Origin of the sequence: Paenibacillus silagei (assembly GCF_017874735.1) — a bacterium.
GTDB classification, from domain to species: Bacteria; Bacillota; Bacilli; order Paenibacillales; family Paenibacillaceae; genus Paenibacillus_AQ; species Paenibacillus_AQ silagei.
The window spans coordinates 1-104,151 of sequence record NZ_JAGGLV010000026.1 but is presented as its reverse complement, the minus strand read 5'-3'; the positions used below and the strand labels follow the sequence as shown (position 1 = coordinate 104,151).

Annotated in this window: 82 protein-coding genes and 1 other annotated feature; of the genes, 63 read left to right on the top strand and 19 right to left on the bottom strand. The window is 54.1% G+C overall.

The annotated features are described in order from the left end of the window. Positions 1-497 precede the first annotated feature (497 nt). Genes J2Z70_RS27570 through J2Z70_RS27560 form a run of 3 tightly spaced genes read left to right on the top strand, consistent with a single transcriptional unit; the run spans position 498 to position 4,819 of the window. The gene (locus J2Z70_RS27570) at positions 498-2,396 is read left to right on the top strand and encodes a cache domain-containing sensor histidine kinase (protein WP_209878451.1); all 1,899 of its coding nucleotides are present in this window, start codon (positions 498-500) and stop codon (positions 2,394-2,396) included. A gap of 2 nt (positions 2,397-2,398) precedes the next feature. Next, positions 2,399-3,709 (top strand): ABC transporter substrate-binding protein, encoded by a 1,311-nt coding sequence (locus tag J2Z70_RS27565; RefSeq protein ID WP_209878449.1) that lies wholly within the window; start codon positions 2,399-2,401, stop codon positions 3,707-3,709. A gap of 48 nt (positions 3,710-3,757) precedes the next feature. After that, positions 3,758-4,819, top strand: a complete 1,062-nt coding sequence (locus J2Z70_RS27560; protein ID WP_209878447.1) for a LacI family DNA-binding transcriptional regulator — start codon at positions 3,758-3,760, stop codon at positions 4,817-4,819. 139 nt (positions 4,820-4,958) lie between these two features. Here the strand turns inward: J2Z70_RS27560 and J2Z70_RS27555 are convergent, their stop codons facing one another. Together J2Z70_RS27555 and J2Z70_RS27550 are read right to left on the bottom strand one after the other, a co-directional pair. Continuing rightward, positions 4,959-6,134 carry a glycoside hydrolase family 130 protein gene (locus J2Z70_RS27555; RefSeq protein ID WP_209878445.1) on the bottom strand — a complete coding sequence of 392 codons (1,176 nt, stop codon included), beginning with the start codon at positions 6,132-6,134 and terminating at the stop codon, positions 4,959-4,961. After that, positions 6,134-7,363, bottom strand: a complete 1,230-nt coding sequence (locus J2Z70_RS27550) for an AGE family epimerase/isomerase (protein WP_209878444.1) — start codon at positions 7,361-7,363, stop codon at positions 6,134-6,136. Before J2Z70_RS27550 ends, J2Z70_RS27555 begins: the two co-directional genes overlap by 1 nt. Before the next feature lie 256 nt (positions 7,364-7,619). On the opposite strand from J2Z70_RS27550, the gene J2Z70_RS27545 reads away from it, so the two are divergent. The 8 genes from J2Z70_RS27545 (at position 7,620) to J2Z70_RS27510 (ending at position 17,531) form a co-directional block, all read left to right on the top strand. Next, on the top strand, positions 7,620-8,384 hold the full coding sequence (locus J2Z70_RS27545; protein ID WP_235191750.1) for a response regulator: 765 nt from the start codon (positions 7,620-7,622) through the stop codon (positions 8,382-8,384). 309 nt (positions 8,385-8,693) lie between these two features. Next, positions 8,694-10,070, top strand: coding sequence for an ABC transporter substrate-binding protein (locus tag J2Z70_RS27540; protein WP_425355132.1), 1,377 nt, complete (start codon positions 8,694-8,696; stop codon positions 10,068-10,070). Positions 10,071-10,176: 106 nt separating this feature from the next. After that, positions 10,177-11,058, top strand: a complete 882-nt coding sequence (locus J2Z70_RS27535; protein WP_036722590.1) for a carbohydrate ABC transporter permease — start codon at positions 10,177-10,179, stop codon at positions 11,056-11,058. 4 nt (positions 11,059-11,062) lie between these two features. Then, positions 11,063-11,896: a carbohydrate ABC transporter permease gene (locus tag J2Z70_RS27530; protein ID WP_036722587.1), complete on the top strand. Its 834-nt coding sequence runs from the start codon at positions 11,063-11,065 to the stop codon at positions 11,894-11,896. Between the two features lie 67 nt (positions 11,897-11,963). Continuing rightward, a complete protein-coding gene (locus tag J2Z70_RS27525) occupies positions 11,964-12,989 on the top strand; it encodes a glycoside hydrolase family 130 protein (protein WP_036722586.1) in 1,026 nt (341 codons plus the stop codon). Positions 12,990-12,995: 6 nt separating this feature from the next. Continuing rightward, a complete protein-coding gene (locus J2Z70_RS27520) occupies positions 12,996-13,076 on the top strand; it encodes an acetylxylan esterase (RefSeq protein WP_155991228.1) in 81 nt (26 codons plus the stop codon). A 141-nt stretch (positions 13,077-13,217) separates the two neighbouring features. Further along, entirely contained in the window at positions 13,218-15,188 is a 1,971-nt protein-coding gene (locus tag J2Z70_RS27515) for a methyl-accepting chemotaxis protein (RefSeq protein ID WP_209878440.1), read from the top strand. Between the two features lie 525 nt (positions 15,189-15,713). After that, positions 15,714-17,531 carry a peptidoglycan D,D-transpeptidase FtsI family protein gene (locus J2Z70_RS27510; protein ID WP_209878438.1) on the top strand — a complete coding sequence of 606 codons (1,818 nt, stop codon included), beginning with the start codon at positions 15,714-15,716 and terminating at the stop codon, positions 17,529-17,531. Here the strand turns inward: J2Z70_RS27510 and J2Z70_RS27505 are convergent. After that, a complete protein-coding gene (locus J2Z70_RS27505; RefSeq protein WP_209878435.1) occupies positions 17,480-18,721 on the bottom strand; it encodes an AI-2E family transporter in 1,242 nt (413 codons plus the stop codon). The two genes, J2Z70_RS27510 and J2Z70_RS27505, sit on opposite strands and share 52 nt — an antisense overlap. A gap of 223 nt (positions 18,722-18,944) precedes the next feature. Here J2Z70_RS27505 and J2Z70_RS27500 point away from each other — a divergent pair, with 223 nt between their 5' ends. Next, positions 18,945-20,315 (top strand): polysaccharide deacetylase family protein, encoded by a 1,371-nt coding sequence (locus J2Z70_RS27500; protein ID WP_036722582.1) that lies wholly within the window; start codon positions 18,945-18,947, stop codon positions 20,313-20,315. Positions 20,316-20,524: 209 nt separating this feature from the next. On the opposite strand, the gene ilvD is transcribed toward J2Z70_RS27500, so the two are convergent. Next, a complete protein-coding gene (gene ilvD, locus J2Z70_RS27495; RefSeq protein WP_036722581.1) occupies positions 20,525-22,210 on the bottom strand; it encodes a dihydroxy-acid dehydratase in 1,686 nt (561 codons plus the stop codon). A 259-nt stretch (positions 22,211-22,469) separates the two neighbouring features. After that, positions 22,470-23,510: an acyltransferase family protein gene (locus J2Z70_RS27490; RefSeq protein WP_209878433.1), complete on the bottom strand. Its 1,041-nt coding sequence runs from the start codon at positions 23,508-23,510 to the stop codon at positions 22,470-22,472. Between the two features lie 213 nt (positions 23,511-23,723). On the opposite strand from J2Z70_RS27490, the gene J2Z70_RS27485 reads away from it, so the two are divergent. The 4 genes from J2Z70_RS27485 to mgrA all read left to right on the top strand — a co-directional run bounded on the left by J2Z70_RS27485 (position 23,724) and on the right by mgrA (position 27,168). Further along, positions 23,724-24,473 carry an alpha/beta hydrolase gene (locus J2Z70_RS27485; protein WP_036722576.1) on the top strand — a complete coding sequence of 250 codons (750 nt, stop codon included), beginning with the start codon at positions 23,724-23,726 and terminating at the stop codon, positions 24,471-24,473. Between the two features lie 46 nt (positions 24,474-24,519). Continuing rightward, positions 24,520-25,290, top strand: coding sequence for an HAD family hydrolase (locus J2Z70_RS27480; RefSeq protein WP_209878432.1), 771 nt, complete (start codon positions 24,520-24,522; stop codon positions 25,288-25,290). A 40-nt stretch (positions 25,291-25,330) separates the two neighbouring features. Further along, positions 25,331-26,071: an NAD-dependent protein deacylase gene (locus tag J2Z70_RS27475; RefSeq protein WP_209878430.1), complete on the top strand. Its 741-nt coding sequence runs from the start codon at positions 25,331-25,333 to the stop codon at positions 26,069-26,071. A gap of 98 nt (positions 26,072-26,169) precedes the next feature. Continuing rightward, on the top strand, positions 26,170-27,168 hold the full coding sequence (gene mgrA, locus J2Z70_RS27470; protein ID WP_209878428.1) for an L-glyceraldehyde 3-phosphate reductase: 999 nt from the start codon (positions 26,170-26,172) through the stop codon (positions 27,166-27,168). Between the two features lie 110 nt (positions 27,169-27,278). Here mgrA and J2Z70_RS27465 read toward each other — a convergent pair whose 3' ends face one another. After that, a complete protein-coding gene (locus J2Z70_RS27465; protein ID WP_209878426.1) occupies positions 27,279-28,136 on the bottom strand; it encodes an AraC family transcriptional regulator in 858 nt (285 codons plus the stop codon). Positions 28,137-28,371: 235 nt separating this feature from the next. Here J2Z70_RS27465 and J2Z70_RS27460 point away from each other — a divergent pair, with 235 nt between their 5' ends. The 14 genes from J2Z70_RS27460 to pulA all read left to right on the top strand — a co-directional run bounded on the left by J2Z70_RS27460 (position 28,372) and on the right by pulA (position 47,948). Beyond that, positions 28,372-29,550 carry a galactokinase gene (locus J2Z70_RS27460; protein WP_209878424.1) on the top strand — a complete coding sequence of 393 codons (1,179 nt, stop codon included), beginning with the start codon at positions 28,372-28,374 and terminating at the stop codon, positions 29,548-29,550. Position 29,551: 1 nt separating this feature from the next. Next, the gene (gene galE / locus J2Z70_RS27455) at positions 29,552-30,538 is read left to right on the top strand and encodes a UDP-glucose 4-epimerase GalE (protein WP_209878422.1); all 987 of its coding nucleotides are present in this window, start codon (positions 29,552-29,554) and stop codon (positions 30,536-30,538) included. An 81-nt stretch (positions 30,539-30,619) separates the two neighbouring features. Continuing rightward, positions 30,620-32,203, top strand: a complete 1,584-nt coding sequence (locus tag J2Z70_RS27450; RefSeq protein ID WP_209878420.1) for a UDP-glucose--hexose-1-phosphate uridylyltransferase — start codon at positions 30,620-30,622, stop codon at positions 32,201-32,203. A gap of 166 nt (positions 32,204-32,369) precedes the next feature. Continuing rightward, the gene (locus J2Z70_RS27445; RefSeq protein ID WP_209878418.1) at positions 32,370-33,533 is read left to right on the top strand and encodes an iron-containing alcohol dehydrogenase; all 1,164 of its coding nucleotides are present in this window, start codon (positions 32,370-32,372) and stop codon (positions 33,531-33,533) included. A 178-nt stretch (positions 33,534-33,711) separates the two neighbouring features. After that, positions 33,712-34,248: an NfeD family membrane protein gene (locus J2Z70_RS27440; RefSeq protein ID WP_209878416.1), complete on the top strand. Its 537-nt coding sequence runs from the start codon at positions 33,712-33,714 to the stop codon at positions 34,246-34,248. Continuing rightward, a complete protein-coding gene (locus tag J2Z70_RS27435) occupies positions 34,248-35,831 on the top strand; it encodes a flotillin lipid rafts scaffold protein FloT (protein ID WP_209878459.1) in 1,584 nt (527 codons plus the stop codon). Before J2Z70_RS27440 ends, J2Z70_RS27435 begins: the two co-directional genes overlap by 1 nt. Positions 35,832-36,158: 327 nt before the next feature. After that, complete coding sequence (locus J2Z70_RS27430) at positions 36,159-36,866, top strand: ABC transporter ATP-binding protein (RefSeq protein ID WP_076082681.1); 708 nt, start codon at positions 36,159-36,161, stop codon at positions 36,864-36,866. Further along, positions 36,859-38,478, top strand: a complete 1,620-nt coding sequence (locus J2Z70_RS27425) for a hypothetical protein (protein ID WP_209878414.1) — start codon at positions 36,859-36,861, stop codon at positions 38,476-38,478. The genes J2Z70_RS27430 and J2Z70_RS27425 overlap by 8 nt, the downstream gene beginning before the upstream one ends. 145 nt (positions 38,479-38,623) lie before the next feature. Then, the gene (glcT, locus tag J2Z70_RS27420; RefSeq protein ID WP_036722556.1) at positions 38,624-39,487 is read left to right on the top strand and encodes a glucose PTS transporter transcription antiterminator GlcT; all 864 of its coding nucleotides are present in this window, start codon (positions 38,624-38,626) and stop codon (positions 39,485-39,487) included. Between the two features lie 252 nt (positions 39,488-39,739). Further along, complete coding sequence (ptsG, locus tag J2Z70_RS27415; RefSeq protein WP_209878412.1) at positions 39,740-41,797, top strand: glucose-specific PTS transporter subunit IIBC; 2,058 nt, start codon at positions 39,740-39,742, stop codon at positions 41,795-41,797. Positions 41,798-41,897: 100 nt separating this feature from the next. After that, a complete protein-coding gene (locus J2Z70_RS27410; protein WP_036696683.1) occupies positions 41,898-42,173 on the top strand; it encodes an HPr family phosphocarrier protein in 276 nt (91 codons plus the stop codon). After that, positions 42,166-43,878 (top strand): phosphoenolpyruvate--protein phosphotransferase, encoded by a 1,713-nt coding sequence (ptsP, locus tag J2Z70_RS27405; RefSeq protein ID WP_209878410.1) that lies wholly within the window; start codon positions 42,166-42,168, stop codon positions 43,876-43,878. The genes J2Z70_RS27410 and ptsP overlap by 8 nt, the downstream gene beginning before the upstream one ends. A 158-nt stretch (positions 43,879-44,036) precedes the next feature. Then, a complete protein-coding gene (locus tag J2Z70_RS27400) occupies positions 44,037-45,281 on the top strand; it encodes an MFS transporter (RefSeq protein WP_342593066.1) in 1,245 nt (414 codons plus the stop codon). A gap of 267 nt (positions 45,282-45,548) precedes the next feature. Continuing rightward, the gene (gene pulA, locus J2Z70_RS27395) at positions 45,549-47,948 is read left to right on the top strand and encodes a type I pullulanase (RefSeq protein ID WP_209878406.1); all 2,400 of its coding nucleotides are present in this window, start codon (positions 45,549-45,551) and stop codon (positions 47,946-47,948) included. A 109-nt stretch (positions 47,949-48,057) separates the two neighbouring features. Here the strand turns inward: pulA and J2Z70_RS33945 are convergent, their stop codons facing one another. The 5 genes from J2Z70_RS33945 to J2Z70_RS27370 all read right to left on the bottom strand — a co-directional run bounded on the left by J2Z70_RS33945 (position 48,058) and on the right by J2Z70_RS27370 (position 56,028). After that, entirely contained in the window at positions 48,058-49,662 is a 1,605-nt protein-coding gene (locus J2Z70_RS33945) for a diguanylate cyclase domain-containing protein (protein ID WP_209878404.1), read from the bottom strand. 528 nt (positions 49,663-50,190) lie between these two features. Then, the gene (locus J2Z70_RS27385) at positions 50,191-51,363 is read right to left on the bottom strand and encodes an ABC transporter permease (protein ID WP_209878402.1); all 1,173 of its coding nucleotides are present in this window, start codon (positions 51,361-51,363) and stop codon (positions 50,191-50,193) included. Further along, on the bottom strand, positions 51,360-52,061 hold the full coding sequence (locus tag J2Z70_RS27380) for an ABC transporter ATP-binding protein (protein WP_281068275.1): 702 nt from the start codon (positions 52,059-52,061) through the stop codon (positions 51,360-51,362). The genes J2Z70_RS27385 and J2Z70_RS27380 overlap by 4 nt, the downstream gene beginning before the upstream one ends. Next, the gene (locus J2Z70_RS27375) at positions 52,058-53,485 is read right to left on the bottom strand and encodes an efflux RND transporter periplasmic adaptor subunit (RefSeq protein ID WP_209878400.1); all 1,428 of its coding nucleotides are present in this window, start codon (positions 53,483-53,485) and stop codon (positions 52,058-52,060) included. Before J2Z70_RS27375 ends, J2Z70_RS27380 begins: the two co-directional genes overlap by 4 nt. After that, positions 53,482-56,028: a hypothetical protein gene (locus J2Z70_RS27370; RefSeq protein WP_209878398.1), complete on the bottom strand. Its 2,547-nt coding sequence runs from the start codon at positions 56,026-56,028 to the stop codon at positions 53,482-53,484. The genes J2Z70_RS27375 and J2Z70_RS27370 overlap by 4 nt, the downstream gene beginning before the upstream one ends. Positions 56,029-56,248: 220 nt before the next feature. After that, positions 56,249-56,525, top strand: a binding site (T-box leader). A 59-nt stretch (positions 56,526-56,584) separates the two neighbouring features. Here J2Z70_RS27370 and pheS point away from each other — a divergent pair. The 9 genes from pheS to J2Z70_RS27325 all read left to right on the top strand — a co-directional run bounded on the left by pheS (position 56,585) and on the right by J2Z70_RS27325 (position 71,948). Further along, positions 56,585-57,619: a phenylalanine--tRNA ligase subunit alpha gene (gene pheS, locus J2Z70_RS27365; protein WP_209878397.1), complete on the top strand. Its 1,035-nt coding sequence runs from the start codon at positions 56,585-56,587 to the stop codon at positions 57,617-57,619. A 349-nt stretch (positions 57,620-57,968) separates the two neighbouring features. Beyond that, positions 57,969-60,413, top strand: coding sequence for a phenylalanine--tRNA ligase subunit beta (pheT, locus tag J2Z70_RS27360; protein ID WP_209878395.1), 2,445 nt, complete (start codon positions 57,969-57,971; stop codon positions 60,411-60,413). 204 nt (positions 60,414-60,617) lie between these two features. After that, entirely contained in the window at positions 60,618-63,083 is a 2,466-nt protein-coding gene (locus J2Z70_RS27355) for a hypothetical protein (protein ID WP_209878393.1), read from the top strand. A gap of 740 nt (positions 63,084-63,823) precedes the next feature. Continuing rightward, a complete protein-coding gene (locus J2Z70_RS27350; protein ID WP_209878391.1) occupies positions 63,824-64,813 on the top strand; it encodes a sugar-binding protein in 990 nt (329 codons plus the stop codon). Continuing rightward, positions 64,810-66,243, top strand: a complete 1,434-nt coding sequence (locus J2Z70_RS27345; protein ID WP_209878388.1) for a sensor histidine kinase — start codon at positions 64,810-64,812, stop codon at positions 66,241-66,243. The genes J2Z70_RS27350 and J2Z70_RS27345 overlap by 4 nt, the downstream gene beginning before the upstream one ends. Before the next feature lie 35 nt (positions 66,244-66,278). Next, on the top strand, positions 66,279-67,859 hold the full coding sequence (locus J2Z70_RS27340; protein ID WP_209878386.1) for a helix-turn-helix domain-containing protein: 1,581 nt from the start codon (positions 66,279-66,281) through the stop codon (positions 67,857-67,859). A gap of 247 nt (positions 67,860-68,106) precedes the next feature. Then, entirely contained in the window at positions 68,107-69,153 is a 1,047-nt protein-coding gene (xylF, locus tag J2Z70_RS27335; protein ID WP_209878455.1) for a D-xylose ABC transporter substrate-binding protein, read from the top strand. Between the two features lie 87 nt (positions 69,154-69,240). Beyond that, complete coding sequence (locus tag J2Z70_RS27330; protein ID WP_209878383.1) at positions 69,241-70,752, top strand: xylose ABC transporter ATP-binding protein; 1,512 nt, start codon at positions 69,241-69,243, stop codon at positions 70,750-70,752. Positions 70,753-70,754: 2 nt separating this feature from the next. Continuing rightward, positions 70,755-71,948, top strand: a complete 1,194-nt coding sequence (locus J2Z70_RS27325; protein ID WP_209878381.1) for a sugar ABC transporter permease — start codon at positions 70,755-70,757, stop codon at positions 71,946-71,948. Positions 71,949-72,471: 523 nt separating this feature from the next. On the opposite strand, the gene J2Z70_RS27320 is transcribed toward J2Z70_RS27325, so the two are convergent. Then, positions 72,472-72,858: a cupredoxin domain-containing protein gene (locus J2Z70_RS27320; RefSeq protein ID WP_036722528.1), complete on the bottom strand. Its 387-nt coding sequence runs from the start codon at positions 72,856-72,858 to the stop codon at positions 72,472-72,474. A 240-nt stretch (positions 72,859-73,098) separates the two neighbouring features. Between J2Z70_RS27320 and J2Z70_RS27315 the strand changes: the two genes are divergently transcribed. After that, entirely contained in the window at positions 73,099-74,232 is a 1,134-nt protein-coding gene (locus J2Z70_RS27315) for a GGDEF domain-containing protein (RefSeq protein ID WP_209878377.1), read from the top strand. 43 nt (positions 74,233-74,275) lie between these two features. Here J2Z70_RS27315 and J2Z70_RS27310 read toward each other — a convergent pair whose 3' ends face one another. After that, positions 74,276-74,623, bottom strand: a complete 348-nt coding sequence (locus tag J2Z70_RS27310; RefSeq protein WP_036696706.1) for a phage holin family protein — start codon at positions 74,621-74,623, stop codon at positions 74,276-74,278. Positions 74,624-74,775: 152 nt separating this feature from the next. Here J2Z70_RS27310 and J2Z70_RS27305 point away from each other — a divergent pair, with 152 nt between their 5' ends. The 4 genes from J2Z70_RS27305 to J2Z70_RS27290 all read left to right on the top strand — a co-directional run bounded on the left by J2Z70_RS27305 (position 74,776) and on the right by J2Z70_RS27290 (position 79,560). Further along, positions 74,776-77,142: an endonuclease MutS2 gene (locus tag J2Z70_RS27305; protein ID WP_209878375.1), complete on the top strand. Its 2,367-nt coding sequence runs from the start codon at positions 74,776-74,778 to the stop codon at positions 77,140-77,142. Positions 77,143-77,174: 32 nt separating this feature from the next. Continuing rightward, a complete protein-coding gene (locus J2Z70_RS27300) occupies positions 77,175-77,594 on the top strand; it encodes a DUF350 domain-containing protein (RefSeq protein ID WP_036696710.1) in 420 nt (139 codons plus the stop codon). A 130-nt stretch (positions 77,595-77,724) separates the two neighbouring features. After that, complete coding sequence (locus J2Z70_RS27295; protein ID WP_209878373.1) at positions 77,725-78,270, top strand: hypothetical protein; 546 nt, start codon at positions 77,725-77,727, stop codon at positions 78,268-78,270. Between the two features lie 81 nt (positions 78,271-78,351). Continuing rightward, positions 78,352-79,560, top strand: a complete 1,209-nt coding sequence (locus J2Z70_RS27290) for an MFS transporter (protein WP_209878371.1) — start codon at positions 78,352-78,354, stop codon at positions 79,558-79,560. Positions 79,561-79,593: 33 nt separating this feature from the next. Here J2Z70_RS27290 and J2Z70_RS27285 read toward each other — a convergent pair whose 3' ends face one another. Continuing rightward, positions 79,594-80,295 (bottom strand): Crp/Fnr family transcriptional regulator, encoded by a 702-nt coding sequence (locus J2Z70_RS27285; protein WP_209878369.1) that lies wholly within the window; start codon positions 80,293-80,295, stop codon positions 79,594-79,596. 94 nt (positions 80,296-80,389) lie between these two features. Between J2Z70_RS27285 and J2Z70_RS27280 the strand changes: the two genes are divergently transcribed. Both J2Z70_RS27280 and J2Z70_RS27275 read left to right on the top strand, forming a co-directional pair. After that, positions 80,390-81,067, top strand: coding sequence for an LUD domain-containing protein (locus tag J2Z70_RS27280; RefSeq protein ID WP_209878367.1), 678 nt, complete (start codon positions 80,390-80,392; stop codon positions 81,065-81,067). A 156-nt stretch (positions 81,068-81,223) separates the two neighbouring features. After that, entirely contained in the window at positions 81,224-81,943 is a 720-nt protein-coding gene (locus J2Z70_RS27275; RefSeq protein ID WP_209878365.1) for a response regulator, read from the top strand. Between the two features lie 126 nt (positions 81,944-82,069). Here J2Z70_RS27275 and J2Z70_RS27270 read toward each other — a convergent pair whose 3' ends face one another. After that, a complete protein-coding gene (locus J2Z70_RS27270) occupies positions 82,070-82,528 on the bottom strand; it encodes a hypothetical protein (protein ID WP_209878363.1) in 459 nt (152 codons plus the stop codon). Between the two features lie 184 nt (positions 82,529-82,712). Here J2Z70_RS27270 and J2Z70_RS27265 point away from each other — a divergent pair, with 184 nt between their 5' ends. The 4 genes from J2Z70_RS27265 to J2Z70_RS27250 all read left to right on the top strand — a co-directional run bounded on the left by J2Z70_RS27265 (position 82,713) and on the right by J2Z70_RS27250 (position 88,033). Further along, the gene (locus J2Z70_RS27265; RefSeq protein ID WP_036722500.1) at positions 82,713-84,143 is read left to right on the top strand and encodes a flavocytochrome c; all 1,431 of its coding nucleotides are present in this window, start codon (positions 82,713-82,715) and stop codon (positions 84,141-84,143) included. A 25-nt stretch (positions 84,144-84,168) separates the two neighbouring features. Beyond that, entirely contained in the window at positions 84,169-84,528 is a 360-nt protein-coding gene (locus J2Z70_RS27260; RefSeq protein WP_036722498.1) for an FMN-binding protein, read from the top strand. 204 nt (positions 84,529-84,732) lie between these two features. After that, the gene (gene dcuS, locus J2Z70_RS27255) at positions 84,733-86,346 is read left to right on the top strand and encodes a DcuS/MalK family sensor histidine kinase (protein WP_209878361.1); all 1,614 of its coding nucleotides are present in this window, start codon (positions 84,733-84,735) and stop codon (positions 86,344-86,346) included. 127 nt (positions 86,347-86,473) lie between these two features. Then, positions 86,474-88,033 carry a flavocytochrome c gene (locus J2Z70_RS27250; protein ID WP_209878359.1) on the top strand — a complete coding sequence of 520 codons (1,560 nt, stop codon included), beginning with the start codon at positions 86,474-86,476 and terminating at the stop codon, positions 88,031-88,033. An 83-nt stretch (positions 88,034-88,116) separates the two neighbouring features. On the opposite strand, the gene J2Z70_RS27245 is transcribed toward J2Z70_RS27250, so the two are convergent. Then, positions 88,117-89,355, bottom strand: coding sequence for an NAD(P)/FAD-dependent oxidoreductase (locus J2Z70_RS27245; RefSeq protein ID WP_209878357.1), 1,239 nt, complete (start codon positions 89,353-89,355; stop codon positions 88,117-88,119). A gap of 188 nt (positions 89,356-89,543) precedes the next feature. Here J2Z70_RS27245 and J2Z70_RS27240 point away from each other — a divergent pair, with 188 nt between their 5' ends. The 6 genes from J2Z70_RS27240 (at position 89,544) to J2Z70_RS27215 (ending at position 93,547) form a co-directional block, all read left to right on the top strand. Then, on the top strand, positions 89,544-89,777 hold the full coding sequence (locus J2Z70_RS27240; RefSeq protein WP_209878355.1) for a hypothetical protein: 234 nt from the start codon (positions 89,544-89,546) through the stop codon (positions 89,775-89,777). Positions 89,778-89,809: 32 nt separating this feature from the next. Continuing rightward, on the top strand, positions 89,810-90,208 hold the full coding sequence (locus J2Z70_RS27235; RefSeq protein WP_209878353.1) for a spore coat protein: 399 nt from the start codon (positions 89,810-89,812) through the stop codon (positions 90,206-90,208). Positions 90,209-90,376: 168 nt separating this feature from the next. Then, entirely contained in the window at positions 90,377-90,868 is a 492-nt protein-coding gene (locus J2Z70_RS27230; protein WP_036696743.1) for an Lrp/AsnC family transcriptional regulator, read from the top strand. 13 nt (positions 90,869-90,881) lie between these two features. Further along, the gene (locus J2Z70_RS27225; RefSeq protein ID WP_036696744.1) at positions 90,882-92,099 is read left to right on the top strand and encodes an aminotransferase class I/II-fold pyridoxal phosphate-dependent enzyme; all 1,218 of its coding nucleotides are present in this window, start codon (positions 90,882-90,884) and stop codon (positions 92,097-92,099) included. A gap of 201 nt (positions 92,100-92,300) precedes the next feature. Continuing rightward, positions 92,301-92,555, top strand: coding sequence for an aspartyl-phosphate phosphatase Spo0E family protein (locus tag J2Z70_RS33490; RefSeq protein ID WP_051477788.1), 255 nt, complete (start codon positions 92,301-92,303; stop codon positions 92,553-92,555). 89 nt (positions 92,556-92,644) lie between these two features. Beyond that, on the top strand, positions 92,645-93,547 hold the full coding sequence (locus tag J2Z70_RS27215; protein ID WP_209878351.1) for an alpha/beta fold hydrolase: 903 nt from the start codon (positions 92,645-92,647) through the stop codon (positions 93,545-93,547). A gap of 52 nt (positions 93,548-93,599) precedes the next feature. On the opposite strand, the gene J2Z70_RS27210 is transcribed toward J2Z70_RS27215, so the two are convergent. Next, the gene (locus tag J2Z70_RS27210; RefSeq protein ID WP_245368547.1) at positions 93,600-95,621 is read right to left on the bottom strand and encodes a methyl-accepting chemotaxis protein; all 2,022 of its coding nucleotides are present in this window, start codon (positions 95,619-95,621) and stop codon (positions 93,600-93,602) included. Positions 95,622-95,935: 314 nt separating this feature from the next. On the opposite strand from J2Z70_RS27210, the gene J2Z70_RS27205 reads away from it, so the two are divergent. From J2Z70_RS27205 to J2Z70_RS27185, 5 genes are all read left to right on the top strand, one after another. Then, positions 95,936-96,715: a class I SAM-dependent methyltransferase gene (locus tag J2Z70_RS27205; RefSeq protein WP_209878347.1), complete on the top strand. Its 780-nt coding sequence runs from the start codon at positions 95,936-95,938 to the stop codon at positions 96,713-96,715. Positions 96,716-96,855: 140 nt separating this feature from the next. Beyond that, on the top strand, positions 96,856-97,422 hold the full coding sequence (locus J2Z70_RS27200) for a cob(I)yrinic acid a,c-diamide adenosyltransferase (RefSeq protein WP_036696754.1): 567 nt from the start codon (positions 96,856-96,858) through the stop codon (positions 97,420-97,422). Beyond that, positions 97,419-98,540 (top strand): RluA family pseudouridine synthase, encoded by a 1,122-nt coding sequence (locus tag J2Z70_RS27195; RefSeq protein ID WP_209878345.1) that lies wholly within the window; start codon positions 97,419-97,421, stop codon positions 98,538-98,540. Before J2Z70_RS27200 ends, J2Z70_RS27195 begins: the two co-directional genes overlap by 4 nt. A gap of 95 nt (positions 98,541-98,635) precedes the next feature. Continuing rightward, positions 98,636-99,001, top strand: a complete 366-nt coding sequence (locus tag J2Z70_RS27190) for an arsenate reductase family protein (RefSeq protein ID WP_209878343.1) — start codon at positions 98,636-98,638, stop codon at positions 98,999-99,001. Positions 99,002-99,028: 27 nt separating this feature from the next. Further along, positions 99,029-99,970, top strand: a complete 942-nt coding sequence (locus J2Z70_RS27185) for a 5'-3' exonuclease (RefSeq protein WP_209878342.1) — start codon at positions 99,029-99,031, stop codon at positions 99,968-99,970. A 43-nt stretch (positions 99,971-100,013) separates the two neighbouring features. Here J2Z70_RS27185 and J2Z70_RS27180 read toward each other — a convergent pair whose 3' ends face one another. Continuing rightward, positions 100,014-100,991, bottom strand: coding sequence for a hypothetical protein (locus J2Z70_RS27180; protein ID WP_209878340.1), 978 nt, complete (start codon positions 100,989-100,991; stop codon positions 100,014-100,016). Continuing rightward, on the bottom strand, positions 100,988-101,401 hold the full coding sequence (locus tag J2Z70_RS27175) for a peptide deformylase (RefSeq protein WP_209878338.1): 414 nt from the start codon (positions 101,399-101,401) through the stop codon (positions 100,988-100,990). The genes J2Z70_RS27180 and J2Z70_RS27175 overlap by 4 nt, the downstream gene beginning before the upstream one ends. A 187-nt stretch (positions 101,402-101,588) precedes the next feature. On the opposite strand from J2Z70_RS27175, the gene J2Z70_RS27170 reads away from it, so the two are divergent. Both J2Z70_RS27170 and J2Z70_RS27165 read left to right on the top strand, forming a co-directional pair. Then, entirely contained in the window at positions 101,589-103,082 is a 1,494-nt protein-coding gene (locus tag J2Z70_RS27170) for an alpha-N-arabinofuranosidase (protein WP_209878336.1), read from the top strand. Between the two features lie 12 nt (positions 103,083-103,094). After that, positions 103,095-103,370, top strand: coding sequence for a DUF6171 family protein (locus J2Z70_RS27165; protein ID WP_036722478.1), 276 nt, complete (start codon positions 103,095-103,097; stop codon positions 103,368-103,370). Positions 103,371-104,151 lie beyond the last annotated feature (781 nt).

The window sequence follows — 104,151 nt, the reverse complement described above, 5'->3', positions numbered from 1 at the left end:
GGGTGAAGAGCCGTATGCGTAAATTGCGCACGTACGGATCTGTGAGGGGTAGGGGCACAATCCACGAAGGAAAGGCCCCGCCTACTCGACCAACAATACTACTCCTTACAAGTGACCGCTGAGAGAAGGCACCAGATTCCTTCAGTCGCAGGGTGATTTTATCCATTAGATGGTCTGTCTCATCGGTTTACTATGCGTCGCAAGCATCGTACCACAGATGCTTAGTGAATACGGCTAATTATTAAATTACCTTTTTTGTTCAAGGGAGCCACCAACTTTCCTGCCCGTTGGCTTAAAGAAACATCGTCAGTCTAATACTTTATTCTCAGCCTTTATAGATTGAACTTGAAAATATAATAGAAATAGAAACTTATTTTCTTCTGACAGTACCTCCTTCCTTGTACATCCTTAAGCGAATGCGTATAATGGTTTTGTTAGGGTTTTGTTATTGTTGTTTGCTGGATTAGTTATGTAATTTGAACCTGGGAGAAGGCCGAATGAGAGCAGCACGCAATCACAACTGGTGGTCTTATATCGAGGACATGTCCATGGAGCGCAAGCTGTTCCTGGTATTTCTGGTCATTATTACGCTCCCGCTGTCCTTCATCAGTGTGATCAGCTTCAAGAGCTATTCCGAATCCATACAGGCGAACACGATCGCCTATTCCGAGAAGCTGATTGATCAAATGATGGATTCCATCGATGATTACATAGAAGATATGAAACGGATTTCTTCCATGCCCGCTTACGTCAATGAGATTAAGCAGAACCTGATCCGCTCGAACCGCTATTATGAGCAAAAGCAGATGATGGAAGGCAAGCAGGACACGGCTCAGGTGGCTCCTGGTGATTTGGATCTCCTGCTGTCCATTCAGCGCGGCATCGAAGAGAATATATCATTTATTAACAATATTAAGCGGGGTACCAATTCGGTCTATATTTTTGACGCCTACGGGAATGGTTATTATTCTGCCAAGGATGGGGGAGTCCGGCTGGATCTTCAGCAGAGCTACAGGTTCTGGAGCGAGCAGGTAAAGGGCTCCGGCGGAGAAGCGACCCTGCTGGGAACACAGGCATATACAAGCAATTTGCAGAGTACCCGATATGCTTTTACGGTGGTGCGTCCCATTCTGGACGGGCTATGGAAGCCAGCCGGCCTGATCGCAGTGGAGGCTAACTTCAGTAATCTGGAGAATCAGGTGGCGGAGCTGGACAAGGTGACCCGGGGGAAATCTATCCTTGTGGATCAAGCGGGCAAAGTCATCTATGACAGTGAGCAGAAGCTGCTGACTGCGGATATTTCCCGGTCCTCCTTATTCCGTGCTGCGGAAGGGAGCTCCGGGAGCTTTTATGACACCGTATCCGGCAAAGACCGGCTTAATATTTATTCAAGCTCAACCAAGACGAATTGGAAGGTGATTATTTCCATACCGGTGGACGAATTGACCCGTGGAGTGAAGCTGACCCGCAATGCAACTATAGGTGCTACTCTAATCATCATTGTGCTGGCCCTGATCATCTCGCTTATTCTGTCGTTTGCCCTGACCAAGCCGCTGACCCAGATGATCCAGCTTATGAAAAAGGTACAGAACGGCGACCTTGATGTGACCTTCCTCATTAAACGCCGTGACGAGATTGGTCTCCTGGGGCATCAATTCAACCGGATGCTGGCCCGTATTCGTCAATTGATTCAGGATATTTACCAGATTGAGGAGCAGAAGAAGGAGGCGGAGCTGCAGGCGCTTCAGAGCCAGATCAATCCGCATTTTATCTATAACACGCTTGAAACCATCCGGATGACCGCAGAGATTAATGATGATGTGGAAGCCGCTGACATGATCTCCATTCTGGGGAAGCTTCTGCGCTACAGCACCAGTGACTTGAGCGGCTGGGCGACGATGAAGCAAGAGCTGCTTTATGTGCGTAACTACGTGGAGCTGCTGGGCAGCCGGTATCCTGGCAGATTTGAGCTGACGATTGATGTTCCAGAGGCGCTTGACAGCTATTCCATGATTAAGCTGGTGTTTCAGCCGATTATTGAGAATGCTGCTTATCACGGGCTGGATGATACCAAATCCCGGATGCAGCTGAGCATCAAGTGTGAGTATACAGAGCAGAAGCTTCTGTTCCATATCCGTGATAACGGCTGCGGAATGGATCAGGTTACACTAGATAAGCTAAGGGAGCGGCTCCGGCACGAGCTCCCCCCGAAGAAGAGCATTAATGGAGGGATTGGCATGGCCAATGTACACCAGCGCCTTCAGCTTCATTACGGTCCGGCCTATGGGATTGAGGTGTTCAGCAAGCCGGGCGAGGGGACGGATGTAATCTTGTCATTACCGCTGCCGGGGCTTGCCGCCGGGAATGGAAGGGAAGATCCTTTTAAGGAGGAATGAGCTTGAAATGGAGGATTGTACGCTTTCCGGTGTATGCTGTACTGCTGCTAATGCTGCTCCTGCTGGCAAGCGGCTGTAGCAGCTGGAGCAGTAGAGGGCCGGCATCGGTCCCGGCGGCTTCTGCCGGAGAGGAAGCGGCTTCCGGGCTGTCCGGGACCATTGTGATGCTGACGAACCGGATTGACCTGATTGAGAATGGGACCTTCAGGGACTACGCGGATGAATTCAGGAAGCGGTATCCTGAGGCGCATGTGGAATTCGAGGGGCTGTCTAACTATGCGACGGATATCCTGGTCCGCTTGTCCACCAAGGATACAGGGGATGTGCTGTTGCTGCCGGTCAATCTGCCTGCGAAGGAGCTGGAGCTTTTCTTCGAGCCTTTGAGCGGGGAGCTGGCGGCGCAGGAGCGATTCACGACCTTTGCAACCTTTGGCGGCAAGCGATACGGTCTGTCTACAGGTACGACTACGAGCGGAATCGTCTACAACAAAAAGGCTTTTGAGCAGGCGGGAATTGAGCAGGTACCGCAGACGCTGGATGAGTTCTACGCGGCCTGTGCCAAGCTGAAGCAGGCGGGCATTATCCCGCTGTATATGAATTACGGGGCAGTCTGGCCGCTGCGGGAGTGGGGCAATAACCTGGTTAATTATATGACGGGTAACCCTGATTATTTGAATGATATGGTCCATGAGGACAGCCCTTGGCAGATTGGTAACGAATGGGGGCAGGCTCTGGGAATTGCCAGGACGATGCTGGCCAAGGGCTATGTCGAGGAACAACTATTCTCCAACAGCTGGGAGATCTCCAAAGCCAGGCTGGCCAGAGGAGAAGCGGGCATGTATCTCCAGGGGAACTGGACCATCCGGCAGATTATGGATGCAGGTGCTTCACCGGAGGATATCGGCTTCTTTCCTTTTCCCTATGATAATCACCAGGTCCACTATGCTGCGCTGAATCCCGACTGGTTCATGGGGGTTAGCAGGTACAGCCGCAATAAAGAGCTTGCGATGGCTTGGCTGGAGTATTTCATTACAGAAACGTCGTATGCGAGAGATTGGGGATTTCTTCCGGCGAAGGGTTCGCACCAACCCGCTTTACAGCAATACAGCGAGTTCCTCTCCTATCACCCAAAGCTGGTTGAGGCTACGGTGCAGACGGATGCTTTCATTGATCTGGCGAACCGGACGAAGCTGAGCTTCTGGTCGGGCGATTATATTCAGGATGTGCTCGCGGCACCGGATCTGCAGAAGTCCTTTGACCAGTTGAATGCGAAATGGAAGGAAGCGCGCATGAGTCAGCAGTCTGTCCCGTAACCGCCGGGGGCTGCGCAGTAAGCAAGATCAAATTCTGGAGGTAGTGTTGTGGCCAAAAAAGTAACGATGCAAAAAATAGCCGATCATCTTGGGGTCTCCAAGTTCGTCGTATCCAAATCGCTCTCCGGCAAGGAGGGGGTCAATGAGACCACCCGTGAGCGGGTGATTCAAGCCGCCTCTCAGCTTGGATATTTCACCCAAAAAAACGCCTATGTGCAAAGTCCCAAGCGCCGTTCTCTGTCTGGAGAGCAAGACCGCAATAAGCAGTCCGTGCTGGTGCTGATGCCCAATATCCGCTCTCAGACCCAGGATTCACTATATTGGGGCAAAATCGTAGATGGCATTGCGCTGGCGCTGGATCAGGAGGGGCTGGGCATGGTGATCATCTCAGAGCACCGGGCCGATAATTTCGTAAATGTCCTTAATCCGGACGGCCTGCTCGGTCTGATCGGAGTTGGGCAGATCTCCACCTCACTGCTGCTAGAAGTGCATCGGATCGGGCTTCCGCTGGTCATGATCGACCATGAGGATGCTTTAATTCCGTGTGATACGGTATTTGCGAATAACATCGATTCGATGACCCGGCTCGTCAATCATCTGATTGGCACCGGACATACGCTATTTCACTTTGTCGGCAGCATCCGTTACTCCCGCAGCTTCCGTGACCGCTGGATCGGGTTCCGCAGCGCGCTGGAGGAGAGTCAGCTGAAGCCCCCCGCTATCGATGATGAGCTGCTGCTGGAAGGGATGTATGACGAAGCGCTCCGTGAAGAATTCAGACGCTGGGTCGCCGCACGACAAGAGTCGGATACCTTGCCTACTGCGCTCGTATGCGCGAACGACTTCACCGCTCTTGCTGTTAGCGAAGTGTTGCGGGAAGCCGGGCTTGCTATTCCCGCTGATATTTCGGTCACAGGCTTTGACAATATCGAGGATTCCCTGCGGGGGGTTACTCCGCTTACAACCGTGCATGTTCCTAAGGAGGCTATGGGCCGGGCAGCTGTAGAGAAGCTGCTGAACCGTATCCAGAATCCCGCTGTACCGCTGGAGAAAATTCTGATCTCCGCAGATATCGTCCATCGCGACTCTGTGGGAAATCCCCGGGCTTGAAACAGCAAAATAACCCCACAAAGCGGAGCTTTAGCTTAAATATAAGAATTTATATGTTGCACACGATAACTTTTCCTTCTATTTCTCGCGAAAACGGTACCGTCCTTTTAGAGGACGGTACCGTTTCCGCTTGTTTGCGTTATTTCAATTGCAGGTTCCGTTCGATCAAAGCGATACGCTGCTGTACGCAAGCATAGGAACGAAGCGGATCTTCAGGAGTATTCATGACATAATCCAGCAGTTGATCTATGGTAGTGGTGGCTACATGGATACGGGTATCGGAGGAAGCGTAGTAGATGAATACCTCTCCGTTGTCACGGGCGATTATACCGTTGCAGAAGACAACATTGGATACATCGCCGACGCGTTCTTCGCCGTCCGGAGCAATGAAATGCCCGCCTGGGGCATGAGTTACGCGGTTAGGCTCTGCAAGATCAGACAAGAAGGCATACAGCACATAGCGCAGTCCGGCAGCGGTGCCCCGGACACCATGGGCGATGTGCAGCCAGCCGAGTGGAGTTCTGACCGGGGCCGGGCCTTGACCGTTCTTCACTTCTTTGATGGTATGGTAGTAGCGCTGGTCTATAATCGTCTCGCGGGTGATAACAGCGTTCTCAATCTGCTCCGATAAGCCCCAGCTGATGCCGCCGCCGGAACCGGCGTCGATGAACCCGTCCTGCGGGCGCGTGTAGAAGGCATACTTGCCGTCAACGAACTCTGGATGCAGGACCACGTTGCGCTGCTGGGCGGAGCCGGTCTTAAGATCGGCGAGACGCTCCCAGGTCTTGAGATCCTTGGTGCGGGCAATCCCGCACTGGGCAACTGCGCTGGACAAATCACCAGGGGGAGCGTCTGGGTCCTTACGTTCGCTGCAGAACAGGCCGTAGATCCAGCCGTCTTCATGCTGCACAAGGCGCATATCGTAGACGTTAATATCCGGGTCTGCGGTCTCGGGAAGCACTACCGGGTGATCCCAGAAGCGGAAGCCGTCCACCCCGCTGCTGCTCTCGGCAACAGCGAAGAAGGATTTGCGGTCATGGCCTTCCACACGGGCAATGATGTAGAATTTGCCGTTCAGCTCAATGGCGCCGGGATTGAATACGCCGTTCACTCCGATTCTCTCTGCGAAATAAGGGTTGCTCTCTTCATTGAAGTCGTAACGCCAGATCAGGGGGGCGTGCTCCGCAGTGAGCAGGGGATACTTGTAGCGGTCATAAATACCGTTGCCGTAAGGCAGCTTCTCATTGGTGCGGCCGATGAGAGCTTCATAGCGCTGCGTCAACGCCTGCTTCCGTTGTTCAAAGATTGTGCTCATTAAATAATCTCCTCTACATGTAATGGTTCGCCAAGCCGTCTAATCATCTCGAAGCAGGCCCGGCTGTTATGATAGGGACATTTCCAGGCGCTCACCTTGGGAGTATGAACCAGCGGCTGCAGGGATTCATCTACACCCCAGTGCCACTCGCCCAGCTTATGATCAATAATATATTTCTCTGTGAAGCTCCATGAGTTCTCAGCGGCTTCCAGGAACCGCGAATCTCCGGTTAACTGATACGCATTGTAGAATCCGACCATGGCTTCAGCCTGCGGCCACCAGTCCCTGGACTCATGGGCTTTATCGATGAAGCCGCTACGATCGGCCTCATTCCAGATTCCGCCATCCACTTCAATCCCCTCTGCCAGCGCAGCTTCGGCCATCGACAGGGATGCCTTGCGCACACGCCCAAGCAGCTCCTCGTCCCCAAGGGTCTCCGCAGCTTCATAGAGCAGCCAGCTTCCTTCTATGTCGTGGCCGAAGGAGATAAGCTCTGACTTCACCCGCCACTCTTCATCCATGAACAGATGGAAGTGCTTGCCGTCCGAATCCAGAATATGCTCCAGCATGGTTTCGATCAGCTCAGCTAGCTTGTTACGAAGAAGCTCTGACTTCCACACCCGGTACAAGCCGGTGTACCCTTCCAGTACATGCAGATGCGTATTCATGGATTTCTTCTCATTCATATCCTTCGAACTGAGGCTTAGGGAGTCGGTCATCTCCCACTCCCGTGACAAGGCTTCGATATACCCTGTGTGAAGAGGGTCATAACCGTACTTCTCAATCAAATGGAACAATTGGGTTGCTTGGCGCAGGACGTCTTTCCGGCCGGTGGCATGATGGTACTCAGCCAAGGCATAGATGACAAAAGCGAGTCCGTAGATTTGCTTCTTAGGCTGGGAAGCAGCGCCGTGCTCATCCACCATCCAGAAGAATCCGCCAAATTCGGGATCTGTGAAATACTGAATGAGATAATCATAGGCGCGTTCCGCCATAGTCAAATATTCTGCCGTTCCATAGATTCTGTAAGCACTTGCAAATGTCCAGAGAATCCGTGCATTCAGTACAAGGCTTTTGTCTGCACCGGGTATCACCTGCAGCTGGTTGTTCATCTCACCGATAAAGCCGCCATGAGTTTCGTCGATGGTCTGCTTCATCCAGAAGCCGAGAATGTTGTCTAACAGCTCAGCTTCCAGCCGGGTGCGCCACACTTCGGTTGCATTGTTCATCCTGTTCTGTTCACTCCTTAATATTGCTTGCTGGTATGGGAGTTGTCTTTTTTATAATTGTTATTATTATGTTAGTGTATAATAATAACTATATATAACCATGTTATAACCCTTTTCGGGCTGGAATTCAAGCGGGAAATGGATGAAGTAAATTGAAGACTATAAAAGTGGATATGGACACATTTTCTATTGGATCTGTAAAGTTTATAATTATTGATAACGCTATCATAGCGGATCAAATGACGGGGGCGATAAGGTGGTAATCCGGATCATGATTGCGGATGATGAGGAAGTGATCCGCCGCGGGCTTGAGAAGATTGCTTCCAGAATGGATGTGGAAGTTAGGGTAATCGGCTCATACGGCAACGGGCTTGAGGCCTGGAACCATCTGCAGGAGCTAAGCCTGGAAGAGATCGATCTTCTTATTACAGATATCAAGATGCCAAGAATGGATGGATTCAAGCTGATTGAAGAGGCGAGAGCGCATCTCAAGCAGCTGCCAATAGCTGTACTGAGCGGCTTCAGTGAATTCGACTACGCCCGTAAGGCGATGCGCTTCGGTGTGCTTGATTATTTGCTTAAGCCGATCGATAAGGCCCAATTATATGATCTGCTCAAAAGCGTAGAAGCGACTAAGCAGACGCCTGCGGCTGCTCTCCCGGATGAAGTACCGCATCAGCCTTCTGAAGGCGGGGAGCATTATGTGGTAGAGCAGATGAAGAGTATTCTTCAACTGGAATACGGGCTTAATTTCGAGCTTGAGCGGCTGGCTGAAGCCGTGGGAATGAATGCGAGTTATATCAGCAGGCTGTTCAGGCATAAGACAGGGCAGACCATTACGGACTACCTGATCGGCATCCGCATTGTGGAGGCCAAGAAGATGCTGCTCCATCATCCGGACCTGAAGAATTATGAGATTGCTGACAAAGTCGGCTACAGTGATCCGGTCTATTTCAATAAGCTGTTCAAAAAGATGTGCGGCATGACGCCCAAGGAGTATAAAGGCCGGTACAGATCATGATATGCGTCTCTTAGAATGATACGAACACATTTGCACTGCCCTTCACCTCCCCAGAGGTGATTGAGCAGTGTTTTTCTTTATTGTATTTTTTATATAACAAAAATAACAAATTGAAGACTAGAAAAAGCAATTGAAACCATCGTTTTGAGGGGTTATACGGTCTATAATTGCAATGTAAGCGATAACAATAACGAATCCAAGGTGAATACAGGATGATTTAAGTTCTGTTTATTGGAATGACGGATCGTATTGTTATTGTTTTGTTATTAATCTATTTCGTTCTAAATGAAGAGAGGGGTCAGAAATATGATAAAAAAAACCAAAGCAGTTACCGGGTTGGCAGCGCTGACACTGATGGCCGGGCTGTTCTCCGGCTGTGCATCTGACAACAATAACGCCACTAATGCGGCAGCAACCAATGCAGGCAGCAACACAGGTACCACTGCGGAGGCAACAGCCGCTCCAGAGGGAGATGCCGCCAAGGATCTCAAGGGTGATATTACGGTGATTACACAGCGGACGGATATCGTGGATACCGTGTTCAAAGACTACGCCGCCAAGTTCAATGAGAAATATCCGAATATCAAAGTGAATTTCGAAGCCTTATCCAACTATGAGGATCAGATCAAAATCCGCATGAGCACCAGTGATTACGGGGATGTTCTGCTGCTGCCAACCAGCGTAGCGATTAAGGATCTGCCGGACTTTTTCGAGCCGCTGGGTAAAAAGTCTGACCTGGAGCAGCAATATACAGGCCTGGAAGAGCGGACAGTAGACGGGATTTCCTACGGCATTCCGATTACGGTTAATTTCTCCGGCGTGATCTACAACAAGCAGGTCTTCAAGGATGCCGGAGTGACCGAGGTTCCAAGAACCTTTGACCAGTTCTCCGCCGCACTGAAGAGCATCAAGGAGAAGACGGATGCCGTCCCTCTCTACACGAACTATGCTGCGGGCTGGACGCTGACCCAGTGGGAAGCGGATCTGGCTACCGTTGCCGGAGACCGTGAATATGTCAACATCGGCCAGGTGGCCTCCGACGATAATTTCGTTCCAGGCCAGCCGCACTACGAGCTGTACAAGGTAATGTACGATGCGGCCAAAGACGGTCTGATTGAAGAGGACCCTACTACAACAGACTGGGAATCCTCCAAGGCAGATCTGGCGAACGGTAAAATCGGTACCATGATGCTTGGCTCCTGGGCGATCGGTCAGATCAAAGGGCTCGCTGCCAGCCCGGATGATATAGGCTTCATGCCATTCCCTACCAACGCCGACAAGATCCTCGTTCCTCTGTCTGACGACTATAATCTGGGGGTTAGCATTCACAGTAAAAACAAAGAGGCCGCCAGAGCCTGGGTAGACTGGTTCATCAATGAATCCGGTTACCCGACTACAGAAGGCGGGGGCATGAGTCCGGTAAAAGGAGCCGAATTGCCTGAAATTCTCAAGCAATTTGCAGGCACTGACATTACCTTTGACACGCTTGCTCCAGCCAAAGCCGGTGAAGAGGGCTGGGTGGATGCCATTGATAAAGAAGCTGAAATCGGTCTCTGGCAGCCTGACTTCAAGAAAGTAATCATCGAGGCGGCAATTGGCAACCGCAAGCAATCCTATGATGACATTATGAAAGAACTGAATGATAAATGGAAAGCAGCCAGAGCCAAAATTGTGACTGCCAAGTAAATTAAAGAACAAAAGAAAGGGGAGATGCCGTAACGGCATAGTCCCCTTCACTTTTGCAGGGATGGAAGCGGACTTAAGAGCAGTAAGTTTTCTGGAGGTGTGGAGAGTGCCCAAATTGTCTAACATGAGCTATAAAAATCAACGGATTTTGATCATCTTTTTATTTTCGCTAGTACCCGTAGTTCTGCTGCTGACGTTCTCCTATTTACCTGTGTTTAAAATGTTTCAGTACAGCTTCACCAGCTGGAACGGGCTAAGCAAAAATATGGAGTATATCGGCTTTGACAACTACAAGACGATCTTTACCAAGCCGGAGTACTTCGCCGTATTCAAGGTCAGCTTGTATTACTTTTTTGCCACCTTTGTCCAGATGGGGCTGGCGCTTTATTTTGCCACGATTCTGAGCTTCAATGTCCGGATGAAGAACTGGTTCAAGGGGATTCTGTTCTTTCCGACCTTGCTAAACGGTGTGGCGATCGGGTTCATCTTCCTGTTCTTCTTCAAGCCGGAAGGCACTCTTAATACCATTCTTGATCTGCTTGGACTCGGGGCGCTGCAACAGAAATGGCTGCTGAATCCGCAGCTCATTAACATCTCTCTCGCTTTTGCCTCGGTATGGAGGTATATGGGGATGAACTTTATTATCTTCCTTGGCGCAATTTCCTCGATCGGCAGCGATATCTATGAAGCCTCGGAGATAGACGGCGCTAACCGCTGGCATCAGTTCCGGCATATTATCATCCCAAGCATCAAGCGCATCCTGCAGCTCAATCTGATCCTTGCGGTCAGCGGGGCGATCGGTGTGTTTGAGATTCCGTACGTGATGACCGGCGGCTCCAACGGCAGCGGCACTTTTGTCATCCAGACCGTCGATGTGGCCTTCAAATACAGCAAGCTGGGGCTGGCTTCGGCAATGGCTGTAGTACTGCTGGGCATCGTTGTTCTGGTTACCATTCTGCAGCGCATTCTGATCAAGGAGGAGAAATAGAGCGATGCATACTTTGAAATACAACGTGGCGGCTTTCTTCAAATATCTCTCCCTGGTGCTGGGTGCGCTGATGGCGCTGATCCCGATTGTCGTTGTCTTCTTCGCTTCCTTAAAGACCAATGCTGAGTACGCTTCAACCGGTCCGCTGACCCTGCCCGAGAACTGGCTGAATTTCACCAATTACACCAAAGCCTTCGTAGACGGAAACATGCTGCTCGGCTTCATGAACACACTTATTATCGTCCTGATCTCCATTGCGGGCGCTACGCTTACCGGTTCAATGATGGCTTATATTCTGGCCCGCTTCAAATTCAGAGGCAGTAAGGCGCTGATGGGGGCTTTTCTGCTGGCTACGCTGATTCCCGGAGTAACGACGCAAGTAGCGACTTTTCAGATCATCAATGCTCTGGATTTGTTCAATACCCGCTGGGCGCCGATTCTGATGTATCTGGGGACCGATATTATCGCTGTCTATATCTTCATGCAGTTCCTGGACTCGATCTCTGAATCGCTGGATGAATCCGCAATGCTGGATGGTGCCTCCTACTGGACGATCTACTGGAGAATCATTCTTCCGCTGCTGAGTCCGGCCATTGTGACGGTGATTATCGTGAAGGGTGTTAATATCTACAATGACTTCTATACCCCGTTCCTGTATATGCCAAAAAGCAGCCTGCAGGTCGTATCTACCGCATTGTTCAAATTCAAAGGACCCTACGGCTCCCAGTGGGAGGTTATCTGCGCCGCGATTATGATCGCCATCATTCCGACGCTGATTGCGTTCGTAGCGCTGCAAAAATACATTTATAACGGCTTCGCCCAAGGGTCGGTCAAATAAAGCGGCAAACCGGGGAGCAACACACCACCGCAGCGGCTGCTGCAACTATCATTGGAGGGATTCTATTATGAGAGAAGTTAAACTGACGGCCAGCCAAAGTCTGCCGAATATGCCTTGGCAGGACAGACCTGCCGGGAATGACAATCCGGTCTGGAGACATAGCGATAATCCGGTGATCAAGCGCAATCCGGCGAAGGGGGTCGCCCGTATTTTCAACAGCGCGGTGATCGCTTACGAGGGCAGCTTCCTGGGAGTCTTCCGCGTGGAGGATCACACGACCCGCCCCCATCTGCGGATGGGCCGCAGCGCGGACGGCTTGGACTGGATTATTGATGAGCAGCCGATCCAATTCAAGGACGAGGCGGGCCATCCGTATATGCCGCGTTACGCATATGATCCCCGTCTGGTGAAGGTGGAGGATACGTATTACATCATCTGGTGCACGGATTTCTACGGGGCAGCGATCGGCGTTGCCAAGACACAGGACTTCAAGCACTTCGTCAGTCTGGAGAATCCGTTCCTGCCGTTCAACCGTAACGGTGTACTGTTCCCGAAGAAAATAGGCGGCAATTTCGTCATGCTCTCCCGTCCAAGCGACAGCGGACATACGCCGTTCGGCGATGTCTTCCTCAGTGAGAGCCCGGACTTCGTGTATTGGGGCAAACACCGGCATGTTATGACCAAGGGCGGACAAGGCTGGTGGCAGAGCACCAAGATCGGCGGCGGACCTGCGCCCATTGAGACCTCGGAAGGCTGGCTGATGTTCTACCATGGGGTTACCGGGACCTGCAACGGTCTCGTCTACAGCATGGGCGCTGTGATTCTGGATGCAGATGAGCCTTCGAGAGTGAAATACCGCTCCCGGAACTTCGTGCTGACCCCGGAAGAATGGTATGAGGAAAGAGGCTTCGTCAACAATGTACTCTTCCCTTGTGCTGCGCTGAGCGATGCGGATACCGGCCGGATTGCCATCTATTACGGGGCTGCGGACACCTATGTCGGCGTTGCCTACACCACTGTCCAGGAAATCGTCAATTACGTTATCGAGACTCATGAAGAGGTTGGCGATGATGCCGGTCCTGGCAGAATCTAAGCCGGAATCCTCTGCCCGCCATCGGCGGCATTTGCCGCATACAACAAAATCACAGCCACCAAGGAGCTGATGGTATATCATGAATAGGGTCATGAATACCAAGAATACATAGAATCTGGCGGTGGTTTTTTGAGCAGGTCAACAGTTCGGAGTACCTCTATTCTTTCTCGGCTGCATCCCTCCAAGTCGCTGGGGATGCGGCTCTTTCTGGTTTTTTTCATCGCGACCATGGGAATTGTGCTGTCTCTGGGTTATATTTCTTACGCTGTGGCCAGACATACGATTGAGAACAATGCATTGTCTGCTAATCAGCAGACTGTGGAGCAGACGGCTGAGAAGCTGGATGTCGTCCTGTTGCGCTATGAAGATAATCTGGGTCAGCTGTTCTACAATGAGGATATTCAGCAGGCGGTCGCACTGGCAGGCCCTGCTGCCGCAGATCCTGCGAAGCGTACAGAGCTGTCCACGACGATTAACGGGGAGCTCGATCAATGGCTCTCGGCTGTTCCCGGCGTGCAGGCAGTGTATCTGGTTCCGCTGGATGAAGCGTTGCCCGCAGCCGGAGCTGGTGAAGTGGATAATGATTTCCTGGCGGCTATCCGTGATGCAGCATGGTACAAGCAGCTGCAGGAGAAGCCGCAGAGCCGGTGGATTACCGAAGCGTTGAAGCAGGGAGAGGCTGAAGGAGTGGTGCGTTTCGCTAAGTCTGTGGCGGCGGAAGCGGGTCACACCGGTTATCTGGCGGTCTGCGATATTAAGAGTACAGAGCTTGACAGCCAGCTGAAAATGGTTGATCTGGGTCAGGGTTCCTATATCCAGTTGCTGACTGCCACAGATGAGCTGATTGCCTCTTCCCAGCAAGAGGAGACGGACACCTATCTGCGCCTGGGGGGAACCCTGTTCAAGGGATTAAGCGACACCTCCGGCTCCCTGCCGACCAAGGATGAGAAGGGCAAATCCATTCTTGCGGTCTACGGTACGCTGCATACCTCCGGCTGGAGACTGCTCGGTGTGGTGCCTTCCGGCAATCTGACCAGGGATGCGGGACGCATCCTTAACACGACCTACATAGCGGTGGCCGCCGCTGCTGCCGTTGCCGTACTGATAGGACTCTGGATGGTACGGATGGTCTCAAGTCCGCTCTCACGTCTGCGGGATCTGATGGTCAAGGGGGCAGATGGGGATCTGCGCGTACGCACCGATGTCGTCACCCGTGATGAGATAGGCCAGCTGTCCGGCTCCTTCAACCTGATGATGGAGCAGATTACAGAGCTGGTCGTCCACACCAATGAGACCGCGCGTGAGGTTACGGAAGCAGCGGAAGCCCTTGGCAATGCCTCGCGGGACACAGCGGTGGCAGCGAAGGATATTGCCGCAGCCACGGAAGAGATTGCCGGCGGTGCCGGCAGCCTCTCACTGGAGGCGGACCGGGGTAATGAGATGACGGCTCAGATCTCGGAGAAGATGGAAGCTGTCATTGCAGTAGCCCATGAGATTGGCGGAACTGCGCATAGCGTGGAGCAAGCCAGTGCGGAAGGGGTAGTCAAGCTGCAGGAGCTGCTGGGCAGAACGCAAGAGACTGGCGACAGGACAGGCAAGCTGGTCCTTAAGGTGAATGAGCTTAAGGATACCGCCTCATCGGTCATTCAGGTGCTGGAGGTCATGCAGAGCATCACCCAGCAGACCAATATCCTGTCGCTGAACGCCACTATTGAAGCGGCGCGGGCAGGCGAAGCGGGCAAGGGCTTCACGGTTGTCGCCGATGAAATCCGCCAGCTGGCGGAGCAGTCCAAGCGTTCCATTGCCGTGGTGGGCGAGATCACGGACCGGATCATGCGGGATATGCATGAGACGGTAGACGCCTTGTCCGAGGTTGCGCCGCTGTTCGGAGAGCAGATGGACTATGTTCAGAACACCAGTGAGATCTTCATCAGTGTACAGGGGCAGATGCATCAGCTGATTACCAGGCTGGATTCGGTATCTTCTTCGATTGACGGCCTGAACCACTCGCAGCAGGTCCTGTCAGAGACGATAGGTAATGTCAGCTCATTCGCCGAAGAATCCTCGGCCGCCTCTGAAGAGGTAGCCTCCCTTACCGGAGAACAGGAGAATGTAAGCGAATATCTGGTTACCCTCTCCAGTAAGCTGGAGAATGCCTCCTCCAGACTGCGGGAGCGATTATCCAAGTTCAACGTATGAGCCTAACTTCTTCAGACCGCTTTCCTTTATGGGAAGCGGTTATTTTGCTTTTAGAGCTGGGTATACTAGTACAGCATCAGGTTTAAAATGGAGGACTCGGTGTAACGAACGAGGGAGCTCATATTCTGGAAGGAAGTCACCTTTAGCAAGTAAAGAACCCCATGGATTAAACTAAATATTCAGTTTGTAACGAACCATGAGAGATAAGTGTATTCGGTGCAACTAAAAACAGTTAAAAGAAAGGCCTGCCTCTCCTAACTGTATTCCATACAACTAAATTTGCCCGAATGGGCGAAAATCCAGGTATAGAGGCATTTTAATTGCACGAAATACAACTAAACAGAGATTCGGCGGCATATCCGGCGATTTAGTTGTACAGATTGCAATTAAGCCTCCCCCTTGGACCCTAATCGGGGCGCTGCTAACCCTCAGCAAGCAATTAGTTAAAGTGATTCTCACACTTTTAATTCTGATGAGCTGCTAGTAGCCAAGGTTTTTCAGCCCACTGGATGGAGGAATAGCAATTTGCACAAGCTGATTCATACACGCATATTTTGGGGATGCCTGATCCTGTGTATGCTGCTGGCGGGCCTGATGATCAGGCTGGCCTGGGTACAACTGCTGCTGAAGGATAGTGTAGTAAGCGGCACCCGTTACACAGTAGCTCAGATGGCAGAGCTGCAAAGTGAGCGGGAGACGGTGCTGGACAGCGGAAGAGGACGGCTGTATGACAAACACGGAAGGGCGCTGGCTGGAGAGACGGTCTGGACCGCTGCGCTGTTCCCGCCGGAGGAAGAGCTTCACCGGCATCATGGTGCCGGTGAATATAACGATGACCAGCAGCTTCACCGTCTGGCGGAGATTCTTGGCGTCAGCTACAGCCAGCTGCAGGCAAGACGGCTGGGGCTGAAGGAGCCGTTGCTCTGGCCTTCCGGCCAAGGCACGGGGCCGCTGGCCCTGACCCTGCCGCAGGCCAGAGAAGTGGAGGCGCTTGCGATTGAAGGTGTCCGGGCGCTGCCTTTTGCCCGCAGATATAACGGGTCTGCATCCGGCCGACAGTGGCTCGGTTATCTGTCTGAAGCTTCAGGCGAAGCTGTCACTCAATCCCCTACAGGGCTGAGAATTCCAAGAACCGGCACAGACGGGCTGGAGAAGACGCTGGAGCCGCTGCTGCAGGGCGTGGGGCACACGGAGGCCGTTGCCCAGGTTGATGCGCGCGGCAAACGGGTTCCGGGAAGCCCGATCACAGTCAAGGCGCCGGGTAACCCCTATTATCCGCTGTCACTATATACCACAATTGATCTGAAGCTTCAGGAGAGCATTGAGCAGCTGGCGGCGGAAGCCGGGGTGAAGGAAGGGGCTATTGTGGTAATGGACAGCCGGAGCGGTGATATCGCAGCGATGGTCTCCTTGCCGTTCTACAATCCGCAGCAGGTCTCACCGCAAGGGGGAGAATGGAACAACCGTGCTCTTCAAGCGGCCGCTCCGGGCTCCATCTTCAAAATTGTTACGGCCGCTGCCGCACTTGAAGCCGGGCTGACCACACCGGAGGAGCCTTTCTTCTGTGCAGGAGCATATGGGAAATACGGATTGTCATGTCCCCACGGCAAAGGACACGGCGCCCTTACGCTTAAGCAAGGGTTCGCCGTGTCCTGTAATACTGTATTTGCTACGCTGGCCGAGCGGCTGAGCGGTCTGAAGCTTCAAGCTACCGCCCTTGCCCTTGGACTGGGCCGGAGCATCGGGTGGCAGGAGGAGAATACGCTCGGTCTGCCGCTGCTCCGGCCGCTGGCCGGAGAGCAGCCGGGAACCATCTTCACCACGCTCCTGCCGGATGACGGCGGGGCGAGAGTCCAGACGGCGATCGGCCAGCGCGATGTGCGAATCACTCCGCTGCAGGCGGCGAATCTGGTCGTCACACTGCTGCATGGCGGTGAGGTGAGAGCGCCGCGGATTCTGGAGCGGGTTGCTTTTGCCAATGGACAGACGCTTAAGGAGCTTCCGGGACATCTGGCGCCAGCGCCGGAGGGGCGGATCGCTCCGGCCACTGCCCGTGTGCTGCTGGGCATGATGCGCAGCGTAGTCACAGAGGGCACAGGCCGGATGCTGAAGCCTGCCGCTTGGCCGCTCGCCGGCAAATCAGGCACGGCCCAGACGCTGGTGCATGGCACGCCGCGCAACAATCAATGGTTCATCGGCTATGGTCCGGTTGACCATCCGAAATATGCGGTGTCTGTGGCGATAGAGAATGTGGCTCCAGACAGTCCGCAGGCCGCCACCCGCCTGTTCGGTCAGGTGTTCGAGCTGTTGTCGGGGCTGGAAGGCGGATCAACCGGGGCCTGAGGGCCTGGACCGGCAGGCTGCGCATTAGACTCGGCATTCCCGGCCGGACTGCTGCTTACGGGAGCGCCTGCCGTAGAGGTTCCCGAGGCCGCGAAGGGCGAGACGACGAACTCCTCCTGCGGCAGATAGATCCACTGCTGGAGATATCCCTGCTGGAGCAGCTCCTTGAGCAGAATCAGCAGAATCGGCGACAGAATGAGTCCTGCTATCCCGAACAGGGAGGAGGACAGAATCACGAAGGAGAGCATCAGGAAGGCAGAGGAGACACCGATTGAATTCCCTGTGATTTTGGGCTCCAGCAGCTGTCTGACCACCATTACTACAGCCAGCAGAACGATGAGCCCGATAGCAAGCGAAGTATTTCCAACAATGAACAAATAGATGATCCAAGGGATCAGCACCGCAGGTACCCCGAGCAGCGGCAGCAGATCGACCACGGCGCAGACCAGCGCGATGGTGAGTACATTGCCCGTCCGAAGAATCAGCAGGCCAGCAAGAATAATGACGAAGGTGATGCTGATCAGGATCATCTGTGCTTTGATATAAGAACCGATAGCCTTGAATACATTTCCCTGCAGGAAGGCGTAGGCCGTCTTGAACGTCTTGGGCAGCTTCTCGTGGGCAATTCGGCGCCAGTCCTTAATCTCCATGCTGAGGAAAAAGGCGAGAATGATCGCAATCCCGAAATTAGCCATAAAGGAAGAGAAAGAGCCAAGCACTCCGACCATATATTTGAAGAAGGCGACCATCCACTTCGAGAGAATATTGGTGGCATCTGTGAAATAACCGTTCAGCTTATCTGTCACATCGGATGGAAGCGAATCGATTTTGTGCTGAAGATAGGTCGTAGTCTCTGCGAAATGCTGCTGGACCACGTATGTATATTTGGGCAGATTATTCTGGAGGTGAATCGCCTGGGTCGTAATCAGCAGTCCGGCACCGAACAGGACGCCCAGCAGAATGACCAGGAAGAGCACCACGGAGATCGCGGAGGCGAAGGGCTTGGCCATTCCCTTGCGGTTCAGGAAGCGGGCCAGCGGCTCAATCAGCAGAAATACAAAAAAGGACAGGAACACCGGCGCAGCCAGCTGGTACAATTTACTGAAGCCAAGCATCACTAAATATACGGTTAGAACGAGCAGCCCAATGTCGAAAAAGGTGCGCCAATATTTTCTGTACAGCGGCAGCATAGATTTAAACGACCCCTTTGTGAAGATGAATTTGTAACCTGTACTTCAACTCATTGTACACGATTTTAATAAAAAACGTCTATTTCTTTGGCAGCTGTGTTAAACTAGGAGGTGATGTTTTTTAAAGCTGTCGCTTCTACTCACTCTACTTGGCCGTATCACATCTATCTCCTAACAGACGTAAGGCGAGCCAAAGTCAACTCTGGAAAAGCGGTGATTGTACATGCAGACTTTGCTGCTCTGGCTATTTTATATCTCAACCTTTTATGCTTTTATTCCCGGTATGATCAGCCGTTTATTTGGTTATCGTGTCTTCCGTAAAGGAATTGGGCGTACGGATTACGGCCTGACCTTTGATGACGGGCCAGACCCGCATTATACACCGTTGCTGCTCGATCTGCTTAAGCGCTACGATGCGAAGGCGACCTTTTTTGTCGTTGGCTCGCACGCGGAGCAGCACCCCGAGATCATCAAGCGAATGCATGACGAAGGGCATTTGATCGGAATTCATAATTATGTGCACAAGACGAACTGGCTGATGCGTCCCGCCACGGTGAGGAAGCAGATTGACCGGACGGACGAGATCATCTTCTCCATTACCGGCGAGCGCAGCACGTATTACCGTCCTCCTTGGGGAATCGTGAACCTGTTCGACTTCTCCAAACGCCGTCAGGTGCAGATTGTGCTGTGGTCGGCGATGTTCGGCGACTGGAAGGAGAAGCTTGGAGCGGAGAAGCTGACCGAGAAGCTTATTGCGAAGCTCGGCCCGGGGGAGGTGCTGCTGCTGCATGACTGCGGTACGACGATCGGCGCTGATCCGAATGCACCGGAGCATATGCTGATTGCGCTGGAGCGGATGTTGGCCGAGGCCGAGCGGCGCGGATTGCACAGCGTCCGGATTGACGAGATGATCAAGGCGGTGCAGCGCTCCCCGATCACGCATTTGTCCTTCGGCAAGCGGCTGCTTGTCGGTTTATGGCTGGGCTGGGAGAAGCTCTTTCAGCTGCTGTTCCAGATCAAGACAATCTCGCAGGAAGACCCGTTCCTGCATTACCGGCTGCGCAAGTACCAGGGCAGAACGGTCCACATGGATAATGGCGAGACCTTAAGCAAGGGCGACAAGGTGATCGAGCTGCATTTCGATAACAGGCAGCTATTCGAGCTGGGAGTTCATTCCCGTTCCACTGCCCAGCTTGCGATCCGCCTGATCCGCCGGATGGAGAAGGATCTGCCGGTGCTGGCCGAGCGGATTTGCGGTGATGTGGAGCTAGCTGAAGCCAAAGCGCTCTACGGAGTCAGCATGATCAACCGCGGGCCGGAGAAGTTCGGCTTCATCGTACTGGATCTGCCCAGCGGACTGTTCGCCAGCAGCACCAAGTTCTACCTTAGTATTCTCATGAGTGTGATTCATCCGTCAGGCGGCGCAAGACTTAAGGAACGCAGTGACCAACTGGTACCCAAGATGATACTGATGCCGGTATCGCAGCTTCTGGACCAGATGAACCGTCAGCTTCCGCACAAGCATGTGGAGCGGGTACACGAAGAGGAACGGACGCTTGAAGCTGAGCTTCCCGGAGCAACGGTAGTTCATTGAAGACGAAGCATTCGTAGTTTAATGCACTTATATTGATTACAATCTCCGCTGGCCTGAATGGGCTGGCGGTTTTTTAGTTCCTGCACATGATGCAACATTCTTCTCCTCAAAGCTTCAATTCCTGCAGCAAAAAGAGCAGCTCCAACCGAATTTGCGGTTGGAGCTGCTCATATTATCATTACATTTGCTTAAGGCTGCGGCTCTAACGATTAGATCTTCAGCACGCCGCCCTTGCTTGCATTGGTAACCAGCTTGGAGTAACGGGCCAGATAACCGGTCTTCACCTTCGGCTCGAATTCTTTCCAGCCCTGGCGGCGGACCGCCAGCACTTCCTCGTCAACCAGCAGCTCGATCTTGCGGTTGTTGAGGTCCAGCTCAATGATATCGCCATCCTCTACAAAAGCGATCGGGCCGCCCTCAGCCGCTTCCGGAGAGATGTGACCGATGCTGATCCCGCGGGAGGCACCGGAGAACCGTCCGTCCGTGATCAGGCCGACCTTGGCGCCCAGGCCCATACCGACGATCTGTGAAGTCGGCGCCAGCATTTCCGGCATGCCCGGTCCGCCCTTCGGACCTTCATAACGGATAACGACTACATGGCCTTCTTTGACCTTGCCGTTCGCGATACCTTCCAGTGCTTCTTCCTGAGAGTCGAAGCAGATGGCAGGTCCTTTGTGATAGCCGCCAACGGAAGCATCCACGGCACCCACCTTGATGATGGAGCCTTCAGGAGCCAGGTTGCCGTATAGTACAGCCAGTCCGCCAACTTGGGAATAGGGGTTGTCGATGGTATGAATAACAGATGTATCCTGGATCTCATGGCCGGTTACATTCTCGGCCAGTGTCTTGCCGGTAACCGTCATGCAATCGCCGAAGATTGCGCCCGGCTTCTTCAGTAATTCGTTCAGCACGGCGCTTACGCCGCCCGCCCGGTCCACATCTTCGATGAAGATATCGGAGGCCGGAGCCAGCTTGGCCAGGTAAGGAACCCGGTTGGCTACTTCGTTGATGCGTTCCAGCGGATAATCGATTTCGGCTTCCTGAGCCAGTGCCAGGGTATGCAGTACGGTGTTGGTCGAGCCGCCCATCGCCATATCCAGCGCGAAGGCATTGTCCAGCGATTCCTGGGTTACGATATCACGCGGCTTCAGGTCCAGCTTGATCAGCTCCATGAGCTGGGTTGCTGACTTGCGGACGAAGTCTCTGCGTTCTTCGGCTACGGCCAGGATGGTGCCGTTGCCCGGAAGCGCAAGGCCCATAGCTTCAGCCAGACAGTTCATGGAGTTGGCAGTGAACATGCCGGAGCATGATCCGCAGGTAGGACAGCCGTATTGTTCGAGTTCGAGCAGCTCAGCATCGTTGATCTTGCCGACTTGATGCGCGCCAACGCCTTCAAATACAGAAGTGAGGGAGAGCTTCTTGCCTTTGCTGTCTACGCCGGCCTTCATCGGCCCGCCGCTGACGAAGATTGTCGGGATGTTGACGCGCAGTGCGCCCATCATCATGCCCGGAGTGATTTTATCACAGTTGGGAATGCACACCATACCGTCGAACCAGTGCGCGGATACTACCGTTTCCAGAGAGTCGGCAATGATCTCGCGGCTTGGCAGCGAATAACGCATACCGATATGACCCATGGCAATCCCGTCGTCAACGCCGATCGTGTTGAATTCGAATGGAACACCGCCGGCTTCACGGATGGCTTCCTTTACGATCTTGCCGAATTCCTGCAGATGCACATGACCCGGAACAATATCGATATAGGAATTGCAGACCGCGATGAACGGTTTGCCGAAATCCTCTTCTTTAACGCCTGCTGCCCGCAAAAGGCTGCGGTGAGGAGCGCGGTCGAAGCCTTTTTTGATCATATCTGATCGCATTTTCTTGTTTGCCATGATGACTTTTCCCCCTAACAATATTGGTAAAGCGAATATAGTGCCGCATTAACGCATTGCAATCCCGAAATATACGTACTCTGCGGTGATTGGTTACGAACGTTAATAGAGAGTCTATCACAAAAATCCTGTTTTTTCTACCGGGCAGTGTGAAGTTTGTCGGGGGGTCACGCATGTAAAGTCTGGGCTAATATACAGAAAGAAGCCTATTCCGTATAGGATAGACTTCGGTAAATTGATATAGCATGGCAGCTTCATTCTATAGAGAGCGCCGGATGGCGGCACGCTGCAGGGAGATCATCCACTCTACGGACGGCTCTACGAGCGGGTTCAGCAGCCGTCTGACCGCAGGCTGGGCGAGCAGCACCGTACATCCTACTGCACCGGCGAGCAACAGCGCTGCTCCGGCCAAGTTGCCGATATAAGTATACAATCCGGAAATCACCGCCGTGCGGACCACAAAGCCATGCAGCAGAAAAACATAGAGGGTCCGGCGTCCCAGGCCGGTCATGCGGCTTAACCCGTAAGGCACCAGGCCCAGAAATGCCAGAGAAGCGATAAATTGCAGGCCATAGACCGCGAGCCGGAACAGACCCGCGTACCATTCATGGGCGCCAAGCTGCATATAAGTCATACTGCCGTATAGCCAGCCAATGGGGAGATTACTGCCAAGCAGGCCGATAGCAAGGAGCAGCAGGAGCGAAGCGGCGGCGGCAATGCTTTTGACATACCGCTGATACAGCTTCACGAAAGCCCCGAAGGAGAAATGGTACCCGATCACAAAAAAAGGTAGATAGACAAAGGTGCGACTGATGCTGAACCAGATCCCGTCCAGTTGCAGATAACCTACGGCCACCCCTGCGGTAAGAGCGAAGGCCAGTTGGGCGCTGCGGGTCCAGCGGCTCATGCCCAGCATCAGCAGGCGCCAGCAGATGTGGCTGGCCAGGAACCAGAGCAGCAGATAAGGAGCGAAGAAGGAATGCTGTATATTATTGACATGAAACAGGGAGGCGTCAAGTAGGGAGTAAAGGCTCTGAAAAATAACATATTGCAAGGCAATCTGCAGCAGGACTTTGCGTCCTGGCGCTCCATGTAAGCTTGAACGGGCGAAGTATCCGGTCACCAGTACAAACAGCGGCATATGAAAACTGAAGATCCACTGGTAAAGCGTGTGAAGTCCGCTCATTTCTTGAATCAGGGGTTCGATCGCATTGGCCACAAAGACAGTTACAATAAGCATGAAGCGCAGATTAAGAAAGAAGGTCTCTCCGCGCGTATTAAGCGGGCTTTCCCCGGTCATGACGTAACCTCCAATGAAATTAGGGTTTGCGTAGGGTTCGATACTTTAATTTTAAAATACATGATTTCCGGACAATAAATTGTGAAATACATCACAATAGTAAGCGCTATCATTGGAAATGGATAGGGCCAGATGTGGCGAAGTCTTGAAGGTTGTTTGAATTCACCGATTCCCTTATAATTTTCAGTATGCAGGAATCGGGAGTGAACACTAATGAAAAAGAATATAATCAGACGCCGTGTGCTTATTGGAGTGGTGTTGGTTCTACTGGTGGCGGGGGTGTTTATATGGAGATATCTGACCCCGTATAAGCCGGAGGCACGGGCTGAAACCGCTCTGATCTCTGCCGGGGGAGTCACTGTAGAGCAGAATGACAACTGGATCTCGTTCGAGCCCTCAGTGGTGCTCGGCACCGCCGTAATCTTTTATCCGGGAGCACTGGTCAAGGCAGAAGCATACGCGCCACTGGCCCGTAAAGTTGCCGCTGCCGGTCACCCGTTCTACATTGCCAGAATGCCGCTTAATCTGGCTGTAATCAAAGGGGATGCCGCCGAAGAGATTATCCGCGTGCATCCGAAGCAGTCCTTTGTCCTGGGCGGACATTCGCTCGGCGGCGTAATGGCTTCACGCTTCGCTGCGGATCATGCCGGCCAGCTGGAAGGCGTTTTTTTTCTGGCCTCGTATCCCGATGAGAAAGGCAGCCTGAAGGACACCACGCTATCCGTCTTGTCTGTGCTTGGCACGCAGGATGAAGTCGTAGATCAGAAGAGCTATAACAAAGGGCGTTCCTATCTGCCGGGCAATACCGTATATGTGTCGGTTGACGGCGGTAACCATGCCCAATTCGGCAGCTATGGCGCGCAAAAGGGTGACGGGACCGCTACGATTACCGAAGATGAACAGCAGACCCGGACTGTCCGGGCGATGCTGGACTGGCTGGGGAATCTGCGCCAGAGTAAATGAACAACGAATACCTGAAGTAATATATCTTATGCAAAGGAGCGCTGGAATGCCTGTATTGCACATCAATGAACTCTCCGTTCCCGTAAGCGGCATCCTGTTCGATAAGGACGGCACGCTGCTTGATCTCCTGGCCACCTGGGGCAGCTGGGCTGAACTGGTGCTTGAGGGGCTGGGCAGCCAGCTGACTTTAATGGGCAGCAGACCCGTTACGGGAGCCGATCTGGCCCCGGTGCTGGGGACGACGCATGATGCTTCCGGACGAATTACCGGTTATGATCCCGCCGGTCCGCTCTCCATGGCAACGGCTGAGGAATCCACCGGGATTCTGGCCTGGCAGCTCTATACAGCAGGTCTCCCATGGAATGAAGCGGTGACGCGCGTGAATGCCATCTCCAAGGAGGCCATGAATGAGCTTCGCCGCCGCCGTACGGCTGTACCCATGCCGGGAGTATTGCCATTCCTGGAGCAGTGTGCCGCCGTTTCCCTGAAGCTTGGCGTTGTGACCTCTGACAATCTGTCCACTACCCGTGAGCATCTGGAATGGCTTGGCATCTCCGGGTACTTCGGGGCGGTGATTACCCGCGACAGGGTAAAGTACGGCAAGCCTGCACCGGAGATGGCCGAGAAGGCCTGCCGGGAGCTGGAGCTGCGTCCCGAAGACACAGTGATTATCGGTGACAGCAATGCGGATATGCAGCTGGGCCGTGGGGCGGGACTGCGCCTTGCAGTCGGAATCTCACCGGACAGAAGGACAGACCATCTGCTGGATGCGGATATTGTGGTATCCGGCTATCACGCGCTCCGCTTAACGATCTGAATGTATTACGAATGAGGTACAGAGAGGACAGGTGTAGATTATGGAACAATTACAGCTACTGGCTTCCTGGATTCAAAAAAGCAATAATATCGTCTTTTTCGGCGGTGCCGGAACATCGACGGAGAGCGGCATCCCGGACTTCCGTTCGGCAGCCGGTCTGTATCAGACACAGCACAACTCCCCCTATCCGCCTGAGGTGATGCTCAGCCGCAGCTTTTTTATGTCCTCGCCGGACATTTTTTTTGATTTCTACCGCAGCAAGATGATTCATCCCGGAGCGAAGCCGAACGGGGCCCACCGGCTGCTCGCGGATCTGGAGGAGAGCGGGAGGCTGAAGGCGGTCATTACGCAAAATATCGACGGCCTCCATCAGATTGCCGGCAGCCGCCGGGTTCTGGAGCTGCACGGCTCTATCCACCGCAATCACTGCATGGGGTGCCAGCGTTATTACGGCCTGGAGGAATGGCTGGAGCAGGAAGGCTCTGTGCCGCGCTGTGAGGACTGCGGGGGCATCATCAAGCCGGATGTGGTGCTCTATGAGGAAGCGCTCGATCATGAAGTGCTGGTTGAAGCCGTGGATGCCATTGCAGCGGCGGATCTGCTGATCATCGGCGGTACCTCGCTTACGGTTCATCCTGCCGCAAGCCTGGTTACTTACTTCAGGGGACAGCATACTGTATTGCTTAACGGCGAGCCTACCCCGTATGACGATCAGGCTGATCTGATTATAACAGAGCGGATCGGAGAGGTGCTGGGTAGAGTGCAGGGACTGCTGGGTTAACGCCCAGTCAGTCTTTTTTTATAGAACAAGATTACTTATGAGGCCGTGTGTTTAAAGAAGGGTATTCACAAAAGAGATACGAGAGGCAGGGATATAACATGGTATATGTGGCTAGTGATGAACGGTATGAAGGAATGCGTTACAACCGCACCGGCAGGTCAGGTCTCAAGCTTCCAGCCATCTCACTGGGCCTGTGGCATAATTTCGGCGGCATTGATGCCTTTGAGAATGGCCGCGGGATGATTACCCGTGCCTTTGATCTTGGAATCACCCACTTCGACCTGGCGAATAACTACGGGCCTCCGGCCGGATCGGCGGAAGAGCTGTTCGGCAAAGTGCTGGCCCGGGATCTCGCGCCGTACCGTGACGAGCTGGTGATCTCGACCAAGGCGGGATATACGATGTGGCCCGGCCCTTACGGGGACTGGGGTTCACGTAAATATATCCTGTCCAGTTTGGACCAGAGCCTGAAGCGGCTGGGACTGGACTATGTGGATATCTTCTATTCCCACCGTCCGGACCCGGACACCCCCATGGAAGAAACGATGGGAGCGCTGGATCATGCCGTACGCTCAGGCAAGGCGTTGTACATCGGCTTGTCCAACTATACAGCGGAGCAGACGCAGCAGGCTATTGCGATCCTGAAGGAGCTGGGCACCCCGCTGCTGATTCATCAGCCGAGGTATTCCATGCTGGACCGCTGGATTGAAGGCGGGCTTCAGGATGTGCTGGAGGAGCATGGGGTGGGCAGTATTGCCTTCACTCCGCTTGCGCAAGGTCTGCTGACGAATAAATATCTGAACGGCATTCCCGGAGATTCCCGGGCAGCCGGACCTTCGGCAGCGCTGAATGAGAGCCGGATTACGCCGGAGGTGCTGCGCAGAATCCACGCGCTGAACCAGATGGCCGTAACGCGCGGCCAGAGTCTGGCCCAGTTCGCCCTGCTCTGGACGCTGCGCGGCGGCCGGATCACCTCGGCGCTGATCGGCGCCAGCCGGGTCAGCCAGATCGAAGAGAATATCGCCGCGCTGTCCCACAGTGACTTCACTCAGGAGGAGCTGGACCGGATCGAAACGATCCTTAAGACAGAGGAGTGAAGCTTAAGGCGCTCAGCCTATGAGTTTCCATAAGGTCCGGCTTCCATAAATAACAATGCAAGCAGCCCGCTTCCTGTTCAGGAGACGGGCTGTTGCTCTAGGCGATACAGCTATTTCTCTCCAGGGTTCACTGTGGCCTGGCGGTAAGCGGTGGGGGACTGGCGGTAGAAACGCTTGAATTGCCGGGAGAAATACAGGGCATCGGTCAGTCCGACCGATGCCGCTACCTGCTCCACGGACAGCTCGGGACGTTCACGCAGCAGCTGGCGCGATTTCTCCACCCGCAGCTTCAGCAGGTAAGTGACCGGAGAGAGCCCCGTCTCCTGCTTGAAGATGCGGGAGAGGTAAGCACGGTTATACCCCAGAGAGCCGCACATCTGTTCAATCGAGACCGGATGGGCATACTGAGAAGCCATGTAGTGAATCATCTGCTTCACCGTCCGCTTGATCTGTGATTCCGCACCCGGCAGCCGGGTGGAGGAGACCAGCAGCTCCGCCGCTTCGCCGGCGATAAGGTACAGATACCCCAGAGAGGTCAGGGCGGCACTCTCCTTATTGGCATAGAAGGCGGACATCATCCCGGCAAGCGCTCCGGGTATTACACTGCCGCCTGCGGTAGACAGCACCGGGGCGAACGGCGTGAAGCCCGCCTGCTCCGCAAGCTGTCCGGCGTCGCCGCCGGTGAAGGCGGCCCAGCGGTAACGCCAGGGCTCCTGCTGATCAGAGATGTAGCTGACCAGCTGGCCCGGGTGGATCAGGAAGCAGTCTCCGGCTCCCAGCTCGTAGGTATGCTCCTCAGTCCGGAAGACCCCGGAGCCTGATTCAATATAATGGAGCAGATAGTAATCGTAGATCTTGGGACCTGCCTGATGCAGCGGGAGGGTCTGGCTCTCTCCCGCAAAGAGTACATGCAGCAGCTGCTTATCGTAATAGACAGGATTTGATCCTACTGAATAGGTATGTTGCATTGCAAGCCGCCTTTCCTGAGCAGAACGCTTCTATAACTAAGTGTATAGGGAGCGCACGTTCACTTTTCCTTATACCGAGTATAGTCTCTTCAGAGACGAAAGTCACATTTGTCCATATATTGCACACATGATTGCATTATCAGGGCAAGTCTGATTTTATTATAATGTAAGCATGAAGGACGCAAGCTATAATCCACAGTCCCAGCACAAGCAGCGAAAGGATGGAGTGTCAATAATGAGCATACAGGAACTTAACAGTACATTTATCAAGAAGTACGGGGAGAGCGGGGAAGCCGCGCGGGTATTCTACGCACCGGGCCGCGTGAATCTGATCGGAGAGCATCTGGATTATAACGGAGGTTATGTTTTCCCGGCAGCCCTGGATTTCGGAACCACCCTGATCGTGCGCCCGCGTACAGACGGCAAGGTTCAATTCGCATCCACGAATTTCCCTTATGAAGCTTCCATCGACTTCAGTGACATCGGCGCAGCCAAGACCGGCGAATGGGTAGACTATCCGGTCGGTGTAATGGTGGAGCTGGCTAAGAAGGGTCACCCGGTATCCGGGGGCTACGATCTTTTGTTCCATGGTGAGATTCCTAACGGCTCGGGCTTGTCCTCTTCCGCTTCGATCGAGGTAGTGACCGGCTTCGCCTTCCTGACGCTGCTTGGCGGTGACACAGATACGGTGGAGATCGCCCTGCTGTCCCAGCGCGCGGAGAACCAGTATGTCGGTGTGAACTCCGGGATCATGGACCAGTTCGCAGTTGCCAACGGCAAGCGCGACCAGGCTATCCTGCTGATGTGCGATACGCTGGAATACAGCCTGGTCCCATTCGTGACGGGCAGCTATAAGCTGGTCATCGGCAATACGAACAAGAAGCGCGGTCTGGTGGACTCGAAGTATAATGAGCGCCGCAGCCAATGTGAAGAGGCACTCGCTATTCTGAAGCAGGAGATTCCATCCCTGTCCTATCTGGCTGAGGTGAAGCCTGAACAGTTCGAGCTTCTGCAGGATAGAATTGCGGATGAAACCGTCAGACGCCGGGCCCGCCATGTAGTGGAGGAGAATCAGCGTGTGCTTGACTCGGTGGATGTGCTGAAGAACAATGATCTGAAGCAGTTCGGCCTGTACATGAATGACTCCCATGTCTCCCTCCGCGACCTGTATGAAGTCAGCTGCGAGGAGCTGGATGTGATGGTGGAAGAAGCGCAGCGCATTCCTGGCACACTGGGATCACGGATGACGGGGGCCGGATTCGGGGGATGTACGGTATCGCTGGTACACGAGGATGATGTGCAGCGGTTCATAACGGAAGTTGGAGAAGCCTACAAGAACAGAACCGGCCTGACCGGCGAATTCTATGTATGCGGCATCGGCAACGGCGTGGAAGAATTGAAAGGAGTGAAATAAGATGGCGATTCTGGTAACGGGCGGCGCAGGATATATCGGTTCACACACAGTAGCAGAGCTGCTGGACCGCGGGGAAGAGGTTGTAGTGATTGACAATCTGCTGACAGGGCACCGTGAGGCGCTGCTGGGCGGCAAGCTGTACGAGGGCGACCTGCGCGACAAGGCGCTGCTGGCGAAGCTGTTCTCCGAGAATGAGATCGAAGCGGTGATTCACTTCGCAGCCAGCTCCCTGGTGGGCGAGAGCATGAAGGACCCGGTTAAATACTACGACAACAATGTGTATGGAACGCAGTGTCTTCTAGAAGCCATGCAGCAGGCCGGTGTGGATAAAATCGTCTTCTCCTCCACTGCCGCCACCTACGGCGAACCGGAAAAGGTGCCTATCGAAGAGACCGACCGCACAGAGCCTGCGAATGTCTACGGCGAGACCAAGCTGACCATGGAACGCATGATGGCCTGGTTCGACAAAGTGCTCGGCATCAAATACGTAGCGCTGCGCTACTTCAATGCCGCAGGCGCACACGCCAGCGGCAAGATCGGCGAAGACCACCGTCCGGAGAGCCATCTGATTCCGCTGGTGCTCCAGGCTGCGCTGAAGCAGCGCGAGAATATTGCAGTGTTCGGGGAAGACTATCCGACAGAGGACGGAACCTGCGTACGCGACTACATCCATGTCAGCGATCTGGCGGATGCGCATGTCCGTGCAGTCACTTATCTGCGCAGCGGCAGTGCAAGCAATATCTTCAACCTAGGCAACGGCCTGGGCTTCTCTGTGAAGCAGGTCATTGAGACTGCGAAGAAGGTTACCGGCCTGGACATTCCGGTTGTGGTTCAGGACCGCCGCGCCGGAGATCCGGCAGTACTCGTCGCTTCCTCTGACAAAGCCCGCAAGGTTCTGGGCTGGGACCCGCAGCATGCCGATCTGGAAGGCATTATTCAGAGCGCCTGGAGCTGGCACTCTGCCAATCCGCAAGGATACGGGGAGTAAGAAACAATTCTGCTTGTTGCCCGAAGGTGAAATAGACAGAATGCAAAGCGCCGCATAAGGCACCATAGAAGGAGAAATGAAATGCAGAACGATAATAGTACGGCTGCTGCCGCTGAGAAGGCGCTGTATGCGATTGAACAGCTGGTTCTGTTTGCCGGACATACGGGACTTATTCAGCCAGCAGATGTGGATTACAGCCGCAATGAACTCCTGGACCAGTTCGGCTTCAGCGAGCCGTATCCCGGCGAGTTCACTGAAGGTCCGCTGGACAGCCCGCAGGCCCCGCTGGACCAGCTGATTGATTACGGGTTCAGTCTCGGGCTGATCCCGGAGAATACGGATACGTACCGCGACCTGCTGGATGCGAAGATTATGGGCCTTCTGATGGCCCGCCCGTCTGAGGTGAATGCGGAGTTCGCCGCGATCCAGGCGGCACAGGGCATTCAGGCGGCAACGGACCGCTTTTATAAGCTGAGCATTGATTCCAACTATATCCGTATGGACCGTGTAGCGAAGAATGTGTATTGGCTTCAGGAGTCGCCGTACGGGGATATTGAGATGACGATCAACCTCTCCAAGCCGGAGAAAAGTCCGAAGGAAATCGCCATGGCCCGGCTGCTTCCGCCTCCGGTCTATCCGAAGTGCCAGCTATGCCGCGAGAATGTCGGCTATGCCGGCCGGGTCAATCACCCGCCGCGTCAGAACCTGCGCGTGATCCCGCTCTCGATGAACAGCGAGAAGTGGTTCTTCCAGTACTCGCCTTATGTCTACTATAACGAGCATTGCATTGTGTTCCACCATGATCATGTGCCGATGAAGCTGACGAAGGATACGCTGAAGCGTCTGCTTAGCTTCGTGGAGGCCTTCCCGCATTATTTCATCGGTTCGAATGCCGATCTGCCGATTGTCGGCGGCTCCATTCTGACGCATGACCACTTCCAGGGCGGACGGCATACGTTCCCGATCCAGAAGGCGCCCAAAGAGGACACCTTCACTCATGCCTCGTATCCCGGCGTCAGCTTAAGCACAGTGAAGTGGCCGATGTCCGTGCTGCGGATGCATGCCGAAGATCCGGCGGTGCTGCTGGAGGCAGGCAACCATATCTACGAATCCTGGAAGACTTACAGCGATCCGGCCGCCGAAGTGCTGGCGTTCAGTGAAGAGGACGGCGGGAGCGTGCCGCATAATACCGTTACCCCTATCGTGCGCCGGGCAGAGGACGGCGGCTACGAGATGGATCTGGTGCTGCGCAACAACCGGACCAGCGAAGAATATCCCGAAGGGATTTTCCACCCGCACCGGGAGATGCACCATATCAAGAAGGAGAACATCGGCCTGATTGAGGTAATGGGCCTGGCGATTCTGCCGGGGCGGCTCAAGGAAGAGCTTGACGCCATCGCTGGCATATTGGCGGGTGACACTGCGCTTCTCGGAGACGTCCAGAGCCAGGGTCAGGAGCATCCGCTGGCGCTGCACACTTCCTGGATTACCGAACTGGTAAGCCGCTTCGGCACCTCCTTGAACCGAGAAGAAGCGGTGAAGACCATCCAGAATGAGGTGGGTACGAAGTTCACTCACATTCTGGAGCATGCCGGAGTCTACAAACGCACGCCGGAAGGGCAGGCGGCCTTCCGCCGGTTCCTGAACAGCAGCGGTTTTAACTAAGTCTGGATAGGTTTTGAGCCCGTTTCATAAGTTATCGCCCTGCCGGAGTACCGGCGGGGCATTTCTGCGTGCCCTGCTGTGGAGAAATCAGCGATTTGAATGCGCCAAGCTGGAGGACTATAATAGACAGTGCTTCACATTCACATACTCATGGAGGTTTACCCATATGCGCAAGTTTGAATTTTATAACCCGACCAAGCTTATTTTCGGACAGGGAACATTGCAGGCACTCCGTACCGAGGTGCCGAAATACGGTAAGAACGTACTGCTGATGTACGGCGGCGGCAGCATCAAGCGCAGCGGCTTGTACGATAACGTCATTGCCGAGCTGGCTGCGGCTTCAGCCGTAGTTACCGAGCTTGCCGGAGTGGAGCCGAATCCTCGTCTCTCAACGGTACATAAAGGTGTAGCGTTGTGCCGTGAGAATCAGATTGACCTGATTCTTGCCGTCGGCGGCGGCAGTGTGCTCGATTGTGCCAAGGCGGTGGCCGTCGGAGCGAAATATGAAGGGGATATGTGGGACTTCGTAGAACGCAAGGCCGCACCTCAAGGTGCGCTTCCGCTGGGAACCGTGCTGACAATGGCAGCCACCGGCTCCGAAATGAACAACGGCTCGGTCATCACCAACGAAGTGACCCAGGAGAAAATGGGCTGGGGCAGCATCCATGCCTATCCGGCCTTCTCGATCCTTGACCCGGAGAACACCTTCTCCCTGCCGCGCGACCAGACGGTGTACGGTATGGTGGACATCATGTCCCATACGCTGGAGCATTATTTCCATACAGACAGCAATACGCCTTTACAGGACGGCTTCTTGGAGACTCTGCTTCGTACCGTGATTGAGACGGCTCCTAAGCTGATTGAGGATCTGAACAACTACGAGCTTCGCGAGACTATTATGTACTGCGGGACGATGGCGCTGAACGGAATGGTCAGCATGGGCTTTGCCGGTGACTGGGCTACGCACAACATTGAGCATGCTGTATCCGCTGTGTATGATATTCCCCACGGCGGCGGCCTGGCAATTCTCTTCCCGCAGTGGATGAGATATAACCTCAGCACGAATCCTGCCCGCTTCCGCCAGCTGGCTGTGAACGTGTTCGGCATTGACCCTTCCGGCAAAACCGATGAACAGACCGGCCTCGAAGGCATTGAAGCGCTCCGCCGCTTCTGGGATTCCATTGGCGCTCCGAAGACGCTCGGCGATTACGATATCGACGACAGCGAAATCGGCAGCATGGCCGACAAGGCGGTCCGCTTCGGTCCGTTCGGCAACTTCCGCAAGCTGGAGCGTCAGGACGTAGTTGAAATTTATAAGCTGGCTTTGTAAGTCAGCCATCGACAGTATAGCCGCTTCCCGTCTAAGGGGGCGGCTTCTTTGGTCTGTTAATTTTCCCGCTTCCGGCATACATTAATGAGAGCAATACCCAACTTTGTGAAACCAAGGGCATGACAGTTGCGTTTATACTAGTATGACAGTCCGGAAGTATCGACGGGAGGAGACTATAATGCAAACGCTGTATTTGGGCTGTTTGGCGCTGGGTATTTTATTTGCCTTAGTGAGTGTAGTGTTGGGCGACCTGATCGGGAGCGCTCTGGACGGGATTTTTGACATCGTATCCTTTGATTTCCTGAATCCTACCCTATTGGCAGGAGGGATCACTGTATTCGGTGGAGCAGGCATGCTGCTGGGCCGCTACAGCGGGCTGGAAGATGGTGTGATTCTTGCCTTGTCCCTGCTGGTTGCGGCATTCATGGGCGTATTGATGCATTTGGTGGTTGTGAAGCCAATGAGGAACAGCGAAATGTCAAACGGCTTCTCCATGAGTGAATTGCCGGGGAGAATCGGTGAGGTTACCGTACCGGTCCCAGGCACAGGCTACGGTGAGATTATGGTGAAGTTCGGTGCAGGCAACAGCCTGCATACGGCGGCCAGCTTCGAGCAGCATGCACTGCCGGCCGGAATCAAGGTTGTAGTAGTTGAGGTACGTGAGGGTGTAGCACTTGTGTCTGAATTCGAAGAGAGAAAAGGAGTGGACTTATGATGCTAGAAAATATTCCTGAATCCCTGTTTATACCTGCGATAGTAATCGCTGTACTGCTTGTCCTCGGACTCGCCTTCTGGGCGCGTTACAAGACGGTTGGCCCGGATGAAGGCATGATCGTCACCGGTTCCTTCCTGGGCAACAATCATATATCGGATGACGGCTCCGGCCGCAAAATCAAAATCGTCCGCGGCGGCGGTGCGTTCATTCTGCCTGTCTTCCAGAAAGCGGAGTTCATGTCTCTGCTCTCCCATAAGCTCGATGTGACGACCCCGGAGGTCTATACGGAGCAAGGCGTGCCGGTCATTGCCGACGGGGTCGCCATCATCAAGGTAGGCAGCTCCACGGAAGATGTGGCAACGGCAGCCGAGCAGTTCATGGGCAAGCCGATTGAATCCCTGAAGAGTGAAGCGCAGGAAGTGCTGGAAGGACATCTGCGGGCGATTCTTGGTACGATGACCGTAGAAGAGGTCTACCGCAACCGGGACCGCTTCGCCCAGGAGGTTCAGGGGGTTGCCGCCCGTGACCTCAAGAAGATGGGACTCCAGATTGTCTCATTTACCATCAAGGACGTACGCGATAAGCACGGATACCTGGAAGCGCTGGGTAAACCGCGGATTGCCGCAGTGAAGCGGGATGCGGAGATTGCGGAAGCGGAAGCTGTCCGTGACGCGCGGATTCAGAAGGCCAATGCCGAGGAGCAGGGGCAGAAGGCGGAGCTGCTGCGGGATACCAACATCGCCGAAGCATCAAAGGAGAACCAGCTCAAGGTTGCAGCGTTCAAACGCGATCAAGATACTGCCAAAGCGGAAGCCGACCAGGCGTACCACATTCAGGAGGCGCGTGCCAAGCAGACCGTGGTGGAAGAGCAGATGAAGGTTGAGCTGGTCCGCAAGGAACGCGAAATCGATATTCAGGCGAAGGAAATCCAGGTGCGTGAGAAGCAGTATGATGCTGAAGTGAAGAAGAAAGCGGAAGCAGACCGTTATGCGGTCGAGCAGGCGGCAGAAGCTGACAAGGCCAAGCGCATGCGTGAAGCCGACGCCCTGCAGTATAGTATCGAGAAGCAGGCTCAGGCTACGTCCGAGCAGAAACGTCTGGAAGGTCAGGCGATTGCGGATGCAGAGCTGGCCAAAGGTAAAGCAGAGTCTGAAGTTATCCGTCTGCGCGGTCTGGCGGAAGCGGAAGCCAAGGAGAAGCTGGCAGAAGCCTTCCAGAAATTCGGCGAAGCGGCGGTTCTCGATATTATCGTCAAAATGCTGCCTGAGCTGGCCGGGAAGATTGCCGAGCCGCTGGCGTCTATCGATAAGCTGACTGTGGTGGATACCGGCAACGGTGAAGGAGCTGCGCGTGTGAGTAATTATGTGACCCAACTGATGTCCACAGCCCCTGAGATGCTCAAAAGCGTGTCCGGCATTGATGTCGAGGCGCTGATCAAAGGGCTGACTAAGGGCAAGACGGAGCCTAAGGACGTGGTGAGACATACAGCGGCGCCCATAACCTCTGTCGTCACCAGACCGGCCCCGGCTGCTCCGGTCACTCCGGCACAACCGGTGGAACCTTCAGAACACCCTGAAGGATAAGAGCAGAGCAAGCCACCAAGGTATGGCAGGCAGCAGTAACGCCAGCCATACCTTTTTTAAAGGAATTTAATTATATAAGAGGCACTAAAGAAAATAACAAAAAGCAAAAGAAGCGGAGGGGAAATTTGGAACTGTAGGAGCGGTAGCGACCGCCTTTGTCGCCGGATTTCACCCGCGAAGGCGGAATAAATCAAGAAATCTGGTGACAACAGCGGCCGGAAGTCCAAATGTTCACCGCAGTGACGATGAAGCTTCAAGTTCAAAACTTAAGTGCGTCTTATATAAGCAGAGATTCTTTATCATACGCGCTGAAACGGAGGCAGAGGCATGGAGCTTATACTGGATAATATACGCAAGAGCTTTGACGGCAGAGAGGTGCTTAAGGGGATTGATTTTACCTTTGAGCAAGGCAAGATATACGGCTTGCTCGGCCGTAACGGCGCGGGGAAGACCTCGTTGTTCAACTGCCTGAGCGGGGAGATCCAAATGGATAGCGGGGGGGCTTTTCTGCGGAGAGATGAGGTGAGTCTTCCGCTGCTTGAGGAGGAGATCGGCTACGTCTTCTCCTTGCCGATTCTGCCTGACTTCCTGACCGGTTATGAGTTTGTGAAGTTCTACATGGACATCAATAAGGGGAAGATACAAGCGGACCGGACCATCGAGGAATATTTCGATATCATCCGTTTCGAGGAGGCGGACAGGCACCGTCTGATCAAAGGCTATTCCCACGGGATGAAGAACAAAATTCAGATGCTGTGCTTTATCATCTCACGTCCGCCGCTGATCCTGCTGGATGAGCCGTTAACCTCGTTCGATGTGGTAGTGGCACTGGAGATCAAGAAGCTGCTGCGGGAGATGAAGCAGGATCATATCATTATTTTCTCCACTCATATTCTGCAGCTGGCCGCCGATCTCTGCGATGAGCTGGTTATTCTGAATAACGGTACACTGCGGGAGATTCCGGCGGAGACCCTGCACAGTCCGGAATTTGAAGAGCAGATTATTGCCCTGCTGAAGGATGAGGATCATGATTAGGACGCTGAAGGCGATTCTGGAAGTGCGGGGGATGTCCGGCGCTAACCGGCTGATGTTCTATATCCGTAAGCTCCCGGTGCTGGGTAAGCTGATCCCGGCCTCGGTCTACTCCGAAACCACGCTGAAGCGGACCTTATCTGTTATCGTGCATATCCTCAAGGTACTTATGGCCTTTGTGACGAAGTTCGCTTATCTTGGGATCATGATCTATCTGCCGGTGAAGTTCATCGGTAATGATATCAGCTTATCCCTTTCTGTTCAGTACCAGCTCTATTTGCAGATGCTGCTGTGTATAAGCTTCCTTACGGCCGGGGTTTCCAGCGCGGTTATTCTGGAGCCGAAGCGGGATAAATACATATTCGTGAAGCTGATGAGGCTGCCGGCAGAGCGGTATATGCGGACCACACTGACCTTGCGCGGGATCAGCTTCCTGGTTACTTTTATTCCGGCTATGCTGGTCTTCGGGAGTCTTCTCGGTGCTCCGCTGTGGCATGGGGCGGTTCTTACGCTGCTGCTTACGTTCTGGCGTACGGCTTGCGAGGCGCTGCATCTGTGGGTGTTTGACCGCTACGGCATGGTTATTGTCAAAAAAACAAGCTGGATCTGGACCGCCATCGGCGCTGGCTATCTGCTGGCCTATCTTCCGCTGCTCCCCGGATATGCGGTAGTAGAGAGCGGAATGCTGTTCAATCTGCCTGTGGTGCTTGGCGTGCTGGTGCTGGGAACCTTAAGTGCGGTCTATATCGCCCGTTATAAGGACTATACGAATGCCGTCGATGCCGTCACCAAAATCGATGATCCGCTGCTCGATATGGGACGGATGATGAAAGAAGCGCGGGTGAAGGATGTGGCCACCCAAGATCAGCACTACTCGGCGGAACAACAGAATCAAGAGAAGTTCGAGGGGAAAAGCGGGTACGCTTACCTGAATGCAATCTTTTTCTCACGTCACCGGCGGCTGATCACCAGTCCGATTCAACGGCGGCTGGTTATTATTGGATCGCTCTTTGCCGCTGCTTTGCTGACGATGCTGTTGTCGCAATCCGCTTTTACCAAACTGACTCATTATCTGATTACCGCGTTGCCGACCTTCCTGATCATTATGAACTACACGTCCATTGGCGAACGCCTCTGCAAGGCGATGTTCTATAACTGTGATCTCAGCCTGCTGCGCTACGGATTCTACCGTGAACAATCGGCGATTCTAAGCAACTTCCGTATCCGGCTGCTGCGTATCAGCTTGCTTAATCTGATCCCGGCTGCCGCGATCTGCCTGGCGGTGAACCTGCTATTGGTGCTGTCAGCGGAGAGTTGGGGCGCGGGGGATGCCGTACTCTTTTGCGTGACGATTGTAGCACTGTCCCTGTTCTTCTCGGTGCATCATCTGTTCATGTACTATATCTTCCAGCCCTACAGCACGGAGCTGAATGTGAAGAATCCGTTCTTTACGATTGTGAACAGTGTGGTGCTGGGGGTCGGATTCATCGCGATGCAGTTCAAGAGTGAGCCTGGAATGTTTGCCGTGATCGTAGTGCTTTCTGCTGTGGTGTATATGCTGGCTGCGCTTATCATGGTATACAGGTTCTCAGGCCGGACGTTTCGGGTGAAATGAATGGAGCCCTCGGGCGGTTTGCGGCACCCTTCTAATTTGGGATTCTTGATGTTATGATAGGAGCTTAAGGTAACGAATCACACGTTGAAACATGTATCGTGCTGCTGGAATAGATCAGGATTCAGAAGTAAAAGAGGTGTCGCAAGTGAGCAGCATTACCGTGGGCAAGGTGCTTAATAATAACGTTATCATTGCCGAGCATCCCCAATATGCCGAGGTTGTGGTGATTGGCAAGGGGATCGGCTTCAACCGTAAAACGAGGGACCGGATCAATCTGTCCTCCGTAGAGAAGATGTTCATTCTGCGCAGCCAGGAAGAGCAGGAGCAATACAAGCAGCTGGTGCCGCAGGTAGATGAGAAGCTGATTGAGGTGGTCCAGGAGATTGTGCTGCATATTATGCAGAGCAGCCGCCAGACGCTGAATGAGCATATCCATATTGCCCTTACCGACCATATTTCCTTCGCGATCCGCAGAAGCGAGCAGCATATGGCTATTCATAATCCGTTTCTATACGAGACCCGGGAGATTTATCCGGAGGAATACAGTCTGGCGGAATATGCGGTGGAGCGGATCAATGAGGCGATGAAGGTGACGCTGCCGCCGGATGAGATCGGCTTCGTGGCCTTGCATATTGTCAGTGCGCTTAGCAACCGCCATATCTCTGAGGTGAAGCAGCATTCCGAGCTCATCGGGGACATGGTGGGACTGGTGGAGGATAGCCTGGAATACCGCATTCCGCGGGATTCTCTGGACTATTCAAGGCTGGTGACCCATTTACGGTTCGTTCTGGAGCGTCTGCGCCGGGGAGAGACTGTGCGCGAGACCTCGTCCCTGGATGGACTAATGAAGCGGGAGTATCCCGAGATGTACATGCTTGCATGGAAGCTGACGAAGGTGATTGAGCAGCGGGTGCGCATTCCGGTATATCCGGCCGAGGTCAGCTATCTGACGATTCATCTGCAGCGTATTGCCCAGAAGAAGGAAGATGAGCCGGAGCTGGAGGAGTAGACCGGCTTTAGGCGATTTTGGGGCTTGCAACTTCAAATCAATGGTGCTACAATGATCCCTGTTATGAAACAGAAGCAGAATACCAACGTGTAACTGATACGATCAGGCATGAGTGATTTACAGTATTATGGTTGTCCTGCCCCAACTTGGGGTACTCTAACGTTAGCGTTAGTGTGGCAATCCATGTGCTGTATTGCTCATGCCTTTTTTGGCTTCTGTTGACAGAAATTAAGGATTAGGAAGTGACCTTGAATGTTTAAAAAATTATTTGGCGTTCTGCAGAGAGTCGGTAAAGCGCTAATGCTTCCTGTTGCCATTCTGCCTGCAGCGGGCCTGCTGCTTGGAATCGGGAACATGCTGGTGAATCCGGACTTCCTGCAATACGTGCCTGCACTGGAGAATAATATCGTACAGGCCATTGCCACGGTACTAATGAACTCCGGGCAAATCGTATTCGATAACCTGTCCCTGCTCTTTGCAGTCGGCGTAGCTATCGGGCTGGCCGGAGGTGAAGGCGTAGCCGGGCTGGCAGCGATTATCGGCTTCCTGGTGATGAACGTAACCATGGGTACGGTAGTCGGTGTCAATGCTTACGTGCTGACCTGGAAGGATTTCTCGTATTCCAGTGTGCTGGGGATTCCCACCTTGCAAACCGGGGTCTTCGGTGGTATCCTGGTCGGGATATTGGCCGCATCCATGTACAAAAGGTTCTTCCGTATAGAATTGCCGTCGTATCTGGGCTTCTTCGCGGGTAAACGTTTCGTACCGATTATGACGGCAGTGACCTCCCTGATGCTCGGTCTTGCGCTCACGATTGTGTGGCCGCCGATCCAGCACGGTCTGAACTATGTGTCACAGAGTATGATTAATACCAACCTGACGCTGTCGGCCTTTATCTTCGGGGTCATCGAGCGCTCCCTGATTCCGTTCGGCCTGCACCATATCTTCTATTCACCGTTCTGGTATGAATTCGGAAGCTATATTGACAAGGCAGGCGATCTGGTCCGAGGTGACCAGCGAATCTTCATGCAGCAGCTTCGTGACGGTGTGGAGTTCACAGCGGGTACATTTACAACCGGTAAATATCCGTTCATGATGTTCGGTCTTCCGGCAGCGGCTCTTGCGATCTACCATGAGTCGAAGCCTGAGAACAGACGGATTGTCGGAAGCTTGATGGTTTCCGCTGCGTTAACCTCGTTCCTGACGGGGATCACCGAGCCGCTGGAATTCTCCTTCCTGTTCGTGGCTCCGCTGCTGTTCGCCGTCCATGCTGTATTCGCAGGCTTGTCCTTCATGACCATGCACCTCTTGAATGTCAAAATCGGCATGACCTTCTCCGGCGGGTTCATCGACTATGTGCTGTTCGGCGTCATTCCGAACCGTACCGCCTGGTGGCTGGTTATCCCGGTAGGTCTGGTACTGGCCGTGATCTATTACTTCGGGTTCCGCTTCGTCATCCGTAAGTTCAACCTGAAGACTCCCGGCCGTGAGGATGCCTCCGAGGATGAGGATGAGGTAAGCTTGGAGAGTGTGTCCAAGACAGGCGACGATCTGCCGCGCAACATTCTGTCCGCCCTGGGCGGCAAAGAGAACATCACCCATCTGGATGCCTGCATTACGCGCCTGCGGGTCGAAGTGAAGGACAAAGCGGGCGTAGACAAGAACCGGCTGAAGAAGCTGGGTGCGTCTGGTGTTCTTGAAGTGGGTAACAACGTACAAGCGATCTTCGGCACACGTTCGGACACGATCAAGTCACAGATTCAGGATGTGATGAACGGCAGAACACCGGCTGCAGCCCCTGCTGCTCCGAAGCCGGAGCTTGAACAACAGGCCGGCGAGCAGGGAGACGCTATTATCCCTGAGGATATCGTATCTCCGGTAAACGGCCAGCTGATGGATATTACAGAGGTTCCTGATGCGGTCTTCTCGCAGAAAATGACCGGTGACGGCTTCGCCTTCCTGTCCGAAGACGGCAAGATTGCTTCGCCGGTATACGGCAAGGTATTCAACGTGTTCCCTAGTAAGCACGCCATTGGCATCATGTCAGACGGCGGCAAGGAAGTCCTTGTGCATATCGGGGTCAACACCGTTAAGCTTAAGGGCCAGGGCTTCACGGTTCTGGTGGAGGAAGGCGATCTGGTAGCTGCCGGACAGCCGATTATGGAAGTGGATATGGAGTATGTGAAGGCGAATGCACCTTCTGTCATCTCTCCGGTCATCTTCTCCAACCTGCCGGAAGGCTCCTCCGTTACCTTGAATAAGCCGGGCAGAGTCGTCATCGGCGACAAGGATATCATCACCATTCAGTAAAATGTGCAATGGCGAAGCGCTTCCATTATAATGAAGGGGAGCGCAAGCCTTCACTATAATTCACCATCCCAAATTAACAGAAAGCGAGTTGGATTATATTATGCAAACAACTTTCAGAATTATTGACGAAGACGGAATTCACGCACGCCCGGCAACAGCGCTGGTAAATACAGCTACAAAATTCAAAGGCACTGAAGCTTTTGCAGAAGCTAAAGGCAAAAAAGTTACCCTTAAATCCATCCTGGGCGTTCTCTCCCTGGGCCTTGAAGCAGGAGATACCCTGACTCTTATTACTGAAGGCAGTGAAGAAGCAGAAGCACTGAACGCGTTGCAGGAGGTTATGGTTAAAGAAGGGCTGGGAGAAGTTCATGAATAAAATTTCAGGAATCGCGGCTTCCGCAGGTATTGCAGTAGCCCGTGCCTTTATCCTGGAACACCCGGACTATACCATTACCAAAACAGCGGTCACGGATGTGGACGCTGAGCTTGCGAAGCTGAATGACGCCCTGGACAAATCCAGAGGCGAACTTCAGACCATCAAAGAGCGTACCCTGGCTGAGCTTGGCGAGAAGAAGGCGGAGATTTTCGAATCACATCTGCTGATCCTTGATGATCCTGAGCTCATTACCCCTGTAATGGACAAAATCCGTGAGGAATCGGTAAATGCGGACTACGCACTGAATGAAGTAGCTAATCAATTCGTGGAAATGTTCCAGAACATGAAGAGCGCTTACCTGCAGGAACGTGCAGCAGATATGCGTGACGTAACCAAACGTGTGCTGAACCACCTGCTTGGCATTCACTATGTGAGCCCGGCTGAGATCAGTGAAGAGGTTATCGTTATTGCCCTGGATCTGACCCCATCGGATACAGCACAGCTTAACCGCAATTTCGTCAAAGGCTTCACCACCAATATCGGCGGACGGACATCCCATTCGGCCATTATGGCCCGTTCCCTGGAGATTCCGGCGGTTGTGGGCACGAAGAACGTGATGTCCCTGGTCAAAGCAGGCGATCTGGTTATCGTGGATGGTCTGAGCGGCGATGTGCTGATTAACCCTTCCGAAGCTGAGGTAGCCGAGTATACAGCGAAGCAGGAAGCTTACAATCTTCAGATTGCTGAATGGAAAAAGCTCCGCGACGAGCCAACGGTATCTGCCGACGGCAAGCATGTAGAGCTGGCAGCCAACATCGGGACTCCGAATGATGTGACTGGCGTTATTGAGAACGGCGGCGAAGGTGTAGGTCTGTACCGCACCGAGTTCCTCTATATGGGCCGCGACAAGCTGCCTTCCGAAGAGATCCAGTATAATGCCTACAAGACGGTGCTTGAGAATATGCAAGGCAAGCCGGTTGTAGTGCGTACGCTGGATATCGGCGGAGACAAGGAGCTGCCTTATCTGGAGCTGCCGAAGGAAATGAACCCGTTCCTCGGCTACCGTGCGATCCGTCTCTGTCTGGACCGTCAGGATATCTTCCGCACCCAGCTGCGCGCCTTGCTCAGAGCAAGCGCCCACGGCGACCTGCGCATTATGTTCCCGATGATCGCTACCCTTGGTGAATTCCGTGCAGCCCGTGATCTGCTGCTGGAAGAGAAGACCAAGCTGCGTGAAGAAGGCAAAGAAGTGTCCGACAGCATCCAGCTGGGCATCATGGTAGAGATTCCTTCGACGGCTGTACTGGCGGATCAGTTCGCCAAGGAAGTGGATTTCTTCAGTATCGGAACCAACGATCTTATCCAATATACAATGGCTGCGGACCGTATGAATGAACAGGTAGCCTACCTGTATCAGCCGTACAACCCGGCAATTCTGCGACTGGTCAAAATCGTCATTGATGCTGCACACGCCGAAGGCAAGTGGACAGGGATGTGCGGAGAAATGGCGGGGGATGCCACAGCTATTCCTCTGCTGCTCGGTCTTGGCCTCGATGAATTCAGCATGAGCGCTACCTCCATCCTGCCAGCACGCAGCCAGATCTCGAAGCTGTCTGCGGCCGATATGAAGGAAATGGCTGCCCAGGCCCTGCAGCTCGGCACGGCCGAGGAAGTAGCCGCACTGGTGCAGTCCCGCGTGAATTAATTCTTTACTCAAGCATTGGTTTATAACTCCAACTACTTTCCGGCCCCCTTTACAGGGGGCTTTTTTTTGCGGTTATTTGAATTTCAGCAAATCTGGAACCGCCCGCCCGGGCGTTATTTTATATAATGTGTCCATTACTTTCGGAGGGTGGAACCATTGTGCAGAGATTCAGTGCTTCACAGATTTATTTGATCCATGTGTTTATGTTGTCGCTTGCCGCCAGTACGATATTCACAACCTACAGTATTTATTATGTAGTTGACCTTAAACTGAATCCGCTTCAGCTTGTGCTGATTGGAACGGTGCTGGAGATAACGGTGCTTGTGTTCGAGGGAATCACCGGAGTGGTCGCTGATACCTATAGCCGCAGACTGTCCGTCATTATTGCCGTGTTCGTTCTGGGGAGTGCCTTTGTCCTCGAAGGGAGTATTGTCTGGATCATGCATCCGGCTTCCCTGTTGCCTGCCTTCGGCTGGCTGCTGATCTCCCAGATGCTGTACGGGATCGGCTGGACCTTCCTGAGCGGAGCGGATACCGCATGGATCATGGATGAACTTGAGGAAGAGCAGGCTGGAAGAATCTTTATGCGCTCCAAAATCTTCTCTTTAAGCGCCTCTCTGCTAGGCATTGCGGTCAGCGTAGGATTATCCCAGGTTGCGTCTAATCTCCCTTTTCTGGCGGGTGGAGTCATCTATTTCGTCCTGGGGTTCATATTGATCCGGCACATGAAGGAGACGGGGTTCATACGCCGGGAGCGTGCGCCGCATTCCTCCGCTATCCGTGAGCTGGGCAAGACCTGGGTCAGCGGCATCTCTATCCTGAGGCATCATCCGCTGCTCCTGCTGCTGACGGTTGTAACTTTATTCAGCGGTGCTGCGTCTGAAGGATATGATCGCCTATGGCCAGTCTTTCTTATGAACGAAGTCGGGTTCCCGGAGATTGGAGTCTCGATGGCGGCCGGCTTCGGGCTGATCAGTGCGGCGACGACTCTGCTGAGTGTGCTGGCTGTCTATATGGCCGGGACAATCATTGATTTGCAAAAGGAACGTCAAGTAGCGGCCGCCTTGTTCCTCCTGACCTCCGTACGTGCCTGCTGCATTATATTGGTGGCACTTGCGCCTAATTTCTACTGGGCTATCGGGGCGGTACTGCTCCTGGGGGTGGTCGCTTCGGTCAGCGACCCGATCTATACCACCTGGCTGAACACAAAGCTGCCATCCCGGAACCGGGCTACACTCTTGTCGATGATCAGCCAGTCCGATGCCCTGGGTCAGAGTGCAGGCGGTCCGGTTGTAGGATATATCGGCAGCCGGATCTCTATCAGAGCTTCGCTGCTGTCGGCGGGCTTCCTGCTGCTACCTGTGATTGCGTTATATGGCAGGGTGCTGCGGAAGCGGTCATGATGTTTTGGAACTTCATTAGCTTAATTCCCCGGCGATCCATGCCGATATAGGATATATCCGGTGACACAATTCAACCCTTAACCCAGACCTGTGAACATAGTGTTACATATTATATAATGAACCCTATGTAGCAATTCCGGCGTCATCCGCTTGCAGAGCTGTGCAAGTACAAAGTATTAGTTAAGGAGAATGTGGACATAGCTTGATAGTAATAGAATGATAGTTCTCCGGGAGTATTACGGATGAGCGTAGGGATGGTGAATAGCAATGAGCAGCAATTATATACAAGCAGAACAAGAAATCGATACCTATCAAGGCAATGACCTCGGCTTGACCTACACAGCGGAATACTGTGTATTCAAAGTCTGGGCGCCAACAGCCTTCACAGTGTCGCTCGTATTATATGCAACAGGCGGAAACGGGCTGACCCCGCAGACCGCGGATTACAAGGACAGCGGCAAAATTCTTAGTATGGAGCGCGCTGAGGGCGGAGTATGGACGATCCAGGTTTCCGGTAACCTCAAGGGGAAATATTATATGTACCGCGCCGTATTTGCGGACGGGTCGATTAATGAAGCGGCCGATCCTTACGCTACGGCTGTATCGGCCAATGGAACACGCACAGCCATTGTGGATTTGTCCGAGACAGACCCGGACGGCTGGGAGAGCGATGCTTCTCCGGTGCTGCCGCATCCGGCAGATGCAGTAATCTATGAGCTGCATGTCCGCGATTTCTCGTCAGACCCTAGCTCCGGTCTGACGTATAAGGGGAAATTCAAGGCCTTCACCGAGACCGGCCTGCGGGATGAGGCGGGTCATCTGCTGGGCATTGATCATCTGGCTGAGCTGGGCATCACGCATGTTCATCTGCTGCCGGTGTTCGATTATCAGACGGTGGATGAGCTGGGCAAGCCAGGGGAAGAACCGGCATCCTCCATCTTCACAGACTATAACTGGGGCTACGACCCCCAGCACTATAATGTGCCGGAAGGCTCCTACAGCACAGACCCTGCTAACCCGCTAGCCCGTATCCGGGAATTCAAGGAGCTGGTCCAGGCGCTGCACAGCCGCGGCATCTCGGTGATTATGGATGTGGTCTACAATCATACCTATGGCTTCCAGAAGGGCCCCTTCCAGCCGCTGGTGCCGGACTATTACTACCGTCATGATCAGAGCGGCCGGCTCTCTAACGGCTCGGGCGTCGGCAATGAGCTGGCTACAGAACGGCCGATGGTCCGCAAGTATATCAAGGATTCCCTATCCTACTGGGCTAAGGAGTACCATATTGACGGGTTCCGCTTCGATCTGATGGGGCTGATGGACAGCGTGACCATGCGAGAGATTACCGAGGAGCTGCGGCTGGAGATTAATCCGGGGCTGCTGATCTATGGTGAACCGTGGACTGGCGGCGACTCGCCGCTTGCCTCCAAGACGCTGAAGGGCGTGCAGCGCGGCAAAGGCTACGCCGTCTTCAACGACAACTTCCGCGCAGCCATCAAGGGAGACAGCGACGGCTGGGGCAAAGGCTTCGTGACCGGGGAATACGGCAAGGAAGGTGCGATCGCGTCCGGAGTGAGCGGGGCGATTCATGAATTCACCGATGCGCCTACAGAGACTGTGAACTATGTAACCGCACATGATAATCTCAACCTGTGGGACAAAATTCTGGCGACCCGGGGACTTCGCGGGGAAGCCGGACTGCCGGAGCTTGAGGGCGGCAAGCTGCGGGGCGGCGGGGATCTCAAGGCCGCACTAGAGCAGGCGAATCCGTATGTGGGAGTAGATCCCGAGAATGTGCTGGATAATGAGACAGTACGCCGTTCGTTGCTGGCTAATGGAATCATTCTGACCTCGCAGGGAATTCCGTTCCTTCATGCCGGGGATGAGCTGCTGCGCAGCAAATACGGAGATCATAACAGCTACCGCAGCCCGGACTGTATCAATGCGATCCGCTGGGAGAACAAAAGCAAATTCATTGCAGTATTTCAATATTACAAAGGTCTGATTGAGCTGCGCCGGACACATCCGGCCTTCCGCCTGCACGGACGCCAGGAGATTGAACGCAGTCTGGAGTTCCTGCGCTGTGACAGCGGAATCGTTGCCTACAGACTGAAGGATCACGCCGGCGGAGATCCATGGAATAATATCGTGGTGATCTATAATGCCAATATGGAGCCGGTCACCCAGTGCCTCCCGGAGACCTCCGGCTGCTGGAACATCGTAATCGATCATACCCATGCCGGACCGGAGGCCTTCCGGCAAACGGAGAACGGCAGTGTTGAGGTTGCCGGACTGTCGATGATGGTACTCTATGATAAATACGGAGAGCCTGAGCCGAGATCGAAGATTGTGGAAGTTCATTATGACCGCCCGGACGGCGATTACCGGGGCTGGAATCTCTGGGTGTGGGGTACAGGCATTCAGGATGGGCAACGGGACTTCCAGCACATGGAGGAAGGTCATGCCGTAGCACGGATTGAAGTGCTGCCGGGGACCTCCGCGATAGGCTACATCCTCCGGCTGAACGATTGGGAGGAGAAAGACGGCACCGCTGACCGCTTCATCGACTGCTCGGGCAGCGGGGAGCAGGTTATCAAGGTGACGGTTCGGGAGCGTAGTCCGGAGCATAGGACAGAGCTGGCTGATCCGCTGCCGCAGACCAGCTAGAACATAAGAAGAGCTGATTAGTTCCTCCCCCAGGGATGGAACCAATCAGCTCTTTTTGGACTAAGAGTTATTAAAGAAGCCTTAGTATAGGAGTCAGCTTCCGCTGGTGCTAGTTCCGCTGATCGCTGTACTTCTTATCCACATGCTCGCTGTACAGATTAGCCTCATTGCCGCCATGGTTCTTGGAGCGGTACATCGCAAGATCGGCGGCACGAAGCAGCTCGTTGATGCTGCTGCCGTGCTGCGGGTACAGGGCCACGCCGATGCTGGCAGAGGTGTGGAAGCTGGAGCCCTGGTTGACGGACCAGGATTTGTTGAACAGCTGGAGCAGACGGTTCAGCAGCTCGTCCAGCATTTGCGGGCTGGTGAACCGGTGCAGCACCACCGCGAATTCATCTCCGCCGATCCGGAAGGCCTGGCCGGAGCCCTTCACGGTCTGCTGCAGCTCCCGGGAGAGCAGCTGCAGGAATTCATCTCCGGCCAGATGGCCGAGCGTATCGTTCAGCTGCTTGAAGCGGTCGCAGTCCAGCAGAGCCACGGCGATCTCCTGCCGGCGCTCCTCGGGCTGGTTGATCAGGTTCTCCATGTACATTTTGAAATGGGCACGGTTGGGAATCGCGGTCAGATGATCATAGAAGGCCAGCTTGTGCAGGCGCTCCTCATATTGCTTGCGCTGGGTAATCTCACGCGAGACCAGCATGAACTGTGCCGGGAAATTGCGGCTGCCCGCAATAGGGGTAACCTTGGTCTCCAGCCACACCCAGTGCCCTTCGGCCGAACGCATGCGCAGCTCGGATATTCTCGGTGAAGACTGTACCACACTCTTGAGCTTGGCCCAGGAGATTTCGGCTTCACGGATATAGTTGGAGAGCGGTGCCCCTTTGCTGGGCACATAGCCCAGTGCAGTTGCATGGGAAGGCGAGGCATACAGGATCAGACCGTTCGGATCTGTCAGCACAATGAAGTCGGACATCGTCTCACCGATCAGCTGGTAGAGCGATTGCTCGTCCTGCATTTCGTTCTGCAGGGAGATCAGTCTGCGGCTGAGATAGATGATGACCATAACAAGCAGGAACAGAAATACAGAGTAGACGGCGAACAGGGAGCTTTTGAGATTATTGAACTCTGTCATCACTTGGCTTGCATAGGTGTCAATCTTGTCCTCTGCCTGATTCAAGCTTTCCCGTACCTCATTCAGCTCTGTATGTATGGTGAGGGCAGAATAAGAGGCGGGATTCCAGCTCTTCTGAACCCGCTGCGAGATCAGCTCCCGGCCGTTATCCCTCCACACGGTAAGCGTGGTTCCGAAGTGATCCAGCTCGTTCCTCAGCTCGTCCAGCAGCAGCTCGCTCTGCTTCATTCCATTGAACGGGCTCTTCACAGCATCCAGATTGTAGCGGGCGGTATTGACCCGCTGCAGCGCCTGGGCATTATTGTCCTCGAATTCCTGCGACAGCGTACTGCGCTGCGCGCTGGTCAGCGCCCCGCCGACTGTGGTCTGAAGCGCAAGGGCTGCCTGATAGAGATCGCGGTCGGCGTTCAGAATGAGCTCGGAATTCTGGTAGACGTCACTGTACAGCGAATCGGATAATTTGTTCATCGTATGATTCAGAAACAGCAGGGAGGCCACACTGATCCCAACCAGAAGAACGGTGATGGATGTGAATAATATAATCAGTCTGCGTGTACTTTTGTTTTCCGAAAAAACTGCCACTGTCATCCTCTCCCCGCACAGAACTTTTGCAAATCTCATGGGTGTAGCTTTGGTGCATGCGAAACTTATCCTTATGCGGAATATGGCTTCTTGCAGGCATGTAAGAGAGTATACGTTAGCGAGTCCTAGAAAGCAGGGGAAGAAGGAGGCAATAGAAAGAATAACTTCCGGTTAGATCGCGGTTTCTTTTCACCAGTATATAGGACATCCCTTAAGCAGAGCAATTGCTGAAAAAATAATAAGCCCCGTCAGCTTCCGCTGCGGATGACAGGCCGTGAAGCACACCCTGGAGCCGGAGGGGAAACAGTGGAGACATATCCGTTACAGCCGATACAAAGAACTATTATGTATACCCTACTACTATGTACAAGGTATTCTGACCTTTGAGTCCTATTACCCACTTTTGCTGCAAACGATACCCCTTTGGTATCAATTGTGCATTAAAAATAAAACAGAAAAATCCGCCAGCCCAGGGATCTGAGACTGGCGGATTGAAATGCTGATGATAACGCAGCGTCTAGGATGGCGCTACTCGTTGCGCAGCGCATAGATTGGGCGCATTCTTGCTGCTTTGCTTGCAGGAATCATCCCGAATAGGACACCGATGATCAAGGAGAATGAAAAGGAGATCAGGACCATATTCCAGGAAGGCGCCACATTCAAGGTGGTATAGTTACCGACAGCCCAGCTGGCGCCAAGTCCCAGTGCGACTCCGATCAGGCCTCCGGTTCCGCTTAAGACTACGGACTCGATCATGAACTGCATCATAATGTTCTTTTTCTTGGCCCCGATGGCCTTGCGGATGCCAATCTCTCTGGTTCGCTCATTGACCGAGACAATCATAATGTTCATAATCCCTATCCCGCCTACAAATAGGGAGATACCGGCGATACCGCCAAGGGCCAAGGACAGGGTGGCGCTGGTTTCATTTACCGTTTCCAGCATCTCCCGGGAATCAAAGACAGAGTAAGCGTTCTCGGCGGCACTGAATTTGGCAGTAAGGCTGGCTTCCAGCTTGGTTTTGACATCATCCACATTGTCATTTGAAGTGGTTGTGAGGGTAATGGAGCGGACTCCCTTGCTCTGCAGGAACCGTTCGGCTGTAGAGATGGGGATCAGTAGCTTCTCATCGCTTGAACCCACGCTGGTGGAGCCTTTACTCTCCAGCAGCCCGACGATCTTGAAGCTGCTTCCGTTGATCTGTACCTTTTGGCCTACAGGATTATCTGTACCGAACAGATCCTCCGCCGTATCTGATCCGATTAACGCAACCTTTTGCCGGTATTCTGTATCCATCTCAAGCAGAAATCTTCCGGATTGCACATGGAAATCCTGGACCTCTTCGTAAGCAGGTGTAATGCCTTCAACGGATACGGAAACGTTCTCGGTACCGTGCTTGGCGGTAACGTTCCCGCTGATTACCGGCGATACATTGTCCACCCCTTCAATCTCATTCAGGGCCAGAGCCTCCTCGTAGGTCAGCGAAGTGGTGGCTCCGCGGCCCATAATGTTGACGGTCAGCTGGTTGGTGCCCAGAGAGCTTAGGGACTCTGTAATCTGCGAGGTGGTGCCCTGGCCCACAGCGACAAGTGCAATGACGGAGGAGACCCCGATAATAATGCCCAGCATGGTAAGAAAGGCTCTTATTTTACTGCTGAGGATACTTTTGAAGGCCATTTTCATACTCTGGTACAGCATCATGAGGGCACCACCTTCCGATCCTCTACAAGATCCCCATCCTGAATCCGGATCACCCGTTTGGCCTGCTCGGCAATCTCCAGGTCATGCGTGATCAGAATAATGGTATGCCCTTGTACGTTAAGCTCCTTAATCATCTCCAGAACCTCCTTGCCTGTCTTGGAGTCCAGCGCTCCGGTTGGCTCATCGGCAAGCAGAATCGGTGGGGTTCCGGCAAGGGCGCGGGCAATAGCCACACGCTGTTGCTGGCCCCCTGACAGCTCGGAGGGACGGTGATTCATTCTGCTCGCAAGGCCCACCCGGACCAGGGCATTACGGGCAATTTCTCTGCGCTCCCTGTGGGACATTCCACGATAGATCAAGGGCAGCTCCACATTCTCTACCGCTGATAACTTCGGCAATAGATTAAAGTTTTGAAATATAAAGCCAATCTTTTCGTTGCGGATCTGGGCCAGCCTGTTGTCAGACAGCTTGCGGATCTCCTGGCCGTCCAGGAAATAATCGCCTTCATTGGCGACATCGAGGCAGCCCAGCATGTTCATCAGGGTGGACTTGCCTGAACCTGACGGACCGATGATCGCCACGAATTCACCGTGATTAATGCTGAAGTTCAGGCTCTTCAGAACCGTCATCGATTCTCCGGCCATCGTGTAGCTGTGCTGCATCTTCTCAACCCGGATCAGCGGCTCTGGTGCGGTCATCGTCCGCCACCGCCTCCGCCGAAGCCTCCGCCGCTGCCACCGCCGCCGAAGCCGCCGCCCCCGCCGGGAAAGCCACCGCTCCCGCCGGTCATTCCTCCGCCGCTGAAGCCGCCCATACCACCCATACCGCCTTGCTGCGGGGAGGTGGCATTGCCTGAGGAGATCACGGTCGGGAGGATTACTTCATCCCCTTCACTTAAGCCGCTGACGATTTCGATGCTGCTCTCATTGTGTATACCAACCTCTACAGCTATCCGTTTCATGCCTGAGGCGAAACCGGCTGCCCCTTTGCTTCCGGCTGCTCTGCCGGGGAACTCCGCACCAGCAGGGAACTCTCCAGACGGAAGTTCACCGCCCTGGAATTCTCTGCCGCCGCGGACGCCTATGCCTCGGGTCCCCGCTTCACTACCGGAGGGTTCACCGTCCGCTGCAGCGCCAGCAGGGGGCTTGGAGTCAGCAGCATCTCTGTCTGTTGTGTTAGCTTGCTCATCCCCGGTTCCCGGCACATTGACGAAGGATTTCCCGTTTATCTTCGTTACAGCTTCGATGGGAACGGTCAAAATATCCTTTTTCTCTTCGATCGTAACCGCCACCTCCGCAGACATGCCGATAAGCACACCCTCCGAGTTATTTAATCCTACAGTGACGTTGAACAGGGAGACGCCATTAGAGGAGGTCCCTTCTTTGGCGATATCTATAACTTTACCGGTAAAAGATTTGTCCTCAAGGGCATCCAGTGTAATGGTAGAGGCTTGATTCAGCTTGATTTTGGGGATGTCCAGCTCGTCTACCTGCACGGTTACGCTTAGATTCACGTAGTCGGTCATGGTGAACAGCTCTGTACCATTCTGGGCCTGCTCACCGTCCGTAATATTCACGGCAGTGATCGTTCCATCGATCGGAGCGGTCAGCGGATCAGGCGGAGCCATATCTTCATGGATGGCAGCGATGGATTCCTGCCCGTCCACGATATCGCTATTGGCTTTATCAATGGCTTTTTTTGCCGATTCCAGCTCTTCCTCTGTCGCGTTATTCATAGCCAGCGTCTTGTAGCTCTCCTGTTTATTCTCAAGCTCCGTCTTGAGATTCTCCAGTGACTTGGTGGCTTCCTTCAGCTTATCGTCCAGATCGCCCGCAACAAATGTGATCAGCACAGCACCTTTTTTAACAACATCGCCTTTCTTAACCATGACCGTATCGACCTTCCCGGCTTCTTTGGTACGGATGCTCTCGCTGTTGATCGCCGATACTGCACCTGAACCCGAGACACCCACCAGGATATCCCCCTTACTGGCAACTGCCGTATTCAGCGGAGCGGCATTGATCTGCCGGTTCTGATCCGGCCAGAGCTTATAGCCCGCAATCCCTGCAATAGCAACGAGGACTATCGCTGAAGCGATAATGATGATCTTCTTCTTATTCATTGTGCAGCTCCTTCGGGGGAAGAGGTGGTTGCTTTGGCGGTAACCTCAAGGGAATAGGCCTGGCTGGCGAGCTCTGTCCGTACTCCCTGGAATTCATCGTAGAATTTAAGGGCGTAGGTGCCGGAGCTCAGATTTTTGAACAGGGCGCTGGTAAGGGTCGTAGAATAAGAGTTGTTTGTTCCCAGGGTCAAGTCGGTGCCAAGTGTCAGTGCTTTCTCGTGAGACTGTCCATAAGGATCGATAACCTGAAGGATGAGCTTATGCTGGTAAGCACCTGTCTGGTAGGTAGTATCCTGATTGAGATTGTAATTGAACGTCACAGCAATGCTGCTTGCGCCCTTGGTGAGTTCTCCTGTAGAGCTGGTAACTGCCAGTGTATAAGGGAAAAGTGGAACGGAAGCCAGATTGGTCAGAGGCGTAACCTCTGCCGGTGTCAGTGTCAGCGCTGCAGTATTTACGTATCCCGTCGCAGCCGTTCCTGCGGCAGTCAGCTTGCCGTCCGCAATCGACTGGCTGATATACAGCTCAAGACCTGCGGTGTCCAGTGTGGCCGGGACTTTCGCCCAGAAGGTAACCAGTGTTTTGCCTTCAGGGCTGGTCGACAGCTCGGACTGGTTGGCAGTCGCTTCAAAATATTGCCCGTCAGCAGTCCTGAACTGTGCGTACAGACGGGCCAGATCTGCCTGCCGGACTTCTTCGCTGTTCATTTCCACTTCGCTGTACACCAGGTTCGAGCCGGTTCCTGTATACAGGAGGGTGGAGCGCTCCTTCACGGTGGCTTTTTTGCCCGTGGCGGTGATCTTGAAGGCTTCCCCTGCAGCCACCGGAGCTACACTCTTAACGGTGCTGTCGCTTGTGCTGAGAGTGAGGAACTGCGACACCTCTGTACCCTTGGTCTCCTGGAGGATGAGCTTGATTTGTCTGACATCCAGGGTATATGGAATATGGCCTTGAACCGTGATCTGAGTGCTGGCACCCGGGGCAAGCACCGAAGAGCTGTTGTCCGTATAAGTCTGCGAAGAGGAACTGAGATCCTTCTGATCCGCCAGGAGTACGCCGGTAAGAGCAGGTAAGGTAATGGATTTGGACGTTGCATTGCGTATCGTTAGTACAGCCTGTACCAGATCCTCGCTGCCCCAAGGCAGACGCAGCAGCGAGTCCAGAGAGACAGCGAAGGTGCCATAGGTATTGGTTACGCTGGTCTCAGAGGCGAGATGAATCTGTCTCTCAGGCGTATAAGGGATGCGGAAATAGGCCACAGGCAGCGTTACTTTATCCGCGCTGGCTGCGGGAGCGATCATTCGCAGCTCCAGCGAATTCTGGGCCAGCTCCAGCGGAACACTGGCGCTCAGCTCAATCAGCTTTTCTTCCAGCGGCTTCAGGGTCAGGCTGCTCAAGGCAGTGGCCGTCACCGGGAAGCTATAGCCTTCCGCCGACTTGACGTTAAGCTCATAAGCAGGCAAAGTAACGGCTGTGCTGCCGGTATTCTTCACCCGGAGCTGATAGCTCCAGACACCATTCCCGTTATCCGCATGCACACTTGCCTTCAGCAGCTGCAAGTCTACCAGATTGCTGTCGATGGAGACCTTTTTGGTATAGCCCGCCGCTACAGTGAAATCTGCAGTTACCGCAGCCGGAAGTGCGTAGGAAGAGACAGGCAGGTACAGCTTGAGTCCTTCATCCAGCTTGGCAATCTGCAGCGTCATCTTGCTGAGATTCATGTAGGAGGGGATCTCGGTCATATAATAGAGTGTCTTCTTCTCCTGAGGCTGAAGCTTGAATTCGGAGCTGCTGTCATCCAGCGTAAGCGTGAAGACAGAGCCGCCCGAGGATTTCAGGTACAAGGTATAGCCCGGATCTGTAAGCACTTTGGTACCCAGATTGGTTAGGCTAAGCCCGACCTTGGCATAGACTTTACCGTTATATTTGTAGATTTGCACGGATTCGGCTTTGGTGCCGGCAGTAATGCCGCCGAGTTCAACCTTTCGGGTCTCCCCTGTAAGCGAGGACAGAGAATAATTGGAAGGAATCGTGAACGTGCCTATACGCTGTTCATAATTAGCGGCGCTGAAATTCCAGCCGTAGATGTTGATTTTGAGTCCTTTGACTGAGGCGGCGGTTCCAATATTCGCATAGTATGTAAGACTGGTGCTTTGTTTAGCAGGGATTTTCTTGACCGCACTGTCTGCGCTGACCGGAATTCCCTTAATGATGCTGCCGCCCGCAGTTACAATTTTGGAGAAATAGTCCGCCAGATTGACGCTGCTGCCGGCAGTGTTGGTATAGGTAAGCGTGTAGGTGAGAATATTACCGCCGGTTTGGCTCTGAATCCCTACATGGCTCAGCTTCACCTGAAGCGAGGTGCCGAGCTTGAGCGCACTTAGACCGTTAAGTGTGGAGACTTCCGTGACCGCGCTTGCTGCTGTGGCAGCCGTTGAACCGGATGAAGCGGCATAGGCCGCGGTTCCCGGGCTTCCAGCGGTTTGACTTGCGGCAAATGTGCTGAGCAGCAGCAGAACAAATGCTTTTTTTCTTGTAAGCATGTAATTTCCTCCTTGTGTGATCTCTTAAGGGAAAATATCAACATTGACTGAATGTCCGCTGAAAAAAAAGCCGTCAAACCGCGCTGAAGCTTAAAGGGAGCTTAAAAAAAGATAAAAAATAAGCGGAATTTGTGCGGCTTGTCAAACTGGCTGTTTTTGCATATAATAGATGGGCATATCTTCCCAAGTGGAGGATCGAAGTGCAGAGGTTATAATCCGCATACATGCAATGATGGAGAAGAGTACGCAGTGCCTGGCTTACAGGGAGGAAGCGCCGCAGATTGAGAGCGTTTCTAAGAGAGCAGAGCTGCCGAAGTTCACTCCGGAGCAGTTCCCTGAATGTGCTTGAAGAGCGCTAGTAGGGGGGACCGGCCGCAGACCGTTATTTCTGTATAAAGTGAGACAGGTCTTTGCCGCACCGAAAGAGGGAATAGTGCTCTTAAGGGAAGCGTACGGCCTTCTAACAAGGGTGGTACCACGGTCTTTTCGTCCCTTTACCGGGAGGAAAGGCCTTTTTTTGTTGAACAATACGAGATTTGAGGGGGCAGTACAAGCCATGAAAGACAAATTGGAAGCACTGAAGGCTGAGGCGCTGACGAAGCTGCAGGCGGTAAACGATCCGCAGATTCTGAATGACCTGCGCGTCAAATACCTTGGCAAAAAAGGCGAGCTGACAGAGGTTCTGCGCGGTATGGGCGGATTAAGCGCGGAGGAGCGTCCGGTGATCGGCCAGGTGGCCAATCTGGTGCGCAGCGCCATTGAAGAGGTGATCAGCGCCAAGCAGGAGCTGTTCCAGCAGCAGGAGACAGAGAGCCGCCTGAATGCGGAGAAGGTCGATGTAACCCTGCCGGGCCGCGGCCTGCCGCAGGGCGGGATTCATCCGCTGAGCCGGGTGCTCCAGGAGATCGAGGATATCTTCATCGGCATGGGCTTCCGGATCGCTGAAGGGCCGGAGGTGGAGACGGACTATTACAACTTCGAGGCGCTGAACCTGCCGAAGAACCATCCGGCCCGGGACATGCAGGATTCCTTCTATATCACGGATGATATTCTGATGCGTACCCAGACCTCGCCGGTACAGGTGCGTACCATGCAGGCGGCGAACGGGGAATCTCCGGTCAAAATCATCTGTCCCGGCAAAGTCTTCCGCCGCGACGATGACGATGCGACCCACTCCTTCCAGTTCCATCAGATTGAAGGCCTGGTCATCGGCCGCAATATCCGCATGAGCGACCTGAAGGGTACCCTGCAGCAGTTCACCAAGGAGATGTTCGGACCTAGCGCGGGTATCCGTCTGCGCCCCAGCTTCTTCCCGTTCACCGAGCCTAGCGTTGAGGTGGATGTGAACTGCTTCAAATGCGGCGGCAGCGGCTGCCGTCTCTGCAAGCAGAGCGGCTGGCTGGAGATTCTCGGCGCCGGTATGGTGCACCCGAATGTGCTGCGGATGGGCGGATACGATCCGGAAGTTTACAGCGGCTTCGCGTTCGGCATGGGTGCGGAACGGATCGCGATGCTGAAATACGGCATCGATGACATCCGCTACTTCTACACGAATGATATGGGCTTTGTGAAGCAGTTCAAGGGTATTTAGGGATTTGGCGGATGTGCGCGGGGGCGTGTTGGACGATTGCATGAAAAGGTACTGAGGTGCTGGTTTACTTTGAATCAAAGACTGTAATAGAAGGGCCGGAGGGGAATTTTGGAACTGTAGGAGCGCTAGCGTCCGCCTTTGTATTTGAATTTCTACCGCGTGAAGCGGTTCTGATCAGGAAATTCAAATACAACAGCGGCCGGAAGTCCAAATATTCTCTGTAGGTCCTGCTATTACAGGATACGCTAAAGTGAGCATGGGAGCGCACTGCCTTTTCCTGCATGTTCTGCGTTCAGGCACAACCGGCATGGAGATCAATACATCTGAAACAAAAAGGAAGTGTGCGATTATGAAAGTATCAACCGCCTGGCTGGCCGATTATATATCGCTGGAAGGAGTGACCGCTGATCAACTGGCGGACAAAATCACCACCGCCGGCATCGAGATTGACGGAGTAGAACGCCGCAACAAAGGGATTTCCGGGATTGTGACCGGCTACGTGAAATCCAAAGAAAAGCACCCGGACGCCGATAAGCTGAATATCTGTATTGTCGATGCCGGGCAGGGCGAGGATCTGCAGATCGTCTGCGGAGCGAAGAATGTCGCAGCGGGCCAGAAGGTTCCGGTCGCGCTGGTAGGTGCCAAGCTGCCGGGCCTGGAGATCAAAAAAGCCAAGCTGCGCGGCGTGCTGTCGCAGGGGATGATCTGCTCGGCCAAAGAGCTGGGCCTGAACGACAAGCTGCTGCCCAAAGAGCTGCAGGAGGGCATTCTCGTGCTGCCGGAGCAGACCGAGGTGGGCCAGGATATTCTCAAGGTGCTTGGACTGAATGACGAAATTCTTGATTTCGATCTAACGCCGAACCGTTCCGACTGCCTGAGCATGATCGGTGCCGCTTATGAGGTAAGTGCGGTACTGGGCCGTGAGCTGAAGCTGGCTGATCCGGCGGCAGAGCTTGTAGAAACGGGCGGCAAGGCAGCGGACTCCATCACGGTTACGATTGAGGATGAGGCATTCTGCAGCCATTATGCCGTGCGTTATATTGCCGGAGTGAAGACCGCGCCGTCCCCGCTGTGGATTCAGAACCGCCTGATGGCGGCCGGGGTACGTCCGATTAACAATATCGTGGACATCACCAACTACGTGATGCTGGAATACGGGCAGCCGCTGCATGCATTTGACGGCGGGCAGCTCCAGGGAGGAACCATCGGTGTACGGTTTGCCCGTGAAGGGGAAGGACTGGTTACCCTTGACGGACAAGAGCGCAAGCTTGCGCCGCAGATGCTGGTCATTGCCGACGGCTCAGGCGCAATTGGCCTGGCCGGAGTGATGGGCGGACTGTCTACAGAGGTTACCGCAGACACCGTTAATATCGTACTGGAATCAGCCAAATTCGATGGTGGAACGGTACGCAAGACCTCGCGTCAGCTCGGTCTGCGCTCGGAAGCGTCCCAGCGGTTCGAGAAGGAAGTCGACCCGAATGCGGTCATCCCTGCGCTTAACCGCGCGGCTGCACTGATTGCCCGGTATGCCGGAGGAACGGTGCATGAAGGGATTGTCCAGGCCGGCAGCGCCGCTGCACAGGAGAAGGTGCTGCACTTATCGCTGGAGAAGCTGAACCGCTATCTTGGGACAGATCTGTCATTGCTGGAAGTGAAAACCCTGTTCGGACGCCTGCACTTCAAGTGTGGTGATGCGGCTCAGGGAATCGTCGAGGTCGAGGTGCCGACACGGCGCGGAGACATTACGCAGGATGTGGATCTGATTGAAGAGATCGCCCGCTTGTACGGCTACGACAACATCCCGACCACCCTGATCGAAGGCACAACAACACCGGGCGCGCTTACCAGACAGCAATCTCTGCGCCGCGAGCTGCGCCGCATGCTCTCGCTGGGCGGATATCAGGAGGTTATGGGCTATTCCTTCATCCAGCCGGAGCAGAGCACGCTCTTCCCTATGCTGGCGGAAGGCAAACAGTCAGTGAAGCTGGCGATGCCGATGAGCGAGGAGCGCAGCGTGCTGCGTACCAGCCTGCTGCCGCAGCTGCTGGACATTGCCCTCTACAATACGAACCGCCGCCAAGGCGATCTGGCGTTATTCGAAATCGGCAACATCTTCTTCACGGAGGAGGAAGTCCTTACCCGCCAGCCGAGCGAGCTGCCGGTGCTGGGGCTGCTGCTGAGCGGTACGCGTGCAGCCAAGCAGTGGAACGTGGCTGCTGAGCCGGTGGATTTCTTCGACCTTAAGGGTGCGCTGGAGACTGTATTTGCACATCTGGGCCTTACGGAACGCGTAGTCTATGAAGGTGACGCGCCTGAAGGCTATCATCCGGGACGCTCCGCTTCCATCTATCTGCTTCAGGCAGAGGGCCGTGTGAAGATCGGTTCGATGGGGCAGATTCATCCCGAGCTGCAACGCCGGATGGATCTGGAGGATACCTATGTATCCGAAGTCCTGCTGCAGCCGCTCTATGATGCGGCACGCGCCGGGCTGCAGTACAGCGAGCTTCACCGCTTCCCGGGCATGGAGCGGGACATTGCGGTGGTAGTCGATGACGCGGTTCCGGCAGGTGACCTGATCGCGGCGATCCGTGAGCACGGTGGCACTCTGCTGCAAAATGTGCAGGTATTCGATATCTACACAGGAGGCAAGATGGAGGCAGGCAAGAAGAGTGTTGCCCTGACGCTCCTGTACCGCCATACCGAGCATACGCTGACTGACGAAGAGGTTGTGGAAGTGCATGACAAAGTGGTCTCTGCCCTTGAACAAACTTTTGGTGCAGAATTAAGAAAATAGCAGGAATTGTGCAAAGCCGCAGCGAATCCATTTAGAAACAGAGATTCCCTGCGGCTTTTCTGTACCCTTGTGAAGTGCGGAGGAACATGCAAATAAATGCAATGGACGCGTGCTTTTGCCAAAGGTCAGGAAATCACGCTACAATAGGAGCAAGAGCAAAGAAACCAACTTAGAATCCGCACACATACAAAGGAGGGCACAACTGTGGCTATGGACCGGACCCGTGTCGCCGTGGAGATATACGGAACTTCCTACAAGCTTGTAGGAAGCAGCACAGAATATATGAAACAGGTCGCCCGTCATGTCGATGAGCATATGCGTGCAATATCGAAATCACATTCCAGACTGGATACGCCGCGGATTGCGGTGCTTACAGCTGTACATATGGCAGAGCAGGCAATCCAGGTTCAGGATTTCAAGAATGAGCTGAATATGCTGACCGGTGAACGTACCGAGCTTCGAGTGGAGGTGTCACGCCTTCAGGAAGCGCAGCGTGAACAGCAGGAAGAATATGAGAAGCTGGAAGCGGCTGCGAAGGAAGAGGCGGCGAGGCTGATTGCCGCTGCCGAAGAAGAACGCTCAAGGCATCTGGAGCAGCAGGAGCAGGAGAGGCAGCTGCATGCCCAGCTGCTGGAGGAAGAGAAGCAGGCTGCGGCCGCCGGCCGCGAGCAGCTGGTGCAGGAGCTGAAGGTACGCGAGGATGAGCTGAAGGCGCTGCGCGAGGGCCATGAAGCAGAGCAGGCTGCGGGCCGCGAGGCAGCGCGTCAGGAGCTGGAAGCCGCAGAAGCCATGCGGCTGCAGCAGCTGGAAGAGATGAAGGCTGCCCATCAGCAGGAATTGGAGCAGCTGCGCGAGACACTGATCCGCGAGAAGACAGAGACGTTGTCTGCCCTGGAGCAGGAGCTGCATGAGACCCGGGAGTCGATGGGCAGCGAGATCGTGGAGATCCGCTCCACGTTAAGCAAGGAGCTGGCTGATACCAAGGCTGCGCTCACAAGTGAGCTTACCGGGGAGCGGGAAGCGCTTGAGAAGGAGCTGGCCAAGAACAAGGAGCTGCGGCAGTCCCAGGGGACGCAGGAGCACCGGCACAAGCAGCAGCTTCAGGAGCTGGAGAAGCAGCTTGGCGAGCTGCGCGGCGGAACCGGGCAGCTCCAGTCCCGGCTGCGTGCGGCGGAAGCCGGGCTTAAGGGTGAACGCGATGCGCGGCTGACGCTGCTGGCGCAGTACGAAGCTGTGCTGAAGCGGGAGGAGCAGCTTGGCGAAGAGCTGAAGCTTGCCGCTGAGCAAGGAGAGCAGCAGAGTGCGGCGCTGGAGGAAGTGCGCAAGCAGGCTGCGGCTTCGCAGAGCGAGGCAGAAGCGCTCCGGAGCGGGCTGCGGGAAGCAGAGGACAAGCTAAGCGCTGCGCTGGAAGAGCTGAGCACGGCGAACGAGCTGGGCACCCTGCTGAACGAAGAGCTGGAAGGGCTGCGCAAGCAGGCTGTAGCTGCACAGAACGAGGCGGCGGAGCTCCGCAGCGAGCTGCGGGACGCAGAGGGCAAGCTAAGCGCTGCGCTGGAAGAACTGCACACGGCGAGCGAGCTCGGCACCCTGTTGAACGAAGAACTGGATGAGCTGCGTAATCAGGTTGCGGCTACACAGAGCGAGGCGGTGGATATCCGCAGCGAACTTCGGGATGTAGAGGGCAAGCTAAGTGAAGCGCAGGAGGAGCTGCATACTGCTAAGGAGCTTGGCAATCTGCTGAACGATGAACTGGAAGGGCTGCGCCAGCGTTATGAGCTAACGCAGGAAGAAGCGGCAGCACTGCGCGCATCGCTGCGGGAGACCGCAGATCAGCTCAGCCGGACGCAGGTCGAATTCGACCGTACGGCAGAGGAAGCGGCATCCTGGCAGGAACGTGCGAACAAGCATATGGAGGACATCAGCGAGCTGGAGATGAACCTTCTGGAAGAAGGGGAGAAGTCGGCAGCCTTGCAGCGCGAAGTGGAGACTCTTCGCGGACAGGCAGACGGAATGGTTCAGCAGCTTGATCAGGAGGCGCGTCTGCGTGCCGAAGCGGAGCAGGAGCTTGCTGTTCAGCAGGAGGCGGCAGAAGCAGCCCGCAAGGAACTGGCTACGCTGCGCGGCCGTTACGAGGAACTTATCGCCCAGTACGATGAGATTCTTCAGGACGGGGAGCAGCTGAAGGAACGCTACGAACTGCTGGAAGCCGAAGGCGAGGAAGCTGCGCGGCGTCTGGAAGAGCTGTATGAGGCGGGCCGTGAAGCTGCCGCTGCGGCGGCGGAGCAGCAGGAAGCACTCCGCGAGACCCGGGAGTACGAAGCTACCTGGAAGCAGAAATTTGAGGAGCTTCAACAGCGCGAGCAGCAGTGGAATGAGCAGGAAGCACAGCTGCGTGAGGAGATTGAGATCTGGCAGCAGGAGGCCGGTGAAGCCGAGGCTCAGGCGGAAGCAGTCAGCCGCTCACGTACTGAGGCGGCGCAGCAGCTGGATGAGATCGGCGAGAGCTATGAGATGGTCCAAGGCCAGCTGCGGCTGGTTCAGGCCCAGTTCGAGCTGCAGCAGGGAGAGCTCGAGAAGCTGTCCCAGGAGCATCGCAGCTTGCAGGCGGAATATTCCAAGCTACAGAGTGAATATAATGAATGGATTCAACTGATCGAACAGGACAGTTGAATGGCGGATGCATCACAGGAAGAGCTGTTGTAAGCAGGAATGCTTAGAACGGCTTTTTCTGCTGTGCAGGGACGGGGAACGGATTCCTCCTTAGGGGACTGCAAGGGGGGGCTGCTGCTCTAAAGTTGGCTGAAGTGAAGTATGGGACAGAAGTAATTTCTACTAGGGGGGAAGTTGGTGAAGGGAAGGGGGAGTGAAGAAGACATCTAGGCTGCCATCTTGGACAAATCCTGCACTAAATACAACATTCGTACTTCTGAGGCAGCAAATTGCGGGAAATCCTGCCCAGAATGCAACATAACTCAGCCAACGACCGCTCCACTGGTAACATTCCTGCAAAATGTGCAACATTTGGCGTTCTCAAGCTACAATCCGATATGAATCCTGCAAAATGTGCAACACTTGGCGATAACAGCTCATGATGAGGAGCACAAGTGCTCCTGAATCCACCAGAAGTTAGCCAAATGAGTAAATGAGGAGCATTAGTGCTCCTGAATCGAGCAGAAGTTAGTCAAATGAGCAAATGAAGAGCATTAGTGCTCCTGAATCCACCAGAAGTTAGCCAAATGAGTAAATGAAGAGCATTAGTGCTCCTGAATCACCAGATGTGAGCTAAATTAGTTCGAACGAATTTACGAAGAATACATTAGCCTAACTGCCCCCTGCATGAATTATCTTTGACATAATAAGTATTGCAACCGGTTACAACCCGGGGTAGGATGTTGGTTGAGGTGAACGGGATGGATAAGAAGTGGGTCAGCGGCGTTGGGGTTATTGTGCTTTTTATACTGTTGTCATATTTGTTTATAGGCTTCGCGCGCCATTCTGCCCGGATGGGCAATATTGTCAAGGAATTAAGCGGCCAGCCCAGTCAGGACAAGCCCGGATATCATATTGTGCTGATCGAGCAGGAGCGGTACCACCCTTACTGGGAGATGGTCGAGAAGGGGGCCGCAGAGGCCGCAGCGAAATACGGGATAGAGATCGAATTCACGGGACCGGTGCGCAATAACATGGAGGAGCAGATCAGCCTGCTGGAAAAAGCGATTGCCGCTAAAGCGGATGCCATCATCGTCCAGGGGCTCAACGACGAGAAGTTCACGCCGGTGATTGATAAGGCGGTGAACCGGGGGATTCCGGTGATCACGATTGACACGGATGCTCCGGCCAGCCGGAGACTGGCCTATGTGGGAACTGACAATGTGGCTGCAGGTGAGGCGCTGGGGCGCATGGTAGTGAAAACGACCGGCGGAAAAGGCAAAATAGGCGTAATCATCGGCAGCGAGCTGGCCAAGAACCAGCTTCAGCGTCTGGACGGGCTGAAAAGTATCGTAAAAGACTACGACGGCATGGAGATTGTCGATGTCCGCAGCTCCAACATCTCGCATATGGAGGCGATCCAGCAGGCAGCGGATATGCTGCGCTATCATCCGGAGATCGATGTCATGGTCGGCACCAGTTCAACGGATGCGCTGGGAGTCTTGCAGGCATCGAGGAGCCTGAAGCGCGGTCCGCTGACCATTATCGGCTTCGATAATCAGGCGGAGACGCTGGATGCCATCAGCCGGGGGGCGATCACAGCGACTGTCGCACAGCAGCCTTACCTTATGGGGAATATGGCGGTCCGGCTGCTCCATGATTATTTTAAAGGTGCCCATTTACAAACCCGGTATTATACCGGAGTGAAGGTACTGGATAAGACCAATGTGCAGGAGGGAGAGAGCCTATGAGTATCCGCCTGAAGCTGCTGATCTGTATTCCGCTGCTGGTGCTGCTGATGAGCTCGATCTCCTTCGTACTGTTCCAGAGCGGGAAGAATGTGCAGGAGAGCTACCACCTGATGATGAACCGGATCATGCTGTATAAGGAGGTATCCTATGAGGTCGGCGAGAATATGCGCTCCTTGAACCGCTTCATTATGCAGGTGGATACCGACAGCTTCCCAGAGGTGGAGAAGCATCTGGGCGCGGTACTGGAGCTGCGCAGCAGGCTGGACGGGATGAATACCATCGGGGGCAGCGGCCTTCCGCTGATGAACTATAGCCACCTTATTGATACTTTTGTCGAGCAGGCGGGCCAGATGATCACGGAGATTGACGGACAGGATGCGAATTCGCTGGCAGGTGCCTATATCGAGGCGGAGCAGACGCAGCGGTTCATCCGTGAGGAGGCCCAGGAGCTGGTCGATTTGGAGCTGGACCAATATAAGCCGATCTACGCCGAGATTATGTCTACGACAGCGAAGCTGAACCGGATGGGCAGTCTGCTGGTGATCACCGCGGCGCTGCTTAGCATCTGTATGGCCGTCTGGCTGTCCAGCAGCATTACCGGACCGATCCGCCGCCTGGTGGCAACGGCCAAGCAAATCTCGAAGGGACGGATGGATACCAAGGCGCCGGAGAGTGTTAATAACGATGAGATCAGCATACTGTGCCGCGCTTTTAACGGGATGATCGATAATATCCAGGAGCTGATGAAGGAGAACATCAAGAGTGCGGAGAAGGACCGGCTGGTCAAGGAGCTGGAGCTGAAAATGCTGCAGAGCCAGATCAATCCGCATTTCCTGTTCAACACACTGAATTCCATCGCCAAGCTTGCGTATCTGGAAGGGGCGGCGAGAACCAGCGATCTGACCGTGTCTGTCTCGCGTCTGCTCCGCTATAATCTGCAAAAGCTGGACCAGGCTGTTCCGCTGCGCGAGGAGGTCGAGCATGTGAACGAGTATATCAACATCCAGCGGGCCCGCTTCCGGGACCGGATTGCTTTTGAGATGGAGATTGATGAGCAGGCGATGGACGGGATGGTGCCGTGTCTGACGCTGCAGCCGATCTTTGAGAATGCCTTCGTTCACGGTCTGGAGCAGATGGAGGAGGGGGCTATACTTACGCTATCGATCCGTTACCGCAGCGGGCAGGTGGAGATTGTAATCAGCGATAACGGAGCGGGCATGAACCGCGAGACGGTAGCCCGGCTGATGGGATCGATTCAGCAGGAGGCGCCGCATTCCAGCAGCAAGGGCCAGTCTACGGGGCTTGGGACACATAATGTTTTCAAAAGACTGCATTTATTCTTCGACGGCCAGCAGCTCATCGAGATCAACAGCAGTGAAGGGCAGGGGACGGCGGTGCTGTTCCGGCTGCCCTTCCGGACCTCGGCCTAGAGGCACTCATATGAAGTGAAGGGGAAGCGATAACGATGTACAAGCTGCTGATCGCAGATGATGAAGCACTGGAGCGGGAGGGGCTGGAGCTGATGATCCGGCATCTTATCCCGGACAAATTCGAATTCCTGCATGCGGGGAACGGGCGGAAGGCGATTCAGCTGGCGGAGGAGCACCGGCCGGATATGATTTTCATGGATATTAAGATGCCCGGGATTCATGGGCTGGAGGCGGTGCGGCAGATTCGGGAGAAGCTTCCGGCGGCGCAGATTGTGATGATTACGGCCCATGATTACTTCGCGTATGCCAAGGAGGGGCTGCTGCTGGGTGTGCGCGACTATCTGCTGAAGCCGGCCCGGCGGGAAGAGGTGGCGGAGGTGCTGAGGAAGCTGATGGCGGTCATCGGGGAGGAGCGGCGGCGCAGGAATGAACAGCTGGAGCTGCAGGAAAAGCTGGCCCATCTGCTGCCGCTGGCCGAGAATGAGCTGACCCTGATGCTGATGCTGGAGCATGTGCAGGATCTGGAGCCGGAGCAGCTGGCCGGGCTGCTGGAGCTGCATTTCAGCAAGGGCTACGCGATGGTCCTGTCATTCCCCCGGCACGGGGAGAGCGGCTGGGAGACGTTCCGGCAGTCCAAGCGGGAGATCTATGAGGCGGTCAAGCAGTTTGCCAAAACAGGACTGGGCTGCCTCGCCGGACCGCTGGCCGGGCATCAGCTGGCGCTGTTCATTCCCTTGCCGCCGGGGAGGACCGGATATTCCCAGCGCGTCAGCTCGCTGGACTGGGGAGAGCGGCTCCGCACCTATACCCGGGAGCGCTTCAGCCTGCCCCTTGGCGTCGGGATCGGCTCGATCCGTGAAGGCTGGGACGGGCTTAGCCGTTCCTACCGCGAAGCCGTCCGCGTATGTGCGGACCACCAGCATTCATTCGGTGTGCACCATTACGATGATATGATCCAGAGCTCGGGGCAGACGGCGGTCTCTCTGGATGAAGAGAAGAAGCTGCTTACCGCCCTGCTCCAGCGCAGCAAGCAGGAGGCCGCCCAGCGCTTCAGCCTGCTGTATGACTCCTTCGAGCAAGGAGGGGACCATCCGCTGTCCGCCGTGCGTGGGGAGGTAACCGGCCTGCTGCTGTTCCTGGCCAGAGGCGTTCACTCCACGGCCGGTGCAGAGCTGCTGGCTTCGCTGAACGCAGCGGAAGATCCGCGTGCTCTGCGGTTAAGCGCGGAGTCCTGGCTGGAGCGGCTGATCGATGGCCTGGAGGAGGAGCAGGAGCATCACCGGTCCCATGTGCATCAGCGGGCGCTGCTCTATATCAGCCAGAAATATAAAGAGGATATCTCCATGGAGCAGACGGCTGAATATGTGAACCTGAGCCCGCATTATTTCAGCAAATTATTCCGGCAGCATGAAGGAGAGACCTTCATCGACTATGTCACACGGCTGCGGATGAATGAAGCGAAACGCCTGATCTCTGAGGATCAGCTGAACCTGAAGGAAATCTGCTATGAAGTAGGCTATAAGGACCCGAATTATTTCAGCCGGGTCTTCAAGAAGGCTGCGGGGATGACGCCAAGCGAATTCCGCCAGCAGCAGGAGAAGCCGGGTCCTTGCTGAGTGAGCAAGGACTTTTTTGTGCTGTTGCCCCGGTTTATCCTATGAAAGCCGGGGCGGAGAATTACATTACAGCAGACAAGACCAAGAATGCGGGTGGAGGGCAAATAAGTGCAGGGAATCGCTGCTCCCGGGGCGGTTTTTCCATGCTACACTTTTTTTGTAAGCGCAATCAAATATAAGGCTGACGAAAAGGGGCGTAGCAATCGTGAGAAAATACGGAAGAGCAATTTCCCTCGGGCTGGCGGCGATGGTGCTGGCAGCATCAATGGCGGGCTGCGGTGTGGTCTCAAGCGGTGACAACGAGAAGAAGGAGTCTGCTGGAGCGGCCAAGGACGGGGACAAAATTGTCATCGGCATGTCCATGGATACCTTGAAGGAGGAGCGCTGGCAGAAGGACCGGGATATTTTCACAGCAAAAGTACAGGAGCTTGGCGGTGAAGTGAAGGTGCTGGCCGCGAACGGGGATGATGCTACCCAGCTAAGCCAGGCGGAGCAACTGATCTCCCAGGGTGTGGATGTGCTCGTGGTCATTGCCCATAATGCGGAGGCAACGGCTCCCATCGTGGATAAGGCGCATAAGGAAGGTATCAAGGTTATTGCTTATGACCGGCTGATTAACAATTCCGAGGTGGATTATTACATCTCCTTCGATAATGTGCGTGTCGGTGAATTCCAGGCTCAGGCGGTTATCGACAAGGCTCCTAAGGGCAATATCGTCTACATCGGCGGCGCAGATACCGATAACAATGCCCACATGTTCAAGGAAGGCGCGATGAATATTCTGAAGCCGCTGGAAGAGAAGGGCGATATCAAAATCGTCTACGACCAGTTCTCCAAGGACTGGAAGCCGGAAGAAGCGCTGAAAAATATGGAGAATGCACTGACCGCGAACAATAACGATGTACAGGGCGTTGTAGCAGCGAATGACGGGACAGCAGGCGGCTCCATCCAGGCGCTTACGGCGCAGGGCATGGCGGGCAAAATTCCGGTATCCGGCCAGGATGCTGACCTCGCTGCTGTACAGCGTATCGCGGAAGGCACACAGCTGATGACGGTCTACAAGCCGATCAACGCGATTGCCACGAAGGCGGCGGAAATGGCGGTGGCAGCTGCCAAGGGCGAGGCTATTTCGACAGATAAGACTGTTAACAACGGTAAAATTGATGTTCCATCCGTGCTGCTTGATCCGCTTGCCGTCAACAAGGATAACCTGGATGTGCTGATCAAGGACGGCTTCCACAAGCTGGAGGATGTGTATAAGAACGTTCCGAAGGACCAGTGGCCGAAACAATAAGGGCAGCCTGTACGGCAAGCAGATGCGGCGCCAGTGGCGAACCCGCATCTGCTTGCTGCTTGAGGGCGGGAAGGAGGAACGGCAGGCATGGATGTACTTGAAATGGTAGAGATCAGCAAGAGCTTCCCCGGCGTGAAGGCGCTGGACCATGTGAACTTCAAGGTGAAGCAAGGAGAGATTCACGCCTTGTGCGGGGAGAACGGCGCAGGCAAATCCACTCTGATGAAGGTGCTGAGCGGACTGTATCCTGCGGGGACATATGAAGGCGAAATCCGCATCGGCGGGGAGAAGAAGGCATTCCACCAAATTACCGATGCCGAGCAGGCCGGCATTGCGATTATCCATCAGGAGCTGGCGCTCGTGAAGGAGATGACGGTCGGCGAGAATATTTTCCTGGGGGCAGAGCCGGTGAAGCGCGGGGCGATCCAGTGGAATGAGCTGTACCATCAGGCTTCGCTGTGGCTGAAGAAGGTAGGGCTGAACCTGTCGCCGGATACGAAGATCGGCAATCTGGGCATCGGCCAGCAGCAGCTCGTAGAGATCGCCAAGGCGCTCTCCAAGCATACCCGGATTCTTATATTGGATGAACCGACAGCGGCGCTGACCGAGAGTGAGGTGTCCATCCTGATGGGCATTCTGAACCAGCTGCGGCGCGAAGGGGTTACCTGTGTCTATATCTCCCACAAAATGCCCGAGGTGTTCGCGCTGGCCGATTCGATTACCGTGCTGCGCGACGGGCGGACGGTGGCAACCCTGGAGCGCCAGGCGACGAACGACGATCAGGTGGTATCGCTGATGGTCGGCCGTGAGTTGACCGAGCGCTATCCGCGCGTCCCGCATTCACCCGGGGACAAGGTGCTTGAGGTTGCAGATTATAATGTCTGGCACCCGGAGAAGCGTCAGCAGAAGGTGCTTAGAGATATTGGATTTACGCTTCGTCAAGGCGAGATTCTGGGCATTGCCGGGCTGATGGGGGCCGGACGGACAGAGCTGGTCAGCAGCCTGTTCGGTGCGTATGGCGGAAGAAGCGAAGGTACGGTTCTGATCGAAGGCAAGGCCGTTAAGATCCGTTCGATTGCCGAAGCGATCAAGGCCGGGATTGCCCTGGTCACGGAAGACCGCAAGCGCCAGGGGCTGGTCATGGGGATGGATGTCAAGCGCAATACGACGCTGGCCACACTCGGTAAGGTCTCAAGGCTTGGAGTGATCAATGAGAATGAGGAGATCAAGTGGTCTGAGCAGTACGTGAAGGATCTGAAGACGAAGACAGCTTCGCTGGAGACGCTGGTAGGCACACTGTCCGGGGGGAACCAGCAGAAGGTAGTTATCGGCAAATGGCTGATGAGTGACCCCAAGATTCTGATTATGGACGAACCCACCCGGGGCATCGATGTCGGGGCGAAGTACGAAATTTATAACCTGATGAACAAGCTGGTGGAGCAGGGAGTAGCTATTATAATGATCTCATCCGAGCTTCCCGAGGTGCTGGGGATGAGCGACCGGATTCTGGTGATGTGCGAAGGACAACTGGTACGGGAATATGACTGGCGCGAGGCAACGCAGGAGAATATTATGCTGGCCGCCACAGGAGGCAGATAGAGATGCAGCTGCAAAAAGAGCTTAAGGAACCTGAAGCGGTTCCGGCCGCCGGAGGATCGCGCTTGCGTACCCTGTTCGGCAAAATGGATATGCGCGCCTATACGATGATTGGCGCATTGATTCTGATCTGGGTGTTGTTCGGCGTGCTGAATCCGACCTTCCTGACCTCACGGAACCTGTCCAATCTGTTTACGCAGATGTCAGTGACCTCTATACTCGCCATTGGCATGGTGCTGGTTATCGTGGCGGGCCATATCGATCTGTCCGTCGGCTCCATCGTCGGCTTGACCGGCGGGATGGCGGCGATTCTGAGCAATTGGCTGGAGCTGCCCGCTATCGTGGTCATCCTGGGCACGGTTGCCGCAGGTGCGGTGCTGGGTCTGGTACAAGGCTGGCTGGTCGCCTATAAAATGATCCCCGCCTTCATTGTCACCCTCGGCGGGATGATGGTGTTCCGCGGGGTGCTGATGGGCGTGACCGAATCCATGACCATTCCGGTATCTGATCCGGTGCTGGCGCTGCTCGGCAATGCCTATTTTGCCTCAGGCTTCGGAATCATTCTCGGCGTGCTCGCAGTGGCTCTGCTGCTGTATAGCGCGTTCACGAAGCGGCGCTCCCGCAAGAAATACGGGTTCACCGTCGCCCCGCTCGGCATGGATATCGCGAAGGTAACAGGACTGTCCCTGCTCGTGGTAATCTTTGTGGCCTTGATGAACAATTACAAAGGGATTCCGTTCCCGATCATCTTCGTCATTGTGCTGGCGGCCATCTTCTACTTCCTGTCCACCAAGACGACCTTCGGCCGCCATATCTACGCCATCGGCGGCAATATTGAGGCTGCGCGGCTCTCCGGCATTAACATCAGACGCAAGACGATGCTGGTCTTCATCCTCAGCGGCCTGCTCGGATCCATCGCCGCCATCGTGCTGACCTCCCGCCTGGCTTCGGCGACCATTACCGCAGGCAATATGGCCGAGATGGACGCGATTGCCGCCTGCGTCATCGGCGGAACCTCCCTGATGGGCGGAGCCGGAACGGTCATCGGCGCTCTGATCGGAGCGCTGGTTATGACCTCGCTCGATAACGGCATGTCGCTGATGGGGCTGGAGTCGTTCTGGCAGTATGTGGTCAAAGGCTCGATCCTGGTCATCGCCGTCTGGCTGGACATTTCTGGCCGCAGCAAGGGTGTGAAGTAAGAGCAAGTAACATGAATAAGCCGGCCGGGAAAATGTCCCCGCCGGTTTGTTTGTTGTAGTAGGAAACTATACTATGCGGCTGTGAAAAACCGAATACAATGAGCCGGTGCGAAGGTGCGTTGGCCAAAAGTGGGCGGACGGAGCAAATGAAAGGGATAAATCCCACTGATTTATCCAGATGCGCGCCAACGGAGCAAATGAAGAGCACAAGTGCCCCTGAATCCCGGGAAAGTTGGCCAACTGAGCAAATGAAGAGCACAAGTGCTCCTGAATCCCGGGAAAATTGGCCAACGGAGCAAATGAAGAGCACAAGTGCCCCTGAATCCCGGGAAAGTTGGTCAACGGAGCAAATGAAGAGCACAAGTGCCCCTGAATCCCGGGAAAATTGGCCAACTGAGCAAATGAAGAGCACAAGTGCTCCTGAATCCCGGGAAAGTTGGCCAACGGAGCAAATGAAGGAAATGAAAGGGATAGATCCCTCTGATTCCGCCAAAAGCGGGGTTCCCTCTGTTAATCCCCCCCTTTACTCCACAATAATCTTAGCAGTCATTCCGCTGTGGCCGGAGCCGCACATGATGGCACAGGTCATTTCGAAGGTTCCGGCTTCCTCGGGCAGGACAACCTGCGAGGCGTTCTTGGCATCCAGCCGCAGCTTCATCTCCGGAATCAGTATGCCGTGATTGCCGCTCTCATTTTCGAAGATGATTTTGACAGGGACGCCCTTCTTCAAATGGTATTCCGGCTGGTCAAAGCTATAATTGGTGGCTGTAATTACGAGTTCTTCCTCCGCCGTCAGATTGCTCCCGGCAGCTGCGTTGTTTGCGCTGTCAGAATTGCTCGTGTTCCCACCGCAGGCCGTTAGCAGAAGCACAAATATAATAGAACAAAGAATAGCCGACTTCCTGATCATATGCATTCTCCTCATCTACTTGGGCAGTTGTCCTTAGCATAGCCTAAATCGGTCAAGTTGTCTTGATCAATCTATGAAAAAGACTCCGACCGCCGCCGTCACTACCGCTGCAAACTTTGTCGAATTTTGCAAAAAAATGATGCAAAAGAGTTTAAAATTAATTATAATTAAGCCTAATATAATTAAAGCTTCATATTATTCGGCTAGAAGCAGGGGAGTCAGATCATTATAGATTACGCGTTGCAAAGTGCAGAGAGATGGCACCGGAGAATATTGTATGGCTACTGGATCATCGTACTCTGTCTGCTGCTCGCCCAGTTCCTGTATATGCTGTACTCCCGTTCGGCTGAGATGGAGACGATCTTCAGTCCCGGTAAGGGGCATATGTTCATAGTCTGCAACCTGATGATTGTCCTGAGTATGGCTTCTGCCGAGGTCTGGCTGCGGCGCTCGCTCCGTTATCATAAGCAGGCGGTTGTAGTCTGCAGCTTTGTGGTTTCCTATTTGATGTATTTTGTGCTGGAGCCTTATGTAGACGGTGCCCAGATGATGCTGATGATGCCCCTTATGCTGGCCCTCATCTATTTCGACCAGCGGCTGCTGTACTCGCTTGGAGCATTTAGCATTGTATTCTACGCGGGGGTATACTTTGGGCTTGAACGGCCGCTGCTTGGCAAGCCGCTGCTGGAGTTCGTGCTGGTGGAGTGTGTGTATGTTGTTTTTGCCCTGACGGCGCAGGCGGTGATCCTCCGTGGCCGCGAGACGCGCGAATATCTGGAGCAGCTCACCAAGTCGGAGCAGGAGCTAATGGTAGAGCGGGCGATTTCGGACAAGCTGCTGAAGATGGATGCGTTAACTGGCCTGTATAATCACAAGACGTTCCATGAGTATCTGGATTCACTGCTGGAGCAGTGTGAGAACAACGGATTGAGGCTGCAGCTGGCGTTAATGGACATCGATAATTTCAAGCAGGTCAATGACAGATACGGACACTGGGTGGGCGATCTTGTGCTGAAAGAGGTGGCGGCCAAGATGGGCAGCCTGATCGGGTTGAATGACTTCGCGGCAAGGTATGGCGGGGAAGAATTCGCAGTGATTTTTACGGATAAAAGCTTTCAGGAAGCCTACGCTGCTGTCGAGCAAATGCGTATCAGCATTGCTGCCATGTGCCATCCGTATGCCGGGAACAAGCCCATTACGGTCAGCATCGGACTGTGTCACTACCAGCTTGGAGACGGCAAGGAGCTGCTGTTCCGCAAGACGGACGATTCGCTGTATTCGGCCAAGCGCGGAGGGAAAAATGCTGTGGTGACCTCTGCGGTCACTTCCGGTGAAGTGCATAAACTTACAGAAAACCCCCAAATTCCGATATAGACCGGGAGCTGGGGGTTTCATTGTCTGCATGTGCCTTGCGCCGTTATTTGCCTGCTTCAAACGGAGTGGATACCGGCAGGAACAGATCGATGATCCCGATGACCAGTGCGGCAAGCAGAGCACCAAGCACCGAGACACTGACACCGCTGACGACAAACTGGGCAATCCAGATGACCAGGGCGCTGACCAGGAAGCCGACGATACCACGGCCGAAGGGCGTGGTTTTTTTGCCGAAAATGCCTTCAACGACCCAGCCGAGCAGAGCGATTACCAGAGCAAGCATGAATGCGCTCCAGAATCCCCCGACCGTGAACTGCGGAACAATCCAGCCGACCACCATCAGCACGATTGCAGCGACCACGAACCGTACTACATGAGCTAAGAATCTCAATGAACTAACCTCCTTTGGCGTTCGCTTAAGGATATGTGCGTTGTTATTGTAGCCCGAAGCCGGTTTTCTATGCCCAGAAATCATACCCAAATAGCGAAAATGGGCTAAATTAGGTATAATGGTTCCATCTATGAAGGGAGCTGTGACAGTAATTGGACGACAAAATTTTGCATACGCTTGAATATCGCAAGATTTTAAATAAATTGATGCAGTATACGCAGACGCCGATGGGACGGCTGACCGCCGAGCTCCTGAAGCCTTCCGGTGATTTCGAAGGGGTGAAGAAGCTCCTGCAGGCAACGGATGAGGCGGTAAATGTTGACCGGTTGAAGGGAATTCCTTCATTCGGCGGCGTAACCGATATCCGTCCTGCGCTGAAGCGTGCATCAATTGGCGGAATGCTGGGCACAGCAGAGCTGCTTGCGGTAGGCAACACGATTGGCGGGGCACGCCGGGTGAAGCGGTTCATCCATGCCATGCATGACGATGAGAGCGTTCCTACCCTCTTCGCACAGAGTGATCTGCTGTCGGAGCAGAAGCCTGTTGAGGATGCTATCCGCATGTGTATTGACGAGAATGCCGATGTAATGGATTCGGCGAGCACGGAGCTTGCCTCCCTCCGCCGCGAGCTGCGCGGGGGAGAGACGCGCATCCGTGAGAAGCTGGATTCGATGATCCGCTCGTCTTCGGTCTCGAAGATGCTGCAGGATCAGCTCGTGACGATCCGTGGTGACCGGTTCGTCATTCCGGTCAAGGCAGAGTACCGCGCCCACTTCGGCGGTATTGTGCACGATCAGTCGGGCTCCGGGGCAACGCTGTTCATCGAGCCGGAATCCATTGTAGCGATGAACAACAAGCTGCGGGAGACTCGGCTGCGCGAAGAACGTGAGATTGAGATCATTCTGCACCGGCTGACTGCGCTGGTCGGCGATATTGCCGAGGAGATGGCTTATGATATCGACATTCTCGGCGAGCTGGACTTCATCTTCGCCAAGGCACGTCTGGCACGCGACCTGAAGGCTACCCAGCCGCGGATGAATGACCGCGGATACCTGCGCCTGCGCAAAGGCCGCCATCCGCTAATTCCGTCCGAGCAGGTTGTGCCGCTGGATGTGGAGCTGGGCAATGATTACCGCTCCATCATCGTGACCGGCCCCAATACGGGCGGGAAGACGGTGACCTTGAAGACGATCGGCCTGCTCAGCCTGATGGCCATGTCGGGTCTCTTCATTCCGGCCGAGGAAGGCAGCCAGCTGTGTGTCTTCGATGCGATCTACGCCGACATCGGCGATGAGCAGAGCATTGAGCAGAGCCTCAGTACCTTCTCTAGCCATATGACGAATATTATATCCATTCTGAAGCGGATGACACCGAAGAGTCTGATTCTGCTCGATGAGGTCGGTGCAGGAACAGATCCGGCCGAAGGCTCCGCACTCGCGATAGCGATTCTGGAGAATATCCACCGGACGGAATCCCGGATGGTTGCCACTACACATTACAGTGAACTGAAGGCATACGCTTATGAACGGGCTGGCGTTATTAATGCCAGCATGGAATTCGATGTGCAGAGCCTGAGTCCTACTTACAGGCTGCTGGTCGGTGTACCTGGACGAAGCAATGCGTTCGCTATTGCTGAACGCCTCGGGATGCCAAATGCAATCCTTGAGCATGCGCGCGGTGAAGTGAAGGAAGAAGATATGCGTGTTGAGCATATGATTGCATCCCTTGAGGAGAACCGCCTAACCGCAGAGAACGAACGCATACGGGCAGAAGAGATTCGCCGTGAAGCGGAGGAGTTCCGTAAGCGGCAGCAGCAGGAGCTGGAGAAGCTGGAGGGCTCACGCGACAAACGCCTTGAGAAGGCAGAGAAGGATGCCAGCGAACTTCTGGCCAAGGCGCGCAAGGAAGCCGAGGAGATAATCAGTGACCTCCGCCGCCTGGCGCTGGAGGAAGGCGCATCCGTCAAGGAGCATAAGCTGATCGAAGCGCGCCGCCGGCTGGATGAAGCAGAGCCTGCACCACGCAAGAAGGCTGTGCCGCGCAGCACGGTCAAGGCGCCGCGTAAGATTCAGCCAGGGGATGAAGTCAAGGTAGCGAATGTGAATCAGAAGGGCCTTGTGGTTGAGCTGAGTGGTACCAAGGAAGCGGTGGTACAGTTCGGCATCATGAAGATGAAGGTTAATCTGAGTGATCTGGAATTCCTGGCCTCCGCCCCGGATGCTCCTCCGCCGGCTCTGCGCAGGGCCACAACGGTCAAGCGTACACGCGATGAGAATATCCGTAATGAGCTTGATCTGCGCGGTGCGAACCTGGAGGAGGCCATAATGGAGACCGACCGCTTCATCGACGAAGCTTTTCTGGGCAATCTGGGGCAAATCTCCATTATCCACGGCAAGGGGACGGGGGTCCTGCGGACAGGAATACAGGAATACCTCCGCAAGCACAAGCATGTCAAAAGCTATCGGCTCGGGAACTACAATGAAGGCGGCGCGGGTGTGACGGTAGCTGAACTGGAGTAGCGCCCATAGTCCGGCAGGGAAGAGGGAAAAGTGTGCAGGATAATATTGATCTTTTGCTGGAACATCCGCTGGGGGCGCTGCTAGGCTACTTCACTGTCGCCATATTGGGGCTGGTCGTATTCCTGTCCTTCTTCGAAATGGTGACGAAATACAACTGCTGGGAAGAAATCCGTAAGGGGAATGTGGCCGTAGCCATGGCAACCGGAGGCAAAATCTTCGGAATCTGCAACATCTTACGCTTCAGCATTGAAGCGGGGGCATCCATCTATGAGACGATGAAATGGTCGGTTGTAGGCTTTTTGCTGCTGCTGCTGGCTTACTTCCTGTTCGAGTTTTTTACTCCGGTCTTTTCAATTGATGAAGAGATTGCCGCAGATAACCGGGCCGTAGGACTGACAGCCATGCTGCTCTCCATATCCTTGTCCTATGTTATCGGCGCGGCCATATTCTGAATTAGGGGGCAGGGAGATGAAGCTGCTGATTCGGATTCTGTTTTTTTCAGCCCTGGCTTTTATAGCGGCCGGCATTATATATTTAACGGTGAATTGAACCGAATGTGAGTAAGCGAAGGAGATTATACAGATGGAGACAACAGTTTGCCCATGGTGCCATACCGAGATTGTATGGGATGAGGAGTTTGGCCCCGAGGATACCTGTCCTCATTGCAATAACGAGCTTAGCGGCTACCGCACAGTAACGATAGGTGCAGAGGATCTGGAGGATGAAGAGCCGGATACGCAGGAAGCTTCCGGGGAGGAAGAGATCAGCGACGATAATTTGTGGGATGACGACGACAAGGATAGCGTGGTGCCTGTATGGGGTACGCTGGGTCAGTTCGGTGACGACTATGATCTGAAGCGTTATGAGGACAAGGTCTCAGGCTTGCTGGCTGCCCAGCTGGAAGCTCCGGAATGTCCGCAATGCCATGAGCTGATGCTTCACTCCGGTACGCAGCAGGTGGACGGGTTCACCCCGGCAAAGCCGGAAGCGCTAGGCGGCGCAGCCGTGCTGAAGCCTCCTTTTGCGCTGAATCTGTACGTCTGTCCTTCCTGCTTCCATGTGCAGCATAGCCTGGCGCAGGAAGACCGCATCCAGCTTGTCCGCAATCTCAGCACCTCAGCCGAATAAAGATCGGATTCATGCTTTCCCTGCTGTCTGGACATGTTAGTAATAGATGATGTGTCTTAGGACGAGCAGGGAGGGCTAAGCATGAGAGGTTCAGAACGGGGACAGGCGGCGCTGCTGCTGGCTGTAGGCGGGCTATACCTTCTGGCTACAGTGCTTGCAGGGACGTTCCTCAACGTATATCTGTGGAAAAGCCGGCAGAACTTCGCCATGATCGGCTGGTTCACCGTGGCCCAGCAGCTTGCCGTGGGTCTCAGCTTTTGGCTGGGCGGCAAGTGGGTGAAAGAGCGTAACAAAATGAATGCCCTACGGCTGGGAATTGCCGTATCGGGCTTTTTTTATTTGCTGGTGCTGTGGCTGCGGGGCGACGCGATTCATTACATTTGGCCGCTGGGCGGGGTCCTCGGGCTATCCATCGGGCTGTACTGGCTGGCGTTCAATATTGTTTTCTTCGAGATTACGGATGCCAAGAACCGCGATTTCTATAACGGGTGGATGGGCCTGCTGGGTTCCCTGACGGGAATAGCCGGACCCTGGGTGTCCGGCTGGATGATCTCCCGCTGGCAAGGTGGACAAGGCTACCGTATGGTATTCATACTGTCGCTATGTATCTATGGGTTGGCTGCTGTGCTCAGCTTCGGCCTGCGCAAGCGGCCGCGCGGTGAAGCCTATCTCTGGCTGGAGCCCTGGCGCGAGCTTACCCGCAGGTGCAGTCCTTGGCGGCCAGTTGCGGCGGCGCTAGTATTTCAGGGCATCCGGGAAGGCGTATTCTCCTTCCTGATCGGTCTGCTCGTCTACATTGCAGCACAGGAGGAGAGCAAGCTGGGACAGTTTGCCCTGCTGACCTCCGCCGTCTCCTTGATCAGCTATTATGCGGCCGGCAGATGGTTCAAGCCCCGCGCCCGCCTCGGCGGTATGCTGGCAGGCAGCCTGCTGCTCATCGCCTTCCTTCTTCCGCTGCTATGGAAGGTGAACTTTACGACCCTCCTCATCATGGGGATAGGCACCTCCCTCTGCCTGCCGCTCTACATGCTGCCGATGCTGTCCACCAGCTTCGACCTGATGGGAGTGTCCGAGGAGAGCGCCGGCAAACGCGTGGAGCTGGTAGTGCTCAGGGAGCTTAGCCTGATGAGCGGCCGCCTCCTCGGCCTGCTGATCTTCATCGCCGTGCTGTCCCTGGACCAGTCCCTGCGGACGATCACGTTGCTAATGCTGCTGCTGGGCGCGGCGCCGCTGGGGAGCTGGGTGGTGGTGCGGGGGTTGCTGAATTTAAATACGCAAAAGCATTCATAACCCAGTGTCATATATCACCAGCCTCGCTTCCCGTTAGTGAATATCCTTCTCTACTGCTTTTGATAATAACCTAAACTCATTCCTACAGAACTCAATCAAACCGTCCCGCTTCATCCATGCCAGCTCTCTGGATAGGGCGCTGCGGTCTACGTCCAGATACTCGGCCATGGCTTCCCGATCAAAGGGAATCGTAAAAGTCTCGGTTCCAGCATCACGCATAACTCTTGTTAAATAAGTTAAAACCTTATCCCGAATAGTCGGCATAATCAGACAATCATTCCGGTCATGCAGTTCTAACGCCCGTTCTGCGATACTGTCAAACAGATTGCCAAGTAATTGTTCGTGACCCATACATAGCTTCGTGCAACGGCTCAATATGTTTTGAATAGGAATAAACAGAACTTCAAGCGGTTCTATGGCCTGTACTGACATCGGACATCTTCTTCCCCGGCTGGCTGCTGTGAGAACAGCGGTATATCCACCCGGGTAATGGAGGGATACAATAATTTGTTTTCCTTTGACGTTCAATTTCGTACTTTGAGCGCTGCCCTGCAATATGATGCCGACATCATCAACGTAATCGCCCTCACGGACAACCATCTCATCTTTTGCATATTCTTTCCGCGTGGCTGACAGACATTTTAGCATTTGGGGAATATCATCTGGAGCAATCCCTGTAAATAAACGTGATTGACAGAGGGATTCTAAGTTATTCCGAGAGACTTCGCGTTGCATGTGCAACATCCTTTTTCTTTTTACTATACTATATTAATCATACATACACACGAAGTTTAGCCACCTTGTCTAACGTCAGAACGGAGGAAGAGCAGTGCAAACGAAAGAAGATTCAATTAAAGCGAGAAACCGGCTGTTAGCCTCCAAGGTTATGAAAAATCTGCAAAGCAGAAAATTTGAGGCCTATTACTGTGACAACGCCATAGAAGCTGCAGAAAAGGCACTATCCTTAATTCCGGAGCATTCTTCGGTATCGTGGGGCGGGTCAGTCACGCTTGAGGAAATCGGGCTTCTTGATCGTGTACGCCAAGGCAGCCATACAGTCACTGACCGTGATACAGCGCAGACGATGGAGGAACGTTATGACCTCATGCGCCAATCTCTTTTATGTGATACCTATTTAACGAGCTTCAACGTGGTTAGTGAAGATGGGATATTGGTCAATATCGACAGTGTGGGCAATCGAGTGGCAGCGATTACTTTTGGACCGAGAAGTGTGGTTGCTGTCGTGGGGATGAATAAGGTGTGCAAGACCGCTGAAGACGCAGTGATCAGAGCCAGAACCTATGCCGCTCCCATTAACGCAAACCGTCTTTCGAGTTCGTCCAGCCCATTTTTACATTCGCCGCAAAAAACGCCCTGCCTAATCAATGGTGCTTGTGCAGATTGTAAATCAGAGGATTGTATCTGTTCTTACATCGTTGAAACAAGAATGTGTAAAACAGCGGGGAGAATAAAGGTTATCCTCGTTGGTGAGTCTTTGGGATTTTAATTTTTTCGGCACCGTTCGGGTAATTTCTCGAATTGGTGTCTCTTTGTTAGTTTTGATTCTATGTCTCAGCACACCTCCCTCCAAAATTCTCCGCCGCAATGTTATATTAGTTGTAGTTATATGTAGTTATAGTTGCACAAAAGACAAGGAGACCCCATGAACATTAAAGTACTAATCGTTGAAGATGACCCGATGGTGGCGAAGTTCAACCGCCATTATCTGGAGCAGGTTCCGGGCTTTGAGTATGCGGGCTGGGCGGCGACAGGGGATGAAGCGAGAACTATGCTGGAGGAGCAGCAGGTAGATCTGGTGCTGCTGGATATTTATATGCCGCGTGTCAGCGGGCTGCAGCTGCTCTCTGCTCTGCGGGAGCAGGGGAGCAAGGTGGATATCATTGTGATCTCCGCCGCCAGTGATAATGCGAGCATCCGCAAGGCGCTGCAGAACGGGGCCGTGGATTATTTGATCAAGCCGTTTGAGTTTGCCCGCTTCCAGGCAGCCTTGTCGGCGTATCGTGAAGATTATAAGCTGATGCACAAGGAGCATCTAAGCCAGGAGCAGCTGGATAAGCTGCTGCGGCATTCGCTCGGGACGGAAGAGGAGAAGTACGCTGCCCTGCCGCTGCCCAAAGGGCTTGCCGAAGGCACACTGGAGAGCATCTGGAGCACAATTAACCGGCTGGAGAGCCCGGTGTTCTCCACGGAGGATATCAGCAGTCATGCGCCCATCTCGCGGATCTCGGTCCGCAAATATCTGGCTTTTCTGACGGAGGCAGGTATTCTGGAAATGGAGCTAAGCTACGGGGCGGTAGGCAGGCCGGTGTATATGTATAAGGTGAGACCTGAAGGGCATGAGCTTATCCGTAAATATCTATAAGTGTTCTCTTAAAATAAAACGGAGTCAAGGTGTCCCGAGGCTGCCCCAGGCGTTCCATGACTCCATATAGCCGTCACATTAGCTGTGAAGGTTATTAAGCTATGCCGTACATAAGCGCGCGCAGAATCAATCGAAGGCCTGCTGCAGAGCGAGCGGACTGAACTCGTTAATGATTTTATAGGCTACCAGGTGCGGGTTGTTCATGTCATTGTCGTAGATAATCATGTGATGCTTGCCCTTCAAAATAATGTCGAACCGCTGCTTCCGGTCGGCCTGGACGATGGTAATGTAATAGCTGTACTTGTTGTCTGTGCTCACATTGCGGGCGGATTTCATCAGGCGGACGCTGGAGAAATCATCGTAGATCCGCTTAATCGCTTCCGGCTCAGTAAGCACAATATCCTTCTGTTCACCGGGAACAGAAGATAGGCGGGTAATTTCCAGAGCGGCGATATCGTCCAGATGGATGGTTCGGGTAACTACTCTTTTGAATGAAGTATAGCGGCTCGCGGTGTAGCTCATCAGGGAGACACCGGCTGCTGCCAGAACAGCACCGGCCAGCCAATATTTTTCGCTTTTTTCCATAGTTTCTGTTCCTCCTAGTGATACGGTTGTATAAGCTCCAATTATAAATCTATAAACACATTCAAGCAAATTCACTACCTTTATTTACTTTATCATTTCTTTAATTACTAAATATTCTTGTCAGGGCTCCTTCAGGTTATGATGATTGTGAAAATATGCACAATAACAATTGGAGGAGAACTGAATGAACAGAAAGAGATGGGGAAGTCTGCTGGGCAAGGGGTTGCTGCTGGCAAGTCTGGTGGTATTACCTGCATGTAACAGCACCAAAGGGGAGTCTACGGACATTGTTATTATCGGCGGCGGCGGCGCGGGAATGACTGCTGCCATTGAAGCGCATAATCAGGGAGCCAAAGTGATATTGATCGAAAAAATGCCTATGCTTGGAGGCAACACCGTCCGTGCGGAAGGCGGATTGAATGCGGCAGGAACACCTTATCAGGCAGCGGCTGGCATTACAGACAGTCCGGAGCTGCATTTCGAGGATACCATGAAGGGCGGCAAGAACCTGAACAACCCGGATCTGGTCAGAACACTTACGAACGGTGCGGCGGCTTCGGTGGAGTGGCTGAAGGAGAATGGAGCCGAGCTGTCTGAAGTGGGACGCGCAGGCGGGGCAAGCGTGAACCGGATTCACCGTCCGGCAGGCGGGGAAGCGGCAGGGAATTTCATCGTAGTCGCGCTGAAGAAGAAGCTGGAGGAGTACAAGATTGATGTGCGCCTGCGGACGACTGCCGATGAGATCGTCAAGAACAAGGACGGCGTGGTTACCGGAGTGAAGGTGACGGATAAGGATGGCAAGCAGTACACGATTAGTGCGAATTCCGTTATCCTGGCGGCTGGCGGTTTTGGAGCTAACATGGACATGATCAAGGGGTACCAGCCGAAGCTGGAAGGGTTCTCTACCACTAACCACCCGGGCGCAACCGGAGATGGTACAACGATGGCAGAGAAGATTGGTGCCAAGCTTGTAGACATGAAGGAGATTCAGATTCATCCGACCACCATTCCGAATCAAGGCGTGCTGATCACGGAAGGGGTACGCGGAGACGGTGCGATTCTGGTCAATAGCGAAGGCAAGCGATTCACGAATGAACTGCTGACCCGCGATGTCGTGTCCCAGAATATTCTGGCCCAATCCGGTAAAGTAGCTTACCTGATCTTCAATGATGAGCTGCGTGCGAACCTGAAGGCAACTGAGGTTTACTTTGGAATGGATTTGGTCAAAGAAGCGGCAACACCTGAAGAATTGGCGGCACAGATTGGTGTAGATGGCAAAGCGCTTGCGGATACACTGAAAACGTATAATGGCTTCGTTGCTTCCGGCAAGGATACAGAGTTTGAACGGCCTGATCTTAAGCTGTCTTTTGAAAAGGGTAAATATTATGCAATTCAGGTAACACCGGGAATCCACCATACCATGGGCGGAGTAGCAATTAACACCCAGGCTCAGGTGCTGGATACCAAGGATCAGGTCATTGCCGGGCTGTATGCTGCGGGCGAAGTAACCGGCGGAGTACACGGCGCGAACCGTCTGGGCGGTAATGCACTGGCAGACATCACTACCTTCGGGCGGATCGCAGCGGATGAAGCTGTGAAGGCACTTAAGAAATAGGAACTTTCAGAAGGAGGAATTATTCATGCACAAGTGGACAAAAACCTTGCTGTTCTCTGCCCTCGCGGCTGCAACAGTACTAACAGCTGGATGCTCATCATCTTCCGGCAAGTATGTGGACGGGACATATGATGGAACAGGCAAAGGGGTTAAGAGTGATATTAAAGTGGCGGTAGAGATCAAAGATGAGAAGATCGACGCCATCACCGTACAGGAGCATAAGGAGACGCAGGCGATGATCGATGCGGCTGTAGAGAATACGATTCCTGAAATTATTGAAAAGCAAACCACAGAAGGCGTAGACGCCCTCTCCGGGGCTTCCGGCTCCAGCGGCGGAATTATTGAAGCGGTGACCCAGGCGCTGGAACAGGCCAAGAAGCAGTAAGCTATCATCTATTTGTCTATACAAGAGTTGTGAAAAGTTCATTCCAGCAAGCCCAGCCCTCCTGTCTCCGGCAGAACGGCTGGGCTTGCTGCATAGTTTCATCCCCAGAAACAATCACTCTGGAGTAGCTTTACAAATTCTAGTTCAAATAATATAGTTCGAATGGTATAGGAATATGGGACATGAAGGGAGGTCTTCGCACCAGTGGCCAGGAAAAAAAGCTACAGTCTGCGCACAATGATTGCCGTCATGGTGTCTGCCGTTGTCCTGCTGGTACTGCTGATTTTATATTTTATTTTCCGGAATCAGATTATTCCGCAGACCCGGCAGGCACTGGAGGATAAGGCGATTACGATTGCCCGTACCATCGCCCTGATTCCGCTGGTCTCTGAGGGACTCAGTGAGGGCAACAGCAAGGAGATTCAGGACTACACCTCAAGGATCGCCCGCCGCAATGATATTATGTTCGTGGTCGTGACAGATATGAAGGGAATCCGCTATTCTCATCCGGATGCTTCGCTGGTCGGTCTGCCCTTTGCGGGAGGCGGCCAGGAGATATCGCTGCGCGGAGGGGAGAGCATCTCCGAAGGGGCTGGTCCGCTCGGCAGATCCCTGCGCGGCTTCGTGCCAGTCTATAACAACAGGGGGCATCAGGTGGGTGTGGTCATTGCCGGTCTGTCCCTGGAGCGGGTCGAGCGGCTGGTCCTGATGAATGAGTGGACGATTATTGCGATTCTGGTCTCGGGAGCCTTGCTTGGAGCGGGAGGAGCATTCATTCTGGCGGCCCGGATCAAGCGGATGGTGTTCGGGATGGAGCCGGAGGACATCTCCAAGCTGCTCCAGGAACGCAGTGCGATGCTGGAATCCACGCGTGAGGGAATTATTGCCGTAGATCAGGAGGCGCGGATTACCATCCTTAATATGGAAGCACAGCGGCTTCTGCGGGCAGCGGGGATTGGCGGGAGCGCCATGAACCGGCAGATTGCCGAGTATTGGCCGGAGCTGGGTCTTGAGCAGGTATTGGCTGAGGGAGAGGGGATACAGGACCGGGAGCTGGAGCTGGGAGACAGCTCTCTTTTGGTGAACAGCCTGCCAGTCCGGGTGAACGGGAACATCGTTGGCGCGATTGCTACCTTCCGGGATGAAACCGAACTGGCTGTGCTGGCAGAGAAGCTGTCGGGAGTCTCGGTCTATGCAGAAGCGCTGCGCTCCGGTGCCCATGAGTTCATGAACAAGCTGCATGTCATTATGGGCATGACGCATATGGGTCTGTATGATGAGCTGCAGCAATATATTCTGGGAACGGTAAGCAATTACCAGAAGGAGATCGGGTCGATCACAAGACAGATCAAGGATCCGGTGCTGGCCGGATTTCTGCTGGGGAAGCTGAGCCGGGCACGCGAAGCGGGGATGGAGCTGCTGCTGACCGGAGACAGCTATCTGCCGGAGCCGGCTGATCCGCAGGTGATTCATGAGCTGATTACGATTGCCGGCAATCTGCTGGATAATGCCCTGGAGGCGCTGGGGGAGCTCTGTGAGCAACCCGTGAAGCGGGTGGAGCTTGCTTTTCAATATGAAGAGGGGCGGCTGCTATGCGAGGTTAGCGACAACGGTCCGGGAATTCCGGCGGGTCTGGGGGATAAGATCTTCGTTCAGGGCTACTCCTCCAAGGGTGAACAGCGGGGAATCGGCCTATATCTGGTGAAGAAAAGTGTAGACAAACTGGGGGGTCATCTTGAGCTTGCCGCCGGCTGCGGGCCGGGAGCACATTTTATCGTGGATGTGCCTTATGAGGTGAAGGAGGAGGAGGGTGTGTGAACATTTAAGGTCCGCATACCCGCTTACTTTAGTTACAAAACTCTTTAATAATTTACGGAAGGTTCCACAAACCGCTTCTTTGGCGCTATGATAATTGTGAAAATATGCACAAGGGGGCACAACTCACATGAATAAGAGATTAACAGCGGCGCTTATCCTCATTCTCTCCGTGATGCTGGTAATTGCAGGCTGCGGAAACAACAATGCGGGCAGCAACAAGAATGAGAGCAAGGAAGCGGGCAGCGCGGCCACAGAGCCGGCAGCAACCACTGTACCTACAGAGAAGGCAGAAGCCGTGTCGGGAGCATCCGAAGCGAGCTATACTCCGTACGATCAGTTAAAGGATAAATATGATATCGTCATCGTCGGCGCGGGCGGTGCTGGAATGTCTGCTGCGCTGGAAGCCAAAGCAGCCGGCATGAACCCGGTTATCTTAGAGAAAATGCCGGTTGCCGGCGGCAATACGACCAAATCCTCCTCAGGGATGAATGCCTCGCAGACCAAGTTCCAGAAGGAGCAGGGCATCGAAGACAGCAACGAACTGTTCTATGAAGAGACCCTTAAGGGCGGACATGATACGAACAATAAGGAGCTGCTGCACTTCTTCGTGGATCAATCCGCAGGTGCCATTGACTGGCTCGATTCCATCGGAATCCGCCTGAACAATATTACAATTACCGGCGGTATGAAGGAGAAGCGTACCCATCGTCCGGAGGACGGCTCGGCCGTGGGACAATATCTTGTAGCAGGACTTGTCCGCAATGTTCAGGAGCAGGGAATTCCGCTGTTCGTCAATGCGGATGTGAAGGAGCTTACGGTACAGGATGGTAAGGTGAACGGCGTGAAGGTGCTGTTCAACCAGGCCGATGACAAAACGATCAGCGCAGCAGCAGTTATCGTAACCACCGGGGGCTTCGGTGCCAACAAGGAACTGATTGCCAAGGTTCGCCCGGATCTGCAAGGACTGGTAACGACCAACCAGATTGGCAGCACCGGCGACGGCATTGCCATGATTGAGAAGGTCGGCGGAACTACCGTAGACCTGGATCAGATTCAGGTTCACCCGACTGTACAGCAGGAGAAATCCTACCTGATCGGTGAAGCGGTCCGGGGAGAAGGGGCTATTCTTGTATCTGCTGAGGGCAAGCGCTTCGGCAATGAGATGGATACCCGTGACAAGGTGACGGCTTCAATTAATACACTTCCTGAGAAATCCGCTTATCTCGTGTTCGACGCCGGAGTGAAATCCCGTGTCAAGGCGGTAGATCAATACATCAAGATGGGTGTAGTCAAGACCGCAGATACCATCGAGGCACTGGCGGATCAAATGAAGGTTCCAGCCGCTGCACTTAAGACCACCGTGGAAACATGGAACAGTGCGGTGAAAAGTAAGTCGGATGCCGAGTTCGGCAGAACAACCGGTATGGATAATGATCTGTCCGGTGCTCCGTATTATGCGATTCAGATCGGCCCTGGAATTCACTATACGATGGGCGGAGTGGTGATCAACACCAATACTGAGGTCTTGAACAAAGACGGCAAGGCGATTACGGGCCTGTTCGCGGCAGGAGAAGTGGTCGGCGGGCTGCACGGTGAGAACCGTATCGGCGGTAACTCGGTAGCCGAGATTATTATCTTCGGACGTCAGGCAGGGATTAAGTCGGCTGAATTTGTAAAAGCGCAATAAGCTATTATCCTATATTGTTCTCATGTAAAAGGGATGCTCCGCAGCCATCAGGCTATGCGGGCATCCCTTTCTGTGTTGCAGCTCTAAGGCTGTATCGCCGGGGAGGGCGCAGGCTTGGCCGACCGGGTCAGCGAGAACAGCTCCAGCTCCGGACGGCTTTTGCCGGCCAGCGTATCGGCAAGCAGCTCGGCGGCAATCATGCTGTAGACCGTGCCGTTTCCGCCATAGCCTTCAATGAAGTAGCAATGCGGGAATTCCGGGTGCGGCCCCATATAAGGCAGTCCGTCACGGGTGGAGCCGAAGACCGCTCCCCAGGAATATTCGGCCTTGATTCCTTGAAGTTCCGGGAACAGGGCCGTAAGCTCCTCGACCAGACGCTCACACTGGGAGAGGACCCTTACCTCACGCCGCTCCACGCTGGTAAGCTGCTCATCCTTGCCGCCGGCGATAATCCGGCCTTCAGGAGTAGTCCGGAAATACAGATAAGGCCGGGCCGTTTCCCAGAGCAGGCTCTGCTCATGCCATTTTGGAAGATGTGGCAAAGGCTCGGTCATAATAGCATAGGTGTTGATCAGCTCTGCTCCCCGGTCCTTCTTCATCTCCTGGGTCTCGTACCCCATAGCAAAGACGACTTTCTTTGCAACAATCCGCCCCTGTCCGGTATGACAGATTACGCCGTCTGGATTGTACTCATAATGAAGGGCTTCGGTATGCTCATAGACCCTTACCCCGCCGGAGTGCGCTTTATGAATCAGGCTGTGTACCGTCCGCAGCGGATTGGTTTCCGCATCTCCTTTGGAATACAGCGCACCTGGTTTGGAGAAGGCGTAATGGGCGCGGATCTTCTCCGCCTCCCAGAACTCCGAGTCGAAGCCGTGCTTGATCAGATTCTCATTCTCCTGCTTCAGCATATCCACATCTTCCGGGACGCTGGCATAGAGCAGACTGGTGCGTTCAATGATCTGCGGATCGATGTCCAGCTTGCCGGGCAGGTCAAGAATCGCACGCATGGCCTGCTGGCACAGCTTGTAGAACAACACGCCATTCTCTTCCCCAAAAGTATTCATGCAAGCTGTCAGCGACTTGTCATTGGCGATCTGCAGCAGTCCCGTATTGGCGTGGGAGCTTCCGGTACCGATCGTTCTTTTATCGATAAGAACGGTATCTGCTCCACTGAGGGACATGCGGTAAGACATCATCGCTCCGCCCATCCCGCCGCCTACAATGAGACAGTCGCAGGTTATATCTTCCTCAAGCACCGGATATACCGGAGGCTCAGGCAGTGTGTGTTCCCAGGGCAGTTGCCCGCTGACGAGTTTCATAGATCTGTTCGCTCCTTTATGTCATTCAGAGTAGTATTATTTGCACTATTGAAGAGTCTCATGCGTCAAGACCTTAAGGATTATTCATCATATGTGAGCTTGCTTAATGTACCTTCGGGCACATAAACAGCCTTCTCCGGAAGCATACTAAGGAACGCTTGAACAACCAGAAGGAGGGACTACCGAACATGCAATCTAACCAAATGCAGGCACTTAGCGGAAAAGAATTGGAATACATTGCCGATTCCATTTCCAATGAGGATTTGCTGATTAAGCAGCTCGCGGCTACAGCCGGAACCACTCAGAACTCTGCCGTGCAGGGGATCTGCATCCAGCAGATTCAGAGTCATACCCATCACATGGATATGCTGGTCCAGCTGCTCCATCAGCATCAGCAGTACGCACCGACACAGCCGCAATAACAGAACCCACAAACTTTGAAGGAGGTTTTACTGTGTACGCACAGAATGGAACACCGTTTATGGCGGATGAAGATTTACTGAACACAATTTTGGCTGATCTGAAGCGGACTGTCCGCGAGTACACCACAGCAGCTACAGAATCGAATTGTCCCGCCGTCAGACGGGTATTCAATGATCTGACTATGGATACCCTCAGAATTCAGGGGGAATTGTACATGCAGATGTCGCAAATGAACATGTACACCCCTCCGGGCAAAGCGCTGCGCCAGGATGTGGACAAGCAGATTCAGAGTGCCCAGCAGACCCAGCAGAAGCTGCAGCAGTTCGTGCGTGAGAAAACAGGCGGGGCAGGAGCGTATAACCAGCATTCGAATGTTTCGCAGCACCAGCCGAACGTCCAGCAGCATCATAACGGTTCCTATTATATGTAACCCTGGCGATGGCCCTGTGAAGCATTAGAGCGCTTACCCAGCCATGCAGGAGAAACTATAAAGGGAATGAAGTCAAATAGCCCCGCCTCGGCGGGGTTATTTTGTTTGCAGAACGGCACTTTTCATGTCATATTAATACTAAACTCTTTTTTGCAGGAGGCCCTGAGAATGAATGAATTGAAGAGGAAAGTGCTGGAACTGCTCAAGGAGGACGCGCGAAGCTCAACGGCATTAATGGCGACCCTGCTTGGTGCGGAGGAAGAAGATGTGAAGACCGTGATCGCTGAAATGGAGCAGGATCATGTCATTGTGAAATACGCGACGGTGGTCAATTGGGACAAAGTCGATGATGAACGGGTGACGGCGCTGATCGAGGTGCAGATTACGCCGGAACGGGGCCGCGGCTTCGAGGGCATTGCCGAACGGATCTATCTGTATCCGCAGGTTAAATCCGTCTATCTGATGTCCGGCGCTTACGATCTGCTGGTGGAAGTGGAAGGACGCAATCTGCGCGAGGTCGCTAATTTTGTGTCTGAGAAGCTGTCACCGATTGATGCTGTGCTCTCTACCAAGACGAACTTTACGCTCAAAAAATACAAACAGGACGGTATCATCTTTGAAGAGCATGAGGAAGACAACCGTCTGATGATATCTCCGTGAAGGATGTAATGTCATGATCATTAATAACGCTCAGCACACAGGAGATAAAGGCAAGTCGATGAACTCTTATTTGGCCCCGCTGGTCCAGCAGATTCAGCCTTCGGGCATCCGCAAGTTTTTTGATCTGGCGGCAGGCAGCAAGGATATTATCTCGCTCGGTGTCGGCGAGCCGGACTTCAAGACGCCCTGGCATGTGAGAGAGGCCTGCGTCTATTCGCTCGAACGAGGCTTCACCGGTTACACCTCCAATGCCGGAATGCCCGAGCTCCGCGAGGGGATTGCCGAGTATCTGGAGACCCGCTTCGCCGTGAAGTATGATCCGGCGAATCAGATTATCGCCACAGTCGGCGGCAGCGAGGCCATTGATTTGGCTCTGCGTGCCCTGATCTCTCCAGGAGACGAGATTCTGATACCCGAGCCCTGTTACATCTCTTATTCTCCGATTACGGCTATCGGCGGCGGTATTCCGGTAGGCATTGAGACCTTCGGGAAGAATAACTTCAAGCTGACGGCCGAGGATCTGGAGGCCAAGATTACCCCGCGCTCGAAGATTCTGATTCTCTGCTATCCAAGCAATCCGACGGGTGCCATCATGAGCCGTGAAGATTGGGAGCCGATTGCCAAGGTGGTAGAAAAGCATGATCTTATCGTCATCTCGGATGAGATATATGCCGAGCTTACGTATGGAAGCAACCATGTCAGCTTCGCTTCGCTGCCGGGGATGCTTGACCGGACGATCCTGGTCAGCGGGTTCTCCAAGGCCTTCGCCATGACCGGCTGGCGGATGGGCTATGCCTGCGGTCACCCGGACCTGATCTCAGCCATGCTGAAGATTCACCAGTATACCGTCATGTGTGCGCCTTCGATGGGTCAGGTGGCTGCGCTGGAGGCCCTTACCAACGGAATGGAAGAGAAGGACCGCATGACAGACTCTTATAACCAGCGCCGCCGATTGATTGTCAAGGGGTTGCGGGAGGCGGGACTTGAGTGTCATGAGCCGCAGGGTGCCTTCTATGCATTCCCTAGTATCCAGGCCACCGGCCTGACCTCCGACCAGTTCGCCCAGCGTCTGCTGCTTGAATATAAGGTCGCCGCCGTTCCGGGAAGTGTCTTCGGTCTGGGCGGAGAAGGCTATCTGCGCTGCTCCTATGCCACCTCGGTGTCCCAGTTGAATGAAGCGGTTGAGCGAATTGGGGCATTTGTCTCACAGCTGGCCCGGGAAGGGGCCTGACAAGGCTCGACAAAGAAGTAAATAGAACTATAGCCGATCACCTTCTGATATGGTATTATTTTACTCTAAGGACAAGAAACACCTGTAATACACTTACATGGACCTCTTATTCCGGGAATAAAGGCGCTTCATATCTGGTTGCATAGAACCACACAGTTCTTATCTGGATGACGCGCAATACTTTTATCAGGAAGGGTGATTGTGCTGAGCGCAGATTATTACTTATCCTCCTTTGGCGGGAAATGTGGCTCCGGAAGCGGGCGACCTCCTGCCAGAGAAGATGCGAATGCACGCAGGCTCTCGCTGGAAGATGAAATTCAGATGCTCCGCAGCAGAATGGAACAGCTCTTTATGCAGGAGAAGTCCTTTACCTCGGATAATGTAATAGCAATCAGCAGCTTGCTGGATCTCAAGATTAATGAGTATATGAGAGGCCGCCACCGCAAGAGCAATTAATACGGCACGATTATATCAAGCGGATGTCTTCCTTTGGGGAGATGTCCGTTTTTTTTGAATAATGAAGTACCGGAAGGTGGAGTATGAAAATGATCAAGGTATTTAAAAGCGAGGCCGGCAAAGAACAGGTTCTAAGGTCCTATAACGAGCTTCTTGACGCGTGGGGGACGGAATTTCAGGAGCTTGATGTGGAGACCCCTTATGGGACAACTCATTGTATAACAGCGGGAGAGCCGGAGTCACCGCCCTTGCTCCTATTACACGGGGTAGGCGATAATTCGGCCGTGATGTGGCTGCTGAATATGAAGGAGTTGTCCCGGCATTTCCGCTGCATTGCGATAGATACGCTGGGAGGACCGGGGAAGAGTGTTCCAGGTGAGCTGTTCCATAAACGGACCTTTGACCAGGTGGATTGGATTAACAAGGTCGCAGATGGGCTGAAGCTTGACCAATTCTGTGTGGCAGGAGTGTCGAACGGAGCATATATGGCCTTCAATTACACGGTGAACGGGCCGGGAAGAGTGCTGAGGGCTGTCTGCATGGAGGGAGGAATGGTCACAGCTCCAATTAAAAGCATGATACATACGCTGATGATGATGTTCCCGGAGATTCTTGTTCCTACGCGCAGCAATCTGCTCAGGGCAGCCCGCAAGCTCAGCTCCCCGGCCTCAGGCCTGTTCGACAAGCATCCCGAAGTCGGGGAGCATCTGGTGCTGTTAATGCAGAATCATAACCAGCAGGCGATGTTCGCCCATAAGCTTCAGCCCTACGAACAAGAGAAAGCGGTTACGTTCCAAGATCAGCTATACTTCCTGCTGGGAGATTATAAGCTGAAGCAGAAGCGGGAGTTCAACAGAACACTGGACGCTGGCGGGTTCCGCTATACGGTCATCCCGGACGCCGGTCACGGCGTGAATCATGAGCAGCCGGAGCGGGTCAACCGCGAGCTGGTGGCTTTTTTGAAGGGGAGTGAGGGGAGCGAATCTATATAAATAACCCCCTGCGCCAGTCCAAAGGGACCTGTCAGGGGGTTATACATGCATGTTAGTTTACCTTGAACGTGGCCACTGCCTGCTGTAGCCCATCGGCCATCTTCGCCAGCTCGGTAGAGGCTGCGGCTACCTCCTCCATGGAGGCGAGCTGCTCCTCGGAGGCCGCGGCAGCGCTCTGGGAACGCTCTGCGGCCTGCCTGGCCACTTCTGCCATCTCCGCCACCGAGGAGGTTAGTTCCTCGGTTCCGGCCAGCAGCTGCTCGGAGGAAGCAGACATCTCATGAACCTGGGTGTTAATCTCGCCGATGCCGCCGAGAATATCCGTGAACAGACGCCCGGCCTCGCCTACCATCCGCGAGCCTTCCTGAACGGCACCGGCATTCGCCAGCACCGCATCGGATGCGGCACGGTTGCCCTGCTGGATCTCAAGAATCAGGGTGCTGATATGCCCGGCGGCTTCGGCTGTCTGCTCGGACAGCTTCTTCACCTCACCGGCAACCACGGAGAAGCCCCGCCCGTATTCGCCCGCTCTGGCAGCCTCAATCGCCGCGTTTAAGGCCAGCATGCCGGTCTGATCGCTGATGCCTTTGATCAGACCAATGATGTTGCCGATCTGCTGGGATTGTGCGCTAAGAGAGGTAATCATGCTGGAAGCCTCTGCGGCGGTCCGCTCCATCTCTTCCATCCGGTCCACGGCCTCCGTAATGACGGAATACCCGTTCTGCGCCTGGCCTGCCGCCCGCCCAGCCGCTACTGCGGTGTCCATCGAGGCCTCCGCGATCCGCTGCACACCGGCGGCCATCTCCTCCATCGCTCTTGCAGACTCGCGGGTGGACTGCATCTGCTGATCTGCTCCGGCTGAGAGATCCTGAATATTCTCCACAATAGCCTCTGTGGTGTGATTGGTCTGGTTGGCGCTAGACATTAATTCCTCCGAGGTCGAGGCGACTTGCAGCGAGTGATCGGCAATGGTCCCCAGGAGTCTGCTCAGATTGGTAATCATCTGGTTCAAATGCCCGGCCATATTGCCGAATTCATCCTCACTGTCTACCTCCAGCTTCCCGGTGAAGTCTCCGGCAGCCATCTGCCGGGACATCTCATTGACCCGAGTCAGCTTACGGGTAATATAGCGGCTGTATAGATATACGGCTGCTACCGTCAGGATAAGACCTGCAAAGCTAACCAGCAGAATAGACCTTAGCAGCCCTTTAAGCGGCGCATACAGTTCCTGTTCCGGCATGGCAAGACCCACGGTCCAGCCGGTATCCGGCAGCTTTTCATAATACATCTGGATGGTCCCGCCGGAATCGGCATAGTTTACCATCCCCTGATTCTGCTGAAGCATTTCTGCTCCCGCTGCGGACAGACTTGCGCTTTTTTCATCTGTTATTTTCAGCTGCATATTCTTCTCGGCATCCGGTCCGGCAATGTAATTCCCCTGCTTGTCCAGCAGAAAGGCCCAGCCTGTATTCCCCACCTTGGTCTGTTCGATCCTGCTCTGCAGCGTCTTGAGATCGATATCGCCGGCCATGACACCCAGCAAGGTATTCGTGGTATCCCGGAAAGGAACAGTAAACGTAGCCATCGTTGTCCCTGTAATCGTGTCGTAGAATGGATCTGTAAACGCTGCATGGTCTCTGCCGATAGTGTACCAGTTCTGCCCGTGATAATTATAATCGGGGTCATTGTACTGCTCGGTTGTCACAATTTTGTCGCCGTCTCGGTGGGCATAGGTGGAGAAGTACTTCAGCTTGCTGTCATACCGTCCGGGTTCAAAATAAATGCCCACACCATATGTATCCGGATTGGCCTTCAGCGCACTAGACAGCATCGTCCGGTATTGATCCAGTGTGAATTCCGCAGCGTGACTCTCCAGCGTCCTTGCCAGAACCTCGGGAACCTTGCTGTGCACATTTAAGTTCGCATTAATTTCGTTAGAAATATCCGATATCTGCACATTCATTTTTTGCTTAACCTCGCGCTGGATAATGCTTTTGGAATACATGTACGACAACAGAGCGACCAGCACCAGCGTGATCAGAAAGATGGGCAGGATGAATGCAAATGTTCTCATACGTATGCTTTTGAACCGGAGCCTGGAAATTGCCTTGTGAACAACATTAGCCATGTGAATCCCCCCATTATATAGTGAAGCTATTTATACTTATATTGAATATCATCGGCTGGAGAGCTGATTTTGTTGTTACTTTTTGTCGAAAAAAATAAAAAAATGTCGTATATCTAAGTCCGTGGGGTACGACCAAAGGCGGAGACGGCGGCAGACCCGGGGCTGATGTCCGCTTCCAATTGTAGGCATATAATGAATATTCACGAACATCACTGAGTACGGGCTGGAACTGTACAGTGTAAGGAAAGAGGAAGATATTCATGCTGCATGATCAGCTGTTGAGGGACCCGAATACATATGAAGAGCTTAAGCTGGAGGGTACGGGGGCGGTCAATCCGGCGAATGGACGGCAATATCCGTGGAAGCACGGGTATTTGGCTTTTATGGAGGAAGCGGATGCCGCAGGCAGTAACCGGAAGTACCTGGAGCTGTACAACCGGATTGCCCGTTTCTACCGGCTGTCCAACAAGCTGTATTTCGCGCTGAAGTTCGGCGGAGAACGCAGCTATAGAGAGCAGTTCCTGTCTGCGCTTGAGCTGCGCGGCGGTCAGCGTGTGCTGGAGACCTCGGTGGGCAGCGGCGATAATTTCCCGTACCTTAACATGAAGGCCGAGAACGCGCAGTCCGAGCTGTACGGGCTGGATATTTCCAGCGGAATGCTGAAGCAGGCGGTGCGCAATCTGCGGCGGTGGAAGCTGGAGGCACATCTGTTCCAAGGGACTGCTGAGAGGCTGCCTTTTCAGGACAACAGCTTTGACTGCGTGTACCATGTCGGCGGAATCAACTGTTTCAGCGATCCGCATGCTGCGGTACTGGAGATGATCCGGGTGGCGAAGCCGGGCACAAGGCTGATGATTGCCGATGAAACGCAGAAGCTGGTGAAGGGAACGTACGGGAAGGTGCCAGTGGTTAAGGGATATTTTGCAGAGGGAGCGGACATGCCGGAGATGCTTGGGCTGATTCCGCCGGAGATGCTGGAGGTAGAGTACAAGGAAGTGTGCAAGGGCCTGATGTATTGCATTACCTTTCGTAAGCCTTGAGGCAGGTTGAACAGAAGGACAATTAAGGCTTCCTCTTAAGGGAGTTATTTACATAGCGGAAAAGTTGATCTTTGTTTGCCACCCTACCTAAGAACGATTACACTGTTATTATGTGATTTGCAACTTAGGAGGGAAGTATCATGGCGATCTATACGCGTACGGGGGATAAGGGCGAGACCTCGGTTATTGGCGGCCGGGTAGGCAAGGACGATGTCCGCGTCGAGGCTTACGGCACCATTGACGAGCTGAACTGCTTCGTTGGCCAGGCACGGAGCCTGATGGAAGACGAGCGGTTTCTAGATGTCCGCGAGCAGCTGCTGGAGATTCAGCACGAGCTGTTTGACTGCGGATCGGATCTGGCGTTCGTGAAGCTGAGTGAGAACCGCTATAAGGTGAAAAGCGAGATGGCCACCCGCCTGGAAGGCTGGATCGATGCGCTTCAGGCCGAGAATCCGGTGCTGGAGCGCTTCATCCTGCCCGGCGGAAGCCAGCTGTCCTCGGTGCTGCACGTCTGCCGGACGGTGTGCCGCCGGGCCGAGCGCCGGGCAGTGACGCTGGGCCGCAGTGCTGAGATTAACCCGGAGGCGGTAATCTATCTGAACCGGCTGTCCGACTATTTCTTCGCTCTGGCCCGTGCCGCCAATACCCGGCTGGAGATTGCTGAAGTAGAATATCTGCGCAGCAAAAAGGTGTTCCGGAACAAATGACCAGCTATTATCCCCCCATCTCCTATATCGTGCCGCCGTCCGAGGACGGCTGGCTGCTCAAAACCATCCTGCAAAAGAGGATGGAAGTCTCCCGCAAGCTGCTCTCCCGGCTCAAAATGACGGACCTCGGCATTACCCTGAACGGAGAGCGTGTCTATATCAGCGTCAAGGTCAGCAGCGGCGATCAGGTCCAGATCCGGATGGAGGAGGAGACGTCAGAGGATATTTTGCCGCAGCCGATTCCCTTCGAGATTCTGTATGAGGACGGGCATCTGCTTGTGGTAAGCAAGGCCGCAGGAATGATTGTCCATCCGACCCACGGCCATTATACCGAGACCCTGGCGAATGGTGTGGTTCATTACTGGGCAGAGAAGGGCGAGCGGGTCCGCTTCCGCCCCGTACACAGGCTGGACCAGGAGACCTCCGGGGTGCTGGTGATTGCCAAAAACCCTTACAGCCACCAGCACATCTCCGAGCAGATGATTGCCGGAACGGTGGACAAGCGGTATACCGCGTTCGTGCACGGCGTGCCTGCTCTGCCCAGCGGCGATATCGACGGTCCGATCGACCGCGACCCGCTGGAGCCGCACCGGCGGATTGTGACGCCGGATGGCTATCCCTCCTTGACCCGGTATGAGGTCAAGGAGGTCTATGGCAGCGCCGCTTCACGCGTCGAGCTGAAGCTGGAGAGCGGGCGCACCCACCAGATCCGGGTGCATATGGGGTCGGTCGGCTGCCCGCTGATCGGTGACGGGATGTACCGTCACCCGCTGTATGGGCAGGCGGCTGGCGGCCGGGCGGAGGCGTCAGCGCCGGGCGAGGAGCGGCGAGAGCGGTCGGCGTCGGCGCCGGGTGAAGAGCTGGCGGTGACCGCAGACGGCGAGGAGCAACAGGTGCAAGAGCTGGCGGTGACCGCAGACGGCGCGGCGCTGTCGCCGGACGAAGCCGCCCGGCTCGCGCAGATCGCGGAGCTGGACGCGGCCATTCCGCGCCAGGCGCTGCATGCGGTGCGGCTGGCCTTCCGGCATCCGGTGACGCATGCCGAGCTGGTGTTCGAGGCTCCGCTGCCGCCGGATATGGCGCTGCTGCAGGAGAAGCTTCGGCAGTCGGCGCGGTAAGTAAGCGCTGGACATGTTCTGGCCGCAGCTGTCAGCTGCCGCAGCGGGCAGCAATTTATATGCACTTTATATTTTATATATAGAAGGAGAAGCTGATGAGTGACTTGAAGGTGTATCAATATCCGAAATGCAGCACCTGCCGCAGCGCAGTGAAATGGCTGAAGGAAGCGGGGCATGAGCTGGAGCTGCAGCATATCGCAGAGCAGCCGCCAACTGTGGAGGAGCTGCGCATGCTGGTGAAGCACAGCGGCCTGCCGCTGAAGAAGTTTTTTAATACGAGTGGTGAGGTCTACCGGGAGCTTGGCCTGAAGGATAAGCTTGCAGACTTAAGCGAAGACGAGCAGCTTGCACTGCTGTCTGCACATGGAATGCTGATTAAGCGTCCGGTAGTCACTGACGGCAAGAAGGTTACTGTAGGCTACAAGGAAGACCAGTACGCCGAAGCTTGGAGCAACGCCTAAATTAAGGAATACAAGGAGAGGTTACACATGAGCACAGCAACAGAAATGAAGGGCCGGGTCATGATCGTCGATGGAATGGCTCTGCTGTTCCGCGCTTTTTATGCTACCTCTTATGGTGGATATATCCGCAAGACCCGCGCCGGACTGCCGACGAATGCGGTGTATGGATTTTTGCAGTATTTTTTCGATGCAGTGAGTACGTTTGAGCCTTCGCATGTGGTCTGCTGCTGGGATATGGGCAAGGGCACGTTCCGCTCGGAGAAGTACGAAGGCTACAAATCGAACCGGATTGACGCGCCGCTGGAGCTGATCCCGCAGTTCGACCTCGTGAAGGAGGTTGTGGCAGAGCTGGGCGTGCCGAATATCGGGCTGGTCGGATACGAGGCAGATGACTGCATCGGTACACTGGCTTCGTGCTACAGCGGGGAGTCGGAGGTCTATATTCTGACGGGGGATCACGACATGCTCCAGTTGGTGAATGACAGCGTCAAGGTCGTGATTATGAAAAAAGGCCGCTCTAACTATAAAGTGTATGATCCGGCTGAGCTATTGGCAGAACGGGGCCTCACTCCTGCGCAGGTGATCGACCTGAAGGGCTTCATGGGCGACACCAGCGATAATTATCCGGGCGTGAAGGGCATAGGCGAGAAGACCGCCACCAAGCTGCTGACCGAATACGGCACGGTAGAAGGGGTCATTGAGAACCTGCATCTGCTGCCCAAGGGCGTACGCGCCAAGATTGAAGCGGATCTCGACATGCTGCATCTCTCCCGCGAGCTGGCGGAGATCCGCTGTGATGTGCCTGTAGTCTGCGAGCTGGCCGAATGTCTCTGGGAGCTGCAGCGGGATACGGCGACACGCAAGTTCCAGGAGCTGGAGTTCGGCAGCCTGATGCATCTGATCGGCGGAATCGCCGAGGTGCGGGATGACCGGGGGATCGTGCAGATTGAGCTGGGAGATCTGGGCTGAGGCCCAAATAGACAGCAAACCAAACAAGACAGTAAATACTCACCTATCGTGAGTGTGTACTGTCTCGTTTGCGTGTGAAGAGATAAACCGCATTATCCTCAGAGGGCGGCACAAGCAGGCGGGATAATTCCTCATTCAGCTCCATGCTGAAATGCTTAGCCTTATTATACGCGTCGAAGTCACCGGTGATCGCCGGATCTCTTGTGCCGATTACAATATACAGCTCCACAGATTCCGTATTAAAAACATGCTTCTCGTACGGGTTGCCGGGCACCGGCCAGGAACAAAGTACAACCTTAGGAGCGTATTTGCTCAGGGCGGCTTTGGCATCGGCTTTTTCCACAAATTCCGGGTAGGTGATATAATGCGCCCAGCTATAATCATCGGTTGCCTGGCAGGCCGTGCCGTTATCGTTAAGGAATCTCGTCAAGGTACCGTCACCCGCACCGATCTCCAGGCATGCCTTGTCTCCGATCAGAGCGGACAAGCGCTTGATTAACGTACGGGAATAGAAGCAGTAGATCCCTTGTTTGTTGACAAGCGGCATCAGCACTTTGGGGCGGATAATCAGCTTCCAGCATACCCGGAACAGGGGGAGCGATACAGGCTTTCGTACAAGCTTTTCCTTGAACAGGAGCTTCTGCAGAATATAACCGTCCCAGAGATTGAACCGGACAGGCCCGGAGGCTGATTCGGCGGACACCGCTAATTGCAGCTGTTCGATTAGATAAATGGCAAAGCGGGCTTTAATAATATTAGGAAGAAAAGCGTTGATAGTGGTTTGATTAAAGCCGCTTTTGAAAATTTTGCTCTTCGCTATTTTGGCGCTGCTGGTATAGCTGGCGAGCAGATTATGGATCAGGTTGGCGCGTTTTTGGCTCGATAGGGCATTGATCTCAAGCAGAACCTCTTCTTTGTACTCCGGATATTCTGACAAAAGCGTACGGGTATCGGTCTCATTCCTCAGAATTTGCTCGGCGGCCGTTTTGCTGAAGGTTATCGCTCTCAGGTCCCGGCTCAAATGACAATACCTTCGCAGTGATCCACCTCATGCTGGATAACCTGCGCCGTAAATCCGGTAAAGCTATCCCGGTGCTTTTTAAAATTATAATCGAGGTACTCTACCTCAATATAGTCGTATCGTTTCGCAGGACGTACGCCTTCGAGCGACAGGCAGCCTTCCTCAGTGTCATAAGGACGGGCACGCTTGACGATCACCGGATTGATCATCGAAAGGGCTAATTGCTGCTCCACGCGGATGACGATGATGCGTTTGTTGACGCCAATCATGTCCGCAGCCATGCCGACGCACCGGTCGGAGTTGGCGTTCAGGGTCTCCACAAGATCCATTAACACGGGCAGATCCTTTTCCGTGGCCGGCGCAGATTTCTGGCTAAGAAGCGATATATCTTTATTGATAGGTCTAATCATCATACTCTCCAATTATGCTGTATTTGTGTGTCCATAATATCATTTTTGGCGGGGAAGTGAAATGCGGGAGTGAGAGATATGCGGTTAAGATAAAGATTGACGAACCGGAGGAAGCTTGATTATAATGTTAATATAAGTGTTAAATGATTAACAAATATATTAACCTAAAGAGGAGCGTTAACTTCCCATGGCAGAACGCATTGTACTGAACACCGACATCCGCAAAGGTAAGATTGACCGCAACATCTACGGACATTTCGCTGAGCATCTTGGACGCTGTATCTATGAAGGTATCTGGGTGGGCGAAGATTCCCCTATTCCGAACACCAAGGGTATCCGCAACGACGTAGTGGAAGCGCTTAAAGAAATGAAAATTCCGGTATTGCGCTGGCCGGGCGGCTGCTTCGCCGATGAATACCACTGGAAGGACGGTATCGGCCCGAGCGAAGAGCGCAAGCGGATGATCAACACACACTGGGGCGGCGCGGTAGAGAACAACCATTTCGGTACGCATGAATTCATGCTCCTCTGCGAGATGCTGGGCTGCGAGCCGTACATCAACGGTAACGTAGGTAGCGGAACTGTTCAAGAGATGTCCGAGTGGGTGGAATATCTGACGTTTAATGGAGTCTCGCCAATGGCTGAGCTGCGTCAGAAGAACGGCCAGGAAGATGCCTGGAGCGTTAAGTATTTCGGCGTGGGCAACGAGAACTGGGGCTGTGGCGGTAACATGCGTCCTGAGTTCTATGCTGATCTGTACCGCCAATATCAGACGTATGTACGTAACTATGGTGACAATAAGATCCACCGGATCGCCTGCGGGGCGAATGCGGATGATTATAACTGGACGGAAGTCCTGATGCGTGAAGCTACCCGCTTCATGGATTCAATTACCCTGCACTATTACACCCTGCCTACTTCGGACTGGAATCATAAGGGCGCGGCTACAGGCTTCGGAACAGACGAATACTTCACAACGTTGAAGAAGGCACTATTCATGGATGAGCTGGTTACCCGCCATATCGCCATCATGGACAAATACGATCCGGAGAAAAGAGTGGGCCTGATCGTTGACGAGTGGGGCACCTGGTATGATGTTGAGCCGGGTACAAACCCGGGCTTCCTCTACCAGCAGAACACGATCCGCGATGCGCTGGTGGCCGGCTTGACGCTGAATATTTTCCACAAGCATAGTGACCGTGTACGGATGGCGAACATTGCCCAGACCGTGAACGTGCTGCAGGCAGTTATTCTGACCGAAGGCGAGAAAATGCTCCTGACTCCTACTTACCATGTATTTAACATGTACAAAGTACATCAGGATGCAGAACTGCTGGAGCTGACTGTAGACAGCCCGGTATACAGCTACGAGGGCGTAGAGATTCCTGAAGTATCTGCTTCGGCTTCAGTCAATGCTGAGGGCATCATTCATGTCAGCCTGTGTAACCTGAATCACGCGTCATCGGCTGTGTTACCGCTTGCCCTGCGCGGATTGGCTGGTCAAGCATCCGTAAGCGGAACGACGCTGGCCGGAGCTTCCATCGATGCCCACAATAGCTTTGAGCAGCCGGAGGCTGTAACACCGCAGGCATTCAGCGCCTTCAAGCTTGAAGGGGATACGCTGACTGTAGAGCTGCCGCCAATGTCGGTAACGGTACTGGCCATCACTCCGCAAGCCTAAGGAGAGAACCGCATGACAACCACTTCAGCCTGCAAAGGATGCCGGGAGGAGTACAAGGTCACGGAAGCACAGATTGCCCGCATTCTGGCGTCCTCCATGTTCAACCCCGGCAATACCGCTTCAGACGAGGTCTATGCCGAGCGGCTTGCGCTTTGCGGGGCTTGCCCCAAGCTGCAGGATGGCGTAACCTGTACCGCCTGCGGCTGTATCATTCCTGTTGTGGCCCGGCTGAAGGCCCGCAGCTGTCCGCTGCCGGGCGGCGGCAAGTGGCAGCCGGTGGCGGAATGACGGCGAACGCCTGACGGCAAGGGGCCATGCGAAAAGATAGGCTAGGAGCGATTCTTGCCAGAAGAGACAAATTGATCACCGATAGCCCCTCCAACCTGCACAATGCGGCGGTTGGAGGGGCTTTTTTTGCGTTGTGGAGGAGTGGGGGAGGAAGAGGAAATGAGAGGGGAAAATCCCTCTGATGCGGCGGAAAGTGGGTTAGATGAGGAAATGAGAGGGAAAAATCCCTTTGGTGCGGTTGGAAGTGGGCTGGATGGATGTTGCGAGGGGCATAAGTGCCCCTGAAGTGGCCGAAAGTGAGCGATGAGCGGAAATGAGGGGCATAAGTGCCCCTGAAGTGGCCGAAAGTGAGCGATGAGCGGAAATGAGGGGCATAAGTGCCCCTGAATTTGCTGAAAGTGAGCGATGAGCGGAAATGAAGAGCACTAATGCCCCTGAATTGGCCGAAAGTGAGCGATGAGCGGAAATGAGGGGCATAAGTGCCCCTGAATTTGCTAAAAGTGAGCGTTGAGCGGAAATGAAGAGCACTAATGCCCCTGAATCGGCCGAAAGTGAGCGTTGAGCAGAAATGAAGAGCACTAATGCCCCTGAATCGGCCGAAAGTGGGCGTTAAGCAGAAATAAGGAGTATTAGCTCTAAAAGTAGCTGAAACGAAAACTAACCTAATTAGTCTAACTAATCTATCTCTACCTACCTACCTACCTACCTACCTACCTACCTACCTACCTACCTACCTACCTACCTACCTACCTACCTACCTACCTACCTACCTACCTACCTA

Coding starts and splice junctions, on each gene's coding strand:
- J2Z70_RS27570 (WP_209878451.1), top strand. CDS start 498: ATGAGAGCAGCACGCAATCACAACTGGTGGTCTTATATCGAGGACATG.
- J2Z70_RS27555 (WP_209878445.1), bottom strand. CDS start 6,134: ATGAGCACAATCTTTGAACAACGGAAGCAGGCGTTGACGCAGCGCTAT.
- J2Z70_RS27550 (WP_209878444.1), bottom strand. CDS start 7,363: ATGAACAATGCAACCGAAGTGTGGCGCACCCGGCTGGAAGCTGAGCTG.
- J2Z70_RS27530 (WP_036722587.1), top strand. CDS start 11,063: ATGCATACTTTGAAATACAACGTGGCGGCTTTCTTCAAATATCTCTCC.
- J2Z70_RS27525 (WP_036722586.1), top strand. CDS start 11,964: ATGAGAGAAGTTAAACTGACGGCCAGCCAAAGTCTGCCGAATATGCCT.
- J2Z70_RS27515 (WP_209878440.1), top strand. CDS start 13,218: ATGGGAATTGTGCTGTCTCTGGGTTATATTTCTTACGCTGTGGCCAGA.
- J2Z70_RS27505 (WP_209878435.1), bottom strand. CDS start 18,721: ATGCTGCCGCTGTACAGAAAATATTGGCGCACCTTTTTCGACATTGGG.
- J2Z70_RS27500 (WP_036722582.1), top strand. CDS start 18,945: ATGCAGACTTTGCTGCTCTGGCTATTTTATATCTCAACCTTTTATGCT.
- ilvD (WP_036722581.1), bottom strand. CDS start 22,210: ATGGCAAACAAGAAAATGCGATCAGATATGATCAAAAAAGGCTTCGAC.
- J2Z70_RS27490 (WP_209878433.1), bottom strand. CDS start 23,510: ATGACCGGGGAAAGCCCGCTTAATACGCGCGGAGAGACCTTCTTTCTT.
- J2Z70_RS27485 (WP_036722576.1), top strand. CDS start 23,724: ATGAAAAAGAATATAATCAGACGCCGTGTGCTTATTGGAGTGGTGTTG.
- J2Z70_RS27480 (WP_209878432.1), top strand. CDS start 24,520: ATGCCTGTATTGCACATCAATGAACTCTCCGTTCCCGTAAGCGGCATC.
- J2Z70_RS27475 (WP_209878430.1), top strand. CDS start 25,331: ATGGAACAATTACAGCTACTGGCTTCCTGGATTCAAAAAAGCAATAAT.
- mgrA (WP_209878428.1), top strand. CDS start 26,170: ATGGTATATGTGGCTAGTGATGAACGGTATGAAGGAATGCGTTACAAC.
- J2Z70_RS27465 (WP_209878426.1), bottom strand. CDS start 28,136: ATGCAACATACCTATTCAGTAGGATCAAATCCTGTCTATTACGATAAG.
- J2Z70_RS27460 (WP_209878424.1), top strand. CDS start 28,372: ATGAGCATACAGGAACTTAACAGTACATTTATCAAGAAGTACGGGGAG.
- galE (WP_209878422.1), top strand. CDS start 29,552: ATGGCGATTCTGGTAACGGGCGGCGCAGGATATATCGGTTCACACACA.
- J2Z70_RS27450 (WP_209878420.1), top strand. CDS start 30,620: ATGCAGAACGATAATAGTACGGCTGCTGCCGCTGAGAAGGCGCTGTAT.
- J2Z70_RS27445 (WP_209878418.1), top strand. CDS start 32,370: ATGCGCAAGTTTGAATTTTATAACCCGACCAAGCTTATTTTCGGACAG.
- J2Z70_RS27440 (WP_209878416.1), top strand. CDS start 33,712: ATGCAAACGCTGTATTTGGGCTGTTTGGCGCTGGGTATTTTATTTGCC.
- J2Z70_RS27435 (WP_209878459.1), top strand. CDS start 34,248: ATGCTAGAAAATATTCCTGAATCCCTGTTTATACCTGCGATAGTAATC.
- J2Z70_RS27430 (WP_076082681.1), top strand. CDS start 36,159: ATGGAGCTTATACTGGATAATATACGCAAGAGCTTTGACGGCAGAGAG.
- J2Z70_RS27425 (WP_209878414.1), top strand. CDS start 36,859: ATGATTAGGACGCTGAAGGCGATTCTGGAAGTGCGGGGGATGTCCGGC.
- ptsG (WP_209878412.1), top strand. CDS start 39,740: ATGTTTAAAAAATTATTTGGCGTTCTGCAGAGAGTCGGTAAAGCGCTA.
- J2Z70_RS27410 (WP_036696683.1), top strand. CDS start 41,898: ATGCAAACAACTTTCAGAATTATTGACGAAGACGGAATTCACGCACGC.
- ptsP (WP_209878410.1), top strand. CDS start 42,166: ATGAATAAAATTTCAGGAATCGCGGCTTCCGCAGGTATTGCAGTAGCC.
- pulA (WP_209878406.1), top strand. CDS start 45,549: ATGAGCAGCAATTATATACAAGCAGAACAAGAAATCGATACCTATCAA.
- J2Z70_RS27385 (WP_209878402.1), bottom strand. CDS start 51,363: ATGATGCTGTACCAGAGTATGAAAATGGCCTTCAAAAGTATCCTCAGC.
- J2Z70_RS27380 (WP_281068275.1), bottom strand. CDS start 52,061: ATGACCGCACCAGAGCCGCTGATCCGGGTTGAGAAGATGCAGCACAGC.
- J2Z70_RS27375 (WP_209878400.1), bottom strand. CDS start 53,485: ATGAATAAGAAGAAGATCATCATTATCGCTTCAGCGATAGTCCTCGTT.
- J2Z70_RS27370 (WP_209878398.1), bottom strand. CDS start 56,028: ATGCTTACAAGAAAAAAAGCATTTGTTCTGCTGCTGCTCAGCACATTT.
- pheS (WP_209878397.1), top strand. CDS start 56,585: ATGAAAGACAAATTGGAAGCACTGAAGGCTGAGGCGCTGACGAAGCTG.
- pheT (WP_209878395.1), top strand. CDS start 57,969: ATGAAAGTATCAACCGCCTGGCTGGCCGATTATATATCGCTGGAAGGA.
- J2Z70_RS27350 (WP_209878391.1), top strand. CDS start 63,824: ATGGATAAGAAGTGGGTCAGCGGCGTTGGGGTTATTGTGCTTTTTATA.
- J2Z70_RS27345 (WP_209878388.1), top strand. CDS start 64,810: ATGAGTATCCGCCTGAAGCTGCTGATCTGTATTCCGCTGCTGGTGCTG.
- J2Z70_RS27340 (WP_209878386.1), top strand. CDS start 66,279: ATGTACAAGCTGCTGATCGCAGATGATGAAGCACTGGAGCGGGAGGGG.
- xylF (WP_209878455.1), top strand. CDS start 68,107: ATGGTGCTGGCAGCATCAATGGCGGGCTGCGGTGTGGTCTCAAGCGGT.
- J2Z70_RS27330 (WP_209878383.1), top strand. CDS start 69,241: ATGGATGTACTTGAAATGGTAGAGATCAGCAAGAGCTTCCCCGGCGTG.
- J2Z70_RS27325 (WP_209878381.1), top strand. CDS start 70,755: ATGCAGCTGCAAAAAGAGCTTAAGGAACCTGAAGCGGTTCCGGCCGCC.
- J2Z70_RS27320 (WP_036722528.1), bottom strand. CDS start 72,858: ATGATCAGGAAGTCGGCTATTCTTTGTTCTATTATATTTGTGCTTCTG.
- J2Z70_RS27295 (WP_209878373.1), top strand. CDS start 77,725: ATGGAGACAACAGTTTGCCCATGGTGCCATACCGAGATTGTATGGGAT.
- J2Z70_RS27290 (WP_209878371.1), top strand. CDS start 78,352: ATGAGAGGTTCAGAACGGGGACAGGCGGCGCTGCTGCTGGCTGTAGGC.
- J2Z70_RS27285 (WP_209878369.1), bottom strand. CDS start 80,295: ATGCAACGCGAAGTCTCTCGGAATAACTTAGAATCCCTCTGTCAATCA.
- J2Z70_RS27275 (WP_209878365.1), top strand. CDS start 81,224: ATGAACATTAAAGTACTAATCGTTGAAGATGACCCGATGGTGGCGAAG.
- J2Z70_RS27270 (WP_209878363.1), bottom strand. CDS start 82,528: ATGGAAAAAAGCGAAAAATATTGGCTGGCCGGTGCTGTTCTGGCAGCA.
- J2Z70_RS27265 (WP_036722500.1), top strand. CDS start 82,713: ATGAACAGAAAGAGATGGGGAAGTCTGCTGGGCAAGGGGTTGCTGCTG.
- J2Z70_RS27260 (WP_036722498.1), top strand. CDS start 84,169: ATGCACAAGTGGACAAAAACCTTGCTGTTCTCTGCCCTCGCGGCTGCA.
- J2Z70_RS27250 (WP_209878359.1), top strand. CDS start 86,474: ATGAATAAGAGATTAACAGCGGCGCTTATCCTCATTCTCTCCGTGATG.
- J2Z70_RS27245 (WP_209878357.1), bottom strand. CDS start 89,355: ATGAAACTCGTCAGCGGGCAACTGCCCTGGGAACACACACTGCCTGAG.
- J2Z70_RS27240 (WP_209878355.1), top strand. CDS start 89,544: ATGCAATCTAACCAAATGCAGGCACTTAGCGGAAAAGAATTGGAATAC.
- J2Z70_RS27230 (WP_036696743.1), top strand. CDS start 90,377: ATGAATGAATTGAAGAGGAAAGTGCTGGAACTGCTCAAGGAGGACGCG.
- J2Z70_RS27225 (WP_036696744.1), top strand. CDS start 90,882: ATGATCATTAATAACGCTCAGCACACAGGAGATAAAGGCAAGTCGATG.
- J2Z70_RS27215 (WP_209878351.1), top strand. CDS start 92,645: ATGATCAAGGTATTTAAAAGCGAGGCCGGCAAAGAACAGGTTCTAAGG.
- J2Z70_RS27210 (WP_245368547.1), bottom strand. CDS start 95,621: ATGAGAACATTTGCATTCATCCTGCCCATCTTTCTGATCACGCTGGTG.
- J2Z70_RS27205 (WP_209878347.1), top strand. CDS start 95,936: ATGCTGCATGATCAGCTGTTGAGGGACCCGAATACATATGAAGAGCTT.
- J2Z70_RS27200 (WP_036696754.1), top strand. CDS start 96,856: ATGGCGATCTATACGCGTACGGGGGATAAGGGCGAGACCTCGGTTATT.
- J2Z70_RS27195 (WP_209878345.1), top strand. CDS start 97,419: ATGACCAGCTATTATCCCCCCATCTCCTATATCGTGCCGCCGTCCGAG.
- J2Z70_RS27190 (WP_209878343.1), top strand. CDS start 98,636: ATGAGTGACTTGAAGGTGTATCAATATCCGAAATGCAGCACCTGCCGC.
- J2Z70_RS27185 (WP_209878342.1), top strand. CDS start 99,029: ATGAGCACAGCAACAGAAATGAAGGGCCGGGTCATGATCGTCGATGGA.
- J2Z70_RS27175 (WP_209878338.1), bottom strand. CDS start 101,401: ATGATTAGACCTATCAATAAAGATATATCGCTTCTTAGCCAGAAATCT.
- J2Z70_RS27170 (WP_209878336.1), top strand. CDS start 101,589: ATGGCAGAACGCATTGTACTGAACACCGACATCCGCAAAGGTAAGATT.
- J2Z70_RS27165 (WP_036722478.1), top strand. CDS start 103,095: ATGACAACCACTTCAGCCTGCAAAGGATGCCGGGAGGAGTACAAGGTC.